At 39.5% G+C, this 115,343-nt stretch carries 85 protein-coding genes and 3 tRNA genes (2 of these 88 only partly in view); 42 read left to right on the forward strand and 46 right to left on the reverse strand.

Features of this window, described 5'->3' with window-relative positions; translation table 11 throughout:
• A protein-coding gene (locus C4F49_RS09495; protein ID WP_196935625.1) for a SusC/RagA family TonB-linked outer membrane protein crosses the window boundary here: on the reverse strand, positions 1-185 show its 5' end (the start). Its footprint begins 1,888 nt before the window's first position; only the first 185 of its 2,073 coding nucleotides appear in the window; its start codon is at positions 183-185; its stop codon lies off the left edge, out of view.
• Positions 186-570: 385 nt separating this feature from the next.
• Between C4F49_RS09495 and trmD the strand changes: the two genes are divergently transcribed.
• From trmD to dusB, 5 genes are all read left to right on the forward strand, one after another.
• Entirely contained in the window at positions 571-1,248 is a 678-nt protein-coding gene (gene trmD / locus C4F49_RS09500) for a tRNA (guanosine(37)-N1)-methyltransferase TrmD (protein ID WP_196935626.1), read from the forward strand.
• A gap of 255 nt (positions 1,249-1,503) precedes the next feature.
• On the forward strand, positions 1,504-2,907 hold the full coding sequence (locus tag C4F49_RS09505) for an anthranilate synthase component I family protein (protein ID WP_196935627.1): 1,404 nt from the start codon (positions 1,504-1,506) through the stop codon (positions 2,905-2,907).
• Between the two features lie 236 nt (positions 2,908-3,143).
• A complete protein-coding gene (locus tag C4F49_RS09510) occupies positions 3,144-3,722 on the forward strand; it encodes an anthranilate synthase component II (RefSeq protein WP_196937241.1) in 579 nt (192 codons plus the stop codon).
• Between the two features lie 51 nt (positions 3,723-3,773).
• Entirely contained in the window at positions 3,774-4,559 is a 786-nt protein-coding gene (gene trpC / locus C4F49_RS09515) for an indole-3-glycerol phosphate synthase TrpC (protein WP_196935628.1), read from the forward strand.
• Between the two features lie 124 nt (positions 4,560-4,683).
• Positions 4,684-5,679 (forward strand): tRNA dihydrouridine synthase DusB, encoded by a 996-nt coding sequence (dusB, locus tag C4F49_RS09520; RefSeq protein ID WP_196935629.1) that lies wholly within the window; start codon positions 4,684-4,686, stop codon positions 5,677-5,679.
• Here the strand turns inward: dusB and C4F49_RS09525 are convergent.
• From C4F49_RS09525 to C4F49_RS09535, 3 genes are read right to left on the reverse strand one after another with little or no spacing between them, the layout of a single operon-like run.
• Positions 5,676-7,178 carry an MATE family efflux transporter gene (locus C4F49_RS09525; RefSeq protein WP_196935630.1) on the reverse strand — a complete coding sequence of 501 codons (1,503 nt, stop codon included), beginning with the start codon at positions 7,176-7,178 and terminating at the stop codon, positions 5,676-5,678. The two genes, dusB and C4F49_RS09525, sit on opposite strands and share 4 nt — an antisense overlap.
• 6 nt (positions 7,179-7,184) lie before the next feature.
• Complete coding sequence (locus C4F49_RS09530; protein WP_196935631.1) at positions 7,185-7,463, reverse strand: acylphosphatase; 279 nt, start codon at positions 7,461-7,463, stop codon at positions 7,185-7,187.
• Positions 7,464-7,498: 35 nt separating this feature from the next.
• A complete protein-coding gene (locus C4F49_RS09535; RefSeq protein WP_196935632.1) occupies positions 7,499-8,671 on the reverse strand; it encodes an amidohydrolase family protein in 1,173 nt (390 codons plus the stop codon).
• A 373-nt stretch (positions 8,672-9,044) separates the two neighbouring features.
• On the opposite strand from C4F49_RS09535, the gene C4F49_RS09540 reads away from it, so the two are divergent.
• The 6 genes from C4F49_RS09540 to C4F49_RS09565 all read left to right on the forward strand — a co-directional run bounded on the left by C4F49_RS09540 (position 9,045) and on the right by C4F49_RS09565 (position 14,059).
• Positions 9,045-11,468 (forward strand): TonB-dependent receptor, encoded by a 2,424-nt coding sequence (locus C4F49_RS09540; protein ID WP_196935633.1) that lies wholly within the window; start codon positions 9,045-9,047, stop codon positions 11,466-11,468.
• An 80-nt stretch (positions 11,469-11,548) separates the two neighbouring features.
• Complete coding sequence (locus C4F49_RS09545) at positions 11,549-11,857, forward strand: type II toxin-antitoxin system RelE/ParE family toxin (protein WP_231388258.1); 309 nt, start codon at positions 11,549-11,551, stop codon at positions 11,855-11,857.
• An 11-nt stretch (positions 11,858-11,868) separates the two neighbouring features.
• Positions 11,869-12,195: a helix-turn-helix domain-containing protein gene (locus C4F49_RS09550; protein ID WP_196935635.1), complete on the forward strand. Its 327-nt coding sequence runs from the start codon at positions 11,869-11,871 to the stop codon at positions 12,193-12,195.
• A 40-nt stretch (positions 12,196-12,235) separates the two neighbouring features.
• Positions 12,236-12,694, forward strand: a complete 459-nt coding sequence (dtd, locus tag C4F49_RS09555) for a D-aminoacyl-tRNA deacylase (protein ID WP_196935636.1) — start codon at positions 12,236-12,238, stop codon at positions 12,692-12,694.
• A gap of 2 nt (positions 12,695-12,696) precedes the next feature.
• Positions 12,697-13,722, forward strand: coding sequence for an alpha/beta hydrolase (locus C4F49_RS09560; RefSeq protein ID WP_196935637.1), 1,026 nt, complete (start codon positions 12,697-12,699; stop codon positions 13,720-13,722).
• Positions 13,723-13,732: 10 nt separating this feature from the next.
• Positions 13,733-14,059, forward strand: coding sequence for a nucleotide pyrophosphohydrolase (locus tag C4F49_RS09565; RefSeq protein WP_196935638.1), 327 nt, complete (start codon positions 13,733-13,735; stop codon positions 14,057-14,059).
• Here C4F49_RS09565 and C4F49_RS09570 read toward each other — a convergent pair whose 3' ends face one another.
• Positions 14,060-14,779: an endonuclease/exonuclease/phosphatase family protein gene (locus C4F49_RS09570; protein WP_196935639.1), complete on the reverse strand. Its 720-nt coding sequence runs from the start codon at positions 14,777-14,779 to the stop codon at positions 14,060-14,062.
• Between the two features lie 59 nt (positions 14,780-14,838).
• A complete protein-coding gene (locus C4F49_RS09575; RefSeq protein WP_196934848.1) occupies positions 14,839-15,747 on the reverse strand; it encodes an IS982 family transposase in 909 nt (302 codons plus the stop codon).
• Positions 15,748-15,991: 244 nt separating this feature from the next.
• Here C4F49_RS09575 and C4F49_RS09580 point away from each other — a divergent pair, with 244 nt between their 5' ends.
• The 3 genes from C4F49_RS09580 to ggt all read left to right on the forward strand — a co-directional run bounded on the left by C4F49_RS09580 (position 15,992) and on the right by ggt (position 21,649).
• Positions 15,992-18,787, forward strand: coding sequence for a TonB-dependent receptor (locus C4F49_RS09580; RefSeq protein WP_196935640.1), 2,796 nt, complete (start codon positions 15,992-15,994; stop codon positions 18,785-18,787).
• Between the two features lie 76 nt (positions 18,788-18,863).
• Positions 18,864-19,904, forward strand: coding sequence for a hypothetical protein (locus C4F49_RS09585; protein ID WP_196935641.1), 1,041 nt, complete (start codon positions 18,864-18,866; stop codon positions 19,902-19,904).
• Between the two features lie 47 nt (positions 19,905-19,951).
• Complete coding sequence (gene ggt, locus C4F49_RS09590) at positions 19,952-21,649, forward strand: gamma-glutamyltransferase (RefSeq protein ID WP_196935642.1); 1,698 nt, start codon at positions 19,952-19,954, stop codon at positions 21,647-21,649.
• 304 nt (positions 21,650-21,953) lie between these two features.
• On the opposite strand, the gene C4F49_RS09595 is transcribed toward ggt, so the two are convergent.
• Both C4F49_RS09595 and C4F49_RS09600 read right to left on the reverse strand, forming a co-directional pair.
• The gene (locus C4F49_RS09595; protein WP_196935643.1) at positions 21,954-23,273 is read right to left on the reverse strand and encodes a DNA recombination protein RmuC; all 1,320 of its coding nucleotides are present in this window, start codon (positions 23,271-23,273) and stop codon (positions 21,954-21,956) included.
• Positions 23,274-23,300: 27 nt separating this feature from the next.
• A complete protein-coding gene (locus C4F49_RS09600; RefSeq protein ID WP_196935644.1) occupies positions 23,301-24,488 on the reverse strand; it encodes a formimidoylglutamase in 1,188 nt (395 codons plus the stop codon).
• Positions 24,489-24,610: 122 nt separating this feature from the next.
• Here C4F49_RS09600 and C4F49_RS09605 point away from each other — a divergent pair, with 122 nt between their 5' ends.
• The 6 genes from C4F49_RS09605 (at position 24,611) to C4F49_RS09630 (ending at position 28,308) form a co-directional block, all read left to right on the forward strand.
• A complete protein-coding gene (locus C4F49_RS09605; RefSeq protein ID WP_196935645.1) occupies positions 24,611-25,588 on the forward strand; it encodes an NAD-dependent epimerase/dehydratase family protein in 978 nt (325 codons plus the stop codon).
• A gap of 6 nt (positions 25,589-25,594) precedes the next feature.
• Positions 25,595-26,890 carry an HAD-IB family phosphatase gene (locus C4F49_RS09610; protein WP_196935646.1) on the forward strand — a complete coding sequence of 432 codons (1,296 nt, stop codon included), beginning with the start codon at positions 25,595-25,597 and terminating at the stop codon, positions 26,888-26,890.
• Between the two features lie 116 nt (positions 26,891-27,006).
• Positions 27,007-27,417: a hypothetical protein gene (locus tag C4F49_RS09615; RefSeq protein WP_196935647.1), complete on the forward strand. Its 411-nt coding sequence runs from the start codon at positions 27,007-27,009 to the stop codon at positions 27,415-27,417.
• 65 nt (positions 27,418-27,482) lie between these two features.
• Entirely contained in the window at positions 27,483-27,896 is a 414-nt protein-coding gene (locus C4F49_RS09620; RefSeq protein WP_196935648.1) for a hypothetical protein, read from the forward strand.
• A gap of 197 nt (positions 27,897-28,093) precedes the next feature.
• Positions 28,094-28,171, forward strand: a tRNA-Val gene (locus C4F49_RS09625).
• Positions 28,172-28,230: 59 nt separating this feature from the next.
• Positions 28,231-28,308: transfer RNA gene (locus C4F49_RS09630), tRNA-Val, on the forward strand.
• Between the two features lie 208 nt (positions 28,309-28,516).
• Here the strand turns inward: C4F49_RS09630 and C4F49_RS09635 are convergent.
• On the reverse strand, positions 28,517-28,687 hold the full coding sequence (locus C4F49_RS09635; protein WP_196935649.1) for a hypothetical protein: 171 nt from the start codon (positions 28,685-28,687) through the stop codon (positions 28,517-28,519).
• Between the two features lie 812 nt (positions 28,688-29,499).
• Here C4F49_RS09635 and C4F49_RS09640 point away from each other — a divergent pair.
• Positions 29,500-29,574, forward strand: a tRNA-Val gene (locus tag C4F49_RS09640).
• Positions 29,575-29,627: 53 nt separating this feature from the next.
• Here the strand turns inward: C4F49_RS09640 and C4F49_RS09645 are convergent.
• The 16 genes from C4F49_RS09645 to nagA all read right to left on the reverse strand — a co-directional run bounded on the left by C4F49_RS09645 (position 29,628) and on the right by nagA (position 59,044).
• The gene (locus C4F49_RS09645) at positions 29,628-31,616 is read right to left on the reverse strand and encodes a putative porin (protein WP_196935650.1); all 1,989 of its coding nucleotides are present in this window, start codon (positions 31,614-31,616) and stop codon (positions 29,628-29,630) included.
• A gap of 57 nt (positions 31,617-31,673) precedes the next feature.
• A complete protein-coding gene (locus C4F49_RS09650) occupies positions 31,674-32,489 on the reverse strand; it encodes a purine-nucleoside phosphorylase (RefSeq protein ID WP_196935651.1) in 816 nt (271 codons plus the stop codon).
• 120 nt (positions 32,490-32,609) lie between these two features.
• Positions 32,610-34,112, reverse strand: a complete 1,503-nt coding sequence (locus tag C4F49_RS09655) for a sodium:solute symporter (RefSeq protein ID WP_196937242.1) — start codon at positions 34,110-34,112, stop codon at positions 32,610-32,612.
• A gap of 27 nt (positions 34,113-34,139) precedes the next feature.
• Positions 34,140-34,952 (reverse strand): N-acetylmuramic acid 6-phosphate etherase, encoded by an 813-nt coding sequence (gene murQ, locus C4F49_RS09660; protein WP_196935652.1) that lies wholly within the window; start codon positions 34,950-34,952, stop codon positions 34,140-34,142.
• A gap of 218 nt (positions 34,953-35,170) precedes the next feature.
• Positions 35,171-37,018, reverse strand: a complete 1,848-nt coding sequence (locus C4F49_RS09665) for an outer membrane protein assembly factor BamB family protein (RefSeq protein ID WP_196935653.1) — start codon at positions 37,016-37,018, stop codon at positions 35,171-35,173.
• Between the two features lie 33 nt (positions 37,019-37,051).
• Complete coding sequence (locus tag C4F49_RS09670) at positions 37,052-38,047, reverse strand: phosphodiester glycosidase family protein (RefSeq protein WP_196935654.1); 996 nt, start codon at positions 38,045-38,047, stop codon at positions 37,052-37,054.
• Positions 38,048-38,050: 3 nt separating this feature from the next.
• Positions 38,051-38,860, reverse strand: coding sequence for a DUF4397 domain-containing protein (locus tag C4F49_RS09675; protein WP_196935655.1), 810 nt, complete (start codon positions 38,858-38,860; stop codon positions 38,051-38,053).
• 15 nt (positions 38,861-38,875) lie between these two features.
• The gene (locus C4F49_RS09680; protein ID WP_196935656.1) at positions 38,876-40,456 is read right to left on the reverse strand and encodes a SusD/RagB family nutrient-binding outer membrane lipoprotein; all 1,581 of its coding nucleotides are present in this window, start codon (positions 40,454-40,456) and stop codon (positions 38,876-38,878) included.
• Between the two features lie 4 nt (positions 40,457-40,460).
• Positions 40,461-43,544, reverse strand: coding sequence for a SusC/RagA family TonB-linked outer membrane protein (locus C4F49_RS09685; RefSeq protein WP_231388259.1), 3,084 nt, complete (start codon positions 43,542-43,544; stop codon positions 40,461-40,463).
• Between the two features lie 556 nt (positions 43,545-44,100).
• Entirely contained in the window at positions 44,101-45,951 is a 1,851-nt protein-coding gene (locus C4F49_RS09690) for a RagB/SusD family nutrient uptake outer membrane protein (RefSeq protein ID WP_196935657.1), read from the reverse strand.
• Between the two features lie 10 nt (positions 45,952-45,961).
• On the reverse strand, positions 45,962-49,465 hold the full coding sequence (locus C4F49_RS09695) for a SusC/RagA family TonB-linked outer membrane protein (RefSeq protein ID WP_196935658.1): 3,504 nt from the start codon (positions 49,463-49,465) through the stop codon (positions 45,962-45,964).
• A 185-nt stretch (positions 49,466-49,650) separates the two neighbouring features.
• Positions 49,651-50,871 carry an exo-beta-N-acetylmuramidase NamZ family protein gene (locus C4F49_RS09700; RefSeq protein ID WP_196935659.1) on the reverse strand — a complete coding sequence of 407 codons (1,221 nt, stop codon included), beginning with the start codon at positions 50,869-50,871 and terminating at the stop codon, positions 49,651-49,653.
• Positions 50,872-51,065: 194 nt separating this feature from the next.
• Entirely contained in the window at positions 51,066-52,631 is a 1,566-nt protein-coding gene (locus tag C4F49_RS09705) for a SusD/RagB family nutrient-binding outer membrane lipoprotein (RefSeq protein ID WP_231388260.1), read from the reverse strand.
• Between the two features lie 3 nt (positions 52,632-52,634).
• Positions 52,635-55,769 carry a SusC/RagA family TonB-linked outer membrane protein gene (locus tag C4F49_RS09710; protein ID WP_231388261.1) on the reverse strand — a complete coding sequence of 1,045 codons (3,135 nt, stop codon included), beginning with the start codon at positions 55,767-55,769 and terminating at the stop codon, positions 52,635-52,637.
• A gap of 419 nt (positions 55,770-56,188) precedes the next feature.
• Positions 56,189-57,841, reverse strand: a complete 1,653-nt coding sequence (locus tag C4F49_RS09715) for a glycoside hydrolase family 10-like protein (protein ID WP_231388262.1) — start codon at positions 57,839-57,841, stop codon at positions 56,189-56,191.
• A 78-nt stretch (positions 57,842-57,919) separates the two neighbouring features.
• Positions 57,920-59,044 carry an N-acetylglucosamine-6-phosphate deacetylase gene (gene nagA / locus C4F49_RS09720; RefSeq protein ID WP_196935660.1) on the reverse strand — a complete coding sequence of 375 codons (1,125 nt, stop codon included), beginning with the start codon at positions 59,042-59,044 and terminating at the stop codon, positions 57,920-57,922.
• A 189-nt stretch (positions 59,045-59,233) separates the two neighbouring features.
• Between nagA and C4F49_RS09725 the strand changes: the two genes are divergently transcribed.
• Positions 59,234-59,623 (forward strand): RidA family protein, encoded by a 390-nt coding sequence (locus tag C4F49_RS09725; RefSeq protein WP_196935661.1) that lies wholly within the window; start codon positions 59,234-59,236, stop codon positions 59,621-59,623.
• The gene (locus tag C4F49_RS09730; protein WP_196935662.1) at positions 59,623-60,543 is read left to right on the forward strand and encodes an EamA family transporter; all 921 of its coding nucleotides are present in this window, start codon (positions 59,623-59,625) and stop codon (positions 60,541-60,543) included. The genes C4F49_RS09725 and C4F49_RS09730 overlap by 1 nt, the downstream gene beginning before the upstream one ends.
• A gap of 19 nt (positions 60,544-60,562) precedes the next feature.
• On the opposite strand, the gene C4F49_RS09735 is transcribed toward C4F49_RS09730, so the two are convergent.
• Positions 60,563-61,714, reverse strand: a complete 1,152-nt coding sequence (locus C4F49_RS09735) for a dipeptidase (RefSeq protein WP_196935663.1) — start codon at positions 61,712-61,714, stop codon at positions 60,563-60,565.
• Positions 61,715-63,448, reverse strand: a complete 1,734-nt coding sequence (locus tag C4F49_RS09740) for a serine hydrolase domain-containing protein (RefSeq protein WP_196935664.1) — start codon at positions 63,446-63,448, stop codon at positions 61,715-61,717.
• Between the two features lie 73 nt (positions 63,449-63,521).
• On the opposite strand from C4F49_RS09740, the gene xseA reads away from it, so the two are divergent.
• From xseA to C4F49_RS09765, 5 genes are all read left to right on the forward strand, one after another.
• Positions 63,522-64,778, forward strand: a complete 1,257-nt coding sequence (gene xseA / locus C4F49_RS09745; RefSeq protein WP_196935665.1) for an exodeoxyribonuclease VII large subunit — start codon at positions 63,522-63,524, stop codon at positions 64,776-64,778.
• 3 nt (positions 64,779-64,781) lie between these two features.
• On the forward strand, positions 64,782-65,024 hold the full coding sequence (xseB, locus tag C4F49_RS09750; protein ID WP_196935666.1) for an exodeoxyribonuclease VII small subunit: 243 nt from the start codon (positions 64,782-64,784) through the stop codon (positions 65,022-65,024).
• 199 nt (positions 65,025-65,223) lie between these two features.
• On the forward strand, positions 65,224-68,025 hold the full coding sequence (gene uvrA / locus C4F49_RS09755) for an excinuclease ABC subunit UvrA (protein WP_196935667.1): 2,802 nt from the start codon (positions 65,224-65,226) through the stop codon (positions 68,023-68,025).
• A gap of 42 nt (positions 68,026-68,067) precedes the next feature.
• Positions 68,068-69,708: an alkaline phosphatase PafA gene (pafA, locus tag C4F49_RS09760; RefSeq protein WP_196935668.1), complete on the forward strand. Its 1,641-nt coding sequence runs from the start codon at positions 68,068-68,070 to the stop codon at positions 69,706-69,708.
• A 62-nt stretch (positions 69,709-69,770) separates the two neighbouring features.
• A complete protein-coding gene (locus C4F49_RS09765) occupies positions 69,771-70,214 on the forward strand; it encodes an RrF2 family transcriptional regulator (protein ID WP_196935669.1) in 444 nt (147 codons plus the stop codon).
• A 61-nt stretch (positions 70,215-70,275) separates the two neighbouring features.
• Here C4F49_RS09765 and gloA2 read toward each other — a convergent pair whose 3' ends face one another.
• From gloA2 to C4F49_RS09780, 3 genes are read right to left on the reverse strand one after another with little or no spacing between them, the layout of a single operon-like run.
• Positions 70,276-70,662 carry an SMU1112c/YaeR family gloxylase I-like metalloprotein gene (gloA2, locus tag C4F49_RS09770; RefSeq protein ID WP_196935670.1) on the reverse strand — a complete coding sequence of 129 codons (387 nt, stop codon included), beginning with the start codon at positions 70,660-70,662 and terminating at the stop codon, positions 70,276-70,278.
• 1 nt (position 70,663) lies between these two features.
• Entirely contained in the window at positions 70,664-71,965 is a 1,302-nt protein-coding gene (locus C4F49_RS09775) for a UDP-N-acetylmuramoyl-tripeptide--D-alanyl-D-alanine ligase (protein WP_196935671.1), read from the reverse strand.
• Between the two features lie 57 nt (positions 71,966-72,022).
• Positions 72,023-72,847, reverse strand: a complete 825-nt coding sequence (locus C4F49_RS09780; RefSeq protein WP_196935672.1) for an NHL repeat-containing protein — start codon at positions 72,845-72,847, stop codon at positions 72,023-72,025.
• 149 nt (positions 72,848-72,996) lie between these two features.
• Here C4F49_RS09780 and uxaC point away from each other — a divergent pair, with 149 nt between their 5' ends.
• Together uxaC and C4F49_RS09790 are read left to right on the forward strand one after the other, a co-directional pair.
• Positions 72,997-74,409, forward strand: coding sequence for a glucuronate isomerase (uxaC, locus tag C4F49_RS09785; RefSeq protein WP_196935673.1), 1,413 nt, complete (start codon positions 72,997-72,999; stop codon positions 74,407-74,409).
• 603 nt (positions 74,410-75,012) lie between these two features.
• Positions 75,013-77,658: a glycoside hydrolase family 78 protein gene (locus tag C4F49_RS09790; protein ID WP_231388264.1), complete on the forward strand. Its 2,646-nt coding sequence runs from the start codon at positions 75,013-75,015 to the stop codon at positions 77,656-77,658.
• Between the two features lie 83 nt (positions 77,659-77,741).
• On the opposite strand, the gene C4F49_RS09795 is transcribed toward C4F49_RS09790, so the two are convergent.
• The 3 genes from C4F49_RS09795 to C4F49_RS09805 all read right to left on the reverse strand — a co-directional run bounded on the left by C4F49_RS09795 (position 77,742) and on the right by C4F49_RS09805 (position 82,388).
• Positions 77,742-80,162 (reverse strand): outer membrane beta-barrel family protein, encoded by a 2,421-nt coding sequence (locus tag C4F49_RS09795; protein WP_196935675.1) that lies wholly within the window; start codon positions 80,160-80,162, stop codon positions 77,742-77,744.
• A gap of 122 nt (positions 80,163-80,284) precedes the next feature.
• Entirely contained in the window at positions 80,285-82,027 is a 1,743-nt protein-coding gene (locus C4F49_RS09800) for a PspC domain-containing protein (RefSeq protein WP_231388265.1), read from the reverse strand.
• 25 nt (positions 82,028-82,052) lie between these two features.
• Entirely contained in the window at positions 82,053-82,388 is a 336-nt protein-coding gene (locus C4F49_RS09805; RefSeq protein WP_196935676.1) for a PadR family transcriptional regulator, read from the reverse strand.
• 193 nt (positions 82,389-82,581) lie between these two features.
• On the opposite strand from C4F49_RS09805, the gene C4F49_RS09810 reads away from it, so the two are divergent.
• Complete coding sequence (locus C4F49_RS09810) at positions 82,582-82,971, forward strand: VanZ family protein (protein ID WP_196935677.1); 390 nt, start codon at positions 82,582-82,584, stop codon at positions 82,969-82,971.
• A 125-nt stretch (positions 82,972-83,096) separates the two neighbouring features.
• On the opposite strand, the gene C4F49_RS09815 is transcribed toward C4F49_RS09810, so the two are convergent.
• The 7 genes from C4F49_RS09815 to C4F49_RS09845 all read right to left on the reverse strand — a co-directional run bounded on the left by C4F49_RS09815 (position 83,097) and on the right by C4F49_RS09845 (position 88,305).
• The gene (locus C4F49_RS09815) at positions 83,097-83,789 is read right to left on the reverse strand and encodes a ComF family protein (protein ID WP_196935678.1); all 693 of its coding nucleotides are present in this window, start codon (positions 83,787-83,789) and stop codon (positions 83,097-83,099) included.
• Positions 83,790-83,833: 44 nt separating this feature from the next.
• Entirely contained in the window at positions 83,834-84,898 is a 1,065-nt protein-coding gene (gene rlmN / locus C4F49_RS09820; RefSeq protein WP_196935679.1) for a dual-specificity RNA methyltransferase RlmN, read from the reverse strand.
• A gap of 82 nt (positions 84,899-84,980) precedes the next feature.
• Positions 84,981-85,253: a Txe/YoeB family addiction module toxin gene (locus C4F49_RS09825; RefSeq protein WP_196935680.1), complete on the reverse strand. Its 273-nt coding sequence runs from the start codon at positions 85,251-85,253 to the stop codon at positions 84,981-84,983.
• Complete coding sequence (locus C4F49_RS09830; RefSeq protein ID WP_196935681.1) at positions 85,253-85,513, reverse strand: hypothetical protein; 261 nt, start codon at positions 85,511-85,513, stop codon at positions 85,253-85,255. The genes C4F49_RS09825 and C4F49_RS09830 overlap by 1 nt, the downstream gene beginning before the upstream one ends.
• A 78-nt stretch (positions 85,514-85,591) precedes the next feature.
• A complete protein-coding gene (locus C4F49_RS09835) occupies positions 85,592-86,455 on the reverse strand; it encodes a DUF4349 domain-containing protein (RefSeq protein WP_196935682.1) in 864 nt (287 codons plus the stop codon).
• Between the two features lie 158 nt (positions 86,456-86,613).
• Positions 86,614-87,651 (reverse strand): LLM class flavin-dependent oxidoreductase, encoded by a 1,038-nt coding sequence (locus C4F49_RS09840; protein WP_196935683.1) that lies wholly within the window; start codon positions 87,649-87,651, stop codon positions 86,614-86,616.
• 72 nt (positions 87,652-87,723) lie between these two features.
• Positions 87,724-88,305, reverse strand: coding sequence for a MiaE family protein (locus tag C4F49_RS09845; RefSeq protein WP_196935684.1), 582 nt, complete (start codon positions 88,303-88,305; stop codon positions 87,724-87,726).
• Positions 88,306-88,395: 90 nt separating this feature from the next.
• Here C4F49_RS09845 and C4F49_RS09850 point away from each other — a divergent pair, with 90 nt between their 5' ends.
• The gene (locus C4F49_RS09850) at positions 88,396-89,622 is read left to right on the forward strand and encodes a glycosyltransferase (RefSeq protein ID WP_196935685.1); all 1,227 of its coding nucleotides are present in this window, start codon (positions 88,396-88,398) and stop codon (positions 89,620-89,622) included.
• A gap of 181 nt (positions 89,623-89,803) precedes the next feature.
• Here C4F49_RS09850 and C4F49_RS09855 read toward each other — a convergent pair whose 3' ends face one another.
• Positions 89,804-90,169: a winged helix-turn-helix transcriptional regulator gene (locus tag C4F49_RS09855; RefSeq protein WP_196935686.1), complete on the reverse strand. Its 366-nt coding sequence runs from the start codon at positions 90,167-90,169 to the stop codon at positions 89,804-89,806.
• Between the two features lie 92 nt (positions 90,170-90,261).
• On the opposite strand from C4F49_RS09855, the gene C4F49_RS09860 reads away from it, so the two are divergent.
• Positions 90,262-90,792 (forward strand): NAD(P)H-dependent oxidoreductase, encoded by a 531-nt coding sequence (locus C4F49_RS09860; RefSeq protein WP_196935687.1) that lies wholly within the window; start codon positions 90,262-90,264, stop codon positions 90,790-90,792.
• A 4-nt stretch (positions 90,793-90,796) separates the two neighbouring features.
• Here the strand turns inward: C4F49_RS09860 and C4F49_RS09865 are convergent, their stop codons facing one another.
• Together C4F49_RS09865 and C4F49_RS09870 are read right to left on the reverse strand one after the other, a co-directional pair.
• Entirely contained in the window at positions 90,797-91,342 is a 546-nt protein-coding gene (locus C4F49_RS09865; RefSeq protein ID WP_196935688.1) for a YcxB family protein, read from the reverse strand.
• Positions 91,343-91,486: 144 nt separating this feature from the next.
• A complete protein-coding gene (locus tag C4F49_RS09870) occupies positions 91,487-91,912 on the reverse strand; it encodes a hypothetical protein (protein ID WP_196935689.1) in 426 nt (141 codons plus the stop codon).
• 279 nt (positions 91,913-92,191) lie between these two features.
• Here C4F49_RS09870 and C4F49_RS09875 point away from each other — a divergent pair, with 279 nt between their 5' ends.
• The 9 genes from C4F49_RS09875 to C4F49_RS09915 all read left to right on the forward strand — a co-directional run bounded on the left by C4F49_RS09875 (position 92,192) and on the right by C4F49_RS09915 (position 112,371).
• Positions 92,192-93,703, forward strand: coding sequence for a collagen-like domain-containing protein (locus C4F49_RS09875; protein WP_196935690.1), 1,512 nt, complete (start codon positions 92,192-92,194; stop codon positions 93,701-93,703).
• An 18-nt stretch (positions 93,704-93,721) separates the two neighbouring features.
• Positions 93,722-95,428: a hypothetical protein gene (locus C4F49_RS09880; RefSeq protein ID WP_196935691.1), complete on the forward strand. Its 1,707-nt coding sequence runs from the start codon at positions 93,722-93,724 to the stop codon at positions 95,426-95,428.
• Positions 95,425-101,688, forward strand: a complete 6,264-nt coding sequence (locus C4F49_RS09885; protein WP_196935692.1) for a hypothetical protein — start codon at positions 95,425-95,427, stop codon at positions 101,686-101,688. Before C4F49_RS09880 ends, C4F49_RS09885 begins: the two co-directional genes overlap by 4 nt.
• A gap of 2 nt (positions 101,689-101,690) precedes the next feature.
• Positions 101,691-103,790, forward strand: coding sequence for a fibronectin type III domain-containing protein (locus C4F49_RS09890; protein WP_196935693.1), 2,100 nt, complete (start codon positions 101,691-101,693; stop codon positions 103,788-103,790).
• 23 nt (positions 103,791-103,813) lie between these two features.
• The gene (locus C4F49_RS09895; RefSeq protein WP_196935694.1) at positions 103,814-104,542 is read left to right on the forward strand and encodes a LytR/AlgR family response regulator transcription factor; all 729 of its coding nucleotides are present in this window, start codon (positions 103,814-103,816) and stop codon (positions 104,540-104,542) included.
• 10 nt (positions 104,543-104,552) lie between these two features.
• Positions 104,553-107,708, forward strand: a complete 3,156-nt coding sequence (locus tag C4F49_RS09900; protein WP_196935695.1) for a ligand-binding sensor domain-containing protein — start codon at positions 104,553-104,555, stop codon at positions 107,706-107,708.
• Between the two features lie 52 nt (positions 107,709-107,760).
• Positions 107,761-108,630 carry a GLPGLI family protein gene (locus C4F49_RS09905; RefSeq protein ID WP_196935696.1) on the forward strand — a complete coding sequence of 290 codons (870 nt, stop codon included), beginning with the start codon at positions 107,761-107,763 and terminating at the stop codon, positions 108,628-108,630.
• 144 nt (positions 108,631-108,774) lie between these two features.
• Positions 108,775-109,698 (forward strand): GLPGLI family protein, encoded by a 924-nt coding sequence (locus C4F49_RS09910; protein ID WP_196935697.1) that lies wholly within the window; start codon positions 108,775-108,777, stop codon positions 109,696-109,698.
• Positions 109,699-112,371: a carboxypeptidase-like regulatory domain-containing protein gene (locus tag C4F49_RS09915; protein ID WP_196935698.1), complete on the forward strand. Its 2,673-nt coding sequence runs from the start codon at positions 109,699-109,701 to the stop codon at positions 112,369-112,371.
• Positions 112,372-112,379: 8 nt separating this feature from the next.
• Here C4F49_RS09915 and C4F49_RS09920 read toward each other — a convergent pair whose 3' ends face one another.
• The 3 genes from C4F49_RS09920 to C4F49_RS09930 all read right to left on the reverse strand — a co-directional run.
• The gene (locus C4F49_RS09920; RefSeq protein WP_196935699.1) at positions 112,380-113,462 is read right to left on the reverse strand and encodes an SGNH/GDSL hydrolase family protein; all 1,083 of its coding nucleotides are present in this window, start codon (positions 113,460-113,462) and stop codon (positions 112,380-112,382) included.
• A 75-nt stretch (positions 113,463-113,537) separates the two neighbouring features.
• Positions 113,538-114,056: a GNAT family N-acetyltransferase gene (locus tag C4F49_RS09925; RefSeq protein WP_196935700.1), complete on the reverse strand. Its 519-nt coding sequence runs from the start codon at positions 114,054-114,056 to the stop codon at positions 113,538-113,540.
• A 30-nt stretch (positions 114,057-114,086) separates the two neighbouring features.
• Positions 114,087-115,343, reverse strand: partial view of a substrate-binding domain-containing protein gene (locus C4F49_RS09930; RefSeq protein ID WP_196935701.1) — the 3' end only. Its footprint extends 1,485 nt past the window's final position; the window shows 1,257 of its 2,742 coding nt (coding positions 1,486-2,742); its start codon lies off the right edge, out of view; the stop codon is at positions 114,087-114,089.

The following is a 115,343-nucleotide window of genomic DNA, read 5'->3' on the forward strand; positions in this document are numbered from 1 at the left end:
GAAAAATCTCCGTTAGCATCTGTTTGTGTGCCCTGATTCGTTCCTTGAATCAAGACGGATGCCCCTGCGATAGGCTCACCGGTAGTTGCAGAGGTAACTTTTCCCCGGATCTGTTTGGTTTGTGCATAAGATGCCCCAATCAGTAGCATACAGAGCACAAAGACACTGAGTAGTTTTTGTTTCATATTGGTACATGTCTAATTAGTTAATAGATAAGCTGAATTAGTAGGTAAATAATTAGCTTTTAACTCAGCAATACCACAAATATATTATCGAAAACAAAAAAACTAAAGAAGCACTGCTTTAAATTGACAATTAAAACTAAAACCACAAATTAACGCATCCAGATAAAGATTTTAGGACACAAAGACAAGCATATCGTAACAAAACAATTCTATAAAATATACGATATTTGAATAACCATAAAGATATATAAGTAAAATAAAGCTAAAAATGCATAATTTTACTTTCTTAATAGTTAACAAAAAATTTGTTGTATTTTAATATTAATAAACTAAATGAAAACGTGGCCAATCTAAAATTGAAATATTTTATTCCTTACCTTTGAACATGAGATTTGATATTATCACTGTTTTGCCCGCTTTGTTAGAAAGTCCTTTCGCGCACTCAATCCTTCAACGTGCGCAACACAAAAACTTAGTTGAAATTCATGTGCACAACCTTCGGGATTACGCGAAGAACAAACAAAAAAGCGTGGATGATTATCCTTACGGGGGCGGATCGGGAATGGTGATGCAAATCGAGCCTTTTGCTTTATGCATTGAGAAGCTTTTAAGCGAACGCGCTTATGATGAAATCATTTACATGACGCCTGATGGGGAAACTTTGAACCAGCAAATTGCCAATGGCTTATCCACAAAACAGAATCTAATAATTTTATGTGGTCATTATAAAGGAATTGACCAGCGAATCCGGGATATTTTTGTCACAAAAGAAATTTCTGTAGGCGATTATGTGCTGTCTGGCGGAGAACTTCCGGCAGCGATCGTGGTAGATGCCATTAGCAGATTGATTCCCGGCGTGTTATCTGACGAAACCTCGGCTTTATCTGATTCTTTTCAGGATGGGCTATTGGATGCTCCTATTTATACAAGGCCCGCAGACTGGCGAGGGCACAAAGTACCAGAAATTTTACTAAGCGGCCATGAGGCGAAAATAGCAGCATGGAGGGACCAACAGCAGCTTGAGCGAACACTAGCTAGAAGACCCGACTTATTAAACGATTGAAAAAACGGTTTTTCTTTAGACTTTTTGCAAAAATAAGTTTGAAGAAAGAAAATTAATCTTAGATTTGTATCCATATATGTTTACTAACAAATTACTTACAACTACAAACTGGTGGTGGCACAATTCAATTGCGTCAGCATCTGTTGTTGGTATGGTAGTAATTCAAGAATAATAATCAACCAAAATCCAATCAGAATCAGCCTGACGATCTAATCGTCGGGCTTTTTTATTATAATTGAAAATTATTTGACTTTTATGCGATTTAAATTTAAAACTACTCACAAAAAAATACTTGCGGACACGACAACGCCGGTTAGTATTTATTTGCGGTTAAGGGACACTTTTCCGAACAGCTTATTACTAGAAAGTTCAGAATATCAGAATCGTGATAACAACATCAGCTATATTTGCTGTCAAGATATCGCTAGTATTAAATTGCTCCAGAACGACCTGAAGATCCAATATCCAAATGAGGAAGTTATCCATAAAAATATGTTGGAAAATAATCTGAGGGAAGAAATCACAAGTTTTAGAAAATCATTTGAAAACGATGTTATCGATGAAGTATCCGTGATTTCAAATGGTCTTTTTGGGTATTTTACTTTTGAATCGATTGAACATTTTGAGGACATAAAACTGGTCACTAAAGCAGATTCATCACGAAATATCCCATTGCTTCAGTATGCGGTTTATAAATACGTAATCGCAATTGACCACTTCAGAAACCAACTGTATATTTTTGAAAATCTTCTTGAAAATGAAAAAAGCGAAATGGAGCGTTTGGAATTCTTGATCCAAAACAAAAATTTCCCAGAATATGATTTCAGAAGAGAAAGCGAAGAGACTTCTAACCGGACGGATGAAGGACATAGACAACTGGTTCTAAAAATGAAACAGCATATCCAACGAGGAGATGTCTTTCAAATCGTTCCATCAAGAGCGTTCAAAACAAAATTTTCAGGCGATGAATTCAATGTCTATCGGGCATTACGTTCAATTAATCCTTCGCCCTACCTATTTTATTTCGATTATGGGGACTTTAAACTATTCGGATCATCTCCGGAAGCACAATTGCGTATTCATAAAAATGAAGCAACCATTTATCCGATAGCGGGCACATTTAAACGTACTGGAAATATGGATGATGATCAGATCATAGCTGAAAAACTACGAAAAGATCCAAAAGAAACTTCCGAACACGTGATGCTGGTTGACTTAGCGCGGAATGATTTAAGCAGACATTGCACGGATGTCAAAGTTGTATCCTACATGGAACCTCAGTACTATTCCCATATTATCCATTTGGTTTCGAAAGTCACCGGAAAATTGAAAGAAGGTGCCAATCCTTTCGATATCGTGGGCGATACATTTCCTGCAGGAACACTTTCTGGCGCACCGAAACACATGGCGTTGACATTAATCGATCGGTATGAAGAACAGCAACGCTCATTTTATTCAGGAGCCTTAGGCTACATGGGATTCAATGGAGATTTTAACCATGCGATTATGATCCGCTCGTTTTTAAGCAAAGAAAACACCCTGCATTATCAAGCAGGCGGTGGGATCGTCCTTGATTCGGATCCAGAAATGGAATTACAAGAAGTAAATAATAAAATTGCCGCTTTGAGAAAAGCATTAGAACTTGCAGAAACCCTATGATACGCCCATTAGAATTTTGCGAAAAAATTTCGCACACACAGTCATCCATTGAAACAATAGAGGAGCGCATTGAAGAGCTTTTGCAGCTAAAGAATAGATACTTAGCTAAACAGCAAGCCATTATGGATCAAAATGAAGCTGAGTTAGGAACTGATGGTCTTGTATTTGACTATACAAGCCCCGCTCAGAATTCTGACGACAAAAATAATACCTCAGAAGAAACAACCACGAAAAACATGCATAACAAGAAAGTACTAGTAATAGATAATTATGATTCTTTTACGTATAATTTAGTTCATCTATTACAAGAGTTAAATGCTGATTATGAAGTTTGGAGGAACGACAAATTCGACTTGGAAGACGTAGATGCCTACCATAAAATCTTATTATCACCCGGCCCGGGAATACCGGAAGAAGCCGGATTATTAATGCCACTCATAAAACGATATTCGGATACGAAAAGCATTTTAGGAATTTGCTTGGGCCAACAAGCGATAGCGGAGGTATTTGGCGGTTCATTATTCAATATGGAGAAGCCATTGCACGGTGTGGCGACAGATATCGTCATCACGGACAATTCTGAAAAACTATTCCAGAACTTCCCAAAAGAATCTAAAATAGGCAGGTATCATTCTTGGGCTGTTGAAAAATCCACTTTGCCAGAAACTTTAAAAATAACAGCATTAGACGCAGATGGAACCATTATGGCTTTAAGCCATAAGACTTTGGATGTCAAAGGAATGCAATTCCATCCAGAATCGATATTGACAGAAAATGGAAAAATTTTAATTGAAAACTGGTTAAAAACTCCCTAATGCGGAGACTGACATTTTCAGAAACACTTATCAAATTCAGAAAAAATTAAAATGACTATTTTAGATAAAATCGTTGACCATAAAAAAACAGAAGTTGCTAAAGCAAAAGAGGAAGTTTCTTTGGAACAACTTTACGAATACCCTCTATTTCCAAGAGCATGCTACTCTTTAAAAGACAGCATGTTAGATCAAAATAAAACTGGAATCATCGCAGAATATAAACGCGCTTCTCCATCTAAAGGAATCATTAATGATAAGTCTTCTGTACCAGAAGTAGTAACTGCGTATGAACTTGCTGGAGCCTCAGCCGTTTCGGTTTTGACGGACAATGCATTTTTCAGCGGAACTTTGGCTGATTTATCTGAAGCCCGCGAAGCCCTTACCATTCCATTGCTGAGAAAGGAATTTATCATTGATAAATATCAAATTGCAGAAGCAAAGGCTTACGGAGCAGATATAATCTTATTGATTGCCGCTTGTCTTTATCCAGATGAAATCAAAGAATTTTCCGCTTATGCAAAGTCTTTAGGGCTGAATGTATTGTTGGAAGTGCATAATGAAGAAGAACTAAATCGAAGTATTTTTGACGACATCGATGCAATTGGAGTGAATAACAGAAACTTAAATGATTTTAGCGTTTCCTTAGCGCACTCTTATGACTTGGTCAATAAAATTCCAGCACAGTTTCTAAAAGTATCGGAAAGCGGAATTTCTGACCCAAAAACTATTTTACAGCTAAAAGAAGCAGGCTTTAATGGTTTTCTAATAGGTGAAAATTTTATGAAAACTGATAATCCAGGAAAATCAATTCAGGAATTTGTGAGTGAGCTTGGTTAGAAAGGGCTATGGAAGTGATTGAGCTGAGCAAATGAAGTGGTATTGGTTATGAAATGTTTTTCGAATGTAATGTACTAGTTAGCACATCATTCTTTTTTAATTTTTACTTTTCTATCTTTGCATCATGTCTGTAAAAATTGGTGAACATATTGATTTAGGGGAATTTCCGTTATTACTTGCTCCAATGGAGGATGTAAGCGACCCGCCTTTCCGTTTTGTGTGCAAAAAAAATGGGGTTGATATGATGTATACTGAGTTTATTTCGTCAGAAGGATTGATTCGCGACGCAGCAAAGTCGCGAAAAAAATTGGATATTTTTGAATACGAACGCCCGATTGGCATACAGATTTTTGGTTCAGAAATCGAATCTATGCGCGGAGCGACTGAAATCTCTTCACAAGCTGGCCCCGATTTAATTGACATCAATTATGGATGTCCTGTAAAAAATGTTGCTTGTCGTGGCGCAGGTGCGAGTTTATTGCAAGATATTGATAAAATGGTCGCAATGACCAAAGCGGTTATCGAATCAACCCATTTACCAGTCACTGTTAAAACACGCTTAGGCTGGGATGACAGCACAAAAAATGTGGATGAAGTTGCGGAGCGTTTGCAAGACATTGGCATTAAGGCACTATCTATCCACGGTCGTACACGTGCTCAAATGTATAAAGGCGAAGCGGATTGGACAATGATTCGCGATATTAAGAAAAATCCACGCATCCATATTCCTATTTTCGGCAATGGCGATGTCGATTCTGTAGACAAAGCTGCGGCATGGAGAAAAGAATACGCAGTAGATGGCATCATGATCGGACGCGCTTCCATCGGTTATCCTTGGATTTTCAGGGAAATCAAACATTTTTTTGCCACTGGCGAACGGTTAGAAGGGCCTACCATCGAAGAACGTGTAGAAGTTTGCAGAACGCACTTAACAAAGTCGATCGAATGGAAAGGCGATAAATTAGGGATTTTTGAGATGCGAAGACACTATTCGAATTACTTCAAAGGAATTCCGGATTTTAAAGAATACCGCATGAAATTGGTTACGCTTCAAACCATCGAAGAAATACAAGAAGTTCTGGAAGAAATAAAAGATAAATTTGAGCTAGAAACTGTCTAAATAGATTTCCTTCTTTTCAGAATAGGGAGAATCATCTTTCTTTCCGAATAAATCACTGCGCCAACAAAAGCAATAAGGACTAAATTGCAAAGCCAGAAATTGCTATTTAGAACACCGTAACAAACCCAGCTAAGAACAACTCCGATAAGCAAGTACGCTAGAATTTTAACCGTTTTATAAGGAATCGGATATTTCTTCTGTCCCCAGAAATAGGAAAGGCCGACCATTAAAATGTAGGCAACGGTGGTTGCAAATACAGCTCCGACATACGAATATTCTGGAATCAGATAATAGCATAAAACAATGGTAGAAACGGCTCCAACAGCTGAAATATAAAGCGCATACCTGGTTTGGTCAGACAGTTTGTACCAAATAGAAAGATTGGAATAAATCCCCAGCAGAACGAAGTTAAATAAGATGAAAGGAACAATAAATAATCCTGTCCAATACAATGGACTCTCATCACTTCCTACAAAATACTTCAGCCAATCTAGATTAGCTGAAATCGCAACCATGCCTATAACCATTGCAATCACAAAATACTCCATGATTCTAGCGTAGACACTTTTCGCATTTTCTTCCTTCGCGTATGAAAAGAAAAAAGGCTCGGCACCCAATCGAAAAGCCGTAATAAACAAATTCAAGAAGATAGCAATTTTACTGACGGCACCATAAACACCAAAATCCGTCTGGCCTTGTGTGCTAGGGTTGAGCTTTGTAAAGAACATTTTGTCATAATTTTCATTTATGATAAATGAAATATTCGCCAAAATAATCGGCCATGAATAATGCACCATTTGAGAAATCAGTTTTCTTTCAGGCTTAAATTTAAACGTGGATATCTCTGGCAATAGCATGATTAGCGTCACAGCGCTAGCAATCAAATTAGCAACAAAGATGTAGCCGATCCAGCCATTCTGATACCAGCTGAAAAAAGTTATTGTGGATGGAAAATACTCAATCAACATAGGTACACCCGCAATCAGCACAAGAGAAGTCGAAACGTAGGTAACAATATTAACTAGTTTAATAATGGCGTAGCGAAATGGCCTTCCATTTTCTCGGACTTTTGCAAACGGGATGATTGCGAGCGCATCAGCTGCCAAGATAAACGCAAAATACTTGACATACATTGCGTACTCATGCACATCCATTCCATCGCTCAACCAGCTGGCGATGGAATCAGTAAACGTTAACACCGTAATAAGAAAGATAATTGACGTAAAAAGAATAACAATAAAGCTGTTGTTAAATACTTTTTGCTTGTCTTGGGGTTCTACCTTATGGATGAATCGAAAATAGGTGGTCTCCATTCCAAACGCCAAAAGGGCATTGACGAATGAACTCCAAGCATACATTAGGGTGAATGTTCCAAAAATCGAAGGATTTGGAAACTGCCGAACAATAAATGGGGTTAACAGAAAATTAAGTACTCTAGAAATGATGGTACTTAATCCATAAATAACGGTATCGCTTATAAATTTTTTAACGCCCGACACGGTTACTTAGATTACTTTTTTGATGACTTCAAAGTTCTTAAAGCCTTTGAGTTCGGCTTCTTCTACTTCTACATGTTCTACTTCCGCTCGGTCTGACCCTTCATGACAGAATTCAAGAAGCGAATCGAGGGCGAATTGATCGCCCTCTGCTTCTACATATACTTTTCCGTCAGGCTTATTGGTCACAAAACCCTTTACGTCTAGCTGATCTGCTACTGCTTTTGTCGTAAATCTAAAATAGACTCCTTGAACGTTACCCGATATTAGAATGTTCCAATGTTTCATCTGCTACAAAAATAATAAACAAAATGGGATAAGTTCTATACTATTCGCTGAAGCTTCACATCAGGAGTTAATTGAAGATTTTTCATCCCTTTTAACAACACTAGACCTGGTTTTTTACCAACTTCAATAGACCCAAACTCTTTCTCTAAATTCAAAGCTTCAGCACCATTCAAAGTAGCCCATTTGATTGTTTGTTTGAAATCTAACTCTGGGAATTCTTTATGGATTGCTTTTAATTCTTCAAGAATATCTAATGTATTGTTTGATGCCAAACTATCAGTACCGATTACAATTCTGCGGTTATCTTGTGCGAAATTTTGAATTTTAGGTAATTTATTTTCTATAAACAAATTAGACTTAGGGCACATACAGATAATAATATCTCTATTCATGCGATCTACGAAGTCTAAATCCTTTAATGAAGTAAAAGTATTGTGAACCAAAATTAACTTATTGTTAATTGGGAGATAAGGAAGGTACGACTGGATTGAATTTCTCGCCTGAGCTTTGAAATCGTCCATTGAAATGCCCAATTTATCATAGAAATCAATAAATTCTCCGTTTTTATAACGGAACAATTTATTTTCTTCTTCACTTTCTTGATTATGAATACTAATGATATTGTCGTCAGAAACTGCGCGTTTGAATAGTTTGAACGTGTTTTTAGAACAGCTGTATGGCGCATGTGGCGTGATCGAAGAGTGAGCGTGGTCAAAATTAAATTCAACGTCTTTTGCTTCGTCGATTTTCTCCTGGCCATCTTCCGTTTTCAGCGCAATAATCTCCACGAAAGTGTGGTATTTGATTTTGCTGTTCTCTTTAATCGGAGCAGAAATCGCTGTATTCACATGGTCTCCAACAACTTGAATTCCATTTTCAAACATTTTCTTGTCTGCCTCAATCATCTTTTCGACGATTTTGCTTTCCTTAGATTCACGTTTTTCCATCACTTCTGACAGGAAACTTATCAATCCGTTGCCTTTATCAATCTTGCCTTCTAGGTGAGATAACTCAAGGTGACAGTGGGCATTAACAAAACCTGGGACCAAAACCCCATTTAGTTTTTTAATTTTTACTTTTTCAACCTCGGGGCTGTGACTATGGTAGACGCCTTGAACGACACCACTTTCATCGATTGCCACGACGCCTTGCTTCATCGCAGGAGCGTTTACTGGCAATATAAAATCTGCTGAGTAATACTTGATCATGTAATTAGTAAAAAGTTTAAGTTGTGCCTATTATCCTCGATGTTTTAAATCTAGTTTAATGGACATTTAACACAACTGAAACTGAAAATTCAGTTTGTTAGACACAAACTTAACAAGAATTATTGTATAATTTAAAAACTTATTTCAAATTTAAATTTAGTGATTATTATTTAATGATTATATTTGACCCATCAATGGGGGTGCCTTGTTTTTTTTAATAACACGAAAAAAGGCTGAGATTATACCCGGTATTACTCGTTAATACGCACCTGATCCAGATAATGCTGGCGGAGGGAAGGTTAGTTAAATTATTAAAAGTTGTTGTAACCCCTTGCAACAATATGTTTAACTTATTATTTTTTTATTTTTTTTAATGATGATTAAAGTATGCATCAGCGGTTTTTTGCTGTTATTTTCGTTAATAGCAACAGCACAAAATCAAATTTCAGTTTCTATCCAAACTGAAAATGGAAAAACATTAGCTGGGGCGAATGCGCAGCTGGGCCAAAACCCGAACAACCGAAAACAAAGTTCTGATCAAGGATTAGTGGTATTTGAGAATGTACCTAATGGAAAATCCCTCTTAAAAGTTTCGCTCGTTGGTTATCAAAAGCTAGAAAAAACGCTTAACATTGATGGAAATCAAAGCCTAACCGTCCAATTGATTCCTGCTACAATCGAAATGGATGAAGTTCTGGTTCAATCCACTCGGGCAAAAAACAATTCGGCAACAACCTTTAAAAACTTAAGCAACGAAGAAATTCGCCGAAATAATCTTGGCCAGGACATACCCTATTTATTAGATCAAACACCTTCTGTCGTCATCGGTTCTGATGCTGGAGCAGGCGTTGGTTATACAAATATGAAAATACGTGGATCAGATAATGCGAGGATCAATGTAACCTTGAATGGCATTACGCTAAATGATGGAGAAAGTATGGGTTCATTTTTTATCAATTTACCTGATTTTCTTTCTTCTACAGAAAATATGCAGATTCAAAGAGGCGTAGGTACTTCCACAAATGGAGCCGGTTCATTTGGAGCATCAATCAACATACAATCGACCACATTGGAAGAAAACCCATACGCTGAGCTAAACAATTCATTCGGCTCGTACAACACGTGGAAAAACACCCTAAAAGTTGGAACAGGTCTTTTGGACAATAAATTTGCGTTCAATGCCCGCCTATCACGAATCGTGAGCGATGGCTACATAGACCGTGCTTCATCCGATTTAAAATCTTTTTATGTTGATGGTGGATACTATTCTGACAAGCACGTTTTAAAGGCAATTGTGTTTTCTGGAAAAGAAAAAACTTATCAGGCTTGGTATGGTACGCCAGAGCCGCGACTGACAAACGATGAAGCGGGAATGCGCGAATATGCTGCAGTAGAAGGCTACACGAATCAGGAAACGGAAAACTTGTTGAATGCGGGAAGAACTTACAATAAATATTTGTACGACAATCAAACCGATAACTATACGCAGACCCACCATCAATTGCACTACAGCAATTTTATCAATGAAAAAATCAACTTCAATGTAGCGCTCCATTATACTCGCGGAGCAGGATATTATGAAGAATTTAGAGAGGATGATAAGCTATCTGAATACGGATTAGCGAATGTGATATTCGGTTCCGATACCGTAAAAACGACTGATTTAGTAAGAAGAAGATGGTTGGACAACCACTTCTACGGAACGACCTATTCCGTAAACTACAATCCTTCAGAGAACCTAAAGTTTACTGTTGGCGGGGCTTACAACGAATACAAAGGCGATCATTATGGCGAGATCATTTGGGCAGAATATGCTTCAACAAGTTTTTTAACTGATAAATATTATTTAAATCATGCTAAGAAAACAGATTTCAATAGTTTTATCAAAGCTGACTACAAATTAAATAACCTGTTGCTTTTTGCTGATCTGCAATTTAGGCACATCAATTATTCAGTTGTCGGTGACGACAATAAAGTTAAAGGCTTAGACTTCGACAGAACTTTTAATTTCTTTAATCCCAAAGTAGGATTTACATATTTGATCGACGAAAAATCAAATGTCTATGCTTCGTATGCTTATGCAAACAAAGAGCCTGTTCGGAATGACTTTGTCGATTTGGAAGGAAACAACCCAAAACCCGAAAAAATGCAGGACATTGAGATCGGCTACCGAATCCGCAATGAAAAAGTAAACATTGGAGCGAACTTGTATGGTATGTTCTACAAAGATCAACTGATTCCGACCGGCGCATTGAACGATGTTGGATCAACATTGCGCATGAATATCCCGAACAGTTACCGAGCTGGATTTGAGTTAGACGCAGCTTATGCGATATCTGCTAAATTTCTTTGGAAAGCCACAGCGGGCATCAGCCAAAATAAAATCAAAGACTTTGTTGAAGATTTTGGCGGTACCCTGATTGAACACGGGGATACCGACATTGCATTATCGCCATCAACCATTCTTTCGAATGAATTTTCGTACAAACCTGTTCCTGTTTTGGAATTTGCTTTGGCATCAAAATACGTTTCTCGCCAATATTTAGACAACACATCGAGCAAAGAAAGAAGCATTGATGCATTCTTTGTTAATAACCTAAGAGCAATCTATTCGTTCAGCGTATTAGGAATTAAAAATGCAGATCTAAATCTTAGCATCAATAACTTATTTAATGAAAAATATGAAACCAGCGGTTACACATGGGGATACATGGATGGAAATGACCGCAAATCATTCAATTTCTATTATCCACAAGCAACAACAAACTTCTTGCTTGGATTGAATATTAGATTTTAATAAAAATAGTTGCCATTTTTGGAAACTCTATTTATCTTTAAAATAAAATTTTTGAGGTGAAATATTTTGAGACCAAATTTTTGGAAGAAGCTGCTAATTTCTTAGCAAAACTTGACAAAAAAGCTGTCAAAAAAATACTTTATCATGTTGACCTTGCTGAGCAAACTAATGACCCTAAACTTTTGAAAAAGCTAAATGGAGAAATCTGGGAATTTAGAGCTCAGCATATGGGAAATCAATATCGGCTTTTTGCATTTTGGGACAAACGAACAAAAACTCATACCCTTGTGGTTGCTACACATGGGATTGTCAAGAAAGATCAAAAAACTCCGAAAAAGGAAATTGCTAAAGCTCAAAAAATCAGAGAACATTATTTTAAGAATAGTTAAATTGCACAATCATGGCAGATAAAATTTTAAAAGCTTATTCGCTTTCTGAAATGAAAGACAAGTATATAGGTAATCTTGGGACAACGGAACGAGATGAGTATGAGTATAAGCTGAGCATGGATATCTTAGGCAGGATGATTAAAGCCACACGATTAGAGAGAAATTTAACGCAAGAAGAACTCGGCAAATTAATTGGCGTACAAAAATCACAAATTTCAAAATTGGAAAGCAGTACCAATAGTGCAACCATAGATACCATTCTGAAAGTTTTTAAGGCCTTAAAGGCCGATATTAATTTCAGTGTTAAGATTGAAGACGAATACATTCAACTTGTCTAAAAGCTTATTAAAATTCTAATTTTCAAAATAATAAATCTAAATGCGCGCAGTTATTCAACGGGTCAGTAAAGCCTCTTGCAAAGTAGATGAAAAATTCACGGGTAAAATCCAGCAGGGTTTACTTGTATTGCTAGGCATCGAAAACGAAGATACGGAAGAGGACATCAATTGGCTGGCGCAGAAAATCGCTAATCTTCGGATTTTCTCCGACGAAAATGGATTGATGAATAAATCAATAGTGGATGTCGATGGAAATATTCTATTGATATCTCAATTCACTTTATTCGCCCAAACCAAAAAAGGGAATCGCCCATCCTTTATTCGCGCAGCGAGACCAGAAAAAGCAATTCCACTGTATGAGGAAATGGCAAAATCACTTTCGCAATTGTTAAATAAAAACATCCAGACGGGCATATTTGGTGCAGATATGCAAATCGAATTGATCAATGATGGACCAGTCACCATTGTGATGAATACAAAGGATAAAGAAAATTTTTAACCATGCGACTCAGTTTCCTGCTCATTTTCTTAGCCCCTATTTTCAGTTTTGCACAATCGGATTCTATTGCTGAGCAATTTTTAATTGACCAAAAGAAATACACGGACTATGAAAAGGCGCACGGAGGCTGGCTTAGCACAAAAAACACCAATCTTCATTACTTAACTTGGGGCAATCCAAATGGCATTCCTTTCCTTTGGCTTCATGGAAGTTTGTCGAATGCTTATGAGATTCTGCCTATCGTAAACGAACTCACCAAAAACAACATCTATGTTATTTCGGTGGATTATTACGGACACGGAAAAACAAAATTTCCCGAGACAGAAGTTTCTGTCGACAATTTAGCAGATGATATTTCACAACTTTTAAATCACCTAGACATTGACAAAGTCACTATCGGCGGATTTTCTCGTGGAGCTTACCTAGCAACCGCTTTTTACAAGAACTATCCAGAGAAAACGTCCGCGTTAATTTTAGAAGATGGTGGCCTGATGGGCTTGCATTATAATTTAAAAACAAAATCAAAAGATTGGCTTTCAAATTATATTAGTGAACAAATCGAAAACAAGCCTGCAGAATTATTTCAGAACTATCAAAGTGAGCAGGAAGCGTATCAAGTGTTAAATGCCTACACAGATAAAAAGTATTCATTTACGAACCTCTCTTTTATCAACAAAAATAAGAACGGCGAATTTGTGATTTATAAAGAGCAAGAGTCTTTGTATTGGATGGATGATAAGAAGCGTTTTGTGGAAATGATTTTAAGTCCGGAAAATTCTTCTTTGTTTCAGCGTACATTGTTGAATCTAGGCCTGAATCAATTGAACAGACCGTTAACTGTGCCGACACTAGTACTCGAAGCGCAGTCTGAAAATGATCCATTGCCCTACGCTGAGGATTATTTAAAATTTTCCAAAAACAATCCCGATCTGGTTTCTCATTTAATTTTCGAAGAAACACAACACCATATTAAATTCCAACATCCTGTACGGTTCGCGGAAAGCGTTATACAATTCATTTTACAATAAAATCAAGACCATGACCATTCAACAAGCCCAAGAAATCGTCGATCAATGGATCAAAACTACTGGCGTTAGGTATTTCAATGAACTCACGAACACGGCTATGCTTATGGAAGAAGTCGGCGAAGTTGCCCGAATCATGGCAAGGCAATATGGAGAGCAGTCGTTTAAAAAATCAGACGAACAAGTTAATTTGGCTGATGAAATGGCAGATGTGCTTTTCGTTTTAATTTGTTTGGCCAACCAGACTGGAATCAATTTGACCGACGCTTTGCAAAAGAATCTTGACAAGAAGACCAAGAGAGACGCAGATCGCCATCAAAACAACGAGAAATTGAAGTAACTATTCAAATTCGATTTCCGCGAGCAAAGGCAAATGATCTGAAGCATATTCTTCGGAAATGACTTCATATTTTATCCAAGAAAATTTGCTATTTTTTGAAAGCATAATGTAATCGATTTCATTTCGCGGATTTACATTTGGACTAGTCGGCTTATTTGTTTTGGTATTTCTGACAAATTGCTCTTCCAAAATCTGAATAGGTTTTGAATCTGGTTTTGCATTCAAATCTCCCAAAAGAATAAATGGCCTACTGTATAAATCCACGGTTTCATTGATGTATTCCACTTGTTCAATCCTATTTTCTTCTTTCAAATCCAAATGTGTATTCGCTACTGAAATGACCTTGCCGTTAGGCAATGCCACATCCACAATTGCTAAGGAACGGTTTTCACTTTTCACTGGCATCGGCAAATCGTAGCGCCTTTTTCCAACGATCTTATGCTTGGATAGAATCAATGTGCCGTAGTAGCCCTTTTCTAAATTAATACCTTTCGAAAAATAGTAATCCATCCCAGTTAATTCAGCCAATAGCTCAGCTTGATTTTGCATTTCAGATCTAGACACCTTGATATCGACTTCTTGAATCCCGACTACATCTGCCTTTGCATCATTAATCACCTTAGCTATAGCTTTCAAATCAATAAACCCTGGTTTACTTGGTGGATTTGCATGGTGGATATTGTATGTCAGTATGCGCACCGTCTGAGCAGATATAACCATAAAGCAAAAAGTAAAAAATATAGTCAGAAATGTTTTCATAGCTTTAACGTGAGTTCGGTTTAAGCAGCAAGGAATAATTGTTTATCTTGTTGCTCAAACTGAATATTTAAAGAAGGCTTTTTAGGGAAAAAAGAGTATGCCGCTAAAGCTCCTAAAATATTCAACAAGAAGTTGTTTACCGAGCGATGTCTTGTGTGCTGCAATTTGCAAATATTCTTAAGTTCATCATTCACGCACTCGATGATCGCTCTTTTTCTGAGCATAATTTTATCAGTTTGGCTTAGGTTCATTCCCTTCATATTTTTTCTTGGCTTTGTTACCATTTGGACCCCATTTCCCCAAAGGATATCTGCCATTGCTTTAGAAATATAGCCTTTGTCTCCATACAGTTTTCCGAAAATATCTTTGGTCATATCCATCATATGTTTTAGATTTCTGTCGTCTACATTGCCCTTAGTAAGGTAAAATGAAAGAATATCCCCTTTGTCATTGATTATCAGATGAAGCTTGAAGCCATAAAACCAACCAATTGAACATTGTCCACGCTCGGCTACATCTTTAAAAACTTTATGCTGATGGATCCTTCTGTTATGGCACACTTTGATGTGCGTTGAATCAATGAAATTGATGCCATTGCTTTTTCCCAAACAGCGCATTTTTACAAATAACATAAACAGCATGGCACATCGGGGCTGCAGTTCTACAAAACGGTTATAAGTTGTTAGGCCGGGAAACAGATCTTTCATATGCGGCAAAGCATAATGTACATAAAAAGACTTCAGATTGGTGAACTGACCGTTATGGAACAGTACCATAAGGCTGATCATTTCGCTTTGACAAAGTCCAGTTTTACGGTTGCGCATACCTAATTTTTTGTCCTCGATTCGCTTTTCTTCCAAAATTGGCTGAATTTCTTTACAGAAATCATCCACCTTAACGAAAATTTCAATAACTTTATCTCTAAGCATGGGCTTGATTTATAATTGTAATAATTTGGTTGTCAACTAATTATATACAAAAATCAAGCCTTTTTTGTCTAAAATCCCAACTATTTTAAACTTTTTCTTATCCCGAACTCACGTTAGCTTTAATAATTTTCTTAAAAATAATAGTTTTTTACAGTAAGTTTATAAATCATCGAAATAATTTAAACTACCTAATCAATAGATTTTATATATTTGCAGAAATTATTGTTAACTAAAATCAAATTACATGAGAGAAATATACAAAAACGTCTTATTAAAATTAAGTCTCTTAGGTTTGGCGGTAGCATTTACCCTATCCGTCCAAGCCCAAAACCAAAGCATTTCTGGTTACGTGACTGCAAATGGCGAAGCCATTGCTGGAGCAACTGTCCGATCAAATGATGGAAGTTCTTCGCAAACCAATACCGAGGGATATTATTCCATTTCGGCAACTGCAAACACAAAAAGCATCACGGTTTCTTATGTTGGCTATTCATCGCTGACAAAATTGATTGCGGAAGCAAGCGGAACTGTATTGAATTTTGATCTTCAATCTGCTTCTTTGGACGAAGTAGTGGTAATTGGTAGCCGTTCGGAGCCCAGATCCAATTTGGAAACCACTGCTCCTGTCGACATAATTGACATCAAAGCATTGACAAAAGATGTAGCTCAGGTTTCATTGAACCAGCTTTTAAATTATGTTGCTCCTTCATTCAATTCCAATACACAGGTTATTTCTGACGGAACAGATCACATTGATCCGGCTTCATTGCGCGGATTAGGCCCGGATCAAGTTTTAGTATTGATCAATGGAAAACGCCGTCATACAACGTCCGTCGTTAACATCAATGGAACATTTGGAAAAGGTTCAGTAGGAACGGATTTAAATGCCATTCCAACAGCAGCAATTAAAAAAATTGAAATTCTACGTGATGGCGCTGCCGCTCAATATGGATCTGATGCGATCGCAGGAGTAATCAACATTATTTTAGAAGATAATGTCCAAGAATTGCGCGCATCGGCAACGTATGGCGGATTCGCCTCCAAAAATGCCGAAGATAATTTTGATGGACAAAGTGTTCAAGCCAATGTGAACTTCGGTTTGCCAATCGGAACAAATGGCGGATACATTAATTTCTCTGGATCATATGATTATCGCCAGCCGACAAACAGACAAAAAGAGTTTACAGGAACGATTTTTTCTGATTACAATAACCCGACGCTGTATCCAAATCCAACAGGTGCAAATATTACTGACGAAGAATTAGATCGCCGCGGTTTGACGAGAGGAGATTTTGTTTCAAGAATCGGACAAGCTGAAACACGTGGTGGCGCTTTGTTCTTCAACTCATCTGTGCCTCTTTCTGAAAATGCAGAATTTTATGCCTTCGGGGGATTAAATTATCGCAACGGACAATCCGCAGCATTTAGAAGACAACCGGCTCAAATCACTCAAAACATTAGCGAAATTTATCCATTGGGATTTTTACCATTAATCGTTACGGACAATTACGACCAATCTTTTGCGGCAGGGATCAAAGGTAAAATCGGAGAATGGAATACGGATTTCTCAAACTCTTATGGGAGAAATTCCATCGACTTCAAAACAGAAAACTCATTAAACGCATCGATGTTAACTTCTTCGCCAACAACATTCGATGATGGTGGCTATCGTTTTGTACAAAACACGACCAACTTTGACATCAACAGATTTTTCGATCAAAGTTTAGCAGGCATCAACGTTGCTTTCGGATTGGAACATCGTTATGAAAATTATAAAATCGTAGCAGGTGAAGAAGCTTCTTATGCGGATTATGGAAAAGCAATCCAAGTAGGCGTTGATGGAAATGGCGACCCTATATTAATTCCAAACCTACAAGGAAACTTACAGACATTGTTTGCTGCAAATGGTTCTCCCTATGCTTCGGGTGCACAAGCTTTTGGAGGATTTAGACCAGATAACGAAGTGAATGAATCTCGTTCATCCGTTGCCGCTTACACAGACATCGAAGTTAACTTTACCCCGCGCTGGTTATTGACAGGAGCGTTGCGTTTCGAAAACTATTCAGATTTCGGTTCTACTTTAAACTGGAAAGTTAGCTCACGTTACAAAATTGATGATGTATTCACAGTTCGTGCAGCAGCAAGTACAGGGTTCCGTGCTCCTTCATTGCACCAACGCTACTTCAATGCAACATCTAGTTTATTTATTGATGGTGAAATCATCAATTCAGGAACATTTACAAACGATAGCCGCCCTGCACAATTGCTTGGCATTCCTTCGTTAAAACAAGAAACTTCCAATTCATACAGCGCAGGTCTGACTGCGAATTTCGGCAAATTCAAAGCAACTGTTGATGGTTACTACATCCGTATCGACGACCGTGTCGTTTACACAGGTAACTTTACAGGATCGAATGCAGCAGGTGCTTCGGACCAAGACCGTGAAATCTATGAATTATTGCGCCAAGCAAATGCTTCATCAGCTCGTTTCTTTGCCAATGCAATCGACACGGAAACGAAAGGCGTTGATATAGTCTTGACTTACAATGAAACTTTAGGAAAAGGAACTTTACGCACAGATTTATCAGGAACTTTTGTGAAAACAAATATTTTGGGTAATATCAAAGCATCACCTACTTTGGCGGGTAAAGAATCCATCTATTTCGACCAAGCAAGCAGAATTTATTTAGAATCTGCTGTTCCTCGTCAAAAAATCAACTTATCGTTTAATTACACATTGGATAAATTCAATGTGTTCTTAAGAAATGTATATTTCGGAGAAGTTGAAGGCGCAACAAATGTTGATGCGGACAGGCAGACCTTCGGAGCAAAAGTAATTACTGATTTAAGTGTTGGTTATCAATTGACCAAAAACTTGCGCTGGACAATAGGTGCAAACAACCTATTTGATGTTTATCCGGACAAAGTTCGTGACGGAAGCAGTCTTCAAGGAGCTGGTTATTTCCTATACTCAAGAACAGGTCAGCAATTTGGTTTCAACGGAAGATATGCCTTCACCAGATTGGCTTTAACACTTTAAAATAGTTTAAGGGAGGAATTTATTTCTCCCTTATTTTTCATAATTTTAAGTATCTTTTTTTAATTTATTCGAAATTATGAAGCTCCTAAAATTACTTGTTGTTTTAGTCTTACCTGTCTTTTTTTCTTTATTTGCGCAAGCGCAAGAAAAATCGGTTGACTATAACCTTCTCTCTCCAGAAGGAAAGATTTCCAACAGCCTGTACAATGAACTTCGTGTCTATGATTCTAGGGAACGGAAATCTGATTTGGGTATTGTTCAGAAAGGAATGTTCAATGCAAAAAGGCTGGTAGTCCCACTAACGCCGATAACTAAACAAATTGAAACTCTTTTCGGCAATGCGATTGATTCCACGGCTCAAGATGGAAAATTAATCTTGCAGTTGATTAAATTTGATTTAGCCGAAGTAACTGGTTCGCTATCCGAAAAAGGATATTTTGATATTCGGGCGATCTTGTACGAAAATAATGACGGACAGTTTTCCACCATTGCTCAAATCAATGATAAGATTGTGGTCAGCGGTATGGATGTCACTCGCGCCTTGACCAAAAAGTCTAGCCAAGTGATTACTGATTTTATTATCCAAAATTGCAAATTAGAACCAAAGTTAAAAGAGGAGCTGACGGCAGATGCCCTAATCAATCTGAATGAGATTCTAAAAAGCAAGTTGCCGCTTTATACCAGTAAAAATTTAGTAAGCGGCGTCTTTATGGATTGGGAAAGTTTTAAAAATCAAGTTCCGTCCAAAGAAATTTTTGCCGAACGGGACAAAAAGGGAAATATTAAAGCGTTCATATACCTGGATGAGAACAATAAAAAGAAAACCATCAGCTGGAAAAACGCCTACGCATACACTTATGAAAATGAATCCTATTTAGTCACAAAACTTGGAACCTATCAATTGTTTTTTGTCGACAATGATTATATTTTTGACGGGTACCTGCTAGAAACAGTAAGTGCGGGCAGTATAATCGGACCTTCAATTGCCATGGGCGTAGGTTTTGGAGCAATTGGTGTAGGAGTAATGGTTCCCGCCGGAGCGCCGTCAAAAGAGCTTTATCGACTAAAACTTGACCCTTTTGACGGAAGCTTTATTAAAGTAAGTAAATATGAGTAATTTTGGTTCTGAATTGAATCAATCTTTACATGAACAATCGCATATATATGATAAAATCAACAAGAACTTTTCTTTCCATATTCTTAATCATCAACCTATTTATAGGTTGCAAAACATCAAATGTTCCAAATACAACAGGAACATTTTCGCAAGCTGCAGTAGTGACAGCACATCCAATTGCTTCTCAAGTTGGCGTTGATATCTTAGAAAAAGGTGGCAATGCGATCGATGCAGCCATTGCTGTACAATTTGCATTAGCTGTTGTTTATCCAAATGCAGGAAATATCGGCGGCGGTGGGTTTATGGTTTACCGCGATAAGAGCGGCGAAGTCAACGCATTGGATTTTAGAGAAAAAGCGCCAGCAAACGCTACGCGCGATATGTATTTAGATAAAGAAGGAAATGCGATTACGGATCTGAGTCTGTATGGCCAGCTTGCTGCCGGGGTACCGGGAACTGTAGCGGGAATGGAAGAAGCACATAAAAAGTACGGCTCGCTTACTTGGAAAGAGTTGATTGCGCCAGCAATCGAATTAGCAACCAAAGGATTTGCGATAACAGAAATGCAAGCCGGAGAATTCAACAAACACAAAGAGCAATTTCAACAACTAAATCCTTTAGGAAGTGCGATCATTAAAGATGGCGAATGGAAAAAAGATGATTTATTTGTTCAGAAAGAACTTGGCAACACCTTGCAACGCATCGCTGACCAAGGTCGTGATGGATTCTACAAAGGCGAAACAGCCGATTTAATCGTCAAAGAAATGCAGCGTGGCAATGGAATTATTTCAAAAAGCGATTTAGAAAATTACGATGCCGTATGGCGAAATCCCTTAGTGGGAAGCTATAAAAATCACAAGATTATTTCGATGCCACCTCCATCCAGCGGTGGTACATCCTTGATTGCTTTATTGCAATCTGTAGCACATTATCCATTGAAAGAATGGGGCTTTCAGTCCGACTCCACGGTACGTGTGATGGTGGAAGCTGAACGAAGGATTTATGCAGACCGCGCAACACATTTGGGAGACCCTGATTTCTGGAAAGTTCCGGCGAATGAATTAATCGATTCGGCATTTAACCAACAGCGCATGTTGGGCGTCAACCTATCGAAAGCTACGCCAAGTGCGGATGTCAAAGCAACGAACTTCCCAGGATATGAATCCGAACAAACCACTCATTTTAGCATCGTTGACAAAGACGGAAATGCAGTTTCATTAACAACAACATTAAACGGTTCATACGGCGCGTGTGTGTTCGTTGCCGGAGCAGGATTTTTACTCAACAACGAGATGGATGATTTTTCGGTTAAGCCAGGCGTTCCAAATCTTTACGGTTTAGTGGGTGGAAAAGCCAATGCGATTGAACCTAACAAACGCATGCTAAGTTCGATGACGCCAACAATCGTAGAAAAAGATGGCAAATTATTTATGGTTGTCGGTACTCCGGGAGGTTCAACAATCATGACTTCGGTTTTCCAAACCATTTTAAATGTGATTGATTTTGGAATGAATGCACAGGAATCCGTTACCGCGCCTCGCTTTCATCATCAATGGCTTCCTGACCAGATTGATGTAGAGGATAGAGCCATTTCCGAAGAGGTTCGAAAAAATCTGGAGAAAGATGGCTATAAAATCCATGTCCGTGGCAACATCGGGCGAGTTGAAAATATTCTGATTCTTCCTGACGGAAAAAGACAAACTGGAGCTGACCCTCGTGGTGATGATATTGCGAAGGGATACTAAAAAATTCAAAAGTAAAAATTCAAAAGTAAAAAAGCGTGGCGTACTAAAATGTGCTTGATTCAAAAACTTTTATTTATTTTCAAAGCCTCATTCATAACCTATGTCACCTTCGTCACTAAAAAGTAGAAAATAAAAAATGCTGAAAGACTTTCAGTATTGAAAGAACGCAGAAGACGCAGGGTGTAGAGCTCTGCGTTTTTTGCGATTACGCTTTGTCAAACCACTTTAAATAATTGAAGAGAGGAAAGACAAAAGAGGCAAATGCTTTTCGTTCAAAATCATTTAGCTTCAAAAAACAGCGGTGCTAATCTTCCAAAAACTTCCCGTCAATTTGTTTATTGGTTCGAGCGCCTAAGGTTTTGAGATTTTCCATTTTCTTAACCATATTCCCTGGGCCTGAAGCTAGTTTTTTGAAGGCGTCGTCATATTTAGCCGAGGCTTTGCCTAAGCTCGATTCAATCTGTTGCATATCTTGAATAAAGCCAACAAACTTATCGTAAAGCAATCCAGCTTCTCTCGCAATCTCTAAGACGTTTCTATTTTGCTTCTCCTGTTTCCAAATACTTGCAATGGTTCGAAGCGTCGCTAACAACGTGGACGGACTGACAATGACGACTTTTCTATCCCAGGCTTCAGAAAACAATTCCGGTTTCTCCCGAACAGCTAAACTCAAAGCGGATTCTATCGGCATAAAGAGCAACACAAAATCAGGAGAGTTAATGTGATAAATCTGCTGGTAATTTTTGCTCGACAAATCACGGATATGTGATTCCAGAGAAGTGACATGTTGCTTCGCAAACAGCTTCAATTCTTGCTCCGATTCAGCATTCACCCAACGTTCATAGGCAACCAAAGAAATTTTGCTGTCTATAACCAATTGTTTGTTATCTGGTAAATCAATAATCGCATCCGGGATTTTCTTGGCTCCTTCTTCTTGAAAAGAATGTTGCAAACGGTATTCTTGGTCTTTGTTTAATCCTGAGCGCTCTAAAACCCGCTCCAAAATTACTTCGCCCCAATTGCCTTGCTTCTTCGCATCGCCTTTCAATGCTCTCGTCAGGTTACTTGCTTCATTCGTAATTTGCTGGCTCTGTTGCATCAATTGTTCGACAACACCTTTCAAGACATTCCGCTCCGCGGCTTCACGCTGATAGGTTTTGTCGACCTTTTCTTCGAAAAGCTTTATTTTTTCTTTTAGCGGGTCCAAAATCAATCCTAAATTCTTCTGATTGCTTTCAGAGAATTTTTGGGTTTTTTCTTCGAGAATGGCATTTGCAATTTGCTGGAATTCTAAATTGAATTGCTGTTTGATGGATGCAATCTCGGCTTTCTGCTCTTCTAGCTTATCGTATTGGGCCTGCAGGTTGGCATTGGAATTTTCCAGGCTACGGTCGAGTCGCATGCGTACCTCCCGTTCGTTTTCGAGTGAAATCTGGGACAAGCGATAATGCTCTTCGAAAGAAGATTCCCGCTGTTGGGATTTGGCCAGTTCGATTTTGATGCGTTCATTCTCCGCTCTCAATTGTTCATAGCGTTCGCCCGAAACGGCCTTATTCTGCTTCCACAACAAAAACGCAAGCGCTACAAAAAGAATAAGTATGCAACACAAATAAATCACTTCCATAGCCCAGTAGGTTGAATTGAGAAAATATTATTGAAGACGCTGATGGGTTTTCCACCACAAGTCGGGCATTTCACCCTGAACAGCCAACTGATAATCCTCGTAACGGCAAGGCATCAGGTAGTAGCGCTCATTCACGGATTTCGAACCAAAATATGGCACTTGCATCCACCATCGGTCTGACTTCTTGCTCTTGATAAAAATCAGTTCATGGTCATCGGCATTCAATGGCGTATAATAAAATAGATAATCTGACTTAGGGATTAACGGTGCATCATTCTTGCGTTGGTAATAGCCATCAATAAAACACCAAATCATCTGAGCAACCAGCATGCCCGAAAACTCCATCGGGTCGAACGTAGGATTGTATTCGTAAAAACCAACGGACGTACATTTATCTGAAATTCCCGCGTAACGAGCAAGTTGACAAGCTTCGTCGCCATACAAGCCATTCGGAGTTGCATTGGCATTTCCTGTGGCTTCCGAAGCGCGGATTGCGCTGATGTCAAAACTCACCATATCCGCTGCGCGGATTAAGGGTTCTGCATGGTCTAACTTTCCGGATATCATTCCTAACCGCATCGTGCTAAAAAACAGTTTATCGTACATATTCAGCGCATCTTTGTTCACCAAATACGTTTGATAAGCGATGTTGCTCAGGTTAAAGAGATAATCGGGCTGATGCAGAATAATGTGATTTAGATAAGTAGCCGAATTTATCGGTGTTTCTTCCGCATTCTCTTGGTCCAAATCCAATTTATTATCGATGATAGCAACTTCTACACGCTGTTCCAGACCTTCGTAAGCTTGGTATTGCGCATAAGTTAAATCTTGTCCACCCCCTATAATTATCGGAAGAATATCTTTTTTGATTAACTCCTCAACCACCAGTTTCAAAGCGGTGTATGTGTCATTAATTGTATTTCCTTGCTGGATATTTCCCAAATCCGCTATTCGGACACGGTAATCTCCGGGATATAAATGGTACAAATGTTTACGGACTTTTTCGGGCGATTTTTTCGCTCCTGCATTGTTGACCGAACCCCTATCTTCCTCTACCCCAATAATGGCCAGTTGAGGTTTTGTTTCTTCATTTTCTAAATCTGGAAAAGCATCCTCATAGGCTTGAATAAGACTTCCTAATTGCGCAACATTAAATTGTTCATTATTGGCATAATGGCTTTTTTGAATCGGACTTAAGAAATCTGCTAATGACATAGACTGTTGTTTTTTAATGGCGAATGCTAAAATTAAATAAAACTATCTGCATTCTTTATCGCAAATATGCATTTATTAAGTTACTTTTGAATACTATAAATTTTCCACAATTCGTTAGAAAAATGATTTTAGTTACTGGAGGAACAGGTTTTTTAGGGGCAACGGTTATACATTTGCTTATTCAGGAGGGGAAGGATGTATTGGCTACTAAACGAGCGAGTTCCACGATTCCGGATATCTTAAAATCCTCTTCCCTTATTCAATGGATTGATGCCGATATCAGCGATTATTTCGCTCTTTCTGAAATTTTCGATGGCGTTACGCAGGTGTATCATTGCGCAGCAAAGATTTCCTACCAAAAGGCGGATGCCAAATCCATGTTGCACACGAATATTGAAGGCACCAAACATTTGGTCAACCTCTGTATGGAGCATGGCGCGCGTTTGTTGCATGTGAGCTCGATTGCGGCGCTGGGAACCAACAAGCAAGGCCTGCCGGTTTCGGAAGATGACAAATGGGAACGCGACCCGCAGATTGCCGTCTATTCGCTGTCGAAATATGAAAGCGAAATGGAGGTGTGGCGCGGAATCGTCGAAGGTTTGGATGCCGTCATCGTAAATCCATCTGTGATTATGGGGCCTGGCTCGGGAACGAAAGGTTCGGGAGTTATCTTCAATATGGTCAACAAGGGATTGAAAATCTATCCTCCCGGAACGGTTGGGATTGTGGATGTGGTTGATGTTGCCAAGGTCATGATTGAACTCATGGGAAAAACCGAAATTACAGGCGAACGCTATATCCTGAACAGCGAGAATTTAACGAACAAAGATTTGCTGACGCGAATCAGCATTTTGCTGGATAAGCCAGCACCTACAATCGAAGCAAAGCCCTTTATGCTTGGGATAGCATGGCGCGTAGCAAAGGTAATTTCTTTGTTTACTGGAGGCAGGCCAGCTTTGACCGCTGAATCGGCTCGCGCATCGGCGAGTAAATTGGCGTATACAAACGATAAAATCATTCAAGCAACTGGTTTTGAATTCAAATCAGCTGATGCTATATTAAAAGAAATCCAAGAAACATATTACCCAAAAACAAGTTAACCCAACGTGAAAAATTATTACATTATTGATTTTGACAGCACATTTACGCAAGTTGAAGCTTTAGATGAGCTAGCCAGAATTTCCTTAACGAATAATCCCGATAGAGAAAAAATTTACGAAGAGATAGAACGGCTGACCAACCTGGCGATGGATGGGAAGATTTCGTTCAGAGAAAGCCTTGCCGGACGTATTTTGCTATTGCAGGCGAACAAGACGCATTTGGATTTGCTGGTTTCGCACCTCAAGAAAAAAGTGTCGCCATCCTTTAACCGAAACCGAAGCTTTTTCAAAGAACATTCGGAAAACACCTTAATCGTTTCGGGTGGGTTCAAAGAATTTATCACGCCTGTTGTCGCGCCTTACCATATCAAAAAAGACCAGATTTATGCGAACACCTTTCTTTTTGATGAGGATGATTTAATCATTGGCTACGACATGGACAATCCGCTGTCGGAAGAAGGCGGAAAAGTGAAATTGCTAAAGCAATTGAAACTAGAAGGTAAGATTTATGGAATCGGTGATGGATATTCTGATTTTCAGCTGAAAGAATCCGGACTGATTGAAACGTTCTATGCGTTTACAGAAAATATTTCGAGGACCAGCGTAACGGAAAAAGCGGACCATATTACACCGAGCTTTGATGAGTTTTTGTACGTGAATGATTTGCCGAGGGCAATTTCTTATCCAAAGAATCGGATTTTATGCCTGATTGTTGGCGAAGTTCCTGAGATTGCGTCGCATATCCTGAAGCGGGATGGTTTTTCCATCCGCATTAAAGATACGTTTGAGGAGAAATACACGAAAGACGTGGGCTTGTTGCTTTTGGGCAACCATGTACGCGTCCCGAACGAACAGCTTGAGCGCGCTGACAAGTTGAAAACCATTGGTTACCTAGGCGATTGCAGAGGATACATTTCGAAAGAAATCTGCAATGAAAAAGGAATTGTGGTTTTCGATGATAAAAAAGGGAAAAGCAGAAATGCGGAATTTATTCCTCGCCGGATGGCATCGTTTATCAACAATGGCGATACGGACATGAGCCGGAATTTTCCAAACTTGATTCTTCCGAAGCTGACAAAGGCGCATCGCCTGTTGCATATCCACAAGAATGTTCCGGGTGTCCTGGCGCAAATCAATACGATTTATGCAGAGAATGAAATCAATATTTTATCGCAGTTTTTGATGACGCGCGGTGAGATAGGCTATGTAGTAACTGACATTCAGGATGCGTATGATAAAAAAGTATTGCGTCAATTAAAACAGGTAGACAATACCATCAAGTTTAGAATATTATATAAGTAAGACGCCTATTTTACTTTTGGTTAGGCGTTTTCAGCAAAGAAAACGCCTTTCTTTTGCCCGACTATCCAAACCAATTCGCTGTCAGCCTGTTCAAGTAAGTAAAAGAACCACCCAACATGCTACAAACATTAAAATATACGCCTAAAATCTCGACGACAATCCTCTTTTTTGTCTTGCTGATTGCTGTTTTTCTTTTATTCCTCGGACGGAATAATCCGGGCTTGCGGGTCGATTATCTGATGCAGGCTTTTCCAGATTTCTACCAGCATATTTCAAATTTTTGCATCAGCTACCTGCTTTTCTCCGGCATCGGCTATTTCTGGCTTTTTATGGGCGTTCCATTGAAGGCAATTGTCGCTTTCGGTCTGGTGTTGCTCTTCGCAAATTTTATCTACGAGCTATGGATACCGCTGATTAACACGCCCGACATCATCGATGCCTATTATGACGCTTGGGGAACGTTGCTCGGTTTTGCATTCCTGCTATGGACAAAATGCTATGGATTAAATCCGGTTAAGAAAGATTGAGCAACCACCATATCAAGAGCAAATGAGTATCTTTGAACGTAAACAATCTTTTAGCTATTTCGAAAATGACTCATTCCGCCTTGTTCCTTTTAAGCCTTAGTTTTATTTTTTTTCTAGCCTGCACTCCTAGCCAAAAATCGCCGGAGCAGTACCGCGCGATTTACAAACGAGACACCGCTTACATCGATTTGCACACATCGGGCAATGAATTTTATGGCAAATACAAAATCGTCCGTCCCGGAAATGCCGTCGACGCAGGCGATATCCGCGGAAAAATAAATAACGATACTTTATCAGGAGATTTCTACTACCATGCTTTTGGCTGGCAGGAGAAACAGCGCAAACCCTTTGCAGTCTTGAGGAAGAATGAGCAACTCATCTTGGGCACCGGAATCAGCAACATCTATTTAGGAATGCCTTACTACAAGCCGGGCACGCATTCGTTCGACAGCCTGACCTTTGTTTTTTTGCGCATCTAAGTTTGTTTGATGCTTCGCAATGCCTGATTATTCGCCCAATTAGCTAGCTTTATTCGGCAATACATTCGTATTTGGAGGCTCCCAATAAAATGAAAGTCAAGGAAATTCAACCAGTTGCGGAATAAGCGCGGAAAATATTGACAAAATGTTTTGAAACTGGAAATTAACTTTTATATTTGCACACGCATTAGCGGAATGGAGAATTAGCTCAGCTGGTTCAGAGCATCTGCCTTACAAGCAGAGGGTCACTGGTTCGAACCCAGTATTCTCCACCAACAAACAACGCAGAACGTCGCGTCGTTTTCCAAACTTGAAAAGTTTATAAAAAGAAAAAGGAGAATTAGCTCAGCTGGTTCAGAGCATCTGCCTTACAAGCAGAGGGTCACTGGTTCGAACCCAGTATTCTCCACCAAAGCATCCCCAAAAAGGATGCTTTTTTTGTTTCTGCTCCCTATCAGCCCTACTTTTCTTAGGTTATCAAATCTCCTTTACAGCGAGCTTAGCGCCATGCGCATCCTGTACATTAATCCTCTATTTTCGCTAAGTTTTCTTTTTTGGCCGGTGGCCAATGCCGGATTCCGCTTGTCAAGGCGCAGAACGCAGAGCCTGCTGAGCATCAGCTATTGGACATGCTGTCCTTTGGTCGCTATGGATTTATTCTGCTCGAATTGGCTTAGCTCGCTTCTCGCGAAAGCGAATGAACCAAAAGCCAGATACCGAAGGCTGTAGTCGCTTCCGATTCTACAAGAAATAGCCTGCTTGCTCGTACTTGCAGGACTAAGCTTAAGCATCGAGCAAGCTAAATTCTCCAGGACAAAGTCCTGATACCTGATTGGCGCTAAGCTGTTCATTCAGATTGACCCAAAAACAAGTTGTTGGCGGGTAGGTTTATCGCTCGATGAGCAGGTTAGTGGTTTTGAAAATCACTGTTTATTGTATTATTCAGGCAGGTAATTATTTTTTCGGAACCACAATTTATTATGTTCGAGTCTATACAAACAGGTGGTTTCCGAACCTTATTTAGACCCGTTCCGAAACTTTCTGAGAGCTTTCCGAAACTTTTTCTCTGCCTTCCGAAACTTTCTGAGAGCCTTCAGAAACTTTTTCTTTGCTCTCCGAAACATTTTTCCTGCTCTCCGAAACATTTTTCCTGCCTTCCGAAACATTTTTTTTTGGACAAAACCCTCTCTATTGGCTTTAAAATGGGTTCGGTTAGCTTTGGGTAGATTTTGGCGGTGCTTGGAGCTAAGTTTCCCGTGCGGAAGCGGAGGAAGCAGGCCGAAAATAGTTGCGCGCGCGAAGGAAAAAGAGCAACCATCCGTAGGCATGATGTAGCCAACTGGAAGCGGAAAAACATCGCTAGGGGCAACTCGGAAAATTACACGGACATTTTCCTTGCTGTCGATGCTGTTGCTCAGCAGAGGCCTTCATCTTGCGCACCAACCGCGTTAGGGATAGCAGTGGAAATCCTTTTGTGAGGAACGAGCAAAAGATTGGAACGGATAGCCCGACCCTTTAGGGGAACGCCCAAATCATTTTTTCAAAAAATAGGATTCAGTGAATCAAAAATCGGCTGATTTTTTTATATTTGTGACATTCGAATGGAGGCTTAGCTCAGCTGGTTTAGAGCACTACCTCGACAAGGTAGGGGTCACTGGTTCGAACCCAGTAGTCTCCACAAAAAAAGCACTCTTCAGCGAGTGCTTTTGTCATTTATAAAGACGTTATTTTTTAATCGTAAAACTTCCAAGAGACTCCAAAGCGCGCATTCGCATTGTTCATCGGATACCGGCGAACACTGTAATAACCCTCTGGATAAATGCCCTGATTCAAGAAATTGTAGCTGATAAATAAGTTGACGCGACGGATGTTTGCGGTAAACCACACGTCGATAACCGGATAAGTGGAGAATTCAAGGCCCACATTGTCGTTGTAAAACTGCCCCGAATTGATGGAATACGAAGGCGTAACGAAAGGTGTATTGAACTTCACATCCATTCCCAATCTAAAATCCATCACTTTATACAGCATGTTTCCGTAATAGAAGCTATGCCAAGTGTATAATTCAGGCGTGGCAAGCACATCCGATTCATCGGTTTTTTGATACACGACTAGGTTGTCCAAGTGAAAATGGCGGAACTTAAACTTCTGTCCGACCGAGATTTTCAGCAGGTTCACGTTTCCGAGCTGAGCAGGTTCAATCTTTCTGCGCAATTGCTCATCGTCGTTTGGATTGTCGACCTCCTTAAAGTAAAGGTGATTGTTTATCAGGAAATATTCGGCTTTACCAGTGAAACCAATCTTATCGTTCGCATAGGCAAAGGACAGGTTTTGGGTTTTGGTTTTGCTGAACTCCCGGCTCCAGTTATCGTAGGTATATCCCATATGGTCGTAGGCCATTTCCGGCGATTTATTCTGCGAATAAGCGCCAAGGCTCACACGTCCGGCATTCTTGCTCAACAGGACATCGGCCTTTCCTTCATAGAGGTAATCTCCGAAATTTCGTCCAAGAATAATCTGGTTTACTTTGGCTTCAAAGTTAACGCGGTCCGAAAATTTATAGCCCAAATTTCCCTTGACCATGCTGTTCTGGTAAAACTCGCTCATCAAACTATCCTTAAACCAAATCAGGTCGTTCTGGAATCCCAAATCCAATTTCGCTTCGTTCTTGAACATGCTCTTGCCCCGCAAATGAAAACTATAGGTGAACTCGTTGGACACGGTCACGATGGACGTGGTGTCGTTGGTCAATTTCGAATCTCCATACGGGAAAGCACCAAATTCATCCTCTTCGTTTTTGAAGAACACAAACTTGCGCTGACGAATCGAGGAGTTGTGGGCAATGGAATTGGTCGGATGGATTTCCATTTCGGGCGTTCCCTTAAAAACGGTATCTACGCGCCCAATGAAATAGGACTGGCGCAGAAAAGCTGAGTTGTCTATCCATTTGGTATAGGGCCGGTCGGCATTTTGACCGTCCAGTCGTACCGGATTGGCAAAGGCAGGTTCGTCGTTGTTGTTCGGCTCGAAAATGCTATCGTTTCTGATGGAGCCATTTTCGGACGCCACCAAGGTATTGAATGTGATGTTCGCCAACATGTTGTAGCGCAAATTCGTCGACTCATACCAAGTAAAGACGCTCCCCTTTCTGTCGTTGTAATCTTGATTGGTGTAATAACCGTCTGTATTGGTCGCGTTGTATTCCGCGCCCATGTTCCAGTTTGGCTTGATGTTCTGGGCTAATTTGGCCTTAAAGACTTGGTCATTGAAGAAGAAACCGACGGCATAGAGTTCGGAATACCGGGCTCGCGCTCGGTAGTATTCGATGGAATCGCCGACCAATAGATACCGCTCCATGGCATGAAAACCTGGCTGGAAGCCAATGCTTTTATCGGGCGTGAACAATAAATCACGCGTTGCCAAACCATAGGAACCTAAGTTGATGCTTGGATTCCAAGGCAGGTTCTGCTTGTTGTAATATTGGAAATTATAGTGGGTCGTATCAATTTGATAGGTTTTGGTCGAATTCTTTAATGTTGCCAAATTCGTGTAACGCACATATTTAGCCGTAAACACAACGGAATCCTTTTTATTATCCTCTTTTGCCCTAGCTGAATCTAAAGCACTACTAAATTCTTCCTCTTCAATCTGTGCCCACGCCGTCTGCTGAAGACAAAAGACCAAGGCAACAAAAAGTACTATTCGCTTAAGACTATCCATGTATACTTACGCATCTACCCATAATATCCCACAAAAATAAAGTTTAAAAACGTATAATTATTGCAAGGCAATTAAATCTTTTAAAATAGCTGTTAATTTTGGCTCCGCCAATGAAGCCACTTCGACAATTTCTTTGAGCGAAACGGGCTGTAAGTCGGTATGAAAGCCTTCGTCTGTAATGACCGAAATCGCAAAAACAGGCAGTCCCATGTGGTTGGCGACGATGACTTCCGGAACGGTACTCATGCCCACAATATCTCCGCCGATTAGGCGCATATAGCGGTACTCGGCGCGGGTTTCTAAATTAGGCCCTGGAGCCGATACATAGACGACTTTATGTGCAGAAAATCCGTGGTTCCGAGCAATGTCCAGCCCTTGTGCAATCATTTCGGGGTCGTAGGGACGGCTCATGTCTGGGAAGCGAGGTCCGAAGCGTTCGTCATTGGCTCCGCGAAGCGGATTATCCGGAAGCAGATTGATGTGGTCATCAATAATTCCTAAATCGCCTTTTTTGATTTCAGGATTCAAGGAACCCGAAGCATTCGAGACAAATAGTTTTTTGATGCCCAGCAATTTCATGATGCGTACTGGAAATGTAATTTCCTGCATGTCGTATCCTTCATAATAATGGAGACGACCCTGCATGGCTACGACCTTCCGCCCATTGAGCAGACCAAATATTAACCTGCCGGAATGAAATTCTACTGTGGATATCGGGAAATTGGGGATATTGGCATACATCAATTGATGCTGAATTTCAATTTCATCGACGAGCTTTCCTAAACCCGTTCCAAGGATAATCCCAAATTCGGGAACAAAATCTCCTATGCGGTGATGAATAAAGCTAAGCGTTTCTTGAGTATCTGTATACATACGTTAAATTCAATTTTACCCAAACTTAACGTTATTTTCTTTTTGAATATTATTTATTTTTATTTGATTCAAAAGAATAGGCTATCGTTCATTTTTTAACTAACGATAGCCGTTAGAAGTTTAATACGCTTGTTCTGTCGGTAATCGTTCTGGATTGACTTGTTTGCCCGGAGAGGTAATCAACAGCATGATAAAAGTCAATAAACCATTATAAATAATCAATTCGAATCCGACGTTGTACGAGGTGTACGGTTGGACGACAAAATGATTCAATAAGTATATTAAGATTGGGGATGCCAGACAGATATAAGGCACTAGGTTGTCGTTGACTCTGTATTTGGTCAAAATTCCAAACGAGAACAAGCCTAGCAAAGGTCCGTAGGTATAACTTGCGGCCGTAAAGATTGCATTGACAACCGAATCGTCATTCAATACTCTAAACGCCAAAATCACAATCAAAATCAGGAATGAAAAAGCGAGGTGAACATAGTTTCTAACTCTCACCAATGCTGGGTCATTTGGATTTTCCTTCTTGTTGAAATTTAGGAAATCGACACAATAGGAGGTGGTCAAGGCCGTTAGCGCCGAATCCGTGGTCGCAAAAGTTGCGGCCGTCAGTCCCATCATAAAGATAATCCCCGGAAGGATGGTCAAGTAATTTAAAGCAATTTCAGGATACAAATAATCTGGCGTCAATAAAGCACTTACATCTATGTTATTTTTCGCGGCGTAAATGTATAACAAAGCACCCACCGATAAGAAGAATAAATTGATTACGATGAAAATCCCGGTGAAAGTCAGCATGTTTTTTTGCGCCTCACCGATGGTTTTCATACTTAGGTTTTTCTGCATTAAATCTTGGTCCAAACCTGTCATCGCAATAGTCACAAAAGCACCACCGATAATGTGTTTCCAGAAATGGTTTTTGCTTCCCAAGAAATCTTCCCAAACAAAAATGGTCGAATAACTGCTTTCCTTAACCGCTTCAAATGCTCCTAATACACTTAGGCCTAAACCGTCAGCCATAAAATAGATGGACAGCACCACTGCCAAGACTAAGAAAAACGTTTGCAGGGTATCCGTGATGATAATGGTTTTCAATCCGCCTTTATTCGTGTACAACCAAATCAGCACAAGGCAGATAATAATGGTCACTGCGAAAGGAACATTCCAAGCATCAAATATATACCGTTGCAATATTATCCCTACTAAATACAAACGGAAAGCCGAACCGATAGTTCTTGAAATCAAGAATATCATAGCTCCTGTTTTGTAGCTTTTGTGCCCTAAACGCTCTTCCAAATAGGTATAAATCGAAGTTAAATTCATTCGATAATAGAGCGGAAGAAGCACATACGCAATCACGATAAAGCCAATTGCATTTCCGATAACAAACTGGAAATAACTAAAGTTACTGACGCCCACTGCTCCGGGAACCGAAATGAACGTAACACCCGAAAGCGCCGTTCCAATCATTCCAAAAGCCACCATGTACCATTTGGCATTTCGGTTTGCAACAAAAAAAGTAGAATTATCGGCTGATTTTTTAGAAGTAAAATAAGCCACGCTCAAAAGCAAGGCAAAATATACGACCAAAAATGTCAATAATATGGCTGGAGACATCATGTTAATTTAGGTTTGTTTAATTGGTTAATGGGTTTCTTGATACGATTCTATTGCTTTGCGGACATTGCCAAATTTTTCTAACAAATCCGTCGCTGTTTCTTCATCAGCGCCCGTTTCGTCCATGACAATTCCTACGCCACGCAACACTAATTTATGGTTGGACAATTGCATATCCACCATTTTGTTTCCTTTCACACGCCCTAGCTGAATCATCACGGCCGTGCTCAGCATATTCAGGACAAGTTTTTGAGCCGTACCTGCTTTCATGCGTGTCGAACCTGTTACGAATTCAGGACCAACAATAACTTCTATCGGGAATTTTGCGATTTCTGCAATCGGAGAACCGCCATTGCAAACAATGCAACCCGTGTCCAAACCCATTTCATTTGCTTTCTTTAATCCACCAATAACATATGGGGTGGTTCCTGAAGCAGCGATGCCAATCACAATATCGTTCTTATTTACACCAAACTCGTCCAAATCTTTCCAAGCTTGGTCAACATCATCTTCTGCAAACTCAACCGCTTTACGAATTGCCGTATCACCTCCAGCGATAAGACCAATAATCCAATCAAATGGAACGCCAAACGTCGGCGGACATTCGGAAGCATCTAAAATCCCTAACCTGCCACTCGTACCAGCGCCTATATAAAAGATACGTCCTCCGGTTTTCATCCGCTCGACCGCCACATTCACTAATTTTTCAATCTGAGGGATTGACTTTTCGACTGCACGCGGAACAGATTGGTCTTCTGTATTTATGTTGGTCAACAATTCCGAAGTAGACATCTTGTCTAAATCTTGGTAATTTGACTCCTTCTCGGTAACTCTTATCATTTTATAATATTCAATATACACAAATTTGCACTTTTTTTTGGAATACCGCACAAAAACGCAAATAAAAATTCTTTAAAAATACGATTCTTATTTTAAGAATGTGTTAACTAATTTACTATCAGCCATACAATTCATCTGCTGCATGAATTTAATCTAAAAAAAACGAGTATTCATCATAATTTACACAAACCAATCTTTACGTTTAACGTATTTTCGGCTTACTTTATTTTCAATTTTGAAACTTTTCCGTCCATCGCTGAAACCACAATTGTCTTCCCATTAAAATATAAAGGGTTAATCAATCCGTTTGAAATTTTATATTGCCAAGCAACTTCTCCCGTTTTTGCATCCACAGCCGACAAGAGTCCGTTGTTGTTCGGAACTAAAACCAAGTTCTTATCCGCAGAGATTGCCGTTGGCGAAATTTCATAAGGAAGTTTTAGTGTAGACGTAAATGCAATTTCCATTGTATCCGCAGCCGTAGAAATGCCTAACAATTCGCCATCCATCGTCTTTACGTACACCAATGTTCCATCAGCAGATAGTCCCATCGATTCCCTGACCCGATAAGGGTCTTTCTTCTCGCGCCAGATTACTTTTCCGGTATTCGCATCAAGGCAAGTCATGAAGCGGTCAGGTGCAACAATAAAGATACGGTCATTGACTGCAACCGGATAACATGCCGCGGCCGAAAACATTCGATTGGCATGTCCATTATTCCATTCCCAGATTAGATTTCCATTGGTTTTGTCCAATGCATAAAATCCATTTTCCCAAGAACCGAATAACACTTTATCTTTATATAATGTGGGTTTTGTCGAAACAAATCCGTTGACTTTGTCAAATTGCCAAAGCACTTTTCCGGAATGGACATCAATGGCCCGAAATATTCCATCGGAACTACCAATGTATGCAATATCCTTTTCAATGCTAGGCGAACCAAGCACGGCTTTATCGGTTTTTACTTTCCAGAGCTCTTTTCCGGTTTTCGCATGAATCCCATAGATATATCCATCGGAAGAACCTACGACAACCGTATTTTTACCTACCGCCGGAGTCGAATAGATTTTTCCTCCGGTTAAGAATTTCCAGACTTGATTTCCTGTTTTGGCATTCAAAGCATATACTTCACCAACTGTATTGCTCGTAAAAAACAAGTTGCTTTCAGAACTAATACCCGCAATCAAATCGCTGTTATCTTGAAAAGTCCATTCGATGTTAGCATGCTTTAGAAAGTTCTCATTCACCGCATAGCTTGGCCGAGGATATTTTGCTGTGTCATTCGAAAAATAATGATTTTTCAAGGCAACAGTAAGCCAAGGCCCTTGCATCTCTTGCCGTGGTTTCCGCACTCGAAAGCTCGCTGAAGTTCCATCGATAGTAATGATGTTATAACCGCCGACTTCTTCTTTAGCCCTTAAATTAGAGCGGTTCATGACTCCGGGGATTCCTTCCCAATCATATAATCTATTGGAATGCCCATGTCCGCATAAAGACAGTTGAATGTTCCGGGTTTTCAATTTCGCTATGGCGTCGTACCAATTGTTCAATGAAGAATCCAGCGGATAATGGTTGATAAAAATAACTGGGGTTTCTACATTCGGATTTGCTGCAAAAACAGAATCCATCCAGACTAAGTGCTCTCTAGGAATCTGCCCTGGCCCCATTCTTAAATTTGGCCCCGAAGCATTTCCTAAAAACAGATAGCCTTTGTGGGCAAAGGAAAAAGTTTCGGCTCCAAACGTCTTTTTGAATGTATTCGCTCCGCTCTCCGACCAATTGCTGTCGTGATTTCCTGGAATGACGTGCAGCGGTAATCTTAGGCTATCTAAAATCTGCTTGGCCAAGCGCAATTCCTCATCCGACCCGAATTCGGTCACGTCGCCAGAAAGAATAACAAAATCAATATCATTCTGCTTATTCAAATCTGCGACAGTCCTTCGCAAGTCATCAGCGCCTGTGGATCCGCCAACATGTGTATCCGTTACCAGCGCAAACTTAAATGTTTGCGCCGATAGCGAATACGAAAAGATAACTATAAATAGTATGGAGAATAAATTTTTCAACAGCTTGTTATTTTTTTTTAAAGTTACTTTAAATTATTTCACTAAAAAACCAATGCCTGTCGCCGTAGCCAAACCAGTAGGCGTGGTCGGGAAGTTTTTAACTTCCCAAGTTATCGGACGGAGATTCGATTGATGTCTTACCACCAAAGCGGAAGTTTGTCCTGCATTTAACTGAAAAGCGTCCACAGCACCGATTGCTTTCATCACATCTCGAACATCATTTAATTTTAATCCTACGGAGAATTTCGGATTGTCGCCATCGACCACAATCGAGAATAATTTTGTTGGACTTAAGCCAATTGCTGTACGAGCCGATAAAGCAACAGCGGCATTCTCAACGCTAGTTCCCCGATACAATAACCAGTTTGAGCCAGAGACCAAATGCGAAATATCATTTAAGTCATACGGATCTAAAGGTACCGTTGCATCTACCCGATTACCGATAAACATGGTGCCATCTTTTTTTACCGCAAAAAATGGACGCGTATTAACTGTCGCGGTCGTTGTGGTGACCTTAATTTGCCGTCCGTAACGGATGTAAGAACCTGTGGGAATCCCAGTTGTAAATGAATCACCGTTAATCGCCGCAATAATTCTTAGTGGCGGACTGATTTCGTTATCTTTCGCCATATCCGCTAAAAATTGAGTCGAATACAATACATCATTGAACGGACTCATCGCGATGCTACTCACTTGCGATTGCGCTCGGTCGATCTCTAAAATGGTCATGCTTATTTGCTGATCCAGTGCATTCAAAAAACGCATATGCGTATATTGAACACCGGCCGCAATTTCGGTCGTTGAATCAATCTGAAATTTAGCGATTAAGCTCGTTTGGTCAATTATTTTTTGGGTAATCTCACTGATTGTATTATCTGGTGGAATTACATCGACCACCTCCTCAACGACCTCTTTGTCGTCAAAATTTGGGTAATCATCCCTGCGGCTACAGCTTGATGCAATCAGCATCGTGCCTATCGAAAGCAACATAAACTTTCTCATTGTAAAATTGATAGTTTCTCTTTTCATAATTTATCGAACTAAGAAGAAGGATACATATGGTCTCATAATCGCACTTGTTTGGCCTTGATAACCCAAAGCGTAGGCCGTATATGAGCGACTATTTAAGGTTGAATTCACATTGGCGTAATAAGCCAGCACAGTTGCATTGGTAACTTCGGCGCCACTAGGTCTGATTTTCCAAGTTCTGGTTGCCGTTCTATGCAATGTAAAATACTCTGAAATCTCTCCAAACTTGATGTCTTTAGCCACCAATGAATCCTGACTTGCATTCTGCCCCGCAGCCGTATTGTTGAAAAAACCATAATACAAATCTATGGAAGGAACATTTGGCATTAAATTCACAAAACGGTAGGTTGCAAACGAAGAATCAGGCCTGCTTAAATCTTCATCCGTCACGATTGTCTTTGTAAATTGAGCCGTATCGGTAATATGCAATGTATACCGCTTGCCGCCCTGCAGATTGACCATCGTTTCATTGAGCACGATCGAATCCATTCCATTGTCTATTTTATGAGGCAGGCAGACTTTCACGTTGACATTGCCGCCGGCAACTTTCAGGAAATCAGGTCTTGAATCACCGCGGGTATTGTAACCTCCGCCCGGATACGGTTCTCTTGCCCGAATTAAAGGCGTAACTCTTCTGTCATTAAACTTTACATACATGTAGCGGTCATCGCCATAGACCGACGCCATATTTATTTTTACAATAACATCGTTATCTGTCATGAATTGTAAATCTCCAAAATCCTGAACGGATTCTTTGCAAGACATAAAAGACAGCAGACCAACGAAAATCAAAAATTTCTTATATACTTTCATAATCATCTTCTTTAATTAATTATCAGATAGAACAAACCATACAGGTTTAGTCACATAATCTGGTTCTAAACCGCCCCATTTTTCCAGCTCCGCTGAATTCCAGATAAATTCAGAATTGTATCGCGGACGAACACGGTAACTGTATTTTTGGTATTCTAGCTGAGAAGCCTGTAATTGGACAAATTGCCTGAATACCAATGGGTCGTAATTGTATTTCCGAATGTCGCTCCATTGCTCTAATGCGCCATAGCCCCATTGAACGATGTATTTTTGTCCCATAATATCAGCCAGCGTTAGATCAGCAGCAGTCTGAGGAATTTCATCACTACTTAGGTAAGCTGTAACATCTGCTTGAGTAATCGCTGTTTCGCCACTATTCCCTGCCTGTGCATATTTGTTGACAAAGTCCATATGTCCTGCGATAGCGCGGATGTAGGCCTCATACGCGGTGGCTTTATCATCTTTAATAAATGCCGCCTCTGCCTTAATCAGTTGCAATTGTGCATATGTCATTATTGGGAAATCCTGCGCTTTCTTGAAAATATATTTTCCAGGATATTCATTGTTTACATTAATGACTCCCAAAATGTTAGGAACTGTGGTATTTGAAACAAGCGGTGTGCCGGCAACATATATACTATCAAGCGGTCTAAAATTAAGCATCCGGCTTAGGCGAGGATCAATGGACTCTTTGCTGTCTTCAATCGGATCTCCACGCAAGCCTCCTGTCAAATAACGCAAGACAGGCAATCCCGCACGGTTGTAATACACCGATGTGTAGAAACCGAATTCAGCACTGACTACATTTGAATTGCTAGAATTCGTTCCCGCAAATTTTACGCCCGCATCATCTGCGGTTGACGCAAAGGACAAATCCACATATTTAATAATTGAATCTGCATAATTTGTTTTATATGCGGCTTTATTGACTAAACGTCCATACTGCATCGCTTTTAAACCATAGATAAATTTCCTCCAGCGGTCTTTATTTCCCCGGTACAAATTATCCCCTTTTACAGAATTAAGATTGGCAGAATAATTTAACGGGCTTTCTTTTGCCAAATAAAATAAGGATGAATCACACCATTCCCTGACTTTGGCATATACCTCGTCTTGTTCTTGGTAAGTGAACTTTAATAGATCTTGATTCAATGCGTCGTCTAAGATCACAGGCCCATGATAATCGGTAAGCATCTGGTATCCCCAAGCTTTTATGGCGTAGCCAATTGCAGCATACTCATACTTCTCATTTTTGATTCCATCTTCAATCATCAACCGTAAATTATGTCCATGATCATAATAAACCATGCGCCACATCACGCCTCCTACATCACTTTCGACAGGATAGCCATGACGTTCCCAGATAAAACTTGACAAATCAGTCGAGGCTCCGAGAAGATTTTGGGTAAACTTATTCATCATCCGAGAATCCTGCATATAGCCATTTGCCATTTGATAAATAATCGGGGCAATCAATAATTCCGCTTTTACATCCTGCGGATAGGAAGGATTTGTATTTATATCCAGGTATTTTTTACAACTTGAAAATAGGCTTGCAATACAGAAAGCACTAATCCACAAATATTTCGTTTTCATAATTCTATAAATTTAAACTCAAACCAAAATTAAAACCGCGAGGTTTGCCCATGTTACCGAAGTCAATACCGTAACCTCCAATACCTCCAACACCCGGAGTGTTAATGTTACTTTCAGGATCTAATCCTGTGTAATTAGTAAACATCAGCAAGTCAGTTACCGTCATGAAAACGCTCATTGAAGTTTTTTCACCCAAACGGCGCATTACTGATTTTGGAAGCTGGTAACGTAAAGAAATATCGCGCAAGCGCAAAGTCCAAATGTCTTTCTCTACGAATTGTTGAGGTTCGAAGTTTGTTGTATAATAAGTCGAGCTATAGTATGGAGTTACGGCAATGCTGTTTTCTGTAGGCGTAGCCGAATTTTCTAAGCCATCTTTTAAAACTCCCGTAATAACCCTTGGCTCTTCTCGGTTTAATGATTTTTTAGAAAGACCATAGATAAACATGCGATAATCTAATCCATTAACCACATCTCCGCCAACACGCAAATCCCATAGGAAATTCAGGTCAAAAGCTTTGTAAGTAAATTTATTGATGGTTCCCAATGTAAACTTTGGCATCCGGTCACCGATAGGGTAATAACGTCCGTTACCTGCAATCGGAAGTCCTGTCGATGGATTGATTAGCACATCTCCATTATCATTTCGTTCAAAGCGAGTACCGCTGACAGCACCGATACTGTATCCCGGATGTACCGCAGTACGGATTCCGGCTAAAACCCAAGTATCCGATTCATACAACTCTGGCAATTCTTCTGCTAAGGATAAAACTCTTCCTTTATTTGCTGTAAAATTAAAGATCAGGTCCCAAGCAAAATCTTTGTAAATAATCGGCTTAATTCTCGATTGGATTTCAATCCCTTGATTTTTAACCTCTCCTCCATTGATCATTTTCAGGATAAAACCTGTTCCATAACTTAAGCGAGGCAAGATAATTTGATCCTTGCTCAAACGTGAATAATAGGTAAAATCAAACGCTAAGCGTTTTTTCAATAACGAAAATTCAACCCCTGCTTCGAAATCTTCGGTCATTTCCACTTGAAGATCATCATTTCCTCCGTTGACTCCATAAGCATATCCTCCACCGGTAGAGAATTTGGATTCCATCGAGGACCGAGTGAAATACGTCATAAATGGCGCTTTACCCGTTAAAGAAGCCGAACTCCTTAACTTTCCATCTTCTAACCAAGGAACATTATTCTTGAAAAATTGCATATCTGTAAAATTGAAGGCAATAGAGGCTGAAGGGTAAGCAAAAAATGGATTATTTGGCATCAAGCGAGATGCGCCATCCATGCGACCCGATAAAGTCAAATACACTAATTCTTGATATCCCCAAACCGTTTGCCCAAAGAAACCAATGGTTCGGTAATGATTTTGAATACTGCGCGCATTCCGAGTATCAGGAAAAGTATTATTGATGTTGTAAAAATCTGGATCGAAGAAATCTTCTCCATATTGAGAATTTGTAACAAAATTAAAATCATTGAAATTTGATCCTAAAACTGCCAACAAATTAAAATTCTTTCCAAGATTTGTACGAGCACGTGCAGCGAAATTACCGCTCAACGTTCTAGACGAGCGATCATAGGTGCTAATCGTTCCACCTCTTGGTGTTGCTGAGGAACCCGAACCAGAATAAGATTGTGCATGATAAACACTTTCTCCATGTGTTAAGGAATAATCTAATCCGAATGTTCCATTAAAGGTTAACCATTTTGTAGCTCTATACGTTGCATTCGTTGTTGCTAAAACACGGTTGACCTCATCAAATGCAATATTTCTATAGACATCCCAAAATGGATTATCCAATTCATTGTAAATCGTGCCCGAATGCAATACACGATTTCCCTTTTCATCGATCCAATCCTTGATATCATACAAAGGATTAAAGCGCATTAAAGTCATCAAGTAACCTGTAAGACCTCTCCTCGCCTTGTCATTGTCTGAATAAATGTAACTAAAGGATGTATTGAAATCCAACTTATCGCTTAATTTTACTGTGCTATTCAGCCTAGACGACATTCTTTTGTACATGCTGTTGGGCACAATCCCTGCATTTTCATTGTATTCATTCGACCATCGATAAGAAACGCGGTCATTTCCTCCTGATATGGATAAGTTGTGTTTGTGATTATAGCCTGTCGTGAAAAAATCATCAACGTTATTCGTATATAGCTTCACATTGTCTGGATAAATCGGTCCCAAGGAGTTGGCTGATGCACCGTCATAATTTCCGTTAACCCCCTGTGCATATTTATACTGTCGTTCCGGAAAACGATTCACTGTTTCAATACGTGTTGAATAATTGTAGTTGACCGCAAATGCTCCAGCTTTTGCTTTTTTGGTGACAATCAAAATAGCTCCACCAGCACCTTGGCTACCATACATCGCAGTAGCTTCGGGACCTTTCATAATTGTGTAGGATTCAATATCCTCCGGATTGATATCCATTCCCCTATTTGAATAATCTAAATCCCGATTCGCACCATTTATGGCTAGGTCTTTTTCGTTTAGCGTAGAGTTGTCAATTGGAACTCCATCGACGACAATCAATGCACTGTTGTCTCCTGAAATCGAACTGAAACCGCGAAGAACAATCTGTGCCGAAGCTCCAGGCATACCGCTACTGGAGTTAATAGACAATCCCGGAACCCGCCCTTGAAGGCCTTGGAAAAAGGCTTCCCGCTGTGTTTCTGAAACATCATCCCCGTCAACTTTCGGCGTAGAATAGCCTAATGACTTTCGATCGCGTTCCACGCCAAAAGCGGTGACTACGACTTCATCAATCGCATCCCCTCTTTGTTCCAAAAAGACTTCGATGGGTTTACCATCGACTTTTAAGGTGATGGTTGTCATTCCTACGCTAGAAAAAGAGAGTGTTTCGCCAACGTTCGCAGAGATAGTAAATACCCCATGCGCAGCAGAAGACGTTGCAGCCCGTGTTTCTACGTTCCGAATTGTGGCGCCAATCAATGGCGAACCATCGGCGCTCGACTTGACAACTCCAGTTATTCTGGTTTGTGCATGAGAATGCATTAATCCCACTAAAAACAAGAGAATCAAGAAAAATAAATTTCTGATCATGATTAATATTGATTTGGTTAATAAGTATAAGTTGGGGCTCGTTTGTAGATAAAACTCGCTTTGGCTTAGGTATTTGATTATAAATATAAATACATAATCTTATATAAAAAAATAAATATTGCACAATCATGCAAAAAGAATCACAATCGTATATAAAAATCAAGATTTAACCGCAAAATTTAATAAGAGTTGCGAGAAATAGCGGCCGAAAAGTAAAGATCCATCAGTTTATCTGAACGGCAAGACCTGATTGTTAGCGGTAAAACATACTTAGAGCTAACTTTAAACCAGTAATCCCGAATTCTGTAAACTTCAAGGAATTTAGCATAAAACATGCAACAAGGAACGCTTCTACTAGATTGTTGACACGCACATCTAAACGAAACCTCTGAAAAAACAAAAATATAACAGAAAGAACAGCTAAAAAAAGCTGTTCTTTCTGTTATCGAAAAGATAAATTATACGTGGATAGTTAACGCGAATAGTGAACCGCGAAGTCTAAACTATACAAAAATCCGCCTCATTTATAGTTGAGACGGACTTAAACCCTATTTAATTATTGCCAACCCGGGTTTTGGCTTAACGTATATCCAGAATTCTGGTATTGCTGGATTTCATTTTGGCCTAGCGGCGATAAATAATTTTTGTCGGTGAATGCAGCTCTGTTCCCGAAATTTCTAACAACGTAATATCCGATAAGCTGAGCCTGATTATTGCCGTCGTAGGTGATGACCTCACCAGCAGCATTTAAAATTTTCAACCTGCCAATATAGGTTGCGGCTATTTTACCGGCAGCATCTTTAGGCAAAGCAGTTACAGCATTGATCCATGGACCCAATGAATAATCCACATGCTGAAAGTTCATGTAGTTTAATTTTTTCCAGCGGCGAATATCGCTTAAACGAGTATGTTCATACACAAATTCCATCCTACGCTCGCGGCGGATTTCCCACATCAAAGCCGATACATCCGTATCGCGAGATGGATCATTTGGAATTGATGTCAGTGTTAATGAAGCGGTCTTTGTCACGCCTTTTGCGACAGCGTCCGCATCCAATGGACGGTTCCTGATTTTGTTGATTGAGGCATCTAAATCAGTTTGCGAAACCGCAGCGTCGCCAAAATTCTCCGCTAAAATCTGCTTGGCTTCGATCCAGTTTAAAACAACTTCTGCCAAACGGATTACTGGTGCGTCGTTTGTATTGGTATTGGAACCCCACTTAGCTGGATAAGTCTTTCCGATATAGGTCAAGGCCTCTCTAGCTGCAAATTTATGCGCATAAAATAATGTTGATGATGGCGTATTTACTGTATCCATGTAAGTCGCCTCAAATCTTGGGTCACGCGTCTTAACCAAACTTTTCAACGAAAAATTATTGGCATTTACAACCGTCGAATTTTGATAAGCCTGTCCATCAGTACAAATAAAAGATTTTATTAAGTTCAAATTTGAACCTCTGGACTGCAACTCTGTTCCATTGCTGTACGAACCGACAGCATGTGTAATTTTTAATGCATCAATATAGCTTCTATAGAAAATGACTTCGGCATTTGATGCTAAATCATCTGAAGCAAATAGACTTTTAAAATCTGAGTTAAAATTCCATTTCCCGCTATCCATCACATATTTTGAAGCTTCGACAGCCAGTTCTAAATATTTTTTAGCGCGTGCCGCATCCAAGCCATGATAATGTTGCCATGAACCTTCGAAAAGCATTAGCCTAGAAATGAATGAAGCGGCAACATAGCGATTCACATAACCTCTCCCGTCATCCAAAGACATATTGGCTAGTACATATGTAAAATCTTCGTACACTTTATCCATTACTTCGCCTCTTGGCGTACGTTCTTTATACATGTTAGCTTTGTCCAAAGGATCAACACTCGCTTCAAAATACGGTACGTCACCAAAAACACTAACTAGTCGCGAATATTCAAAGCCTCTAAAAAATCTTGCTACTGCACTCCAATGATCATATTCAGCTTGAGTCATGTTTGGCTTTGCTTTATTGTCAATCCTATCGATCATAATATTTGACTTTCTAAGCCAATAAAAATTCCATGAAGGGCCAGAATATTGTGTCAGCATCGTAGGCGTTGCTGTCGAAGATCCACGAGTTATAGGAACCGTTGCTTCAAATGCCGTCTGATTTCCTTCAACAGTAAAATCATCTGCTAAATAATAGCCTGTTAAAGGCGCATAATCTACACCGAATCCGGAATTATAGCCTGGAAAATAATTTGTGTAAAAATCATTCGCATACAAGCGGACATCAGCGGCATTTCTCCAATACGCGTCATCGTTAATTTTTGTTTCATCCGGTCTTTCCAAAAAGTCTTTGCTGCAGCTGCTTACAAGTACAGAAAGCGCGAATAGTATGTATATCGATTTATTAATAATTTTCATAACAGCTTGTTTAAAAATTTAACTGAATTCCAAATGAAGCACTTTTAAAACTAGGAACGCCTACACCAGTCCGCCCTCCGTTATAACTGTTTGCCTGAAAGGACAATGGACTTCCCGTTTCACTTGTTGGATTAAAAATTGATTCCCCATCGACTCCTTCAGGATCTATAGGCAGACCTCTCAGTTTGTCCCAGGTAAAGAAATTTTCTAAGGCAACGTAGGCTCTCAGATTATCGATTTTCACTTTTGAAAGCAATTCTTTAGAAAATGAATAACCTACCGTCATATTTTTCACTCGTAAATAGGACATATCCAACAAATAACGGGATTGAACCTGCATGTTATTGTAATTTGCGTTGCCGGCGTTGCTCATTGCGGCAGGATAAAAAGCATCCTGATTCTCTGGCGTCCAATAATCGCTGACAAACGACTGCGGCATCGCGCCATCAGAAACGTGCCAGCCCGGTATTGCTAAAAATCCTGTTCCCCATACACTTCGCTGTCCGACCCCTTGAAAGAATGCCGAAATATCAAAACCTTTCCAGTCCGCAGCAAGTCTAAATCCGTAATTATAGCGAGGCGTAGAATTTCCAATTATTTTCATGTCTCCAGGATTATCAATTGTTCCGTCTCCATTATCAATCTCCCCATCTCCATTTAAATCTTTGAACTTAACATCTCCCGGCCCAAAGAAGAAATTAGCCGAATTTTGGTACCTAGATTGGTAAACTGGGTTATCGCCGCTCATTAAGTATGCTTGCCCACCTCCGCTTGTGTTGTACTTTGTCATATCTGCGGTCAAGGGGACAAGTTGCGGTTTTCCATTAGCGTCTAGAATGAAGTCGCTATATTGAAATAATCGATCGGTTTCAAATCCCCAAATATCTCCATACACTCTTCCATTGTAATTTGCGCCTAAAGTTCTCAGCGACGTATAATCACTAAAGACGGATGTTGCATCGTCTAAATTAGCGCCAAGATTTATTCCCAAACCATTTTCAAACCGGTGATTAAAATCGATGGCTATCTCAAAACCTCTCGTCGTCAACGTTCCATAATTCCCGAAAGGAGCTTCAGAACCTAGTGTCCAAGTTGTTCCTTCAAGTGGCGCAAACATGTTATTGGTTTTCTTCTCATACCAGTCGAAGGTCACACCGATTTTATTGCTAAGAAAGCGAGCGTCGACACCGAAATCTAATGTTTCAATATCTTCCCATGTTACATCATTTACGAATAGTTTAGGAGAACCAACCGAACTCGTTTGCGCACCATTGATAATCCAATTGGTCAAACCAGCATTCATATTCGACACATACAAATCCGACGGAACGGTCTGATTGCCGATTACACCCCAAGAACCTCTAAATTTCAAATTGCTCAAAACAGGTTTCGACCATTCCATAAACGATTCTTCCGAAGCTACCCATCCAGCGGATACTGAAGGAAACCATCGCCATTTCATCGAGGTAGGAAATTTCGAAGAACCATCATACCTTAAATTACCTTCAAACAGGTATTTATTTTTGAAAGCATAATTGACACGACCAAAAAAACCAAGCTGTGATTCCCAATATTCACCGCCACTTCCAGTTACTAAGCCTACAGCCAAATCGTATTGCGGATTCGTAATATCCATTAAATCCGCTTTTTGCGTCCAATGGTAGTCGCCTTGCATAGCCACACTATTTAAACCCGCAATGAATTTGAATTCGTGATCCGTGTTGATGTTTAAATTATAGGTTGTAAATGCGTTAACGGTATGTCTCGGCTCATTTTGCGAGCGCATGTAAATGTGGTCTTGAGCAGAACCGTTGGGTGTATACATGTCATATGATAAATCGTAGGCCGGTATGGCTCCTGGGTCTGTCGCCGAAACCACAGTACCTTCATTATTTACGTAAATCTGATTGCCGCTAGCATCCAACCGTGTTTTTGCGGCAGTCCACGAATTCGCAGCGGTATATCGAGTACCGTTCTTACGCCAAGAGTAATTTTCATTAGTGAAATTATAATCAACGTCCACTCTCCAATTATCCATAATCTTAATGGTTGTACCGGCATTAAGGTTGATGTAATTTCTGCGCATGGAAGCATCATTCGCCGCCATATTTTCGCTCCAAGGGCTACGGATCGGTCGGCCTAGCTCATCATTCCCCATCGGATAAAGCGAGCTCCATCGATACATGTACAACCAAGGATCGGCTGTTGTTGAGTTGGTGGCATAAGGATACGTTTTGTTGCGCTGGGCAAACATTGCTCCTGCACGAACAGTCAAATATTTATTGACCTCAGTGGAAACTCGCAACGCGCCATTGTATCGCTTGAAGCGATCTAAATCACCTGGCTTTAACATACCGCTTTGATTCAGCGAGCCAAACGAAAGCGTATAGTTCGTTTTATTAATCGTTCCATTTAAAGAAAGATTATGTGTGGACGATGGCGCCCATTCACGGATCATATAGTCGTACGGATCATATGTACGCAGTCCGTATTTCTTAGTTGGTGATGCAGGATCAACATACCAATCACGACCATATACCGTGGGATCGTCAGGGCCTAGCGAACTGCCATACTTTTTATCCCATTCAACCGCCTTTTCATAGCTTTCTCTATTGATCGTATAAAATGCTCCTGCCTCAAGCGTCCCTACGCGCTCCAAAGCATCCATCGTGTATTTCAACGCATCAATGCGACCCATTTCATAGCGTTTGAAAGGGTTCTGGAAAGAGAAATTATTCGAATAATTAATATTTATTTTTTCGCTTTTGGAGCCAGTTTTGGATGTGATTAAGATAACACCAAAAGCTGCTTTCGCACCATAGATTGATGCAGAAGCTGCGTCTTTTAATACTGTGATTGATTCCACATCATCAGGATTGACATACTGAATGCTGGGAATCTCTACATTATCCAATAAAATCAATGGATTATTGGTTCCTTGCATAGAAGATATCGCTCCGCGTATACGAATCCGAGGATCGGAACCGACCTCACCGCTCGGGACAACGACGTTCAGACCGGGTGTAGTTCCCTGAATAGCGCGTCCAATATCCGCAATTGGTCTTCCTTCGAGATTTTCCTTTACATTGATTGAAGAAACTGCACCGGTAAGATTTCCCTTTTTCTGCGTTCCGTAACCAACGACAACGACTTCTTCTAATGAATTATCTTCTAAATCAAGTGTAACATTTACAGTATTAGCGCTTATGACTACATCTTTTGCGGCATATCCTACACTGGAAAATCGGAGCGTTGAACCTAATGGCGCTACAATACTAAACTCTCCATTTTCATTTGAACTTGTAGATACGCTTTGACCAACTACAGAAATCGTCACATTTGCTAGAGGGCCATCGCGACCGACGACTTTTCCAGTGATTGCTGACTGACTGAAGTAATTTTCCGAATGGATTTTTGGGGAATTAAGATGATTATTTATGAGTATATCATATCCATAAACATCATTTTTAATCAACGAACCTAAAGCAATTGATATTAAAATAAATTTCTTCATTGTTAACTAGATTTATATATGGTGTGAAATTATTTGATTTAATATAAAATCATTTAAATTCCGCAACTAATGTAAATCAAAAATTAAACAACAGGAAATTTTTTTGCGTTTTTCTTCATTTTAGTTCGTGAAATGAGCGCAATCATGCTAAAACCGACTTTGGGTTTAATTCAATTGTAAATAGGTTAAAAATCTTTGTACAATAAATATTTGCTTCGCATCACTTTGTAATCGGCCAATTCCTTTTTCCAAGAATCTTTAATTTCACTTTCTGTTAGGCCGGCAAGAATCTGTTTTCTCAGCTCGTCCGTTCCGGCAAGCTTATCGAAAAATTCAGGGCGTGCGAAAAATTTGGATTTATCCGGCATCAGGTTGTAGAAATCCAAAATGTATTTTAATGTAAACTTCTGGTCATCTGCATTTAAACCTCTCAAATCAACTCCATAATTTTTCGCGCCTTTGCCTTCTACATGTTTTGCCATTCCTGACTTTTCACCCGGCGTAAATTCAAAAGTCCCGAAAACTGGATCTGGATAACCAATCACTTGAAATGGCCAATCCGTACCACGACCAACAGAAACATCTGTTCCCTCAAATAAACATAAAGAAGTATACAGCCTCACCGATAGGTAATTAGGCAGACTTGGAGAAGGGATTACCGGCAGTTCATAGAACATGCTATGATCGTAATTTTTAACTGGAATAACCGAAACTTTACATTGCCTGCTGTTTTCCAGCCAATTTTCCCCGTTAATCATATGCGCAAGTTCGCCAACTGTAAGGCCGTGAATCATTGCGATTTTATGGTAAGAAATATTGGATTTGAATTTATCATCTTTACGAACTGGCCCGTCGACTTGGTCACCGTTTGGATTTGGCCTGTCCAAAACGATCAATTCTTTATCATGCTTTGCACACAGCTCCATCACGCGATGCAAAGAAGTGATGTAGGTATAGAAACGTGCGCCGACATCTTGCAAATCAAAAATAAGCACATCAATGGACTGAATAATAGAATCTTGCTTTTCATTCCCGCCATACAAGGTGAAAAGCGGAAGGCCCGTCTTTTCGTCTTTTTCATTGCTGACTTTTTCTCCGCGCTCAATCTCTCCGCGAAATCCATGCTCCGGTGCGAAAGCAAATTTCAAATCAACTTTCTCGCGCAATAAAACATCCACCAAATGTTCTTTGTCTTGTCCGACAATGGAAGTTTGATTGCCCATCAATCCCACCTTTTTACCCTTGAGTAATGGCAAGTAAGCTTCCAATTGATCCGCACCTGGCAAAATAGGTTCCGCAGCAATCACTTCTTGCGACGAAACAGATTCTTTTTTATTTCCGGTATTAGCAGAACAAGCACTGAATAAAATGAACGTACCGATGATTAACGAGAAAATAGATTTCATGGTCTTGAGTTTTGTTGCGTGTTTGATTACACAACAAACATAATCAAGAATTTTGGGAAAATTCATTATTTTTAGAAAAATAATGTCTTACTGGATTTAATTTTAGGAAATTAACATCAAAAGGAAGGACAAAAAAAAGTGGCCACAGCTGATAAACCGTGGCCACAATAAATTCGCTAAGAATTAATGCTAATCTATTTTTTTACATCCCACCATATACGTTTCGTTGTATAAGTTGCGCTGATTGCATCCGCATCAGAAGCGATGATGCTTTGCAAATTGTAGTTGATTCCGTAAGAAGCAACGGCAAATCTTCTTGGCCATACATCATCTGTTGGCAAAGCCAATGTAAACACCGCTTTCGGTCTTTTTAAACCTTTGTAGATACCTGTTGCTTCATTATATTTACCTGTTGCATCTGAACAATATTCTAAACGCCTAACGTCATTAAACACTTCAGGAGAATAAGAAAGAGCAATGTATTTTTGGATCATAATCTGGCTTAACGTCAACGCATTTGCATCTTGAACGACAGACGTACTCGCTAAGAATTGAGTAATCGAAGCACTAGGAACCTCTAATATTTCCATGTGGTCTTTAATGCCATCCTTGTAAGCCGCTAAAGCAGCAGTTTTATTATTCTGATTAAATAACACCTCTGCTTTGATAAAATGCATTTCCGCACTCGTTAATAAAAGGCCTTTTGCGCCAGCATCCACATATGTAGAGCCCGTCGAAACTCCAGCGACAGGTCGTAATCCTGCGTACAAAGAAATCGTTGAACCAAATCCTGCATCAGGGATTTCATTCATGTCAACCCCTGGCGTCCTGACATTGCTCGGCAAAAAACGCGGAATTAACAAGTCAGCTCTAGGATCTTCCATGTTGGCCCCCCCAGTTGGAGCTCCGGTGTAATTATTCAGGATGTAATTGATATACACGGTTGTTAAGCGATTCGATGTATTATTCTGAAATTGAAGAGATTCCGTAACCAATGAATTGGATTCCGCACGATCTTGATATTGATATAAAGCGCTTTCTAATGCAGTTTTCGGTGCTTTATCTAATAAATCTAATATTGCTTGAGCATCATATCGATCTGTCTTCGACAAATGATTTAACAATCGAGCTTTAATCCCATAAGCCAATTTGATCCATTTTTGTGGATCGCCATCATATAAATAATCTCCCTTAGCAAGCAATGGAGCCGAAGGATTTTGTGTCTTCTGCAATTCTGCGATTGCTTCATCCAGAATCACTAAACACTTTTCATACACTAAATCCCCTTGATCATATTTCGGAGTCATGTTTCCACCCACAAAAGCTTCTTCATACGGAAGCATTCCGTACAAGTCTGAAAAAGCTGTGAATCCCCAAGCCCAAATTATTTTCCCTGCACCGATGTAATGGTATGCTCCTGTTTCCTCACCTTTTTCGATTAAATCAGGAATGTTGTTTGCTGTATAAATGTACCAAGGCTGATAAGGCCAATTCACCGCTGCCGTTGTGATGTTCCAACGTGCCAAATTCCAGTTATTGGCAGTTGTTCCAGCAATTTGCTGCGAAATTAATGCCGCACGGGTTCCACCGCTTTCATAGCCTTCTGCAAAACGAGCAATGATCGAAGGCAAACGCAAGTCAACTGTAGGAACTTTTGTATTTGGATTGTTTGGATTATCATTAACATCAAGCCATTTGTCGCAAGAACTCATCGTTAATGCACTTGCAATTACTACTATTGAAAATAACTTTTTCATCATTTCTTAGAATTTTAAATTAACACCAAACGTAAACCCTTTTGTATTGGGAACGCCGGCATAGTCAATACCAACCGAACCAGAACCTATCACACCTGCACCCGCAGCACTCGTCTCCGGATCCATTCCAGAATAATTTGTGATCAAGAATAAATTGGTTGCATTGAAATTAATTGTTGCTCCTTTAAATATTTTTGTTTTAGCCAATAAATCTGGCGAAAGGTTGTACGACAAATCAACCGATCTAAGGCGTAGCCAATTTACTTCCTCAATGAAATTGCTTGTCTTGTTGATGTAATATCGGGTATAGAATTCTTCGTTAGCTGTAATTTGCTTCGTTACATCCTCGTATTGGTTTGTCGCAGGATTTAAAGCTACACCTGTTAGCTCAACTGTATTTCCTCTACTTTCAGTTTGTTTGGCCAGGCCATACTGAGTCATCAAGACATTTGTTGCATTGAAAACATCGCCACCTTTACGGAAATCCAACAAGAACGAAAGGTTCCAATTTTTGTAGGTAAAACTGTTGTTTAAGCCACCTAAAAACTGAGGCTCTCTGTTTCCGACATGCACTGTTGCATCCTGATTTACCGTTGGCAAGCCTGTGTTCCAATTTAAGATGTATTTACCATCTTCATTTTTTGTCCAGTCTTTTCCGCTGATTGCCATAAAATCTCCGTTGTTATAGGAAGCCGCTTTTCCATCCGCAACCTGAACATCCGTTACATATAAAATGGCTAAACCTCCAGGAAGCTCTTTCACAATTCCTTTGTTATGCGATGCATTCAGCATCACATCCCATGAAAAATCTTGCTTTTTAATCGGCGAGAAATTAACCGTTAATTCAACTCCTTTATTTTGCAAAATACCGGCATTCACTGTTTGGAAAATTCCCCCCGTCGCATTATCTACACGAGGTGACAAAATCTGATCGACTGATCGGTTATTGTAATAAGTAAATTCAATTCCCAATTTATTTCTGAAGAATTTCAAATCTGTACCAAGCTCGAAGGATTCTGTGTTCTCAGGAATTAAATTTGGATTCCCCAATGTCCATGAATTCTTGTATCCACCGCCAATTGTCAATTCAACAGGATCTAAGTAAGAGTTAGTTTTATAAGGCTCTGCATCTTTACCGACACCCGCCCATGAAGCACGCAATTTACCGTAGCTTAAGATGTCATTCTTTTCAAACAGTTCCGTAAAGATAAGACTTGCGCTGTATGACATATACATAAATGAGCGGCTGTGAAGCGGCAATGTCGACGACCAGTCATTTCTAGCAGTCACGCCCACATAAGCGATGTCTCTAAAGCCAACTTTAACATCTCCGAAAACGCCTAATCTTCGAACATTACTTACATTGTCGAATGCAAATTTATCTTCTTGGTTCGCATTATTAAACGAGTAAAATCCAGGAACGACAAAATTCTGAGCTTTGATAGCTGTCGATTTGCCTTGAATATCTTCTGTCGAAGCTCCCAACAAGAAGTTCACATCCCATTGATCTGCAAATCGCTTATTCGCGTTTAACAAAAAGTTATTGGAGATAAAATTGTACTGCCTAACATTTTGCGACAGCATTCCGTTTTGATAAACTTCATTCACCGCAGATCCTGAAGAAATTTTAGAAGTGTAGGTCGAAGTGTAATTATCTACACCCAATCGGTAAGTGAAATCTAGCCAATCTGTAAATTTAGCATTGGTATAAAATGTACCTAAGAAACGATTCGTTTTATCATTTTGAGGATTCATATTGATTGTCCAGTATGGATTATCGATCGCGTTTCCTAAAACCTCTACTGGTGTACTTCCATTGGTAAACAATAGTTTCTGAGATCCGTCAACATTTTGCCAGTCTCTCATATTCACGCTTTGAGGCCATGCAATAATGGATTCCATATACCCATTTCCTCCAGAACCCCACAAACCTGTTCCGGTTAATGTTTTTGTCGTTTTACTTTCTGAATAAGCTGCCGTTGCACCGAATTTGAAAATCCCTACTTTTTGCTCTCCGTTAAAACGAAAGTTTGTACGTCCGTAATCTGTTGTCGGAACGATACCTGTTTGTTTTAAGTGTGCTCCAGACAGATAGAAATTTCCGTTGGGATTGCCGCCCGCAACATTAAAACTGTTATCATATGTATAACCCGTTTTGAAGAAATCTTCTAAATTATTGTAAACGGTTTCTCCCGGAGCAAACTCATCTCCCCAGGAAGTATATGTGGATAAATCGACACCCGCTCCATCAAGATTAGTCCCTTGCTTATATCTTTTCTGTGATTCAGGAAGTCGGTTGACCCAATTGGAACCGAATCTTGAATTTACGCCGATCGAAGCAACGCCATCTTTTCCTTTTTTAGTCGTAATTACAATCGCACCCGCCGCAGCGCGGATACCGTACAATGCAGCCGCTGTAGGGCCTTTCAATACGGAAATTGATTCAATGTCTTCTGGATTGATATCCATCGCACGGTTTCCGTTAGTAGTAGAAATATTTGTGTTGCCATCAAAAGCAGACATATCGCCCACACCGGTGGAATTGTCCATTGGCATTCCGTCAATGACAAATAAGGGCTGGTTATCGCGCTCCAACGATGTTCCTCCACGGATAATGATTGAAGCTGAAGCACCGGGCGAGCCTCCAGAATTTGTTATGTTCAAACCTGCAATCTTACCATTAAGCGAGTTGATCAGATTCGGATTTTTGTTTTTCATCAGTTCATCGCCCTTGATATCCTGAACGGCATATCCCAAACTTTTCTTTTCCCGCTGTATACCTAAAGCGGTAACTACAACTTCGTCTATGTTTGCATCGTCAGCATCGAGCGTAACGTTTAAAACATTTCCTGCAACGTTAATTTCTTTGCTGTTGTAGCCAATCGAGGTAAAACGAAGTTTGCTTCCGAGTGCTGCCGCAATCGAATAGGCGCCGTCTGTGCTGCTTTGCACACTTACATTCGTGCCGACGACATTTACAGAAACTCCAGATAGCGGACCGTTGCTATCAGACACTACACCAGAAACGGTATTTTGAGTTATTTCAGAATCTTTTTTTGCTAAGTTATTTTTTTCGGCTGCTATTGTGTTCGTTAAATAACAGAATAACATAATAAAAACCGTAATAATATGCGCTTTCATCATCTATTTTTGTTAGGTTAATGTTTTTAAAAAAATTAGGTGAGTGAGATAAAATGGAATTATCTCGAAAAAATCAATTTTAGTAGTTTTATTTCATATTAAGCTGTTTTAGTGTTACAGTTTTGGCTTCTTGTTTTACAATAGTAAAAAAATAATTTAGCTAAAGTGCAACTTTTTGCAATTTTTATTAAAAAACAACACAAAACCGCTATTTAAATTAATTTAAATAAAACATATTTAATTAATCCTACCAAACTTGTATATATTTTTAAGAAATAGAAAAAATTCAGACCAACAAAACGCAATAATACCGTAAAAACTAACTAAAAAAAACACAACATTACTATACATTAAATAGTGTTGCAAACAAAAGGGTTGCTCAAAAGCAACCCCTTAATATTATTAATAATCGACGAACCTTAATCCACCTTTTTCGCTATATAATTACTCTCGTTGCTTAATCGGTCAATAGCTTTTACCGCAACAAAACTAAGCTTCTGTCCGTTCTTTGATTTGGCAAATTCTTTAGCCGTTATATCTGCATCTAGGATTTCATATTCCCAAATATCTCCATACTTCGCGTAGACAACCCAGTGCTTTACTTGTTCGGGCTGTTTATGTTGCCATTTAGCGAAAATGCTATTCTTTTCAGGGGTTAGCAATAAAGTTGGCTCTAACAATGGATTCGCGCTTAGCCAAGGCGACCTTGGAATCAGTGCTTTTGTAAAATAAGGGCCTTCAGCGACCGAACGCAATAATTGAGGATTCTTTGTTAGTCCCGCAATGCTCCAATGGATGGCACCCGGACTATTCGGAGTTAATTTTCTTGTTAATTCAATTTGATTGATGATTTCTTTTGCTCTGTCTGGGGAGCGAATTTCTACGGTATTAAGCCCAGGCCACAGGTGGCGCTTAAATGTGTTTTCTGATTCCCACCATTTCAGCAAGGCGCTAAAGCTTTGTTTTGCAGGATAATCAGGCCAATACAATTGTGGCGCAAAATAATCGATCCAGCCCTTATTTAGCCAAAGTTTTGCATCTGCATACAATTCATCGTACTGAGAAGAACCCGATACTCCGGCTGGATAGCCTGGCTTCCAAATCCCAAATGGGCTCAATCCAAATTTCACGAAATTCTTTTCCGCTTTAATTTCTTTGTAGACACGCTCTATGAATTTATTTACATGATCTCTGCGCCAATCGCCTCTCGACAAAGTCCCGCCTTGAGATTTATACAGATTCCATGACTCGTTATCTGGAAAATCTCCACCTCCATTATAGGATGCATATGGATAAAAATAATCGTCAAAATGAACTCCGTCAATATCATATCGCTTCACAATATCCAATACAACTTTCGAAGCATGGTCTTGCGTATTTTTGTTTGCAGGATCAAACCAATACATTCCATTTTTCAAGCGGACAACCATATCAGGAGCCTGCTTCACCATGGATTGGCTTGTAACAGCGCCACCGCTGCTGTGGTGCGCGCGATAAGGATTCAGCCAAACATGCAATTCAAGACCCCTTTTATGCGCTTCTTCAACCCAAAACTCCAAAGGGTCATAATATGGCGAAGGCTTTTTGCCGATTTCTCCAGTCAGGAAATAGGACCAAGGTTCAAATTCACTATTATATAAGGCATCTGCCGAAGGACGGACTTGAAAAACAACAGCATTGAAATTATTGTTTTTCAACAAGTCCAACAAGGCGATTGCCTCTTGTTTTTGCTGGTCAACCGACAAATTGTTTTTCGAAGGCCAGTTGATATTTGCCACTGTAGCAATCCAAGCAGCCCTGAATTCGCGAGGTACATTGGGCAAATCTACCTGAATCGGCTTTTCTGCAACAACCACAGGCTCTTTAACAGCAGCCGTCTGTTGCGCAGGCCTATTTGTACGAACCACCGTGTCGAGTTTTTGCCTCGCCGGCGGAGGTAAATTCGACGGGTTTGCTTGGGTGTTCACCAAGACTTTATTGTTTTTATTTTCTTTTTTAGATTTACAGCTGACAACCGAAACCATGATCAACAAGCTAAAAATAGCCAACAGTTTTGAATAGTGTTTAATCATAAGAGGCAAATCTACACTTTTCGCGAGAGAGTTAAGAATCTTGCATTTGTAAATATGATAATACAGAATCTATGGCTGTTAAATCGTAACAGCACTCACAGACTTTCCGCGAAAAATGACTTGATTTACTTCAAAACCTTGATCAAAAACCAACACATTGGCTATTGCGCCAGCATTCAGATTTCCTAAATCTGACCGGCCAATTAAATTCGCGGGATAGAGCGTTGCCATGCGGATGGCTTCATCTAATGGAATATCAACTTGGTTAACACAATTTTTTATAGCCTGAAGCATACTCAATGATGATCCGGATAATGTTCCGTCAGGCAATTCATAATGATCTTGGTTAAACACATGTTTGTAAATTCCTTTTTCACATGCGCCAACGGCGTCTGTTATTAGAAACAATCGCTCGCCCATTAGCTTTTTGCTTAACGCAACGGTTTCGTAATCCACATGAACACCATCTACAATGATTGATGCAGAAAGATTTTTATCCAATAAGATTTCGCCGGGCAAACCCACATCACGGTGATGAAATGGACTCATCGCATTCCAAAGATGTGTTGCGGTTTTTATGCCCCGCTCATAAAATTTTGCGGTTTGTTTTGCAGTAGCTGCGCTATGGCCAGCACTTAAAAGAATATTTCGCGCAAGAAGATTTTTTATTGCTTCATCAGAAACAAGCTCAGGAGCAATCGTCATCATTTTCACACTATTTTCTGCAGTTGATAGCAAATCAGAAATCGCTTCATCAGTTGCTTCAATAATCAATTCTTCCGGATGCGCTCCTCTTTTTTTGCTGTTTAAGAAAGGTCCTTCAAAATGCAATCCCAAAGCAACTTCAGGTTTTGCCGCGTTGAAAACGCGGCCCGCATCTTTAAATATCTCCAGCGTATTGGTAGCCAAGGTCAGGTAAAAAGAAGTACATCCTTGCTTTAAAAGATCTTCTTCAATCGAACGAATGGACTCTGCTGTCAGTTCTGATGAAAAAAGTACATTTCCAGTCCCGTAGATCTGAAGGTCGATAAGTCCAGGACAAACATTCGATCCATGAACATCTTCAACTATATAATCTGCAGGAATATCATTTTCTGAAACTATTCCAACGATGTTTTCTCCATCGATTAACAAAGCACTTTTTTCAAATAGTTTATATCCCGAAAAAATCTTCCCATTGGTCAAGGCTCTTTTAGTTTTCATATTGAAATTATCTTTGAAATGTTTGTGATTGCAAGTTATGCATTGTAATTTAGCTAAATGAATAATCAGGAAAATAATAAGATTTCAAAATCGTCACGCTTCAATAAACGGGCAATGATTATTATGAACATTATTGCCTTCAGCTTATTCATTTTAGCACTTATCTATAAATTTATTATTTTAAAATAAATGTCAACCAAAATCCTATTGAATACAGAAAAAGCTCCTGCAGCAATTGGTCCTTACAATCAGGCAATTCGAGCGGGAAATACACTTTATGTATCCGGACAAATTCCTTTGATTCCAGAAACGATGGAACTCATTGATTCTGGAATAGCAGATGAAACGCATCAAGTACTCAAAAATGTGCAAGCTATTCTGGATAACGCAGGTTATTCGTTTGAAGATGTCGTTAAAGCTTCTATTTTTTTAAGCGACATGGGTGATTTCGCTGTTGTAAATGAAATTTATGCACAGTATTTCACCAAGAACCAGCCCGCTAGAGAATGTGTTGCTGTCAAGACATTGCCAAAGAACGTAAACGTAGAAATTTCAGTCATAGCCTGGAAAGCGGAATAGTGGAGAAAGATATTCAACACACTAAAAGCCGCAGAAATTATTTTCTTGCGGCTTTTTTAGCACCCTTTATTTGGGGCTTTATGTCTATTCCCGTAAGGATTTTGAACGGATATCCGGCGGAAGACATTTTGTATTACCGCATCCTTTCGGCCGTTGTTCTGTTATGGCTATTTATCTTGATTTTCCGAAAGAAAAAACTGATTGCCGATTATCATCATTTCAACGAATTGACAAAATCCGAGAAAAAGAAAATTAGCTGGCTGACTTTGCTAGCCTCGATTTTGATTTTTGCGAATTGGTATACTTTTATTTATTCGATTAACAATGTCAGTATTCAATCGGCGGCTTTGGCTTATATGATCTGCCCATTGATTACAACTTTTGCAGCTTATTTTATATTGAAAGAGGGATTATCTCCGCTAAAAAAATTCGCGTTGTTTCTAGCTTTTTTTAGTTGTTGTTTATTGGCTACAGGCTCCTTTTTAGATATTGCCTGGGCAATTACCATCGCATCATCTTATGCATTTTACCTAATTATCCAACGGGTGCTGCAGGGTTTCGACAAATTAACTATTCTCGCGGTTCAACTGTTGATCTGTTCGGCTTTTGTGGTTCCTTTGTTGCTCATTAGCAATCATTCTTTGCCGACCGATCCTGTTTTTTGGGAGACAGTCGTAATTATTGCTGTCTTTTTCACAATCATCCCGCTATATTTTAGCATGTATGCGTTGATAAAAATCTCTTCGTCAACAACAGGCGTATTGTTGTACATCAACCCAATACTTGCCTTTCTCTTGGCGATATTTTATTTTAAAGAAAGCATTGAACCGTATAAATACATTGCCTATGGCATTTTATTGATTGCGATCATGCTTTTTAATTGGAAGATTTTGAAGAATGTTGTGTTTGGGAAGAAATAAATCTCAATTACAGATAAATTTAATTTTCATTTTCTCTCAGCAACCTTAAAAAATTCAAGCCCATAATTTTGGCAACATCTTGTTCTGAATAACCTTTCCCTAACAAAGCTTTTGTGAGGTTAGGGAATTTGGAAACATCTTCCAGTCCTTGAGGGGGCGATTCAATGCCATCAAAATCAGAACCAATAGCCACGTGGTCGATTCCGACCATCTTCACTAAATAATCGATGTGTTCCAGCACTTTTGACATAGGAGCGTTGGCTTGTGATTTCAGATTGGCAGGCAGGCTTTCATATTGTCGGGTAACTGAAAGCTTATAATCTCCTTTGTCTCCAAAATGCTGTTTGTAGAGCTTCTTCACGCGGGCATTATAACCTGAATCCAGAAATCCTGAATAAAAATTCACGCCCACCACGCCACCGTTTTTCTTTAATGCTAAAAGTTGTTCATCTTTTAAATTCCGATAATGTGGCGTTAGGGCATAAGCGTTGGAATGTGATACCAATACCGGTATGCTCGTAATTTTAAGAACATCATAAAACGTTTGCTCGCCAGCATGTGATAAATCAACCAGCATGCCCAGTTCATTCATTTTACGGATGATATTTCTGCCGTGCTCGGTCAAGCCCTTCCCTTGACTCGTTGTTGTTTTACTTTCAATTGCCGCCGCCGTTGCCCACGATAAATTGTAATTCCAAGTCAAGGTAAGATACAAAGCTCCTCTTTTGTATAGTGCTTCTAAGTTTTCGATCGAATTCTCAATCATGTTGCCACCCTCCACGCCGATCAGCGCAACGATTTTTCCAGTGCGTTGAATGGAATCAATCTGACGGCTGTTTTTTGCTAACGCAATCTGCTCAGGATATTTAGCAAGCATTTTCTCCAAAGCATCGATCTGTGCATTTGCATGTTTAAAAGCTTTGCCTTTGCCATATTTTTTGTCATCCGACCAAACGGCAAATACCTGAACGTCGACCCCTCCTTCTTTCAAACGGGGAAGGTCTGTATGTCCTGTTTTCAGGCGCTGCCCAATGTCCTTTCCTGAGAAAATGGTTTCATAAATCGCATCGTTATGCATATCCACAAGCGTAAGCTTTTGATGGATTGCTTTGTAATCCTGTGCTTGCGCCAATCCTAAACAGCAAAATGCCATCAACAGTATTTTCTTCATCTATTTAGCCTCATTAATGGTTTCATAAATCGCATCTTGTATGCGGCTGCGCACATTTAATTCGTACAGCTTAGTGCTAACTTGAGGATGCACTCGATTCGACAGAAAAATATAGGTTAGCTGGTGTTTTGGATCTATCCAGATGCACGTTCCGGTATAACCGGTATGCCCATAAACCGAACTGTTTGCTAATTTCGAAGGATATTCTTTCTTTGGATCTGGGTCTGCACGGTCAAATCCCAATCCTCGGCGACTGACTTTCGATTGGTTTGACGTAAACAAATCAATAGTCGCTGGATTGTAGAAGCGAACGCCTCCATAATCTCCTCGGTTGAGCAACAATTGTGCATAAATTGCCAAATCATTTGCCGTGCTAAATAAACCCGCATGTCCAGCAACTCCGCCTGCCATTGCTGCGCCTTGATCGTGAACATAGCCCTCCAACAAAACCTTTCTAAATGAAGTATCATTTTCCGTCGGCACAATTGCATCTTTTTCAAAACGATTCCGCGGATTGTAGCCTGCAGTTTTCATTCCGATAGGTGCATATAAAAAATCGGTCACATACTCATCCATTGGCTGGCTCGTTTCGTGCTCCGCAACTTCCTTCATCACATACATGCTGATGTCGCTGTAAATGTATTTTCCTGCGTTCTTTATCGAAGATTTAAGCATCGTCGGCCACATCACATCTTGGTAATAGTTATTTATCAGGTAGGAATTGTCAGCCACTTTTACCTGATGGCTTTCTGACGAAAATGTTTGCAAATCGCCTTTTTTTAAGTCTCTGTAAAATGGAATAAATGGCGTAAACCCAGCTTCATGCAACATCACGGTGCGCAATGGAATGTTTTCCTTATTCGTTCCCTTGGCTTGGTACAAATACCGGCCAATCGTGCTGTCCAAATTTACAATCTTCAACTCTTGCAAATGCATGATGACAGGAGTCGTCCCAGCAATTTTGCTGATGGATGCCAAATCAAAAATATCTGTCGTTTTCGTCTGTATTTTGTTTTCGTAGGTATGATATCCGTAGGATTTTTCAAAAATCACCTGACCGTTCTTCACTGCCATCACGACCAATCCCGGTACAGCATGTTCACGAATCGCTTCTTGCGCAATCGCATCGATTTTTTGAGTCATTTTTGCAATATCTAAACCTGAACGCTCTCCTTTTGTGTATTGAAGTCGGGTTTGCTCGGTTTTATTTTGACCTTCAGTGATTCCTAAACCTCCAAAAATTGACATCGCCATTTGTTCCTGATGTGCAGGGCTTGCATCGGCAACATCCAATAAGGTAATGTTTTGCTGGCGGAATGAATTATTCAGAGTCCCCGCGACTGTATTTTGCGGAGAGAATGTACAAAAAATAACATGCTTCCTGTTGACAATGGATTGTTGCACCATCGCCAGATAATCACCGCGCAAATCCTCGATAGTCCCCGCTACAATAATCGTGTTGTAATATTTTGTTTTCTCGTCATATTGATGAAAATCAAAACTGCTGACCTCGGCATAACGCTGAAGCATCGACACGAAAGGAGCATAATGAGCTGGAGAAGCTGTTACGACAGCAATTTTAAGTTCATCCAATCTTTTCAATGGAATTGATTGTGATGGATTTTTGCTTAACAGAACATGATTATCCACCGCTTGCTTATATTGCCCGAAAGCTGTTATCGAAATCAGGCTAAAAAATAAAACGAAAAATTTAGGAAGTGCTGTTTTTTTCATATGCATAAATGTAAAAATTAAAAGCTTAAAAGTCCCTGATTTTTTGGAAAGAATTAATCTGTATATTTGGCTTATGCCAGAAAAAATAGCAGATAAAACCATATTTACGTTATTGGAAGTGACTCGAAGCATTCAGAAGACGCTTGCGGACCGCTACCAAAGTTTGTATTGGATTAAAGCTGAAATGAATAAGCTGAATCATTATTCACATTCTGGACATGCTTATCCCGAATTGGTCGAGAAAAAAGATGGAAAAATTGTTTCTGAAATTAAATCCATTCTCTGGAAAACCGACTACGAACGCATCAATCGCCAGTTTTTAGAGATTCTTCAAGAACCTTTACGTGATGGCATTACCATTTTGTTTCAAGCTGGAATTTCCTACGACCCTTTGTATGGATTGAGCCTTAAAATTGTAGATATCGACCCGACTTTTGTATTGGGAGAATTGGAGAAGGAAAAGAAAGAAAGCATTCGACGTTTACATCAAGAAGGATTATTTAACCAAAATAAGACGCTTCCATTCCCATTAGTTCCGAAACGGTTGGCAATTATTTCGGTGGAAACAAGCAAAGGCTTATCGGACTTTTTTAAAATTATCAACCAAAACCCTTGGGGTTACCAATTCGAAACGACATTGTATCCAGCGCTTTTGCAGGGCGATAAATCGGTACCTTCGATTATCAAACAATTGGCCGTTATTGCCGAACGAACGGATGCCTATGACGCTTTGTTAATTGTTCGTGGTGGTGGCGGAGAAGTTGGTTTGTCGAGTTACAACAATTATTTATTGGCGCGAGCCATATCCATATTTCCAATCCCGGTTTTGACAGGAATTGGCCATTCGACGAATGAAACGGTAAGTGAGATGGTCGCTTACAAAAATGCAATTACGCCTTCTGAATTGGCGGATTTTTTAATTCAGAAATTTCATCAATTCGCCATTCCCGTCGACCAGGCGCAAGAAAGGCTGATTCAGTATTCGAATGAAAAATTTAAGAAGGAAAAGCTGGCCATCCAGCAATTGATTCAATCGCTGACTTGGAATAGCAAGACTGTATTTAATCGAGAGAAAAACCAAGTAAATAATGCGCAACAGCACCTGCAATTGTTTAGCCGTCAATTATTGAAGGAACGTTTTTCCGATTTGGCTCACACAAGCCGTTTGATTCAATTGGCAAATCCTTTGCAATTATTGAAGCGCGGATTCAGCATTACTCGCGTGAATGGAAAAGCTGTGATGGGAATTGAAGAGCTGACAGTCGGAGACGAGCTGGAAACCATTGTTGCCAATGGCAAAATAAAAAGTACTGTTACACAAAAATCATAAGAAATGGAGAACACGTTTACCTACGAAGATGCATTTAATGAACTGCAAACTATTGTTTCGTCCATTGAATCAGGAGAAATCAATGTGGATGAATTGTCGGACAAAATCAAAAGAGCTTCGGAACTGATTAGTCTTTGCAAAGCAAAACTTACTGCTTCGGAAGAAGAAGTTGACAAACTTCTTATTAAGCTAGAGAAAGAAGATACAATTCTGAACGCGGAAGAAGGTGGAGCGGAAGAAGAATAATTGCATTTTCAATCCATGAATAACTTACGTTTTTTAAATCCTCAAAGAAAATTCTTTTCCCCAAGAAATAGGACATCCCTTTGCTTTTCCTATACACTTCATCACGAGTAAAATAAATCTAATTTACAGGAAAACTAATTCTTGAATTTTTACTTTCTAAACAAAATGATGCAACAATAAATGCTTAATTTTGTAGGCTATGCAAAAAAATGCGAATCACAGTCCCAAATCACATATACAAATCAAAGGCGCACGCGTCAACAACCTCAAAAACATTGATGTTGATATCCCAAAGAACAATTTAGTTGTTATTACCGGCATGTCTGGGTCAGGAAAATCTTCTTTGGCTTTTGACACTTTATATGCCGAAGGACAGCGTCGCTATGTTGAAAGCTTGTCGTCTTACGCGCGCCAATTTATGGGCCGTATGAATAAGCCTGAAGTTGATTTTATCAAAGGAATTGCTCCTGCAATCGCAATCGAACAGAAAGTCATTACGAGCAATCCACGTTCGACCGTTGGTACTTCAACGGAGATTTATGATTATTTAAAATTGTTGTTTGCGCGTATCGGCAAAACGTATTCTCCCGTATCAGGAAAAGAAGTCACAAAAGATACGGTAACATCGGTTGTCGACGCCGTAAGCGCGCACGCAGACGACAGGACGGTCACGATATTGACTCATTTGATTCCGCTGAACAACCGGAAGCTGAAGGAAGAACTTTCCTTGCTTCTTCAAAAAGGATTTGTGCGTGTGCAATACAAAGACGCAATTCATAAAATTGAGTCTTTAATCGAAGACAAAGACGTTCCGAATAAAGCTTTCAAAGCTACAGATGTTCAGATTGTCATCGATAGAGTTCGATTAGACCATGAGGAAGATACCATCAATCGCTTAGCGGATTCTGTACAAACTGCCTTTTTCGAAGGAAAGGGCGAATGTATTGTTGATATCGACGGCGAGAAGAAAACGTATTCCGATAAATTTGAGCTGGATGGCATCGTCTTCGAAGAGCCGACGCCCAATTTCTTTAGTTTTAACAATCCATATGGCGCATGCCGACGTTGCGAAGGCTACGGAAAAGTGATTGGAATCGACCCTGACTTGGTCTTTCCTGACAAAGGAAAATCCATTTACGATGGAGCCATCGCTCCATGGAGAGGTGAAAAAATGGGCACTTATTTGGACAAATTAGTTCGGGTTGCGCTAAAATTTGATTTCCCTATTCACCGTGCCTACGCGGATTTGACAGCGGAACAAAAAGAAGTTTTGTGGACAGGTAATAAATATTTCGATGGATTAAATTCGTTTTTCGACGAATTAGAATCACAGACTTATAAAATTCAATACCGCGTGATGCTTTCCCGCTACCGCGGAAAAACGGATTGCCCTGACTGTAAAGGGTCAAGATTGCGTCAAGACGCTTCGTATGTTAAAATAAATAACAAATCAATAATTGATATTGTCTTGTTGCCGATTGATAAAGCATTGGTTTTCTTCCAAAATCTGAATCTTGCGGACAATGAATTGCTAATTGCAAAACGATTGCTGGCAGAAATCACCAACCGCATCCAGTTCTTATGCGATGTGGGTTTAAGCTATTTAACCTTAAACCGCTTGAGCAACACGCTTTCGGGTGGTGAATCCCAACGCATTAACTTGGCTACATCGCTAGGAAGTTCATTGGTCGGTTCGATTTACGTATTGGATGAGCCGAGCATCGGTCTGCATCCTCGTGATATACAGCGACTAATCTCGGTTCTGCAATCTTTGCGCGACCTAGGAAATACGGTGATTGTTGTGGAGCATGAGCAGGAAATGATGGAAGCTTCAGATTATTTGATTGACATTGGTCCAGAAGCAGGAATCAATGGCGGAGAATTGGTTTTCGCCGGGAATTACGATGAGATTATAAAAGATAAGAACAGTTTGACCGGAAATTATCTGAGCGGAAAATTAAAGATTCCAGTTCCGGCAAGCCGAAGAAAATGGACGGACGCCATAAAAATTAAAGGTGCCCGTGAAAATAATTTGCAGGGAATTGATGTTGATTTTCCGTTGCATGTATTTACAGTTGTTTCTGGAGTTTCAGGCTCAGGGAAAACATCTTTGGTAAAACGCATTCTTTATCCGGCATTGCAAAAAGCAATCGGGAATTATTCTGGAGAACAATCTGGCCAATTTGATGGAATTGAAGGCGATATAACTGGTGTAGAACAAGTAGAGATGGTTGACCAAAATCCAATCGGTCGCTCTTCTCGCTCAAATCCGGTGACTTATGTCAAAGCTTGGGACGAGGTTCGCGCTTTGTATTCCAATCTTCCAGCAGCAAAAGCAAACGGATTGAAACCTGCAGCATTTTCGTTCAACGTGGAAGGTGGTCGCTGCGATGTTTGTCAAGGCGATGGCGAGGTGAAAATCGAGATGCAGTTTATGGCTGACATTATTCTGCCTTGCGAAGCATGTGGCGGAAAACGATTTAAGCAACATGTTTTGGATGTGGTTTATAAAGAAAAAAATGTCGCTGATATTTTGGATTTAAGTGTGGACGAAGCCATCATTTTCTTTGCTGACCAAGCCAAAATCATAGCCAAATTACAGCCATTGCAAGATGTGGGATTAGGTTATGTCAAATTAGGACAATCATCCAGCACTTTGTCGGGCGGTGAGGCGCAGCGCATCAAATTAGCTTCATTTTTGATAAAAGGAAATAATGCAAAGAAAACGCTATTCATTTTTGATGAACCTACAACTGGCCTTCATTTCCATGACATTCAAAAACTATTGAAATCATTCGATGCGCTAATTGCATTGGGAAATAGCATTTTGGTTATCGAACATAATATGGACATGATTAAGTCGGCGGATTGGGTTATTGATATTGGTCCAGAAGGTGGAGAAAAAGGTGGAAAACTTGTTTTTGCAGGCACACCAGAAGATTTGACAAAGTGTAATGAATCCTTTACCGGAAAATTTTTGAAGAGCCATTTAAAAAGTTGAGTTTTGTCCAACACAAAGAATCGATAGTTTAACAGCACAACCATGACGAAAAAATTAGGAATACTTTTTAGCAGTCTGCTTTTAATATCCAGCGTAACGTTCGCACAGAAAGATAAGCCAAAGCTTGTCGTAGGATTAATGGTTGACCAAATGCGCTGGGATTACTTGTACCGATTTGCAGACCGTTATTCTGACAATGGTTTCAAACGTTTGTTAAGAGAAGGTTTTTCATGTGAAAATACACTGATTGATTATGTTCCGACGTATACTGCCATAGGCCATAGTTCTGTTTATACAGGTTCTGTTCCGGCTATTCATGGAATTGCAGCCAATGATTGGATTGAACAGCAAACTGGCGTCGCGATGTATTGTACCGAAGATGATAGTGTCGAAGGTGTGGGAAGTTCTGAAAAAGAAGGGAAACAATCGCCTCGAAATTTATTGACATCAACGATTACCGACCAATTAAAATTAGCTAGTAATTTCCAATCGAAAGTCATTGGCATCGCCATAAAAGACCGAGGTGGAATTTTACCGGCAGGGCATTTTGCAGATGCGGCTTACTGGTTTGAAGCCAAATCGGGAGACTGGATTAGCAGTACATTTTACATGGAATCTTTGCCAAAATGGGTGGTCGATTTCAACAAGAAAAAATTAGCAGATAAATATTTAAAACAGGATTGGAACACTTTGTACCCAATCGAAACATACACGTCTAGCATAAGCGATGATAATGTGTATGAAGGAAAATGGGCTGGCGAAGAAACGCCTACATTGCCTCGCAAAACGTCATTATTGATGAAGGATGCGGGTTATGAATTAATCAAAACCACACCTCAGGGCAACACGCTAACCTTTGACCTTGCTAAAGAAGCTATCAAAAATGAGCATTTAGGAAATAACGAGACCAACAATACTGATTTCTTGTGCGTAAGCTTGTCGGCAACTGATTATGTTGGCCACCGGTATTCGCTAAGTGCCGTTGAAATGGAAGACATTTACTTGCGCTTGGATTTAGAACTTGCGGAATTTTTCAATTACCTGGATGAGACCGTTGGAAAAGGAAACTACACATTCTTTCTGACGGCAGACCATGGTGCTTCCTACAATTCCCGATACTTTATGGATCAAGGTGGAAACGGAGGATATTTTTATGCACGACAAATCCTTACGAATTTAAATGATTCGTTGAAAAATGAATTTGGACAAGAGAAATTGGTTCGCAGTCTAATGAATTATCAAGTTCATCTGGATTATACCAAGATTGAAGCGGCAAATTTAGACGAAGCCGCAATCAAAAAATCGATTATCAAACAATTGCGCCATGAAGATGGAGTTGCTTTTGTTGTTGATATGGAAGGCGGCGAAAACATGCTCGTTCCGCAACAATTGCGCGAAAAAATCATCAATGGCTACAATCGCAAACGGAGCGGAGCCATCCAAATCATTACCGAACCGCAATGGTATTCTGGAACGCCTCGCTCAACAGGAACAACGCACGGAACTTGGTCGCCTTATGATTCGCATATTCCGTTGGTTTTTATGGGCTGGGGAATCACGCCTGGAAAAACGAATAAGACCACGCACATCACCGATATTGCGCCAACTCTAGCGGCATTATTGCATATTACAGAACCAAATGGCAGCATTGGCACTCCAATCGTCGAAGTACTGACGCCCTAATTTTTTTTAACGTATAAAATTCTGTATTTTTGATATCTTACATTCAGAATTGAGTAAAAAATATGCTTTCTAAGAAAACAAAATACGCAATTAAAGCTTTGATGGTTCTAGGTAGAAACTACGGCAATGAACCCATGCAGATTGTCAAAATCGCAGAAGAAGAGCGTATTCCAAAGAAATTTTTGGAACAGATTTTACTGGAAATGCGAAATGCTGGGATTTTATATTCTAAAAAAGGTGCTGGCGGTGGCTACAGCTTGAATAAAGCGCCAGAAGATGTCTACCTTTCTCAGGTAATGCGCCTAATTGATGGGCCGATTGCGCTATTGCCTTGTGTGAGCCTTAACTTTTATCGTTCTTGTGAAGAATGTACTGAAGAACATGTTTGCGGTATCCGCGATACATTTATCGAAGTTCGAAATGCAATGTTGCAAATCCTAAATGACACAAGCGTCGCTCACTTAATTAATAAAGAGAAAGAATTAAACTTGGATGTTAGCGAGTAAGAAAGTAAAAATTCAAAAGTAAAAATTAAAAAAATCTATTTTTCCGAATCTATTTTGTTAGCTAATTGCTTTCGTAAAATTCAATCGGCAAACCATCCGGGTCTTGAATAAATGTAAATTTCTTTCCTGTAAATTCATCTGTCCGGATAATTTCGACAGAAACTCCTAATCCTTCCATTCGTTCTTTTTCTGCTTCTACATTTTCAACAACAAAAGCAAGATGTCTTAGTCCGCAACTTTCGGGTTGAGAGGGTCTCTTTGGTGGATTCGGAAATGAAAAGAGTTCAATAATATAGTGCCCGTTTAGACTTAAATCCAATTTGTACGAATCCCTTTGCTCCCGATAAACTTCTCTGATAATCGCTAATCCTAAGGTTTCTGTGTAGAACTTTTTCGAAACTTCATAATCTGAACAGATTATCGCAATATGATGAACGGCTTTTAACATGTTAGAGCGCTGTTATTAGTTTTTCGAATGCCATGCCACGCGAAGCTTTTAACAAAACAAAGGATGAAGAAATGGGATGCTTGCTTAAAGCTTCCAAAGCTTCATCTGTTGTTTGATAATATTCCGCATCGCCATCCCGATGCGCATAAAAATCCTTTCCAACAAAAATCAATCGGCTTGTGGGAATTGTTTTTGCTTGGGCAATGACAGTTTTATGTTCAGCAGGAGAATCATCGCCCAATTCGAACATATCGCCCAAAATAATGACTTTATTTTCCGCTTCGATCACAGCCATATTTTCCAAAGCAGCCTTCATGCTGCTGGCATTGGCATTGTAATAATCCTCTATCAAGGTGTTTTTAGCGGTTTGCGTTATTTGAGAACGGTTATTTTGAGGTGTATATTTCTCGATACCTAATCGAATCTGCTTGTCTGAAACATCGAAATGCAAGCCTACAGCCACTGCAGCCAAGATATTTTCTGTATTGTAAGAGCCAGTTAATTTTGTCTGCACCGTGTGCGGTTCCAGTTCCTTTTTCGAAAACCATTCCACAGCTAAAAATGGATTAGCCTTGATCAATTTTCCAAAGACTTCATTATCCTCCGAGAAGCCGTATTTGATCTGTTTTAGTGACGGATAAGCAGCGATCATTTCTACCAGATTGGAGTTGTCGTGCTGAATAAAGCAAATGCCTTGATGCGCCGCTAAAAAAGCATACAATTCTCCCTTTGTCTTTTTTACACCTTCAAAACTTCCAAAACCTTCCAGATGTGCTTTTCCAACATTGGTGATGAGTCCATGTGTTGGCTGCGCCAATTCAGACAGAAACTCGATTTCACCCTGATGATTGGCACCCATCTCAATAATCGCGATTTCAAATTCTTTGTTGATCGACAACAACGAAAGCGGAACGCCAATGTGGTTATTTAGATTTCCTTTTGTAGCAAAACAAGTGTATTTTTCAACCAACACCGCATGCAGCAATTCCTTTGTCGTGGTTTTTCCGTTTGTTCCTGTAATCCCAATAATTGGGATTGTAAGCTTCGAACGATGGTATTTTGCTAATTCCTGCAGCGTTTGCAACACATTCGAAACAAGAATTGTCCGTTCATCGATAAAGTAATCGGCCTCGTCGATAATCACATACCGTGCACCTAGGTCGAGCGCCTTTTCTGCAAAAGCATTTCCGTTAAAATGATCTCCTTTAAGCGCGAAAAAAAGACTGTCTTCTTCAATCTTACGAGTGTCCGTACTTATCTTCGGATAGTTAAGAAAATGTGCATAAAGCTGCTCCAGTTGCATAGCATAATGATTTGTACAAATGTACTAAAACAAAGAAAATTTATGTACGGATTTAAATTACTTTAATTGATAAGCAATAACACTGTTGTTGTTAAATGTCGGGATGTATAAAATTTTCTTTTCAGGATGATAACCCAAATCAGCGGTGTTCATTTGACCCTGCACATCCAACAATTTTTCTATGCTTCCATCTGCCTTTACATAGTAAACCAAACCCGGCCAGCAAGTGACCAGAAAATCACCATTCCCGACAGGCTCCAACCCATCTCCGCCTTGCTCGAAATCTTTTGCAATGACGACATGGTCCCTTTTATCATCAATCTTCCAAAGCTCTTTTCCAGCTAAAGCATATAAATAATGCTCTTCGAATTTTAAGCCATTCACACTAGGAACTTCATCCAAATACAATGACACCACATTTTTTTCCAGCTGGAAAATTTTATTCTCACGAGTATCGGAAACAAATACTTTCCCGAAATCATTCACAGTCACGTCATTCAAAAATGTAGAATTTGGGACAGGAATTTTGCGGATTACTTTTCCTAAGGTGACATTCACCACTACGATTTCATCAATGTCAGCGATGTATAGCAATTCATTGTGCAATGCAAGACCTTTTGGCGCATTCAAACCCGTTATCCAATCTGCAGACTTCAGAGAGCCATCCATATTTAAAATCGCAATACCGCCTTTTCCATCTTTTTCCATTCCATCGCCTTCAATCAGCGAAACATACAATTCCTGTTTGCCAGGAACATACAAAACCGATTCGGGAATTGGCAATGATTTATCCGAGACCCATAGCTCAGTTAACTGATGCTGTCCAAATAAAAAACTAGAGGAAAATAGAAACGTTGAAATTGTTAAAATAAAATTTTTCATATGCATTTGGTTTACCACACAAGATACAAAAAATGAGCTAATTTGCTAAAACGATTGCGTAGATAAATCCTTGAATCTTTGCCCGCTTCTTTTTTATTATTTCTATTTTTAGTAATTGATAAACCAAAAAAGATACTATTTTTAAAATTATGAAGAGTTTTTTAGACGACAATTTTCTTCTCCAAAATAAATTTGCTGAAGAATTGTATCACAACTATGCAAAGCATCAACCCATCTTAGATTATCACAACCATTTGATTCCACAGCAAGTTGCTGAAAACATCAATTTTGAAAATATTACCCAAGCTTGGTTATATGGCGACCACTATAAATGGCGCGCCCTTCGAGCGAATGGCGTTCCCGAGAAATACATCACAGGCGACGCAACGGACAAAGAAAAGTTTATAAAATGGGCAGAAACCGTTCCTTTTACGGTCAGAAATCCTTTGTACCATTGGACACATTTAGAACTTCAGCGCTATTTTGATATTCATGAATTGCTTACGGCAGAGTCAGCAGAACGCATTTACGAAGAAGCTTCTGCAAAATTACGGACACCCGAATTTTCAGTGCATGGATTGCTTAACCGAATGAATGTAGAGGTCATCTGCACGACGGATGACCCAACCGACGACTTGCGCTACCATCAAGAATTTGCTAAACAAGATGTAGGTTTTAAAATGTATCCTGCATTTCGTCCAGATAAGGCGATGAATTCTGATGATTTAGATAGTTTTAACGAGTACATCGATAAACTTGCGGCGGTGACTGATTTTACAATAGAAAGTATATCGGATTATTTATCAGCTTTAAAATCAAGACACGATTTTTTTGCTTTGAATGGCTGTAAAGTTTCCGACCACGGATTATCTTATGCCTATTCAGAAGATTTTACGGATGAAGAAATCCGTTTGATCTTTATTAAAATACGAGCAAAAAGATCTTTAACTGAAGAAGAAAATCTACAATTTAAATCAGCGATGCTGGTTTACCTGGCGGAATGGGATCATGAAAAAGGCTGGGTTCAGCAATACCATTTAGGGCCATTGCGCAATAACAACACGCGCATGTTTGAAAAACTGGGGCCAGATACGGGATGGGATTCCATCGGTGATTTTCCACAAGCTGCGCATCTGTCCAAATTTTTAAATCGCCTCGATACAAACAACCAATTAGCGAAAACCATTTTATATTCGATTAATTCTACGGATAACGAAACATTCGCTGCGATGACCGGAAATTTTAACGATGGAACTATTGCCGGGAAAATACAGTTTGGTTCAGCTTGGTGGTATCATGACCAAAAAATTGGAATGACCAATCAAATCAATACGCTTTCTAACTTGGGTCTGATTAGCAAATTTGTTGGTATGCTGACAGATTCCAGAAGTTTCTTGTCTTTCCCTCGCCATGAATATTTCAGGCGCTTGCTTTGCAATATCTTTGGAGAAGATATTCAGAACGGAGAATTGCCTGATGACCTGCCTTGGATAGGAAAAATCATCAGTGATATCTGTTATCACAATGCGAAAGAGTATTTTAATTTTTCTGGAAAAGAATGATTTAAGAGCGCCTAAGGCGCTTTTTTTGTGTCTTACTACCAGTTTGCACAATCATAAAAAAACCGCAAGGTAAGGGCTTACCTGCGGTTTTACTAAACTAAACATTGAAACAATCTTTATTCTGCAGCTGAAAATTTTCCAGCTCCATCCCTACGAATTATACCTTTACAATTACTTTCGGAAAATCAGGTTAAATAAAATCGAGTACTTGATCGATTAATGCATCTACTATTCTAAAGATGAAAGTAATCAAACGTACCATTTTTTTATAAAACTAAGTTAAAAATTTCAAAATCACTAAAATAAATTCATTCTATTTGCGAACTTCTAATTAATAGACGCTAGAATCATTCGAAATGTTGCATCCGAAATAAACTATTTTTTATTTTTTCATGCAGGACAGTACGGGTTGCTGTTTCACACTATTCTGCTTAGATTAAACCAATTTACTTGAAATCTTAAATCATGATTGACGGGCTTCTATCTATTGAAAAAGAGCCTGTTAACTATATCAATTAATAAAACTTTACTAAGCTTATGTACATTTCCACACCTGTAAAAACGTATTTATGTTTATTTTTAGGAATAATCTTTCTTGGAAACATGAATGCATCCGCTGCAAAACCTATTTTGTACGATCTCAAATGCGAACATCTCACAAATCCAATAGGAACAGATGTGCTTATCCCGCGTTTTAGCTGGAAAATAAATTCCAGCGACAATGGCGTCATGCAGACAGCGTACGAAATACGGGTAAGTTCGGAAATAGGAAAGTTGAAAAATGCAGATGTTTGGAAATCAGGAAAGGTAACAACGGATGCCTCGATCTTCGTTCCCTACAACGGAAATGCTTTGCAAGCTAAAAACCGATATTACTGGCAGGTGCGAGTTTGGGACAATAAAGGAAATGTATCCGATTGGAGCGAAGCACAGTTTTGGGAAATGGGACTACTCAAGCGTGAAAACTGGAAAGCAAAATGGATTCAGCAGGCCGAAGAAAAAACCGTACAATCAGCACCAAGTCCGCTTTTCAGAAAAACATTTGAAGTTGGGAAAACAATCAAGAAAGCGCGTCTGTACATCACTTCCCATGGGCTTTATGAAGCATATATCAATGGAGAACGTTTAGGAGATGCACATTTTACTCCGGGCTGGACCAGTTATCACAAGCGTTTGCAATATCAAATTTATGATGTTTCGGAGCAGGTAAAAAAAGGAAATAATGCGATTGGCGTTATGCTAGGCGATGGATGGTTTAGCGGAAATTTAATGGGAGGCCATCATTTTTACGGGAAAGATCTTGCCTTGCTGGCGCAATTGGAAATTACCTATACCGATGGCTCACAACTGATTGTTTCAACTGACGACACTTGGAAAAATACGACAAATGGGCCGATAAGGACTTCTGACCTATACAATGGCGAAACCTACGACGCGAACATGGAACTACATAATTGGGCTACGCCCGAATTCGCTGATGCGAATTGGAAACCTGCGCGCAGCAATGCATCTTTAGGGTTCGATCATTTAGTAACTTCACCCGCACCCCCTGTTTTAGCCCATGAGCGATTAAAACCAATTAAAATATTCACTACGCCCAAAGGAGAAAAAGTCATTGACTTCGGACAAAATCTAGTTGGATGGATTGATTTTAAAACGAGCGCAAAAGCAGGAGATTCATTGGTTTTTTATCATGCGGAAGTTCTTGACAAACAAGGAAATTTCTACACAAACAATTTGAGAAGTGCGAAACAAAGGTTGGTTTATAAATTCAAAGGCGACAAATCCGAAAGTTACCATCCTCATTTTTCATTTCAAGGTTTCCGTTACGTTAAAGTTGAAGGAGCAAAGGAAAATATTGACCTAACTAACATAGAGGCTGTCGTATTGCATACAGCGATGCCACAAACAGGACATTTCGAAACTTCGGATACGTTAATAAACCAATTGCAGCATAACATTTTATGGGGACAAAAAGGTAATTTTTTGGATGTTCCGACAGACTGTCCGCAGCGTGATGAGCGTTTGGGATGGACGGGCGATGCACAAGCGTTTTTCAATACGGCAGCTTTCAATATGGATGTGTCTGGATTTTTTGCGAAATGGATGGTTGATGTAAAACTAGATCAATTTGATAACGGAGCGATTCCGCATGTCGTGCCTTATTATTGGAGAGACAAACAAGGCGGATCTGCGGGATGGGCAGATGTTGCTACCATCATTCCATGGAATTTTTATCAATTGTATGGCGACAAGCGGATCTTAGAAGACCAGTATGAGTCCATGGCAAAATGGGTGAAGTTTATGGCTGACAATAGTACAAAGGATTTGTGGAATAAAGGATTTCATTTTGGCGATTGGCTATTTTACACGCCTGCGGATGATGTGGATGGGCGAGCTGCCGTGACAGACAAATATTTAATTGCGCAAGCATTTTTTGGACATTCTGTGCAACTGATGATCAATGCCGCTTCCATCTTAGGAAAAGATGCAGACGTGAAAAAGTACGAAGACCTTTTGCAAAAAGTAAAAACTGCTTTTGTGAATGAATATGTTACTGAATCTGGAAGATTAGTATCAGGAACACAAACAGCCTATGTTTTAGCTTTGCAATTCGATATGTTGCCCGAAGAATTACGTCCTCAAGCTGCACAACGTCTTGCAGACAACATCAACAGTTACCAACAACATCTGACAACAGGCTTTTTAGGCACTCCTTATTTATGTCATGTATTAAGCCGATTTGGCCATGAAGATTTAGCCTACGCCCTATTGATGCAAAAAACCTATCCATCTTGGCTTTATCCAGTTTCTAAAGGAGCGACGACTATTTGGGAACGTTGGGATGGCATAAAACAAGACGGTTCTTTTCAGAATGAACACATGAATTCATTTAATCATTATGCCTATGGTGCAATCGGAGAATGGATGTATCAGCAGATTGGCGGAATCCAGCCATCGGTCAACGCGCCAGGCTACAAAGAATTTATAATTGCACCTAAACCTGGGGGCGGACTAACATTTGCGAATACTGCGTTTGAAAGTGCTTATGGAAAAATTGTTTCCAACTGGAAAATAGATGCAGGCAAAATGACTCTAGAAGTTCATGTACCTTCAAATACAACAGCCAAAATTCAATTTCCCGAAGGCGCTACTGAAGTGAAAGATGCGACTGGAAACACTGTTTCCGAGACACAGCTTTCCGTAAATTCGGGCAAGTACAGTTACACTTTTAATTTAGCCCAATAGTGAATAACAAAACCTTATAAAAAAAAGAAACCGCGGGTAAGGGCTACCCACGGTTCTAACTAAACTAAACATTGAAACAATCTTTACAACGCTCTACTTTTTTCGTCGTTGTCTGTATTTTTCTTAGAAATATTTTGCTTCATATTTCCGAATTTGTACGTGAAGGTTAAACGGACCGTTTGTGCATCATTATATTGACTAATTTTGGTGCTGAAGTCCGCAAAATCTGTATGTAATCTTGTTCTATTTGTTTTAAACACATCTGTTACTGCCAATTTCAATGAACTGCGTTGATCTTTAAAATTATACGTAGTTCCTAAATCAACGTTCCATCTAGTCTCCAAAGTATAAATGTTGTATAGGAATGGACTTGTGTAACGCGCAACCAACTCTGCTGAAAGTGGTTTGGTAATTTTAAACGTATTCATCGAAGTACCTTGGAACATATACGTATCATTCTTTAATGGCGTACCCGCGATCACACCATCAAAATACATATACACCGCAGTTATGTTGTTATTCATCGACCAGAATTTTCCAATTCGTGCTGGTGCATTAATATTTAAAAAACCGTTGTGCACTTTACCTAAATTTTCGTTGGTCACCCAAGTAGTTTTCGCTACTGAATCTTGTCCCATACTTTCAACGATCGCGTCATAGGTATAATTGTATCCTGCCGTAATGTTGAACATTTTGAACAATGTATAATTCAACGCGTAGCTGTCTGTATATTGTGGCTGTAAATATGCGTTTCCTCGTTCCGAAGTGAATTTATCGATAAAATACTCGAATGGATTCAACTTACGGTAATTAGGACGTTGAATTTTCTTAGCGTAGCTTAATGAAAGTACATGATTTTCATTAAGATTATAACTCAATGATGCTGAAGGAAATAAATCAAAATATTCTCGAGCCACACGATTAGCTTGGGTAATTGAATTTCCATCTGACATGGTGTATTCTCCCCTCAATCCAGCTTTAATTCCCCATTTTCCAAAAGTTCCAGCATAATCCAAATAGGCCGCAGCTATTTCTTCCGTATAAACAAAATGGTTAGTCCTATCTACATCATTTACCCAACTATCTGATATGAAATTTTCAAAACTGATGTCATTATCGGATTTCACATTGCTGTATTTTAATCCAGTTTCTAACACTCCTTTTTTACCCAATTTCTGCGTATAATCTAATTTGGTTGCTATGATATCAATATTTACGGGCGTTCCACTGCGTTGCAATTCCGGAGCATACAATAAATCTGTGTAGGAAGCATCATATGTTTTATTCTCATAATCCGTATGTGCATTGTTTCTAAAAGCACCCCAATCAAAGTCAAACGTCAACTTTCTTCCGTTGGTATCGATTCTGAACTCATTGTTAAAGTTTGCCGAAAAACGGCTAAACCTCGCGTCTGTTATCGCCGAACTGTTTAATACAGAGTCAACTAAACCAATTTGTGGACCAATGTACGAAACACTTCCATTCTCACCATACTCGCCATTGGTATTCCCTGTAAATTGAATCGCCATCGTGTTGCGATCCGAAGTTTTTTGTTCTACACCAAAACGAAAATCATGGATTTTATTAGTTTCCGTAATGGAAGATGATTGGTCAAACGCGGTGTTCACACCATCATCCACGATATTTCGTTCTAAGTCAATCGCAAAGCGTTGTTTTAGCTGCGTATATCCGTAGTTACCAAAAACTGTCGTATTGCCTTTTCTATAATTTAAAGCAAGCGAAGAGTTTCCTCTCAAAAACAAACCTTGTCCAGCACTTGCAACGAAACTTCCATTGAATCCTTCCAATTTGTTTTTCTTCATGACAATGTTAATGGTTCCTGCGGTACCTTCTGCATCATCTTTTGCCGAACGAGTCGTCGAAACTTCGACACTTTTAATCTGGTTTCCGTCTGTACTTTTCAAAAAGTTGGTCAGCTGTTCGCCGGTCATGTACGTTTGGCGGCCATCAATAGTTACGTTGATACCCGATTGTCCCATCAGTTGCAAATTGTCGTCTTGGTCTGCACTAACACCTGGTGCTCTTTTTACAATTTCCAAGGCATTATTTCCTGCCGCAATGGATGAATTTTCCACATTCATCACGAGCTTTCCATTCTGTTGAGAAATTGTAGGAATCTGTCCTTGCACGACAACTTCACCGATTGCTCTGGTTTCTGTCGTCAAGATGATGTTTGGAACTTTTACTTGAACATCACCCACAGTGAAGATTTCTGAACGTCCCTTTGCCAATCCAATGCTAGAAGCTTCTACATAAAATTCTCCTTTCGGAGCTTTGACAAAAGTGTAAACTCCTTGTTCGTTTGTTACGGCTGTTTTGATAATGATTCCAGTTTTAGAAGTCATTAGGTATACAGATGCTCCGTTGATGGGTTGGTTGTCTCCGTTAAGAATTATACCAGCCACATCCGTATCCTGGGCACTAAATGCTGTTCCGATGAAAAGATTTAGCGAGATAAAAAGTAAAGCAATTATTCGTGCCATTGTTTTTGAGTTTTTACACCCCGTTTTTAAGTTGTTTGAATTTATTTGTTGTATTAGTAGCTCGTTTTTATTTTTTGTTACACACAATAATGACGTATTGCACTATTATTTCGTTGCGTCGATTATTCAGTTTCTTCACTATTCAACCTATCCTCAACCAACTTCTTTGCCGCTTCAGCTTCTTTCTTGGCCTTTTCGACTTCTTTCTCAGCCTTTTCCAATTCCTTTTCTGCTTCCTTCTTTGCTCTCTCTAATTCTTTTTCAGACAGATTTTCTCCTTTAAGCTGCATTTCACATTTTAATCCATTTTTGGTCATGACCCATTCTGTGGATTTGATGTTTTGATTTTCTTCAGCATAATAATTACGGCAGTCATAGAATGAGATGTCTCTTAATTTATTCTGAAGATTTTCAAGGATAACCACTTTTGCCCCTACAGGTAAATAAACTGTCGCATCGACGCGTTGGTCACGGTATAAATCATCTGACCCCAAAGAGAAGTGGCTGTTGAAAAATATTTTCTCCCCCTGTTGGACAGCTTGATAATTAATTTGAGCTGCTCTTTCTGAAGCTAGTTGATATGTTTTTCCTTTTGCAGAATAACTGTATTGAATATATGGTGCTGTTAATGAGTCGAGATTTTCGAACCTGACGCGAATGGTCGAATTCAATCCTGCATTTCCGCTTTCTCCATCAAAATTAAATTTGAATTTTTTGCTTCCAAATTCTGCATCCGACGCCTCAATAACACGTACATTTTTCTCGTCAAAGTAATAAACTGTTTGAGGTTCAATTTTCTTCTCGACCTTAATCGTACTTTCTTCTCTGAAATCCTGGTTCGCTATGATGATAAAATACAACATCACAATTAATGATACTAGCCAAGTAGAAAACATTATCAATGACACGTAATTATTCATCGGTTTCAGCTTAAATAAAACGCGAACCAACAATAAAAACAGTGCGATAAATGGCAATGTTGTTGCCAACCACCCAGCTACAAAAGCTATAAAAGCTTGTGAATTTGATAATGCCTCTAATGGAGGGAAAGGTTGTATATCAATCAGACCAGCCAATGACAAACTGACCATGCCCAAGAAAATAAACATTCCGACAATGGACAAGCCAATGAAGATGGTAAATAGAATGCCTACAAATTTGCCGAAAAACCCGAATATTCTACCCAGAACGTCTCCCACCGAACGTGCACCACGGCTAATGTGCTCGCCGGCTCCAGAAAAATTTTCGCGGAATCCGCTCATTTCCTCTTCAAAAGATTTTTTGAAATTTTGCAAATTCGGCGCTTCGCCGCGCATCGCCATACGGTCTGCGCGAGTTTGTGCCAACGGCATTACTACCCATAAAATCAGATACAATAAAACTCCGGAGCCTGCAAAAAGGAAAAATAGAATAAACATAATGCGAACCCATTTTGCTTCTATGCCAAAGTAATGGCCCAATCCGCTACATACGCCCCCCAAAGTTTTGTCATCTGGGTCGCGCATCAAACGTTTTCCGATGGAATTATTCACCTCGTAATCGGTATTGAAAGTCTGTCCAGAAGCAGATTCCGTAAATGTTTCTTCTTCGTCAGTTTCTCCACCCTCGAAATCACTCACTTTCCCCATTTGAGCGATAACTTGGTTGACGTCCTCTAGGTTGATGACTTCCTTGCGACCTGTATGTATGCGCTCAGAAAACATTTCTGCGATGCGATTTTCTATATCTTCTAATATCTCTTTGCTATCGCTCGAGTTGCCAAAATGTCTTTTGATATCAATCATATACGAGCGCAACGTGTCGTATGCGTCTTCCTCGATGTGGAATACGATACTGTTAATGTTGATGATTATAGTCTTGTTCATGATTTTGTTAATGTTTTTATGTTAGTTAAATGTTTCTTCCTTCTAATGAAATCTGTACAGCAAACAGCAATTCTTTCCAGGTAATGTCTAATCGTTCTAGAACTTCTGTACCTTCAGGTGTTATCTGATAATATTTTCTTGGTGGACCTGAGGTGGATTCTTTCCAGCTGTAGCTCAATAAGCCATTGTTTTTTAATCGTGTTAGCAATGGATATAAAGTACCCTCGACCACCAACAGCTCTGCTTTCTTTAGCTCACTGATTATATCTGAGGCGTATATTTCCCCTCGGGAAATAATGGATAGGATACAGTATTCGAGTATCCCTTTCCTCATTTGGGTCTGTGTATTTTCTGCGATCATAACAATACAAAGATATATCCTTTAGATAGTACTTTGCAATACATAGTACTAAAATAATTGAAAGTTTTTTATAAACAATTGATTATCAGTTAAATTATTTTTTCATTAATTTTCATATTTTCAAAATTAATATTCATTAGTATGAGAAAGCGGGAAATATTTCCTTATTTTGCGCTCGAATTAAATCCGCAGAATGAGAATACTGACAAGCTACACCTGGTTAATTGTTTGGGGAGTGATTATGCTAATCCTAATGGGCGCACCTCCACAGTCGTTACCATCACCGCCAGTTTTTGCAGGATTTGATAAATTAGCACACTGTGGATTCTTCTTTGTCTTTACGGTTTTATACTTTAGAGGAACAATTGTTCACTCAAAACGTCGGGCAACAAAAATAAAAACCATGTTTTATGCGTTGCTATTATCCAGCATGATGGCATTTGGAACAGAAGCAATTCAATTCTATCTAAAAATGGGAAGAATGGCAGATTGGTGGGATATTTTCGCAGACTATGTGGGAATTGGAATGGCCATGCTGGCTTATCTATTATTGTATCAACGACGAACAACATCATACAAATGAGAAAAAGATTCATCTATTTTGTAGCTCTGCTATTTATTGCTACCGCGACGCTATCATCATGTTCGATTTTCCGAAAAGATTGCAATTGCCCTTCCGTACATAACGGGAAAGTTAGAAGATAAGCGCTAAGCTTTTGCAATAGTAGCAAATGAAATCTTGCATTTCATTGCTTCCATCAAACAAGAAGCCGCTGAGCAAAGCGTGGCTCCTGTCGTCAGCACATCATCCACAAGCAAAATATGCTTTGCTGTAATTTTCGACGATAGATTGCATTCAAAAATTAGTTCAACGTTCTCAAATCGTTCTAATCGATCTTTTCGGGTCTGGCTCACAGTGTTTATTTTCCTTTTTAACAACGAATCATCACAGGGTATTTCCATCGACTCGGCAAGTCCATTTGCAAAATGCAGGCTCTGATTATACCCTCGGATTTTCAGCTTTTTGCTATGGAGAGGTATAGGAACAATTAGATCAATCCCATCGGAAAAATCGGACTTTTTCAATATCCTGCCATACTTTTGACCTAGGAAGTAAGCTAATTCGGGGCGATTATTGTATTTGATATTATGGATTAATGTTTCGACTAATGAGGATTTCGTCAAATAAAACATCGAAACAGCTTGTTCAAATTCTATTTTTCCCCAAAACTTTTTGGCAGATGGGTTAGTTGGAAACTGATGGAAATCTGTAAATGGCAAATGGTATGAACAGGTCGTGCAGATATATTCTTCCTGATGGATCAATACATTTTCGCAAGCTCCGCAAGTTTTTGGGAACAAGATAAATAGAAAATCATACCAATAACGCAAAAGGCCCATAAGCCTACATTTAAATTGATCAGATTAAAGCTAAGAAAATAAAATTAATTCTGAAGGCTATCTTTCTCTTTTGTAGCCAGTTGCCCGCAAGCAGCGTCAATATCTTTCCCACGGCTTCTGCGCACATTTGTTATGATTCCTTGCCCGCGCAAATAATCCGCAAACATATCGATCTTATCTTTATCTGCGTTGACAAAATCTGCTAAAGCAATTGGATTGTATTCTATAATATTGACTTTGCAGGGAACATGTTTACAGAATGCCGCGAGTTCCTTGGCATCTTGCAATTCGTCATTGAAATTATTGAAAACAATGTATTCAAATGTAACCGGACTTTTGGTCTTGGCATAGAAATATTTCAGCGCATCTGCCAATGCTTTCAACGAATTTTGTTCATTGATTGGCATGATTTCATTTCGCTTCTCGTCATTTGCCGCGTGCAACGATAGCGCTAAATTAAAGCGAACCTGGTCGTCACCCAGTTTTTTTATCATTTTTGCAATTCCAGCTGTGGAAACCGTAATCCGCTTAGCCGCCATATTCAGTCCTGAAGGAGAGGTAATATGCTCGACAGATTTTAACACATTGGCATAATTCAGCAAAGGTTCGCCCATGCCCATGTAGACAATATTGGAAAGTGGCTGATTGTATTTTTCTTGTGCTTGCTTCGCAATAAGGACAACCTGATCGTAAATTTCGTCCGCATTCAAATTACGTTTACGGTCCATGTAACCCGTTGCACAGAATTTACAGGTTAAGCTACAGCCTACTTGCGAACTGACACAAGCCGTCATTCGGTCGTCTGCCGGAATCAACACACCCTCAATCAAATTCCCATCATACAATGAAAAAGCACTCTTAATGGTCTTGTCGTTACTGATTTGAGAATTTTTGACAGTAACAGCATTGATCGTAAAATTCAATTTCAATGTCTCGCGCAAGTCTTTGCTCAAATTGCTCATTTGGTCAAAATCAGTTGCTGATTTTTGCCAAAGCCATTCGAAAATCTGTTTTGCACGAAAAGCTTGTTCACCCATTTCTGTCAGTGAAGATTTCAATTGATCAAGCGTAAGCTCGCGAATGTTCTGAATTTTAGTTGCTGTTGCCACGGTGCAAAGGTACAGGAATTATTTTTAATGCAGTTTTTTGTTCAACAAAATTGCATTAAAGAAACTTTTGTTGGCAGAATGCTTATTTATCAGCATAATGCCCTCGTGCAGAAATAACATAAACCGTAATAATTTCATCGTCAATGGAATAGACAAGCCGATGTTTGTCTGTTATTCTTCTTGAGTAAAGACCCGCTAAATTGTATTTTTTCAGCTGTGGTTTTCCAAGACCCGTTCTGGGGTGAAGCATAATTTCAGCTAATAATAACAATACTTTATCATATGCTTTAGGTTCAGACTTCAAAAGCATTTCCAAATCTTTTTGAGCTTTAGCGGATAAAGTAATTTTGTACATTACAAGGACCGAATATAGTCATCCAATTCCTTTACGGAATTAAAAGTGAGGCTTTTCCCATCCTTGATTTCTTGTTGCGATTCTTTGATCCGCTCAATGAGTTCAGGCGTAAAATAGAGGTCGTCCTCTGAAACAGGCGTCAAAACATAAGCTTGTTTGCGCCCTCGGCGAATGACCACTTGCTGACCTTTATCAGCTAAATCAAAGAAATCCTTTTGTCGCTCTCTAAATTTTCTACTCGTCGTTTCTACAATTTTCATTTTGTGTACACATTATGGTACACAAATTTAACTAAAATCCACATTTCATGCAACAACTTAAAAAACAATTATTTACTCTTAAAGGTTTCTGTTCTTGCGAAGCACGATTCGTCTGCGTCGCCATTTCCTAAATGCAATGATGAAAATAACAATCAGCAATAAAATCGGCCATACACGAATCAAACCAAAAAACAATCCGGCCAAAATATCCCAGCTATCCGAAAAAGCATCTTTCAAATTAACCCAGAAACTTGGTCCAGCTGTAATGCGGTCTTGCTGATTTGAAATGGCGATAGTCAATGTACTATAAGCAATCTGATTATTTAGCACACGGAAAGTAGATTCGTAACTATCAATTTCTTCTTGGAGGCTTCGGATCTGTTCCTCGATTTCTAATAAATCCTTGGTTGTTTTTGCGGTAGCCACTAACTTTCGATAGCGCTCCAAATAAATCCTCTTCGATTTCAACCGGCTTTCGACATCGACGTATTGAGCGGTCACATCATTTGCTTGAATGCTCTTGGAGGTCACCTTATCTTCGCCATTTTCCAGGTCTGCAATGAACCCGTCAAAACCAGTTGATGGAATGCGAATTGTCAAACTGATGCTGCTGTAACTGGAACCCGCATTTGCATCTTCTGACTCAATGTATGCATTCTTTTGCTTAACTATCTGCTGAATATGGCTTTTGCTTTTATTTAAGTCATTTGACTCAAAAGAAATGGAGCCTGTGCGAATAATTTTTTTATCGACAGGTAAGGTTGTGCTGGGTGACGAAGTTGCTTCCACCGAAGCAACATTCATTTCCACTTCGGAACTTACCGCGTCTGATTGCTGAACCGCTTGCTCATACGCGAGAGATTTAGCAGAATTTGACGAATTGCATCTCGAGAAAAAGAAAGCGATCGAGAGGAATAGGATATGAACTATTAATTTTTTCATTGCTTATAGTTTTGGACAGGATGATATAAATCGACTTATTCCACAATATCATCAAATTTTTTATTACTTATCGTCAGCAGACAATAAAAAAGCGAAACCCTCACTGCTGTTCTTAAAAAAGAACAGAGTGAGGGTTAAAAACGCTGAATTGATTTAAATTATTTTTTCAAAGCTTCTTTCACTTTAGGAACGATATGCGTTCCATAAATTTCGATGGCTTTCATCATTTGCTTGTGATCTGGACTGCCCACATCCATGTGTGCCGAAAAGCGAGTCAATCCAAATGTTTCCGAGACTTGAATAATTTTATCGATGGATTGGTTCGCATCGCCGACAATTAAATGTCCGTGATTCGAGCGTCCGTAATCGTATTGCGATTTTTGATATGGAGGCCAGCCTCTCGACGCTCCGATACGATTCATCTGTTCAGAATAAAATGGATAATAGTAGTCTGCGATTTGCTTTGCATCTTCTCCAAAAAATGAATGCATGTGCACGCCAACTTGATAATCTTTCATATCGTGTCCATTATCAACCCAAGCTTGTTCATAAATTTCAAACAAAGGCTTGAAATTCACTGGCGAACCGCCAATAATCGCGAACATCACAGGCAAACCTAATTTCGCTGCGCGAATTACGGATTCAGTTGTTCCGCCAACAGCTACCCAAATCGGCAATTTACCTTGGTTCATGGCTCGTGGATAGATGGACTGATTAATCAACGAAGCCCGATGTTTTCCAGTCCAATTAACTGTTTCGTTGTTATTTATTCGTAACAATAAATTTAATTTCTCTTCAAACAAAGAGCTATAGTCTTTTAAATCATAACCGAATAACGGGAATGATTCGATAAACGAACCACGTCCGGCCATGATCTCAGCGCGTCCATTCGAAATCAAATCGACGGTCGAAAAATCTTGGTATAATTTAACTGGATCTGACGAACTGATTACGGAAACAGCAGAACCTAATTTTATATTTTTAGTAACAGAAGCCGCAGCAGCTAAAATAATTTCTGGACTTGCGACCGCATAATCTGCACGATGATGCTCGCCCATCCCGAAAAAGTCAATGCCAACCTCATCCATTAATTTTATTTCTTCAATAATCTCTTGAAGACGTGTTTGTGCTGCTTGTATTTTTCCTGTTGTTGGATCAATTTGCAAATCACCAAACATTCCTATTCCTAATTCCATGTTGATTTCTCCTTTTGTTTCTACAAAATTATCGGATTCGTTTCGGTTAAATCTTGATGTAAGATAAGAAAGCTATCCGTGAACAGTTTCTTTTGTTCCGTAGCTTTGAATCAATTCTCCTTCAAAATCCAGCCACTCTTTCCATCGTTTATCAACATCGACGTCCGTGCTGTATTTTTTGGCAAAATTTAGAAATGTGGTGTAATGGTTCGCTTCAGAAACCATTAAATCATAATAAAACTTAGAAAGTGATTCGTCTTTTAGGTTTTGAGAAAGCACGCGGAAACGTTCGCAGCTTCTGGCTTCAATCATCGCAGCGAACAACAAGCGGTCGATAAACGCCATGTTTCTAGATCCGTCTTTCTTGTTGAATTTCAGCAATCTACCTACATAATCATCTTTTCGCTCGCGCTCTAAGGTATAGCCACGCTCTTTAATCAAATCAATGACCATTTGAAAATGCTGCATTTCTTCGATGGCTATCGCGGTTAATTCATGCACCAAATCTTCGTATTCAGGATTTTGAGTAATCAACATGATGGCATTAGATGCTGCCTTTTGTTCGCACCAAGCATGATCTGAAAGAATTTCTTGTAAATTATTTTCTGCGATGTTCGCCCAGCGCGGGTCTGTCAGCAATTTCAGTCCTAACATAATGATTTGGATTAAGCTGCTAATTTACAAAATTTGTTTCGGACGGTTTAAATTCAAAACAGCGATACTATTTTTTTGTACTTTCGAGTCATGCAAAAATTACTGATTATCGGTTTGGTATGGCCAGAGCCTACATCTTCGGCCGCCGGCTGGCGAATGATGCAACTAATCGCTCTTTTCTTAGAACAGAATTTTGAGGTTCATTTTGCATCTGCCGCTGGCAAATCAGCATTTTCGGCAGACTTAAAAACCTTGGGAATTCAAGAACATGAAATCAACTTAAATGACTCTTCATTCGATGAATTTGTCAAGAATTTGAATCCACTTCTCGTGTTATTCGATCGCTTTATGATTGAAGAGCAGTTCGGCTGGCGGGTACGCGAAAATTGTCCGAACGCACTAACTTTTCTGGATACTGAAGACCTTCATTTCTTGCGCAAAGCCAGAGAGCTTGCTTATAAAAAGAATAAAGAAATTGATTTGTACACAGTTGAAGCCAAAAGGGAAATAGCTGCTATTTTAAGATGTGATATCTCTTTAATTATTTCAAAGGAGGAATTTACTCTCTTGACAGAACAATTCCACATTCCGGCAGGCTTGCTTCACTACTTGCCATTTTTAGAAGATGAAGTTACTGAAGAAGAAATTCAACATTGGAAATCATTCGAAGAGCGAAAGGATTTTATTTTTATCGGAAATTTCTTGCACGAACCGAATTGGCAAACCGTTCTAACATTGAAGAAAGGAATCTGGCCTACTATCCAGAAACAGTTGCCCGACGCCGAACTTCATATTTATGGTGCATACGCAAGCCAAAAGGTTTATGATTTGCAAAATAAAAAGGAAAAATTCATTGTTAAAGACCGAGCTATTAATGCGCGAATGGCCATGCAAAATTATCGCGTTTTATTGGCTCCAATAACCTTTGGTGCCGGTGTTAAAGGAAAATTTATTGATGCGATGAAAAGCGGAACGCCTTCAGTAACAACTACTATCGGAGCAGAATCAATGAGCCAAAATTTAAATTGGAATGGCACCATTCAAGATGACTTTTCATTATTTATTCAAGATGCGATAAACTTATATGCAGACGAAAACTTCTGGCAAACAGCACAAAATAATGGTATTGAAATAATTAAGAAAAACTATTCTTCAACTATTTTTAAACCTGATTTTTTTGAGCGAATTCAGTATTTATTAGACAACATTCAGGCACATAGAAAACAACATTTCATTTCAGAAATCATGAACTTTCATTTTGCCCAGAGCTCCAAATACATGTCTTTATGGATTGAGGAGAAGAATAAGAAGATATGAGATTTTAGTATTTAGTATTTAGTATTTAGTATTTAGAAACAACCAGTTGTCCTTACATAATATTGCTCCGTAGGAGCAACATATTTGTAGAAAAGAAAATAAGCCTTTGGAATTTGTGCTCCGTAGGTGCACAATCTTTTTTGAAGTTGGAATAAATAGGTTGACCGTTTTCAATATCCAATTATTTTTCAGCGGTCTTTTTCTTATGCTTTTTACCCCATTCTTCCAGCTGATCCATAATGGGCAGTACATCCCTAGCAATTTTTGTTAATTCGTATTCTACACGCGGGGGAACTTCTGCAAATACTGTACGCTTTACGAGTTTATTTGCCTCCATCTTGCGAAGCTGAAGCGTTAGCATACGCTCCGTTATATCAGGTATACAGCGCTTTAATTCACCAAAACGAAGTTTTGAATCTTGCAAAAAACACATAATTGACATTGTCCATTGTCCGCCAATAAGATTAGAAGCGTAAATGCCTGGGCAATCGTCTTCGATTTTCTTCTTATTTCCTTGCTGTGTCGAAGTTGGTTTTATTTTACTCATACTTACATTTATGTTAGTACCTAACAATTGGAAGCTAATATACATAAATAAATGTAAACTTTTATTTTTGATGCATTAAAAAAAAATTAGATATGAAGACTTTAATTATCGTAACTCATCCCAACTTACAGCAGTCTGTCGTCAACAAAAGGTGGCTTGAAGAAATCGGCAAATTTCCAGAAAAATTCACCATTCATAATTTATACAAAACGTATCCAGATCAAAAGATTGATGTTCTTGCTGAGCAGGAGCTGATTGAAAACCACGATAAAATCATCTTTCAATTCCCTTTTTATTGGTTTAGCAGTCCACCACTTTTAAAACAGTGGCTTGATGAGGTGCTGACTTATGGCTGGGCCTATGGAAGTAAAAGCGGTTACAAGCTAGAGGGAAAGAAAATCGCATTAGCAATTTCTGTGGGAGGAGCTGAAGAAGAATATAGAGATGCTGAAAAATATGGACAGAGCTTAGAAACCTTGACCTATCCACTTAAGTTATCGTTTGACTATGTCAAAGCAGATTACCAGCCTTTGTTTGCTTCCTATGGATTTGAGATAAACGCAGAGAAAGAAGTAGTTGATAAAAGTGCCGACGATTATTTAGATTATTTGAATAAATTTTAAATCGCTATTTCCACGTCCATTGTGAGTAATCCAAATAGTCAATCTGTAATCTCTCAGCGATTTCTTCTAATCTATTTTCAAGATTGGTTAATTCAGCTACTTGATTTTTAGGAATGATAATGGAATTTCCGTTGCCTATTTTAATTAAAATTTCACCGGGGATTTCTGCGATTTCTTGCAATTCAGAAAGGTTAATTTTTGCTTCATTGCCATCGTCCTTTAAGATAAAATAATTATCTTCTATTTGTAAAGTAATAGCTTTATCAACGGTGTTTTGGAAATTCTCTCGGATAAATTTTTTATAGCTTTTGATGTATGCTCCTTTCTCATAGATTGGGTATAAGAAAAACCATAAGATTCCGATTCCGCCAAAGATATAACCCATCACTGGAGCTTTAAAAAAATACAAAAAGATGCCCAAAAGAACGTAAACGATCGGAAAAACGAATTTTGCACGAAATCTCCGCTTTCTGATCGTCGGCGATTGGCTTGCGAAAAACAGTTGATGATGAAGATAGTTCGTTTCATCAAGCTTAAAGGTAATCTGCATAGTATATCTGTTTTTCCAAAGCTATTCAATTTATGGGTAATAATAAATCGTTTAAGATCTTTTACCGTAAATTGTTCATTCAATAAAAAAACAAACGCCGAAATAAAATTTATCTCGGCGTCAATTGTCCCCTAAAAAATAAGACTATCTTTTTCTTTTGATAACCAATTGGGTTCTTACAGGACCAGTAACATTGATAAGCGTCAACGTTGTTATCGATTGAACTATGCTTTCTTCAATGCTATATTCTGTTCCATCAAAAATCATTTTTCTGTTTGTTGGCATCGAATAGCTGTATGAAGTTTGCGTTGTAGCGCCTTCAGTTTTTACCCAAGCTCTACCATCTTTATCAAAATTCATGGTTTGGTCATCATCTAACAACTGAGTTGTAATGTTCAAGCCTGCATCTGTATTTCCTGAAACGGTTTTCGTTGCCTTTTCCCAAACACCTGTTCTAATAATATTTAATGCCACATCGCGACCCGCACTATCGACTGTTTCTTTACTACATGATAATAACCCAACCGCAATAAATCCTGATAACATTAAAAGTGTAATAATTCTTTTCATAAATTTCTATTTTAAATATAAGTATAGACACTTAGCCAACATTTATGCCAATAATTAAAAAACAGTAGTTAAAATAAATTTGGTTTATTCTGACGCTATTTTAACGATGCTTTTAAGTTTATATTTCTTTTAAGGAATCTTCTCTAATTCAAAATCACCTTTCAATCACTCGAACCCCGTTTCTGCTCATTATCGCAAAATAACTGCGTGTTAATCAAGAGATTTATTCTGTGATTGACACATGATGTTAATTATGAATTCACATAAAACAGAACAATTATGAAAGCATTAATACGTTGCCTGGGGTTATTTTTCCTATTTATCAACCTCCTACTGATATACAATTGTACCAAAGAAGGTGTTGTCGGCCCTCCAGGCCAAGAGGGAACAGATGGCTCGACCATTTATAGCGGAACTACCAATCCAAATAATGATGTAGGTTTAATAGGAGACTATTATTATCAGATTACAACAAGTAACTTCTACGGCCCAAAAACAGCTGACGGCTGGGGAAGTCCGACAAACCTTAAGGGCGCTGTCGGTTCGGATGGAAGCCCTGGAGCTCCAGGGCCAACAGGCCCGACCGGGGCGGATGGTTCAAAAATTTGGAGCGGGAATACGGCACCCATGAGCAGCTTGGGCAAGGCTGGCGACTATTATTTTCAAACAAATACGGGGAATTTTTATGGCCCTAAAATAGCCAACAGCTGGGGAACAGCCGTAAACTTAAAAGGTTCAGTTGGACCAAAAGGTGAAGATGGAGCGACTATTATTAGTGGAGCAGCCATTCCCAGCGCCAGCTTAGGAAGAGAAGGCGATTATTATTTCCGCTCATTGACTGGCGATTTTTATGGGCCCAAAACGAACTCGGGTTGGGGTACGCCAACGAATCTAAAAGGTGCAACAGGAGCTACTGGAGCATCTGGATCAATTATTCATAGTGGGACTATAGCCCCTAATAATACCCTAGGCAATCTGAATGATTTTTATTTCAATAAAACAACAGCCGAATTTTATGGCCCAAAGACGAACTCGGGTTGGGGAGTCGCAGTGAATTTAAAAGGTTCGGTTGGACCAAAAGGAGCCGACGGTTCGAAGATTATTACTGGCGCGGGAATTCCAACACTAAGCATAGGAGCTGTAGGCGATTACTATTTCCGATCACTAACAGGTGACTTTTATGGCCCTAAAACTGCATCGGGCTGGGGAATCCCGACAAGCCTAAAAGGCGCAAATGGTGCAACGGGAGCTTCTGGAGCAACTATTTTAAGTGGCTTAGTTCGCCCGGACACCTCTTTAGGACGCGTAGGAGATTTTTATTTTGACAAAAGCACCGCTGATTTCTATGGCCCCAAGGAGCCAAGGAACTGGGGAACTCCGGTCAATTTAAAGGGTCCACAAGGTCCTCCGGGGACTTCCGATATCATGTATAGCAATTGGGAAACATATTATCCGATTGCTGGCACCGGACAGATTCAAATTCCTGCACCAATTACACAAGCAATATTAGATAAGGGTGAAGTGGCTGTCTATGTAAAGGAATTCAAAGGAGCGACGCTACTTGGCTTGTATAAAATCCCGTACATGTCTAACCATCTAACGGATTTGGTTGAATTTCGACTGGAATTAAATCGAATCATCGTTTATTCTCGACGTGGGGCGATTCCTTCCACCGATAATCAATACCGTTATGTGATTATTCCGGGTCATATCGAAATTGGTTCTCACCAATCAAGAGTAAATCTTTCAGACTACAAGAAGGTAATGGCGACTTACAATATTCCTGAATAGGATTTTAAAATCATCGTCATGAAAACGATTCACTATTGGGGTATTTTTATGCTGTTAAATCTTGTGCAACTGGTGCGTGCACAAGATTTGACAACTATCGGAGACCAAAAGCCATTTCAATTTAACGGAAATATCGAAGCCCGGGGGATGTTTTATCGCGCTTCCGGTATCCCTAATCGCATGCAACCATTTACTTACTTACTAAGCGGAAGCCCAACAGCTACTGTTTATGGCTGGACAGTGCCCATGAGTTTTACAATTAGCAAAGAGAATAAATCTTTTCAGCAACCTTTTAATCAATACGGCATGAGCCCAACATACAAATGGATTACTTTACATGCTGGGCATCGAAGTGTGAATTTTTCCCCCTACACGTTAGCCGGGCATACCATGCTCGGTGGAGGATTTGAATTAAACCCTGGCAAAATCAGAGTAGGTTTTATGTATGGCCGTTTGAACAAAGCCACGGTTATTGATACGGCGACTCAATCATTAGTCCCTTATGCATTTACGCGAAAAGGATTTGCAGCTAAATTGGGCTACGGCACATCGGATAATTATTTTGATTTGAGCTTTCTGCACGCGAAAGACGATTCCAGTTCTGTAGCAGATTTTAATTTACCTGATAACGAAAAAGTGTTCGCAGCAGCCAATTCCGTTTTAGGATATGGTGGAAAGCTGAGGTTGTTTAGGCGATTCTTTTTTGAAAGTGACGGAGCAATCAGCCTGTACACACGCGATATGAATTCACCAATTCATTTTGATGAAATCAATGACCCAACACTAGAAAAATTAAAAAATTTAATCAAGGTCAATGGCACGACTGAATGGTTCCTCGCATTCAGTGCTGGCATTGGATATAGCGCCAAAAATTATGGACTAAAAATAAGTTACCGGAGAATAGAACCGGAATTTAAATCGATGGGCGCCTACTTTTTCACAAATGATGTGGAGAATTTGACGATAAGTCCAAATTTCACAGTTTGGAAAGGAAAATTGCGAGGAAGTGGAAGTTTTGGTATTGAGCAAGACAATGTCAATCTTCAAAAAACATCAACCACCAAACGCATTATTGGAAATGCCAACGTATCAGCTGATTTTACGGAACGCTTTGGAATTGATGCTTATTTCACCAATTTTTCAAATAACCAACGCCCAAATACCCTTCGTTTTGCGGATTCATTAAAAATCGTGCAAACAACCAATAACTTAAGCTTCATGCCTCGTTACACGATTTTTAAAGAGACTGTAACGCATATGATATTGGGTTCGGTGTCGATGTCTGAAATGAACGATTACAACTCCTATTATGGCGCTGACGCGCCAAGCCGAAATATTTCCACCATGCAATACATGATGAACTACAACATTGGATTTCCTCAAAAAATGCTGAATATCTATGCGAGCTTAAACTACAGCGATTTAAAAAGCGTGGATGTAAAAACGAGTTATGCGGGAGGTTCAATTGGAGCTTCCTATGTGTTCTTTGATAAAAAATTATTGGCGAGCGCAAATTGTACATTCATGAATGGAAAAAATCAAGGCGCCAATAGTTTAATTGTAAATGGCTCTGGAAATATTTCTTACAAAATCAATAAAATCCAATCCATTCGGACATCCTTGTACTGGACTAAAAACAATCCCGGCTCAACAGTTACCGGAGGCTATCCGTCCTTTTCAGAATCACGCGGTGAAATAGCTTACCAAATCAATTTTGGATTATGAAAAAACTCATCTTACAAATCATACTTTTATTAGCCTGCTTCGTTTCTGCAAACGCACAAATTAATGTACAGTTGCGAGTCATTCCGCCATATCAAAGCAGAATATCCGATTATGCTTCCCGGCCAGATTTAATGTTATTTACATTAAGCAATACATCGCTTACAGAACAACAAATTCAATTGACAGGTAGCATAACAGGTAATAATGGAGTCGCTTTATGGGTTCGTCCTGGCTACAGAAGCCCGACACCGATTACCTTAGCTCCCGGTCAAGTGATGAATTTGAATGGGACAGATATTTCAGCTTTATTTGATTATAATCAAATCCAATATACCGGAATTAGCCAAGCAGATTTTACGCGTGGCGTGGGCCTGCAAGAGGGAACCTACCAGATTTGTATACAGGCCTTAGATTATCAAACACAGCAACCGCTAAGTCCATCACAGCCTATCGGATGCGCACCCCTGATTATTTCAAGCGTGGAGCCACCACGTATTCTTGCACCTTTCAATCAACAAGAGATTTCCGAGAATGCTGCGCAATCCTTTGCCATTACCTGGAGCAGTTCTCCGGGTGGTCCAATATTGCCAAATTATCGTGTGAAAATGGTCGAAATAATGGGTCAGCTTAATGCAAATGATGCCATTCGATCAGCCATTGTTCCTCCGTTTTTTGACAGAACAGTTCAAACGAATAGCTTATTGTATGGAATTGCGGATCCCGTATTAATCCCTGGAAGAAGGTACGCGCTGATGGTTCAAGCCATTGACCCAATGGGTCGAACAAGTTACAGGAATCAAGGACAGAGTGAGGTCATTGAGTTTACTTATCAGGAGAAAATGAAACTGAATGTGCCTATAGCTCAAAACATCATTTCTCAAATTCCTTCTGGTGCTGTTCCAATTTGTGCCAATTGCAATTCTCCTAAACCAACAGGAAATCCCGCCAACGAGCTAATTCTACAGAATACAGGCCAACGAAAAATCAAAGTCAATCAATTCGAAATGAATGTATTGACGGCAGAAAATATAGATGGAAAACTTAGCGGAACAGGGACGATAAATCTTCCTATTATCGGACAAATTTCTTCTGCAATCAAACTTAGGGTTGAATTTTCAGGTGTTTCGATAAACAACAAATATGAATTAATGGAGGGAACGGTTAAAGGAATTACTCGTTCTGATTTTGGATTTATTCCCCAAATGGACAATCCGGATTTGAACACCATTCCGTTAAGCTCGAATGAAATCGATCAGTTAGACAGCTATTTTAAAAACAACCGAGATCAACTGGTTTCAAGGCTGAACCAATCCGTCAATTCAATCGGCATGGAATTGCCCTTAGGGATTGACAAAGGAGCTTTCACCGTAGGTGTGACAAACATTTTCTTTAGTGCTACGCAGAGCTGGATGGAAGCTGTTGCAGTAATGAATATGCCAGACGCCAACATGAAAGTTGCTTTTTCAGGCCGAGGCATCTGTATCAATCCTCAAGATTTATGTGGCGAAGCGACATTATTTTTAAGCGAAGATGCACCCTTAGGTTCTTTAGGAATAACGTTGAATGGAGGTACAGATGGGACACAACTGGTTTTTGATAGCAAGGGTTTCAAATTGCTGAAAATCGGAGCCTCCTATCAATTTCCAAACGGAGCGCCTTTAGTAAATGCGAGTACCAACGAACCTTTAAAAGTAAAATTGACAGCGACAACCGAAACTAGTTGGGCTGATTGGATAGCCGAAGTGGAAGTTGAGGCATTCAAAATCGGTTCTGTCAGCGATATTCAGTTTGGAAAAACTGGAAGCACAACGAAAATAATTTACGACCATTCGGATATTCGAAATTGGACAATGCCCGACAAAATAGAAAGTGGCGACCCAATGGATGCACCAATTCTTATCAACAACAATTGGACAGGATTTTTCATCCCTTCTATTGATGTTTATCTACCTCAAGCCATCCAAAAGATTTCAGGCGAGTCCGTGCATGTCAAAGCCACGAACATTATTTATCATGAAGGAATCTGTGGGCAAATCTTGATTAAAGACGTATTAACTATCGGCGAAGGAAGTTTAGATGGCTGGTTTTTATCCGTGGATGAAGTCGGTTTGAATTTTTGGAAGAACAGTTTCAAACAAAGTTATTTAAAAGGAAAACTAGTCTTGCCACCATCTGGAAGCAATGCCACAAATGCGAACAATCAAATCGACTACAGCTGTACACTAACAAAACCGGCTGGCGAAGCGATGGCATTCCAATTTAAAGCAGCGCCAAAAGAAAACCTGTCTTTTGAAGCGCTATGGACGCAAGTTAATATTCACAAATCTTCAAATATTCTAGTTGAAGTGGACGGTGAGGGATTTATAGCGACCGCAGAATTACATGGTGACATGAAATTCCAAACCAATATTGACAAATTACCGAAATTAACATTGGGCGAGTTGAGTTTTCAAAACATGAAAATCTCTTCTCGAGCGCCTCTATTCGATCCAGGACAAATCGATTTCCATACCGGAGGCGATAATAATATGAGCTGGATGAGAAAACATGCTGATTTTAGCGATATGCTCGCAAACAATGCTCAAAAAGGGCCATCTGCTAACGAAAACATGTGGGACAATCAGCTTTTTGCAGAAACTGGTAGCAGCAGTGTCTTGGGATTCGAATTAGCAGAAACCAAAGTTCATCCATTTTTAGAAGGAAATCAAGTTGGCTTTCGATTTGGCGCAGCCATGCAATTGGTGAACAATGTGAATTTCATCCCTAAAGCAAGCATAGATTTCAAAGTGTATGGAGAATTGGATGGCTTGGCAACGAACGGCCGTAAGTTTTGGAAAGCAGTTCGAGGAAAAATCGAACGGGTTGAATTAGAAGCAAAAGCCAAATTGGGCCCAATGGATATTGAGGGGGCTGTTTATTACCATGACATTGATATTGGCGGAAATTTGCGCGATTATGGTTTGGGAGGACGGCTAAATGTGGTTTTACCTGGTGCAGGCATGCAGATTGGCATGCAAGCGCTATTCGGAAGCAGGGTAGGAAGTTCGAATTTCCAATACTTTTACATCGATGCTTTGCTCGACCTAGGACAATCTGGAATCCCTTTATTTCCGGGGACAGCCTTATATGGATTTGCAGGAGGAGCATATTATAACATGTCACAAGATACGATGTCAAGAAAAAGCAGCGTCAACGCGTCAATGCCTGCCGACAATTCAAATACAGAAGACCCAACGTTAATTCAAATGACCAGTTTTTCGGGAACAAAATATACTCCCGATGCTTCGCAAGGCGGACGTTTTGGTGTCACCGCAGGTGTTTATTTTGGCTTATCAAGCCGAAATACTTTGGAAGGACAGTTGGCGATGGATATCCGCTTCAACGGTCATAACGGTTTTGAATATTTCGGATTGGATGGCCGGGCAGCAATATTGACGGGAACAGATTCCGACTTCTTGCAGCGCTACGACAAGGCAATGGCACGAGCGCACATGTATTTGAAGATTAATATGCTAAACAGCCAATTCCACAAATTCGAAGCCGGGTTTAACTATAATTTAGAATATATTCGAGGAATAACGCCGACCTTGGTCAGCGCAAATGGAGGCTTAGAATTTTATATCGAAAATACACTAGCCGCAAACCCGAATTCAGACAAAGGAACGATTTGGTATTTCCGCATGGGTCGTCCACGGCCACATCAGCCCAACAGCATTAAGTTTTTAGATTTCTTGCAATCTGACGCTTATTTTCAGGTCGGAAATAGTGTGGATCCAATGCCAAAAATTCCAAATCGGATTTTGGAAATCATGGGGGTTAGCACGAATAGTTCTGAAGATAGCGGATTTGACCGTGGACCAAGTTATGAATCGGTTAACAATACCAGAAATGAACAGGAAATCAGTTCTGGAAAGGGAATGGTTTTCGGAGCGCTGACCGAACTAAAGGCAGATCCCAAATTTTTGATTTTTTATGCGAGTTTATATGCAGGGGTAGGATTTGACGTCAGTATTTTACAAAGAGACAGACCAGAATGCGGACAATCGGCAGGCTCTTGGTATGCTCGCGGTCAAGCGTACATTGGCGCAGAAGCAGCTTGCGGAGTTCATATCAATGTTTTTGGGCTGAAAAAAGACATTGAATTTGTGCGAGCGGGATTAGGAGCTTCAGCAGAACTAGGAGGTCCGGCTCCCTTGTATGTCCGTGGAATTCTAGGAGGACGATTCTCTGTTTTGGACGGATTAATTTCCGGACGATTTAATGTGAAGTTCACAGTTGGAACGATTTGCGATAATTCGATTAACAATAGGCAATTGAAACTTATCGCGGACGTTTATCCAGGAGGAGGAAACGTTAGCACAGCTGCACAACCTGGAATATCTTTTAACTTCCCGCTTAATAAGGACTTTATGGTGCCAATTACCACAACTGACGAAGATGGAAATATAAAATCGGTCGCTTACGATTTATTCCGCTTCAGAAAAGAGATGGTCAATATATCCGTGACCGAGAATGGAACTCAGGCTTTCCAGACATCGGATTTTGATTTAGCGACTGGATTGACAGCTTTACCGCCAAATAGTCCTTCCAGAACATACTACCCGATTTACAAATTGGCCTTGAAATCAGGTGGTGATTTATTGAAACGCAAAACAAATTATCAGTTTAATGTTTCGGCAACGGTAAAATATTATCCTGATTTGTTGCGCTTAGGCCGTTCTGGAATGGAATCGCTAAAAGACGGTTTAGGCGACCAAGCATTTATTCCTGTACGACTTCAAAATTCAAACGCGATTTATTACGATAAAAAAGACTCAACATTCACGACAGATAATGGTCCTAAGAAAATTTCTTTAGAACATTTGGTGGATATATTGCCCGTTCATCGACATCGATCATTGCCTGGGCAAGCCATGCTCAATGCATCGTCTTACCTGAAGCTTTCTAGAGGATATTCGCCAGACAACAACACCTTCGATGTGAGCATATCTGCTCCTCAAGCTATGGTGCGTATCGTCAATATGGCCTCAGGAAATACAGAAGTTTCTAAAATTGATTTACCAATCAATACTGGAGATAGAACATATTGGAATTTCAATATGCCGGCTTTGTTACCGAATAATAATTATGCGGTTCGAATGTATCTGAAAGGACAACCGACGACCTCAGCCCCAGAAAACACGCAGGGAGGAACGCGTTTGCTTGCTAACAGCATACTGTCCATGACGGGGCAAGGGTTGACTGCCGGCGGAACCGCAACAATTAATAGTCGAAAGTTGATAGAAAGTGGTCTTCGTATGGGTTCTGGAGAACATGAAGTCTTCAGTTGGTATTTTAATACGGGAGAATCCAAAACATTCAAAGACAAATACAATTCGTTGAAAGTTAACAGACTGATTGTTAATGGAATGGAAGCGAGTTTACAGAACAATCAACAGGTAAACCTGTCAAATTTTAATTGGTTTGATTCACAGACACAGTCTGTAACGGCTTTCAATGTCACTTATGAATTCACAGGAAATGAATATTTCAATGCGCTGGATGATGGAACATGGACCGTTGGACAAGTATTTCCAAATGTTGGAAACAGCAATACGGCTGTAAAACTTTCGCGAAGCTATCCAAACATGAACTATGACCATGCTCAGAGCGTGACCGAAATGGATCGGGTTTTCAGAGATTTCGTGCGACAAGCTTTTGGAAGCAATTATGAGCTCACCATCGGTATGGTAAACATGCCTTGGAATCCGATTACTGGAGGAATAGACTCGTATTCTAACAATGAATTCCCCTACTTGAGTGCTATAATGGGACAAGATTTATATGGCATCAATTATTCACAGAATAATTATGCCACAGCTCCAAAAGAAGAATCTTTCGCCGCAGATTTAAATTCTGGAAATAACCAAAAATCAGAATCAGCAATGGTTTCATCCATTATTTTGAATACTTCGAATTTCTCAAATTTAGTATCTGCACAAGCCATTTCGAATTCATTGAACATGACAACATTCGGCCAACCGAAAAAAGTACTAAAAATCGTCAACACGATTCATCACCAAAGCGGCGCAGGATTAACAACTGGTTTGAACACACTATTCAAAAACGTTGTGCAACAGAAGAAAAATTTGGGGTATCCAGTAGACATGGTCGGAAAAGCCGGACAGTTAATGGATCAGGTGAAAAACATGACTGCGCCTGCAAATTTACATATTCAAGCACCTGTGCAAGCGCCACAGATTAATATTAAAATGAGATAACTATGAAAGCTATAGCGATAAAAAAAACAATTCGAATTCTATTCATCAGCTCGCTGATTTACCTGCTTAGTCCCATTAGCTTGCTAGCTCAAACAGCTACTGAACAAGATAGTGTCGAAGAAAAAATTACAGGGACAATTTTCTTGAAAGTCAAAGCTTATGCTGACAAATTGGTATTGCGCTGGGGAATTGATAATTCTGCTCTATGGCTGGTTAGCAATGAGGTTGGGATTGGCATTGACCGTATTATTTTGGATGAACAAAATAAACCGCTATTAAATAGCTGGACCCGGATAAATACGATTCCAATTAAGCCTTATTCGGAAGAAATTTTCAGACAAAAAGTGTTAGCCGACACCAGCAATCATGCTTTGCTGATTGCCGCAGAAGCGCTATTTGGCAGTCCAAGCATCGCTTCGCCAAGCGTTGAAGATCAAGAGGGTTTGGAAAATGCGAGCTTGGAGTTTGAAAACAAATACACGCTAGCTATGCTGGCTGCTGATATGGATCCACTGGCTGCAGACGCTCTGGGAATGCGCTACTCGGATGCTATCGAAGTGAATGGAAATTATAAATATGCGTATCGCGTGTATGTCGATACGCTACTTCCAGAAATTTTCGAAATCGATACCGCATTTTATTTATTGCCTGGCGGAATGAAAGATGAAATTTACTCGCCAAGAAATGTCAAGACGGTCGGAAAAGATCGAGCTATCCATATACAGATTCCGAATGATCGGTTCTACAATACTTTTTCTTCTTACAACGTTGAGCGTTCAGAAGACGGGAAACATTTTGCACGATTAAATAACATCCCGATTGTATTCAATCAATTGGAAGATGCTGAACATTTTATCTACATCGATAGTGTGGAGAATTATCGCAAATATTATTACCGTGTGAATGGGGTCGATGCTTTTGCAGACACGAGTTATTATGCGCCGACCATGAGTTCCATTGCGAAGCAACAAACAGCTCCTCCTAGCGGGTTTCTAACAGCCGTTGTAGAGCAAGGCAAAAAAACCCACTTAAGCTGGACGCAGGATTTATATGAAGACCGGCCGATTGCAGGATTTATTGTTCGGAAGGGTGTGCAGATGGACCAGCTAGATGATTATTTGACCACAGCACTTTTGCCGGCAAATCAACGAGAATTTGTTGATGAAAAGCCAAATCTTGTGGAAGGTGCTTATTATCAAGTCTTGGCAGTTGACACAGCGGGAAATTATTCGGGCACGAATGTGCAATATGTTTTTGCGTACGACAGTATTCCGCCTTTGTCACCATCGGGTTTGCGAGGAGTTGCTGATACGACCGGCAAAGTGACTTTGAGTTGGAATTTGAATGATTCAGATAATATTCAGGGCTATCGCGTATTTATGTCCAATCAAAAAAATGGCTCTTTCTCCCCTATTACATCCGATTTTGTGCGTGATACTGTATTTATCGATTCGTTGGATCGAAGTGTTTTAAACAAAGAAATCTACTACAGAATTGTTGCGGTAGATGGGAATAGCAATCACAGTGATTTCTCGGAAATCGTCACAGTTTTGCGTCCAAAAATGGTAATGACGCCTGCTCCAGTCATTGAAAACTATCAAGTTTCGCAAGGAAAAGTTTCGTTTAGTTGGGTGTTGCCTCCTGCAAAAGACAGTAAAAAGACCGAAGTTCTTCGTCGCCTAGCTAACGACACGACTTGGATTACGCTCGCACAAGTTCCATTGACAACGCTAAATCATACGGACAGTACGGTTTTTTCCAGCCAAACCTACGAATATGCTGTGCGAGTAATTGATGAAAATAATAAAGCCTCGGAAATTAGTTTTCCATTGCAGGTTTTTGTCTATTCAACGGAAAACAATGCTCCGCAAAATCTTATCGTAAAAGTAGAAAATGAGCAATCTATATTGTCTTGGACAGTGCCCGAAAAAGGAGAGGTAGATTATTATATTATTTACAAAGAAGAAAACAACAATTTGGTGCAATATGATTCTGTGGATGGCAATCAGAACAGCTACAGTGACAGGAATTTTGGGAAAAAATATGGACTAAAAGCGGTATTTAAAAATCAAATTATGTCTATAATGCTTAGCTCTCAGTAATTTTTAATTAACTTTATTTACCGATGATTAAAGCTGTACTAATCGATGATGAACCTAGAGGAAGCAAATTGCTTCAACATAAACTGGAAAGTTATGCAGATTCCATCTGTATCCAGAAGATATTTAGCGATCCATTTTTGGCAATAAAAGAAATTCCTGACTTGGAACCCGATGTCTTATTTTTAGATGTGGAGATGCCTAGAATGAGTGGGTTTCAATTGCTCGAGCACCTCGCTTCTTTTTCTTTTGAAGTGATTTTTGTCACTGCATATAATTCATACACGCTGAAAGCATTGCGCGCAAGCGCATTAGATTACCTTTTGAAACCGGTTAATTCAGACGAATTGGAAATTGCCATGCAGAAATTGCAATCAAAAATCCGATCAAAAGAACAGGTGGATTTGGTCGAAAAACTAGCGTCCACATCTTCCTCTAAAGTGGCTTTGCCAACGGCAGAAGGAATTCATTTGGTGAAAAAAGAAGACATTATCAAAATTGAAGCAATGAGCAACTACAGCGTCTTTTACTTGACCAACCTGACCAAAATCATTGTTTCCAAAACTTTAAAAGAATTTGAAAAAGTGCTTTGCGAATCTCAATTCTTTCGAGTCAATCGAAGTGTCATTGTCAACATGAATTTCATTGTGAAATATAAAAAAGGCGATGGCGGAATGATTATCCTGTTGGACGAAAGTGAAATTGAAGTTTCGCCAAATAAAAAGACGGAATTGTTAACGCTATTATTTTCTTAAAATCGCTTTTGTGAAATATCTCGCTCTTGCATTTTTTATTACTTTATATTCCAACGGGCTTTCGCAAGAGCGTATTTATAATTTCATGCAGTTTACGGTCAATGATGGATTGCCGAGCAATGAGATCGTATCGATGGAAATCGACAAAAGAGGATTGCTTTGGATTACGACAGGCAGGGGTTTGTGTGTTTTTGATGGCACACGCTTCAAATTGATTAATCCAGGAAATGATATTCTGGCAAGAAATTTAACATCGATTGCGATTGACGATGAAAACAAATTATGGATGACGAGCGCCAACAGGGGTTTGTTTTCTTATGATCCCAAAAAACCGTTTAGCCAAGCTTTTGAACATATTCAACTTCATCTTTCTAAAAAGAATCTGACGAAAAACGAGCTTTACAAAGCTTTTCATGCATCTGATAAGCAGATATATTTTGGCGGTCAAGATACCGGATTGCAATCTATTGATCCGCTGACGGGAAAGATATCTCAAATCAACCTATCTGAAAATGTCATCAACAACAGTATTTACAGTTTTACCGAAGATGGAAATCGAAATCTGTATATCGGAACCCGGCATCATGGTTTGTTCAAGTATAATTTGGACCGTGAAACATCCGAAAACATTCCCCTAAATCTTGCAATAAAAAGAAGCCCTGCAGAACATGCCGTGACTAGTCTTTTCTATCAAAATCAGCACTTGTTCGTCGGCTATTACGACATTGGATTAATTCAATACGCCTTAAAACAGAAAAGTGAAAATCTCTTAATTGATTTGGGAATAAATCATTCGGCCTACGCCAACACATTCACATCCATTGCTACTTGGCCAGAAAAACCGAATGATATCATTGCTTCGCATGTAAAAGATGGATTGTATGTAATTTCCGGCAATCGCGTAACTCTCATTCCTTGGAGCAAAATAACACCAAATGATACGTCCGAAACCAAAATTACGCAGCTTTTGAAAACCAGCAATGGCCTCTGGATAGCGACCGAAGGAAAAGGATTGTTGTTTTACAATGCATCGCTCAATAAAATTTCCGATTTCTATCCATTAAAAAAAACTGAAGAACCAATCTTAAAAATCATTCAAGCGGAAGGAAATTTTTATTATTTGACGGCAAGTGAATTTGGAAAATTTAAACTAACAGATAAAAAAAGAACGCGATTATGTTCGGTCAGCGATTTGCCCATCAGCAAAATCTGGGCGATTGAAAAATCTATTTACATCAGCACCTACGACCGAGGCGTCTATGAATTTTCCTTTTCGGCCAACCAATTTCAAGAGTTGCCCATTATTGGCGAAGCACATGGTTTTCGTTCTGCAGATTGCAACAGCATCATAAAAGACACGATAAATAATCTTCCAGTTCTGTGGATTGGCTCATGGAATTCAGGAATTTACAAATACCATTTGGACACAAAACGCATCGAATTGTTTGCTACTAAAAATGGACTTCCTGACCATAAAGTAATCAATCTCGGGAAAGATAAACACAAGACAATTTGGGTGGCGACCGATGGATTTGGCCTGTTGCAAATTGTGGACAAAGAAAACTTTGCCTACAAACATCACTGGCATAGCAAATCTCAAAATTCAATCCCCTCCAATACGCCATTCAATTTTCTATTGGATACAAAAGGAAGATTTTGGATGACTTCAGCTTCATCTGGCTTGACAGAAATCGCTCTCAAAAATGGAAACTATGTTTTCGAACAAACCAAAGACCAGAATGCTAGCCCATGGTTATACACCCATCAATTCTATGAATTAAATGATGGCAGTTTATTTATGCAAAGTGCGGATGGATTTATGATTTTCTGCCCAAAAACAGAGAAATTCATTCAGTTAAATGTCGCTAAAGGATTGGTTCCTTCTCCCTACTATAAATCGATAACAACCTTCCATTTTTCAGATTCTTTTCTATGGCTGACGAACAAAGGGCTGATTGAGGGAAAAGCGTCCAGTTTCGCTAAAGTCGACGAAAAAATCAGCCGTCCGATAATCAGTTCGTTTAAAATACAAAACGAAGACGCAAGCCATTTACTATTCACTAAAGAATTGGTTTTATCTCCTGAAGAAAACAACTTTTCGTTTACTTTTTCGGATAAACCGGGAGAAACATTAACAATCAAACATGCTTATTTTTTAGAAGGCTTCGATAAAAATTGGATTGAGAGCGACGAGGAATTGTCGGCTTTTTACTCCAATTTACCTGGCGGAAAATACACTTTTAAAGTCCGAAATGGCGATGTGTACGGGAATTGGAATGAGGACATCGCGCAGGTTTCTATCTATTTGAAAACGCATTGGTATTTAACCTGGTGGTTCAGGACTCTGATGGTTCTTCTCATCATTTTTGTCTTGATTGCTGTGTTTACCTATCGTCTGCAACAGCAGAAGAAAGTTAACCAGCTTCAGCGCACGTTCAATATCCGTTTAGCAAAAGAGCTAAAAGAACAAACGAAGCTAGTCGAAGAACAGATGAAAACATTGGAGCGCGAACGGCAAGAAAATCTATTGTTGGAAATGCGTCAAAAACTATCGGAAAGCGAACTGAAAGCTGTTCGTTCACAGATGAATCCTCATTTTATTTTCAACGTGCTCAATTCCATTGAATCTTATGTAGTCGAAAATGACAGCAAAAAAGCCAGCCATTTAATTCAGCAGTTCTCCCGCTTAAGCCGTTTGGTTTTAGAAAATAGCATGGTGGGATTTGTCGATTTGAAAAGCGAACTTTTGCTTAACACCTTGTATCTGGAACTTGAGCAAGAGCGTTTTGAAAATTCATTTTCATTCGAAATCGATGTTGCTTCGGATATCAATCAAGAAACACAGCAGATTCCTTCGATGTTGATTCAGCCTCTGATTGAAAATGCCATCCACCACGGGATTCGGCATTTGAAAGACAAACACGGCCTAGTGTCAATTCGCATTTTTCGAGAAAATCAATTTATTGTTGTCGAAATTGCCGATAATGGGGTTGGGTTTTCGAATGAGATGGAATCGTCGTTCAAGAATACTTCCTTTGGCATAAAAGGGGTAATCGACCGCCTAAACATCGTCAATTCTGAAAAAATCAATGCCGAAGAATTTTTGCATATTCTCCACAACGGCGAAAATTATACAACCAAAATCATTATCCGGTTAGCCAGTTAGATTTGCCTCGTAATTTATTTTTTTTCTATCTTTAAAAGAATAGAAAAAAATTATGATAAAGGCCTTTTTATTTTTACTAAGTATAACAACCGTTGTACGAGGTTATTCGCAAGAAATGGATGCGGTATTAGCAACGGTTCATTATAATTTCAAATACGTTAATGATACGAGCGACCGAGTAAATCTTCAGAAAGAAGAATTGATAACCTATCTCGGAAAGAATTCGAGCTTTTCAGAATCCTATGAGTATTTCAAACTTTCCGAAAATTTAGCGAGCCAAGCCCAAGACCCAAAAAACGAAGGCTATTTAAAAGTGAGTATTAACTCTTCCGAAAGCAATGAATATTACTTTCTCTATCCAGCAAAAAAAGAATTAAAAAGACTGTACAAATTTGAGGGAAATGACTTTTTAATCGAGGATGTCTACCCCACACAAGATTGGAAACTCAGCGAAGAAACAAAAAACATTGGAGATTATACCTGCCAGAAAGCAGAGGCCACATTTAAAGGCAGGAAATATACCGCTTGGTTTACGACAGAAATTCCTTTTCCGTTTGGACCTTGGAAATTGCATGGACTTCCTGGATTGATTTTAGAAGCTTATGACGATAAAAAGGAAGTAGTTTTTGACTATGCGGGATTTGATTTAGTTGAAGGCCCAGCGTTAAAAATAGGAATTCCGAAGCAAGTGAAGTTGCACAAAATTGATGATATACATAAAATAAAAAAGGCCTTTGAAGAAAATCCTGAAGCATTTTATGCGAATTATGCCGAACCGGTAAAAGTTGAAATGATAAACGGAAGACCGAAGAACAGCTTTGAATTGATGAATCGCGAAAATTACGTTGGAATCGACATCGTTCCAGATGAAAGCTACAGCCCTTCTATGAAAAAGAATAATCCGATTGAGTTGGCGCCTTAATGCGCACAGTATGAACTATAACTTTTCATCAACTGATAAAAAATTTTCTTTCTCGTGCTACGCAATTTCAAAAACTAGACGGTAAAAACAAAAAACAATCATATTTCTACTAAATTTTCGTATATTTACTAAAATTTCAAAGACATGATTAAACTAATTTTCTCAACCTGCCTTTGTTTCAGCATTTTAGGCATTCAAGCACAAACCTTTTCCGTGACTAGCGGAACCCGAGTAGCAGTTCCTAGAGTAGAAGAAGAAGGTGGTGAACCGATACTAGCTAAAATTCATTATAATTTTAAGCACCTTAATGATACAACCAACAAAGCACAGTTTCTAAAAGATGAAACGGTTACGTATTTATCGAAAGCAACTAGCTATTATACGACCTATAGCTCTTCTAAAGTAAGCGAAGAAGTTGCTAGACAAGTTGCTGACCCTACATTTGATGGAAATATCAAGATTACGAAGTCAGTAACAGGCATCAAAACTTTCTACTATTTAGAACCCAATGAGCAAGATTTAAAAGCTGTTCATCAGGTTGGAATCAATGAATTTTTATCGGAAGAAGAATTTCCCGTACAAGATTGGAAATTAACTGACGAGCGCAAAACCATTGGAGGATATGACTGTCAAAAAGCTGAAGCCACATTCAAAGGCCGGACATACACTGCATGGTTTACGACAGAAATCCCATTCCCATACGGGCCATGGAAATTAAATGGTTTGCCAGGACTTATTTTAGAAGCGCATGATGCAAAAAATGAAGTTGTTTTTGAATATGCAGGATTTGACCTCATCGACTCCTTGAACTTAAGAATGGGAATCCCGCAGCTAGCCAAAGTCGACAAAGTTGGAGACATCAAAAAAGCGGAAGCAGCATTCGAAAGCAATCGCCAAGCCGCAGTAAATTCAGGAAGCGGTGCAGTAAAACTGGGCATTATTCGTGGTATGAAGCCGAATAATACGAGCAGCGAATCAATGAGTAAAATTAAAAGTATCAATGTTCTAGCTGACGAAAACTACAAGCCATCGCAGACAACGAATAATCCAATTGAATTAACCCAGTAAATGTTGCGTCAGCTATTTTTCATACTTTTTCTTTTGTTTACTGTGCATGGATTGAAAGCACAAGATAATACCCTATCAGGCGCCGTTTTGGATCAGGTGTCCAAAGCTCCGATATCGCATGCTACCGTGTTGCTGAAAGGAAAGGACGGCCTCGTTATTGCATTTAAATCGACGAATGATAAAGGGGAATTCACTTTTAAAGTCACGAATCCTTTAACAGAATTGACACTTGAAATCAATCATTTGGGTTACCAAAAATTTCAAAAGCAACTCTCGAATTCCGATAAAAACCTTCGATTGGAGCTTCAGCAAAAAACGATTGTCTTAGAAGACATCACAGTCAAGAGCAGGCCTCGAATTGCGAGAATGGGTGATACATTGGCCTACAATGTCGAATCATTTTCAAAAGAAGAAGACCGCTCGATCGGCGATGTGTTGAAAAGAATGCCCGGAATCGAAGTGAGCGATGCCGGACAGATCAAATACCAAGGAAAATCCATATCCAATCTGTACATTGATGGAGATGATCTGCTCGAGGATCGATATTCGATTGGCACGCGTACCATTCCTCATAAAATGGTAAAAGACATTCATGTGCTGAATAATCATGAGCATTTAAAAGTATTGAAAAATAAGCGGTTTTCAGACCAAGTTGCCATCAATCTGGTTATTAAAGACGATGCAAAATTAAAGCTAACAACCGAAGCAAAGATCGGCTTGGGATTGCCCAAGCAATACGATGTTGAAGTCAATAACATGCTCTTCAATAAGAAGACAAAATTTCTTAATGTTTTGGCGGGGAACAATATCGGCCAAAGTTACAATGGCGATCTGTCTGGTTTTAATCAAAAAACGTTGCTTAGCGAATTGGGCAATTCCAGAGTGAATAACCTGCTTTCTCTAGGGACAGTCGGAGAGCCTCCGATTGAGCGCAGTCAATATTACCTGAACAATTCGTTGAGCGTGAATGCCAATGATTTGATTAATCTAAAAAATGAATGGCAGTTGAAACTAAATTTAAATGCCATTTACAACCAAGACGAAACAAGTTATTACGCGGAGCGCACTTATTTTATCGAAGACGACATTTTTGATTACAGAGAAAACCAAGAAACGGAAACCAAGCAGTTTTTGGGCGCTTTGCGGATGAATTTAAATAAAAACGCGAATAAAAAATACATAAGCAACAGCCTGTCGTTAGAATACGAAAAGGAAGACAAAACAGCTTTGCTGATCAGCAATGACGAAACTTTAAACCAGCTTGCTGCGCATAAGATCCGCGGATTTACCTATAGAATGGAATATGTTCCAGAGTTGAACAACAAAAACGTGCTTCAGTCCAATCTCTATATCAACTACGGGAACAAGCCCCAAAGCCTGTCTATTCAACCGGGCGTTTTTTCTTCGATTTTCAATGATTCGATTCCCTATAACCGCAGCCTGCAGGAAGTAGAAGTTCCTCAATTTTTTACAAATTACTCGTTGGGCTATCGCATTCCAAAAGGAAAGATAAAACAGTATTACGACATGGGTTTCAGCCTTGAAAACCAAAATCTATCGAGTAGCCTTTTGCTGGAAGAAGAAGAAGGATCGGCATTGCGTCTAGCATCCGAAAACAGCATCAATGATATGCTGTGGAACCGAATTCGCTATTTCGTTACGCCGCAATACGAATGGGCTTACAAGCGCTTCTCATCTTCTTTGACAATGCCTGTTTCAATCCAGAATATTCTGTACAGAGACCGAAATTTCAGCATAGATGAAAACCGGTTTGATCTGCTTTTTAATCCAAACCTCCGAATGAAACAGCGCATAGGTTACGAAGGCGAACTGGATTTTAATTATTCGTTCAATAATACTTTCGGAACGATAGAGAATGTCTATAGGGGATTAGTACTCAAAAATTACCGGACATTATCCTCCAATTCATCAGACATCAATGAAACGCAAACCCATCAAGTCGGATTAAATTATAGGGTTGGCCGCGCAATTAAATTATTGTTTTACAACTTTGGTTTGCATTATGCGCACAACAGCATGAACAACATTGTGTCGAGTCAAGTCAACAACGAAATTATTGAAACCGTTTTGTTGAACATTGAAAATTCAACCCAATCGCTGAACCTCAATGCGGGTATTGATGCGTTTATTTTCCCATTATCAAGTTCGGTAAAATTAAACGGAGGCTTTACGCTAACGGACTATAATCAATTGTTGAACGGCAATCTACTTCCTTTTCAAAACCTGACGTACAGCATAAATCCACGGTTTGAATTAAAGATCTGGAAAGGGTATAATCTTTCTTACAACGGAACAGCCAGCCTGACTCAAAGTCGCCAAACAGGAGGATCAAGCGATTTAGATCGGAATTTCAGACAGTTGAACCAATCTATCTCGTTGCCATTTAATCCTGTTAAGGGCGTACATGTGCGCTTTACGGCGAGGCATTTGTTTACGGAACAAATCGAGGCGGAAAATTTGAATTATGTCTTTGCCGATTTCTTTACGCGTTACCGCCATCCGAAATTAAAAACAGATTTCGAGTTTTCTATCAACAACATTGCGAACATCAAAAATTTTGAAACCTATTCGGCAAACGCAAATTTGATTTCCTACTCTTCCTATCAATTGCGCGGAAGAATAGCGATGCTGAAGGTTGTGTTCAATCTATAACTTCCATTTTACAATTTATATTTCCCAAGTATATCCAAAATTTTGGGCTGAATATCCTTAACCATTCGTTCGAAGCCTATGTCATTCGGGTGCGTTCCATCGACCGTGCCTTCGTGATCATGCCCTAAGAAATTGGTAGATGGCAGAAAATACAAGTCTGTAATTCCTTCTTGAAGCAATCGTTGATATTCGGCTTGCGCAGCACGGTTTTGATCACTCACATGCGTTCCAACTTTTGCATTAAAATAACCATGCTCCCGAACAAGGCTTTGCATCAGAATAATCGGTGCAGAAGGATGTTTCTGTCGAATGGTTTTCACTAGATAATTTGTGCGCGCTGTGATTTCTTCTGGACTTGAGTTTGGAATGCAGTCCAAAAGATATACGTCCGCTGGAATCGATGCAACCATATTGGCAACTTCTGGTTCCATTTTTGCGCTGCCGCTGAAACCTAGATTCAGAAACTGATACCCTGTATTTCTTGTCAGAATGGATGTGTAGTTTAAGCCCGGCCTGCTCGCTGAAGCGCCTTGAACAATGCTGGATCCATACACCAAAATCCGCCTTTTAAAAGGTTGTGCGATCGCCGAAATAGTCGTGTTCTCGTCTACGGCGACTTCCAGATTTTTCAGCTCATCATACAATGGCAGATATAGCAAAAATTCTTTTTCGCTTCCGTCCATATTGCTTATGATTTCAACATCGCTACAGGTATCTTTTGGCGCAGCCGCTCCCGCAAATTGCCATTTGCCATTGTGCTTAATGTACAGGTCGAAACCCTTCTGCGCGATTGGTGTTAAATTTCCATTCGCACCATTTCCTTTTACGCACCATTTTAGCCGAATTTTCGTCGAACTGCTTTTAAATCCAACGGCAAGTCCTGCAGCATGCGTGGCTAGATAGGACACACGTTTTGGTAAGCCAGCATAGGCTGAAGTATCGATCCGATGGAAGAGCTCTGGGGTTTTCTCGATTTTCCCGATCATGAATTTTTCATCGATTGGATAATAAATTGATTTCTTCTGCGCAAAGGCCGAATACGCTAAGCAAAGAATTAAGATGAAAATTGATACTGATTTTTTTAAGTCCATAGTTCGTTTAACCGTTAGATTTAGTTTGATAAAGCTAAAAAGTTTCTTCCAAAAAAATGAAAAATTATCGTTCAGTTACTTTGCCAAAGAGTACCAAGTCAATAAATCGTCTCCATCTTTGAAAAGCTCCACAAATTGAAAGCCCAATTTTTCGAGAACATGCCTCGAACCCGAATTCTCAGGATCTGTGATCGCATAGATCTTTTCCAAATCGAGTACTTCAAAACCATAATTCACAACAGCTTTAGCAGATTCTGAGGCATAACCTTTGCCCCAATGCTTGCGTTTGAACCGATATCCCAATTCGTAGATATTTGCCTGCTTATTGAGCCGTTCACGGAAAAATTTCAATCCGCACCAACCTACACATTCTCCAGAAGATTGGTCAATAACTGCCCAGCGACCGATTCCGTTTTCTTGATATTGTTTTCGAATAAAATGAATCGTCTCAATCACCTCTTCCTTTGATTGCACAGGTTTTTTGTCAATGTATTGATGCACTTCTGGATCGGAATCCATTTCAAAAAGGTCGTCGACATCGATAAGCTGGATCTCCCGAAGGAATAAACGTTCTGTTTGGAGGATGTAAGTCATTTTGAATTAGCTATTTATTGGTTTCTCAAATTACCGCCCAAGTTTTTCCTTTTTAAATGCTGTTGGTGTCATTCCAAATTGCTTTTTAAATGCTGCCGCAAAGTACGCTGCTGATGAAAAGCCAATTTTTTCTGCAATTTCATTGATGTTCAATCCCTCAATAATCAGGTGTTTGGATTTCTTCAAGCGGCGCTGCAATACATAATCGTTGACGCTGCAATTTAAGAGGCTCTTCGTTTTTCGATACAGATGTACCCGCGAAATATTCAGCTCTCCGGCGATTTCTTCTACCGTAAATCGAGGATCACTTAGTCTAGATTCCACGACCATTTCCAAATGCTGGATAAACCGTTTATCCTGTTCCGTATAGCCCGATTCTTCATGCTGTTCTACAGCAGAAATGTAGCGATCCTTAAGCTGTTTTCGCGAAAGGATCAAGTTGCTGATCACCGCCATAAGGTGAGGGACATGGAACGGCTTGGTGATGTATGCATCCGCCATCAGGCGCATGCCTTCAATTTTTGCTTCATCTGTATCCAAAGCACTTAATAAAAGTACCGGGATCTGTGAGGTTGGCGCATTGTTTTTTATCGTCTGCAAGAGATCGAGCCCGCTTCCGTCAGGAAGCATAATGTCGCTGATAATCAGGTCAGGATAACTTTTCTCAACTTTATTTTTTGCATCAGCAAAGCTCTTGGCGAAAAGAACATTGTATTCTTTTTCAAGCAGCGTTTTTAGAAAATGTCGGATATCCGGATGATCATCGATGACAAGGATATTCGCTGATTTACTGGAATGAAATGAGCTATTTTCTTGGATTTCTTCATCCGCATGCTGTACGTGTTCATAATCCGTAAAGAACGAAGTCGATGGCTCATCGGCCGTCCGCAGCTCTTCATCCTTCAAATGTTGCTTACCAATTGGCAAGCGTAAAGTAAATGAAGAACCCATATTTTCCTTGCTGCTCACCGTGACTTGTCCATGATGCAGGCTAACGATTTCTTTTACATAGGCCAAGCCGATACCCGATCCCTGAGGGCTCGGACTTGCTTGATAAAATGGTTCGAAAATCTGATCAATAGCAGAAAGCGGAATTCCTATGCCGTTATCGATCACTCGGATGTAAACATGGTCGGCAAATGTATTTTCTTCGACCAGCACAGAAATTTTTCCTCCAGAAGAGGTGAATTTAAACGCATTTGACAATAAGTTGGAAATCGCTTGTTCCATCAGGTATGTGTCCATCCAGATTTCCTTGATCGATGTATTGCTCGTGTAACTTAGTGA

Source organism: Sphingobacterium hungaricum (assembly GCF_015210005.1).
Taxonomy (GTDB): Bacteria; Bacteroidota; Bacteroidia; order Sphingobacteriales; family Sphingobacteriaceae; genus Sphingobacterium; species Sphingobacterium hungaricum.

Excerpts from the sequence above, each read along its gene's own strand:
- trmD (WP_196935626.1), top strand. The coding sequence starts at position 571 with ATGAGATTTGATATTATCACTGTTTTGCCCGCTTTGTTAGAAAGTCCT.
- C4F49_RS09505 (WP_196935627.1), top strand. The coding sequence starts at position 1,504 with ATGCGATTTAAATTTAAAACTACTCACAAAAAAATACTTGCGGACACG.
- C4F49_RS09510 (WP_196937241.1), top strand. The coding sequence starts at position 3,144 with ATGCATAACAAGAAAGTACTAGTAATAGATAATTATGATTCTTTTACG.
- trpC (WP_196935628.1), top strand. The coding sequence starts at position 3,774 with ATGACTATTTTAGATAAAATCGTTGACCATAAAAAAACAGAAGTTGCT.
- dusB (WP_196935629.1), top strand. The coding sequence starts at position 4,684 with ATGTCTGTAAAAATTGGTGAACATATTGATTTAGGGGAATTTCCGTTA.
- C4F49_RS09530 (WP_196935631.1), bottom strand. The coding sequence starts at position 7,463 with ATGAAACATTGGAACATTCTAATATCGGGTAACGTTCAAGGAGTCTAT.
- C4F49_RS09535 (WP_196935632.1), bottom strand. The coding sequence starts at position 8,671 with ATGATCAAGTATTACTCAGCAGATTTTATATTGCCAGTAAACGCTCCT.
- C4F49_RS09540 (WP_196935633.1), top strand. The coding sequence starts at position 9,045 with ATGATGATTAAAGTATGCATCAGCGGTTTTTTGCTGTTATTTTCGTTA.
- C4F49_RS09550 (WP_196935635.1), top strand. The coding sequence starts at position 11,869 with ATGGCAGATAAAATTTTAAAAGCTTATTCGCTTTCTGAAATGAAAGAC.
- dtd (WP_196935636.1), top strand. The coding sequence starts at position 12,236 with ATGCGCGCAGTTATTCAACGGGTCAGTAAAGCCTCTTGCAAAGTAGAT.
- C4F49_RS09560 (WP_196935637.1), top strand. The coding sequence starts at position 12,697 with ATGCGACTCAGTTTCCTGCTCATTTTCTTAGCCCCTATTTTCAGTTTT.
- C4F49_RS09565 (WP_196935638.1), top strand. The coding sequence starts at position 13,733 with ATGACCATTCAACAAGCCCAAGAAATCGTCGATCAATGGATCAAAACT.
- C4F49_RS09570 (WP_196935639.1), bottom strand. The coding sequence starts at position 14,779 with ATGGTTATATCTGCTCAGACGGTGCGCATACTGACATACAATATCCAC.
- C4F49_RS09575 (WP_196934848.1), bottom strand. The coding sequence starts at position 15,747 with ATGCTTAGAGATAAAGTTATTGAAATTTTCGTTAAGGTGGATGATTTC.
- C4F49_RS09580 (WP_196935640.1), top strand. The coding sequence starts at position 15,992 with ATGAGAGAAATATACAAAAACGTCTTATTAAAATTAAGTCTCTTAGGT.
- C4F49_RS09585 (WP_196935641.1), top strand. The coding sequence starts at position 18,864 with ATGAAGCTCCTAAAATTACTTGTTGTTTTAGTCTTACCTGTCTTTTTT.
- ggt (WP_196935642.1), top strand. The coding sequence starts at position 19,952 with ATGATAAAATCAACAAGAACTTTTCTTTCCATATTCTTAATCATCAAC.
- C4F49_RS09595 (WP_196935643.1), bottom strand. The coding sequence starts at position 23,273 with ATGGAAGTGATTTATTTGTGTTGCATACTTATTCTTTTTGTAGCGCTT.
- C4F49_RS09600 (WP_196935644.1), bottom strand. The coding sequence starts at position 24,488 with ATGTCATTAGCAGATTTCTTAAGTCCGATTCAAAAAAGCCATTATGCC.
- C4F49_RS09605 (WP_196935645.1), top strand. The coding sequence starts at position 24,611 with ATGATTTTAGTTACTGGAGGAACAGGTTTTTTAGGGGCAACGGTTATA.
- C4F49_RS09615 (WP_196935647.1), top strand. The coding sequence starts at position 27,007 with ATGCTACAAACATTAAAATATACGCCTAAAATCTCGACGACAATCCTC.
- C4F49_RS09620 (WP_196935648.1), top strand. The coding sequence starts at position 27,483 with ATGACTCATTCCGCCTTGTTCCTTTTAAGCCTTAGTTTTATTTTTTTT.
- C4F49_RS09635 (WP_196935649.1), bottom strand. The coding sequence starts at position 28,687 with ATGCTTAAGCTTAGTCCTGCAAGTACGAGCAAGCAGGCTATTTCTTGT.
- C4F49_RS09645 (WP_196935650.1), bottom strand. The coding sequence starts at position 31,616 with ATGGATAGTCTTAAGCGAATAGTACTTTTTGTTGCCTTGGTCTTTTGT.
- C4F49_RS09650 (WP_196935651.1), bottom strand. The coding sequence starts at position 32,489 with ATGTATACAGATACTCAAGAAACGCTTAGCTTTATTCATCACCGCATA.
- C4F49_RS09655 (WP_196937242.1), bottom strand. The coding sequence starts at position 34,112 with ATGTCTCCAGCCATATTATTGACATTTTTGGTCGTATATTTTGCCTTG.
- murQ (WP_196935652.1), bottom strand. The coding sequence starts at position 34,952 with ATGATAAGAGTTACCGAGAAGGAGTCAAATTACCAAGATTTAGACAAG.
- C4F49_RS09670 (WP_196935654.1), bottom strand. The coding sequence starts at position 38,047 with ATGAAAAGAGAAACTATCAATTTTACAATGAGAAAGTTTATGTTGCTT.
- C4F49_RS09675 (WP_196935655.1), bottom strand. The coding sequence starts at position 38,860 with ATGAAAGTATATAAGAAATTTTTGATTTTCGTTGGTCTGCTGTCTTTT.
- C4F49_RS09680 (WP_196935656.1), bottom strand. The coding sequence starts at position 40,456 with ATGAAAACGAAATATTTGTGGATTAGTGCTTTCTGTATTGCAAGCCTA.
- C4F49_RS09685 (WP_231388259.1), bottom strand. The coding sequence starts at position 43,544 with ATGATCAGAAATTTATTTTTCTTGATTCTCTTGTTTTTAGTGGGATTA.
- C4F49_RS09690 (WP_196935657.1), bottom strand. The coding sequence starts at position 45,951 with ATGAAAATTATTAATAAATCGATATACATACTATTCGCGCTTTCTGTA.
- C4F49_RS09695 (WP_196935658.1), bottom strand. The coding sequence starts at position 49,465 with ATGAAGAAATTTATTTTAATATCAATTGCTTTAGGTTCGTTGATTAAA.
- C4F49_RS09700 (WP_196935659.1), bottom strand. The coding sequence starts at position 50,871 with ATGAAATCTATTTTCTCGTTAATCATCGGTACGTTCATTTTATTCAGT.
- C4F49_RS09705 (WP_231388260.1), bottom strand. The coding sequence starts at position 52,631 with ATGATGAAAAAGTTATTTTCAATAGTAGTAATTGCAAGTGCATTAACG.
- C4F49_RS09710 (WP_231388261.1), bottom strand. The coding sequence starts at position 55,769 with ATGAAAGCGCATATTATTACGGTTTTTATTATGTTATTCTGTTATTTA.
- C4F49_RS09715 (WP_231388262.1), bottom strand. The coding sequence starts at position 57,841 with ATGATTAAACACTATTCAAAACTGTTGGCTATTTTTAGCTTGTTGATC.
- nagA (WP_196935660.1), bottom strand. The coding sequence starts at position 59,044 with ATGAAAACTAAAAGAGCCTTGACCAATGGGAAGATTTTTTCGGGATAT.
- C4F49_RS09725 (WP_196935661.1), top strand. The coding sequence starts at position 59,234 with ATGTCAACCAAAATCCTATTGAATACAGAAAAAGCTCCTGCAGCAATT.
- C4F49_RS09735 (WP_196935663.1), bottom strand. The coding sequence starts at position 61,714 with ATGAAGAAAATACTGTTGATGGCATTTTGCTGTTTAGGATTGGCGCAA.
- C4F49_RS09740 (WP_196935664.1), bottom strand. The coding sequence starts at position 63,448 with ATGAAAAAAACAGCACTTCCTAAATTTTTCGTTTTATTTTTTAGCCTG.
- xseA (WP_196935665.1), top strand. The coding sequence starts at position 63,522 with ATGCCAGAAAAAATAGCAGATAAAACCATATTTACGTTATTGGAAGTG.
- xseB (WP_196935666.1), top strand. The coding sequence starts at position 64,782 with ATGGAGAACACGTTTACCTACGAAGATGCATTTAATGAACTGCAAACT.
- uvrA (WP_196935667.1), top strand. The coding sequence starts at position 65,224 with ATGCAAAAAAATGCGAATCACAGTCCCAAATCACATATACAAATCAAA.
- pafA (WP_196935668.1), top strand. The coding sequence starts at position 68,068 with ATGACGAAAAAATTAGGAATACTTTTTAGCAGTCTGCTTTTAATATCC.
- C4F49_RS09765 (WP_196935669.1), top strand. The coding sequence starts at position 69,771 with ATGCTTTCTAAGAAAACAAAATACGCAATTAAAGCTTTGATGGTTCTA.
- gloA2 (WP_196935670.1), bottom strand. The coding sequence starts at position 70,662 with ATGTTAAAAGCCGTTCATCATATTGCGATAATCTGTTCAGATTATGAA.
- C4F49_RS09775 (WP_196935671.1), bottom strand. The coding sequence starts at position 71,965 with ATGCAACTGGAGCAGCTTTATGCACATTTTCTTAACTATCCGAAGATA.
- C4F49_RS09780 (WP_196935672.1), bottom strand. The coding sequence starts at position 72,847 with ATGAAAAATTTTATTTTAACAATTTCAACGTTTCTATTTTCCTCTAGT.
- uxaC (WP_196935673.1), top strand. The coding sequence starts at position 72,997 with ATGAAGAGTTTTTTAGACGACAATTTTCTTCTCCAAAATAAATTTGCT.
- C4F49_RS09790 (WP_231388264.1), top strand. The coding sequence starts at position 75,013 with ATGAATGCATCCGCTGCAAAACCTATTTTGTACGATCTCAAATGCGAA.
- C4F49_RS09795 (WP_196935675.1), bottom strand. The coding sequence starts at position 80,162 with ATGGCACGAATAATTGCTTTACTTTTTATCTCGCTAAATCTTTTCATC.
- C4F49_RS09800 (WP_231388265.1), bottom strand. The coding sequence starts at position 82,027 with ATGAACAAGACTATAATCATCAACATTAACAGTATCGTATTCCACATC.
- C4F49_RS09805 (WP_196935676.1), bottom strand. The coding sequence starts at position 82,388 with ATGATCGCAGAAAATACACAGACCCAAATGAGGAAAGGGATACTCGAA.
- C4F49_RS09810 (WP_196935677.1), top strand. The coding sequence starts at position 82,582 with ATGAGAATACTGACAAGCTACACCTGGTTAATTGTTTGGGGAGTGATT.
- C4F49_RS09815 (WP_196935678.1), bottom strand. The coding sequence starts at position 83,789 with ATGGGCCTTTTGCGTTATTGGTATGATTTTCTATTTATCTTGTTCCCA.
- C4F49_RS09825 (WP_196935680.1), bottom strand. The coding sequence starts at position 85,253 with ATGTACAAAATTACTTTATCCGCTAAAGCTCAAAAAGATTTGGAAATG.
- C4F49_RS09830 (WP_196935681.1), bottom strand. The coding sequence starts at position 85,513 with ATGAAAATTGTAGAAACGACGAGTAGAAAATTTAGAGAGCGACAAAAG.
- C4F49_RS09835 (WP_196935682.1), bottom strand. The coding sequence starts at position 86,455 with ATGAAAAAATTAATAGTTCATATCCTATTCCTCTCGATCGCTTTCTTT.
- C4F49_RS09840 (WP_196935683.1), bottom strand. The coding sequence starts at position 87,651 with ATGGAATTAGGAATAGGAATGTTTGGTGATTTGCAAATTGATCCAACA.
- C4F49_RS09845 (WP_196935684.1), bottom strand. The coding sequence starts at position 88,305 with ATGTTAGGACTGAAATTGCTGACAGACCCGCGCTGGGCGAACATCGCA.
- C4F49_RS09850 (WP_196935685.1), top strand. The coding sequence starts at position 88,396 with ATGCAAAAATTACTGATTATCGGTTTGGTATGGCCAGAGCCTACATCT.
- C4F49_RS09855 (WP_196935686.1), bottom strand. The coding sequence starts at position 90,169 with ATGAGTAAAATAAAACCAACTTCGACACAGCAAGGAAATAAGAAGAAA.
- C4F49_RS09860 (WP_196935687.1), top strand. The coding sequence starts at position 90,262 with ATGAAGACTTTAATTATCGTAACTCATCCCAACTTACAGCAGTCTGTC.
- C4F49_RS09865 (WP_196935688.1), bottom strand. The coding sequence starts at position 91,342 with ATGCAGATTACCTTTAAGCTTGATGAAACGAACTATCTTCATCATCAA.
- C4F49_RS09870 (WP_196935689.1), bottom strand. The coding sequence starts at position 91,912 with ATGAAAAGAATTATTACACTTTTAATGTTATCAGGATTTATTGCGGTT.
- C4F49_RS09875 (WP_196935690.1), top strand. The coding sequence starts at position 92,192 with ATGAAAGCATTAATACGTTGCCTGGGGTTATTTTTCCTATTTATCAAC.
- C4F49_RS09880 (WP_196935691.1), top strand. The coding sequence starts at position 93,722 with ATGAAAACGATTCACTATTGGGGTATTTTTATGCTGTTAAATCTTGTG.
- C4F49_RS09885 (WP_196935692.1), top strand. The coding sequence starts at position 95,425 with ATGAAAAAACTCATCTTACAAATCATACTTTTATTAGCCTGCTTCGTT.
- C4F49_RS09890 (WP_196935693.1), top strand. The coding sequence starts at position 101,691 with ATGAAAGCTATAGCGATAAAAAAAACAATTCGAATTCTATTCATCAGC.
- C4F49_RS09895 (WP_196935694.1), top strand. The coding sequence starts at position 103,814 with ATGATTAAAGCTGTACTAATCGATGATGAACCTAGAGGAAGCAAATTG.
- C4F49_RS09905 (WP_196935696.1), top strand. The coding sequence starts at position 107,761 with ATGATAAAGGCCTTTTTATTTTTACTAAGTATAACAACCGTTGTACGA.
- C4F49_RS09910 (WP_196935697.1), top strand. The coding sequence starts at position 108,775 with ATGATTAAACTAATTTTCTCAACCTGCCTTTGTTTCAGCATTTTAGGC.
- C4F49_RS09915 (WP_196935698.1), top strand. The coding sequence starts at position 109,699 with ATGTTGCGTCAGCTATTTTTCATACTTTTTCTTTTGTTTACTGTGCAT.
- C4F49_RS09920 (WP_196935699.1), bottom strand. The coding sequence starts at position 113,462 with ATGGACTTAAAAAAATCAGTATCAATTTTCATCTTAATTCTTTGCTTA.
- C4F49_RS09925 (WP_196935700.1), bottom strand. The coding sequence starts at position 114,056 with ATGACTTACATCCTCCAAACAGAACGTTTATTCCTTCGGGAGATCCAG.